This window comes from Pseudomonas sp. NFX1 (assembly GCF_051123555.1).
Lineage (GTDB): Bacteria > Pseudomonadota > Gammaproteobacteria > Pseudomonadales > Pseudomonadaceae > Aquipseudomonas > Aquipseudomonas capeferrum.
Map to the genome: position 1 here is coordinate 4,496,704 of NZ_CP169366.1, position 115,343 is coordinate 4,612,046.

General features: G+C 61.0%; 74 protein-coding genes, 4 tRNA genes, 7 rRNA genes and 2 pseudogenes (2 of these 87 only partly in view). 40 read left to right on the forward strand and 47 right to left on the reverse strand.

What is annotated here, in order from left to right; translation table 11 throughout:
* Positions 1–24,046: the 5' portion of a retention module-containing protein gene (locus tag DJ563_RS20295; RefSeq protein WP_434518249.1), read on the reverse strand. Its footprint begins 2,945 nt before the window's first position; the window shows 24,046 of its 26,991 coding nt (coding positions 1–24,046); its start codon is at positions 24,044–24,046; its stop codon lies off the left edge, out of view.
* Between the two features lie 453 nt (positions 24,047–24,499).
* Between DJ563_RS20295 and DJ563_RS20300 the strand changes: the two are divergent.
* The 3 genes and pseudogenes from DJ563_RS20300 to DJ563_RS20310 all read left to right on the forward strand — a co-directional run.
* A pseudogene (locus DJ563_RS20300) lies at positions 24,500–24,764 on the forward strand (TolC family outer membrane protein); the annotation flags it as partial.
* A 44-nt stretch (positions 24,765–24,808) separates the two neighbouring features.
* Positions 24,809–26,965 carry a type I secretion system permease/ATPase gene (locus DJ563_RS20305; protein ID WP_033703532.1) on the forward strand — a complete coding sequence of 719 codons (2,157 nt, stop codon included), beginning with the start codon at positions 24,809–24,811 and terminating at the stop codon, positions 26,963–26,965.
* A 7-nt stretch (positions 26,966–26,972) separates the two neighbouring features.
* Positions 26,973–28,331, forward strand: a complete 1,359-nt coding sequence (locus tag DJ563_RS20310; RefSeq protein WP_274100260.1) for an HlyD family type I secretion periplasmic adaptor subunit — start codon at positions 26,973–26,975, stop codon at positions 28,329–28,331.
* 76 nt (positions 28,332–28,407) lie between these two features.
* Here the strand turns inward: DJ563_RS20310 and lapD are convergent, their stop codons facing one another.
* Both lapD and lapG read right to left on the reverse strand, forming a co-directional pair.
* Positions 28,408–30,354 carry a cyclic di-GMP receptor LapD gene (gene lapD, locus DJ563_RS20315; protein WP_434518250.1) on the reverse strand — a complete coding sequence of 649 codons (1,947 nt, stop codon included), beginning with the start codon at positions 30,352–30,354 and terminating at the stop codon, positions 28,408–28,410.
* A 10-nt stretch (positions 30,355–30,364) separates the two neighbouring features.
* Positions 30,365–31,126: a cysteine protease LapG gene (gene lapG, locus DJ563_RS20320; RefSeq protein WP_274100362.1), complete on the reverse strand. Its 762-nt coding sequence runs from the start codon at positions 31,124–31,126 to the stop codon at positions 30,365–30,367.
* Between the two features lie 205 nt (positions 31,127–31,331).
* Between lapG and DJ563_RS20325 the strand changes: the two genes are divergently transcribed.
* The 4 genes from DJ563_RS20325 to DJ563_RS20340 all read left to right on the forward strand — a co-directional run bounded on the left by DJ563_RS20325 (position 31,332) and on the right by DJ563_RS20340 (position 36,168).
* Positions 31,332–32,021: a GntR family transcriptional regulator gene (locus DJ563_RS20325; protein WP_434518251.1), complete on the forward strand. Its 690-nt coding sequence runs from the start codon at positions 31,332–31,334 to the stop codon at positions 32,019–32,021.
* Between the two features lie 92 nt (positions 32,022–32,113).
* Positions 32,114–32,617 carry a sigma-70 family RNA polymerase sigma factor gene (locus tag DJ563_RS20330; protein WP_274100360.1) on the forward strand — a complete coding sequence of 168 codons (504 nt, stop codon included), beginning with the start codon at positions 32,114–32,116 and terminating at the stop codon, positions 32,615–32,617.
* Positions 32,614–33,582, forward strand: coding sequence for a FecR domain-containing protein (locus tag DJ563_RS20335; protein WP_434518252.1), 969 nt, complete (start codon positions 32,614–32,616; stop codon positions 33,580–33,582). The genes DJ563_RS20330 and DJ563_RS20335 overlap by 4 nt, the downstream gene beginning before the upstream one ends.
* Positions 33,583–33,753: 171 nt before the next feature.
* A complete protein-coding gene (locus DJ563_RS20340) occupies positions 33,754–36,168 on the forward strand; it encodes a TonB-dependent siderophore receptor (protein WP_434519738.1) in 2,415 nt (804 codons plus the stop codon).
* A gap of 53 nt (positions 36,169–36,221) precedes the next feature.
* Here DJ563_RS20340 and rrf (DJ563_RS20345) read toward each other — a convergent pair.
* The 13 genes from rrf (DJ563_RS20345) to DJ563_RS20405 form a co-directional block, all read right to left on the reverse strand.
* A 5S ribosomal RNA gene (gene rrf, locus DJ563_RS20345) occupies positions 36,222–36,337 on the reverse strand.
* Positions 36,338–36,446: 109 nt separating this feature from the next.
* Positions 36,447–36,562, reverse strand: a 5S ribosomal RNA gene (rrf, locus tag DJ563_RS20350).
* Between the two features lie 132 nt (positions 36,563–36,694).
* Positions 36,695–39,586: ribosomal RNA gene (locus tag DJ563_RS20355) — 23S ribosomal RNA — on the reverse strand.
* 236 nt (positions 39,587–39,822) lie between these two features.
* Positions 39,823–39,898: transfer RNA gene (locus tag DJ563_RS20360), tRNA-Ala, on the reverse strand.
* A gap of 6 nt (positions 39,899–39,904) precedes the next feature.
* A tRNA-Ile gene (locus tag DJ563_RS20365) sits at positions 39,905–39,981 on the reverse strand.
* Between the two features lie 77 nt (positions 39,982–40,058).
* Positions 40,059–41,595, reverse strand: a 16S ribosomal RNA gene (locus tag DJ563_RS20370).
* A 450-nt stretch (positions 41,596–42,045) separates the two neighbouring features.
* Positions 42,046–42,161: ribosomal RNA gene (rrf, locus tag DJ563_RS20375) — 5S ribosomal RNA — on the reverse strand.
* A 132-nt stretch (positions 42,162–42,293) separates the two neighbouring features.
* A 23S ribosomal RNA gene (locus DJ563_RS20380) occupies positions 42,294–45,185 on the reverse strand.
* Between the two features lie 236 nt (positions 45,186–45,421).
* Positions 45,422–45,497: transfer RNA gene (locus DJ563_RS20385), tRNA-Ala, on the reverse strand.
* A gap of 6 nt (positions 45,498–45,503) precedes the next feature.
* Positions 45,504–45,580, reverse strand: a tRNA-Ile gene (locus DJ563_RS20390).
* 77 nt (positions 45,581–45,657) lie between these two features.
* Positions 45,658–47,194 (reverse strand): 16S ribosomal RNA (locus DJ563_RS20395).
* The 16S, 23S and 5S rRNA genes sit together here with 4 tRNA genes alongside, the layout of an rRNA operon.
* A 566-nt stretch (positions 47,195–47,760) precedes the next feature.
* Positions 47,761–48,981 carry a CaiB/BaiF CoA transferase family protein gene (locus tag DJ563_RS20400; RefSeq protein ID WP_274097779.1) on the reverse strand — a complete coding sequence of 407 codons (1,221 nt, stop codon included), beginning with the start codon at positions 48,979–48,981 and terminating at the stop codon, positions 47,761–47,763.
* A 14-nt stretch (positions 48,982–48,995) separates the two neighbouring features.
* Positions 48,996–50,177 (reverse strand): acyl-CoA dehydrogenase, encoded by a 1,182-nt coding sequence (locus tag DJ563_RS20405; protein WP_047583850.1) that lies wholly within the window; start codon positions 50,175–50,177, stop codon positions 48,996–48,998.
* A 163-nt stretch (positions 50,178–50,340) separates the two neighbouring features.
* Here DJ563_RS20405 and DJ563_RS20410 point away from each other — a divergent pair, with 163 nt between their 5' ends.
* The 10 genes from DJ563_RS20410 to DJ563_RS20455 all read left to right on the forward strand — a co-directional run bounded on the left by DJ563_RS20410 (position 50,341) and on the right by DJ563_RS20455 (position 60,096).
* The gene (locus tag DJ563_RS20410) at positions 50,341–51,240 is read left to right on the forward strand and encodes a LysR family transcriptional regulator (protein ID WP_434518253.1); all 900 of its coding nucleotides are present in this window, start codon (positions 50,341–50,343) and stop codon (positions 51,238–51,240) included.
* Between the two features lie 437 nt (positions 51,241–51,677).
* A complete protein-coding gene (locus DJ563_RS20415) occupies positions 51,678–52,799 on the forward strand; it encodes a Re/Si-specific NAD(P)(+) transhydrogenase subunit alpha (protein WP_033702563.1) in 1,122 nt (373 codons plus the stop codon).
* 11 nt (positions 52,800–52,810) lie between these two features.
* A complete protein-coding gene (locus DJ563_RS20420; RefSeq protein ID WP_033702562.1) occupies positions 52,811–53,125 on the forward strand; it encodes an NAD(P) transhydrogenase subunit alpha in 315 nt (104 codons plus the stop codon).
* Between the two features lie 2 nt (positions 53,126–53,127).
* Positions 53,128–54,564: an NAD(P)(+) transhydrogenase (Re/Si-specific) subunit beta gene (locus tag DJ563_RS20425; protein WP_186661708.1), complete on the forward strand. Its 1,437-nt coding sequence runs from the start codon at positions 53,128–53,130 to the stop codon at positions 54,562–54,564.
* Between the two features lie 188 nt (positions 54,565–54,752).
* The gene (locus DJ563_RS20430) at positions 54,753–56,246 is read left to right on the forward strand and encodes an acetyl-CoA hydrolase/transferase family protein (protein ID WP_033702560.1); all 1,494 of its coding nucleotides are present in this window, start codon (positions 54,753–54,755) and stop codon (positions 56,244–56,246) included.
* 319 nt (positions 56,247–56,565) lie between these two features.
* Positions 56,566–56,781: a DUF1127 domain-containing protein gene (locus tag DJ563_RS20435; protein ID WP_186661706.1), complete on the forward strand. Its 216-nt coding sequence runs from the start codon at positions 56,566–56,568 to the stop codon at positions 56,779–56,781.
* Positions 56,782–57,075: 294 nt separating this feature from the next.
* Positions 57,076–57,393 (forward strand): DUF2388 domain-containing protein, encoded by a 318-nt coding sequence (locus DJ563_RS20440; protein WP_033702558.1) that lies wholly within the window; start codon positions 57,076–57,078, stop codon positions 57,391–57,393.
* A gap of 88 nt (positions 57,394–57,481) precedes the next feature.
* The gene (locus tag DJ563_RS20445; RefSeq protein WP_186663668.1) at positions 57,482–57,787 is read left to right on the forward strand and encodes a DUF2388 domain-containing protein; all 306 of its coding nucleotides are present in this window, start codon (positions 57,482–57,484) and stop codon (positions 57,785–57,787) included.
* A gap of 36 nt (positions 57,788–57,823) precedes the next feature.
* Complete coding sequence (locus DJ563_RS20450; RefSeq protein ID WP_027591949.1) at positions 57,824–58,144, forward strand: DUF2388 domain-containing protein; 321 nt, start codon at positions 57,824–57,826, stop codon at positions 58,142–58,144.
* A complete protein-coding gene (locus DJ563_RS20455; protein ID WP_274097783.1) occupies positions 58,141–60,096 on the forward strand; it encodes a DUF4105 domain-containing protein in 1,956 nt (651 codons plus the stop codon). Before DJ563_RS20450 ends, DJ563_RS20455 begins: the two co-directional genes overlap by 4 nt.
* A gap of 7 nt (positions 60,097–60,103) precedes the next feature.
* Here the strand turns inward: DJ563_RS20455 and DJ563_RS20460 are convergent, their stop codons facing one another.
* Positions 60,104–60,505 (reverse strand): GFA family protein, encoded by a 402-nt coding sequence (locus DJ563_RS20460; protein WP_274097784.1) that lies wholly within the window; start codon positions 60,503–60,505, stop codon positions 60,104–60,106.
* A gap of 267 nt (positions 60,506–60,772) precedes the next feature.
* Here DJ563_RS20460 and DJ563_RS20465 point away from each other — a divergent pair, with 267 nt between their 5' ends.
* From DJ563_RS20465 to DJ563_RS20505, 9 genes are all read left to right on the forward strand, one after another.
* The gene (locus tag DJ563_RS20465) at positions 60,773–62,080 is read left to right on the forward strand and encodes a CitMHS family transporter (protein ID WP_033702554.1); all 1,308 of its coding nucleotides are present in this window, start codon (positions 60,773–60,775) and stop codon (positions 62,078–62,080) included.
* Positions 62,081–62,152: 72 nt separating this feature from the next.
* On the forward strand, positions 62,153–62,923 hold the full coding sequence (locus tag DJ563_RS20470; protein ID WP_274097785.1) for a TerC family protein: 771 nt from the start codon (positions 62,153–62,155) through the stop codon (positions 62,921–62,923).
* Between the two features lie 232 nt (positions 62,924–63,155).
* Positions 63,156–64,814 carry a Na/Pi cotransporter family protein gene (locus DJ563_RS20475; RefSeq protein WP_274097786.1) on the forward strand — a complete coding sequence of 553 codons (1,659 nt, stop codon included), beginning with the start codon at positions 63,156–63,158 and terminating at the stop codon, positions 64,812–64,814.
* A gap of 30 nt (positions 64,815–64,844) precedes the next feature.
* On the forward strand, positions 64,845–66,251 hold the full coding sequence (locus tag DJ563_RS20480; protein ID WP_047583845.1) for a M16 family metallopeptidase: 1,407 nt from the start codon (positions 64,845–64,847) through the stop codon (positions 66,249–66,251).
* Positions 66,252–66,344: 93 nt separating this feature from the next.
* Positions 66,345–67,367, forward strand: coding sequence for a DUF5924 family protein (locus DJ563_RS20485; protein ID WP_274097787.1), 1,023 nt, complete (start codon positions 66,345–66,347; stop codon positions 67,365–67,367).
* 87 nt (positions 67,368–67,454) lie between these two features.
* Positions 67,455–68,588: an ABC transporter permease gene (locus DJ563_RS20490; protein ID WP_186655280.1), complete on the forward strand. Its 1,134-nt coding sequence runs from the start codon at positions 67,455–67,457 to the stop codon at positions 68,586–68,588.
* Positions 68,585–69,376, forward strand: coding sequence for an ABC transporter ATP-binding protein (locus tag DJ563_RS20495; protein ID WP_274097788.1), 792 nt, complete (start codon positions 68,585–68,587; stop codon positions 69,374–69,376). Before DJ563_RS20490 ends, DJ563_RS20495 begins: the two co-directional genes overlap by 4 nt.
* Before the next feature lie 3 nt (positions 69,377–69,379).
* On the forward strand, positions 69,380–70,318 hold the full coding sequence (locus tag DJ563_RS20500; protein ID WP_274097789.1) for an MlaD family protein: 939 nt from the start codon (positions 69,380–69,382) through the stop codon (positions 70,316–70,318).
* Entirely contained in the window at positions 70,315–70,956 is a 642-nt protein-coding gene (locus tag DJ563_RS20505; RefSeq protein ID WP_274097790.1) for an ABC-type transport auxiliary lipoprotein family protein, read from the forward strand. Before DJ563_RS20500 ends, DJ563_RS20505 begins: the two co-directional genes overlap by 4 nt.
* Here DJ563_RS20505 and DJ563_RS20510 read toward each other — a convergent pair.
* The 6 genes from DJ563_RS20510 to DJ563_RS20535 form a co-directional block, all read right to left on the reverse strand.
* Positions 70,938–72,167, reverse strand: a complete 1,230-nt coding sequence (locus tag DJ563_RS20510) for a nucleoside recognition domain-containing protein (protein WP_033702545.1) — start codon at positions 72,165–72,167, stop codon at positions 70,938–70,940. The genes DJ563_RS20505 and DJ563_RS20510 overlap by 19 nt on opposite strands.
* Before the next feature lie 159 nt (positions 72,168–72,326).
* Positions 72,327–73,655 carry a glutamate/aspartate:proton symporter GltP gene (gltP, locus tag DJ563_RS20515; protein WP_274097791.1) on the reverse strand — a complete coding sequence of 443 codons (1,329 nt, stop codon included), beginning with the start codon at positions 73,653–73,655 and terminating at the stop codon, positions 72,327–72,329.
* 767 nt (positions 73,656–74,422) lie between these two features.
* Positions 74,423–74,893, reverse strand: coding sequence for an inhibitor of vertebrate lysozyme family protein (locus DJ563_RS20520; protein WP_274097792.1), 471 nt, complete (start codon positions 74,891–74,893; stop codon positions 74,423–74,425).
* 2 nt (positions 74,894–74,895) lie between these two features.
* Positions 74,896–75,057, reverse strand: coding sequence for a DUF1328 domain-containing protein (locus DJ563_RS20525; RefSeq protein ID WP_003252966.1), 162 nt, complete (start codon positions 75,055–75,057; stop codon positions 74,896–74,898).
* Positions 75,058–75,111: 54 nt separating this feature from the next.
* Complete coding sequence (locus tag DJ563_RS20530) at positions 75,112–75,402, reverse strand: hypothetical protein (RefSeq protein WP_033702541.1); 291 nt, start codon at positions 75,400–75,402, stop codon at positions 75,112–75,114.
* A 174-nt stretch (positions 75,403–75,576) separates the two neighbouring features.
* Entirely contained in the window at positions 75,577–76,398 is an 822-nt protein-coding gene (locus DJ563_RS20535) for a BON domain-containing protein (protein WP_274097793.1), read from the reverse strand.
* Between the two features lie 209 nt (positions 76,399–76,607).
* On the opposite strand from DJ563_RS20535, the gene algB reads away from it, so the two are divergent.
* Together algB and DJ563_RS20545 are read left to right on the forward strand one after the other, a co-directional pair.
* Entirely contained in the window at positions 76,608–77,954 is a 1,347-nt protein-coding gene (gene algB / locus DJ563_RS20540; RefSeq protein WP_186655300.1) for a sigma-54-dependent response regulator transcription factor AlgB, read from the forward strand.
* On the forward strand, positions 77,951–79,729 hold the full coding sequence (locus DJ563_RS20545; RefSeq protein ID WP_033702538.1) for a KinB sensor domain-containing domain: 1,779 nt from the start codon (positions 77,951–77,953) through the stop codon (positions 79,727–79,729). The genes algB and DJ563_RS20545 overlap by 4 nt, the downstream gene beginning before the upstream one ends.
* Positions 79,730–79,744: 15 nt before the next feature.
* Here the strand turns inward: DJ563_RS20545 and DJ563_RS20550 are convergent, their stop codons facing one another.
* The 7 genes and pseudogenes from DJ563_RS20550 to DJ563_RS20580 all read right to left on the reverse strand — a co-directional run bounded on the left by DJ563_RS20550 (position 79,745) and on the right by DJ563_RS20580 (position 86,925).
* A complete protein-coding gene (locus DJ563_RS20550) occupies positions 79,745–81,364 on the reverse strand; it encodes an EAL domain-containing protein (protein ID WP_274097795.1) in 1,620 nt (539 codons plus the stop codon).
* Positions 81,365–81,436: 72 nt separating this feature from the next.
* Positions 81,437–82,225, reverse strand: coding sequence for an N-acetylmuramoyl-L-alanine amidase (locus DJ563_RS20555; protein ID WP_434518254.1), 789 nt, complete (start codon positions 82,223–82,225; stop codon positions 81,437–81,439).
* Positions 82,226–82,305: 80 nt separating this feature from the next.
* Positions 82,306–84,243 (reverse strand): diguanylate cyclase, encoded by a 1,938-nt coding sequence (locus tag DJ563_RS20560; RefSeq protein WP_434518255.1) that lies wholly within the window; start codon positions 84,241–84,243, stop codon positions 82,306–82,308.
* A gap of 27 nt (positions 84,244–84,270) precedes the next feature.
* A pseudogene (locus DJ563_RS20565) lies at positions 84,271–85,103 on the reverse strand (endonuclease/exonuclease/phosphatase family protein).
* 33 nt (positions 85,104–85,136) lie between these two features.
* Complete coding sequence (dsbA, locus tag DJ563_RS20570; RefSeq protein WP_274097798.1) at positions 85,137–85,769, reverse strand: thiol:disulfide interchange protein DsbA; 633 nt, start codon at positions 85,767–85,769, stop codon at positions 85,137–85,139.
* 204 nt (positions 85,770–85,973) lie between these two features.
* Positions 85,974–86,591 carry a c-type cytochrome gene (locus DJ563_RS20575; RefSeq protein ID WP_033702531.1) on the reverse strand — a complete coding sequence of 206 codons (618 nt, stop codon included), beginning with the start codon at positions 86,589–86,591 and terminating at the stop codon, positions 85,974–85,976.
* Positions 86,592–86,622: 31 nt separating this feature from the next.
* Entirely contained in the window at positions 86,623–86,925 is a 303-nt protein-coding gene (locus DJ563_RS20580) for a c-type cytochrome (RefSeq protein WP_033702530.1), read from the reverse strand.
* 201 nt (positions 86,926–87,126) lie between these two features.
* On the opposite strand from DJ563_RS20580, the gene yihA reads away from it, so the two are divergent.
* Positions 87,127–87,759, forward strand: coding sequence for a ribosome biogenesis GTP-binding protein YihA/YsxC (gene yihA / locus DJ563_RS20585; protein WP_274097799.1), 633 nt, complete (start codon positions 87,127–87,129; stop codon positions 87,757–87,759).
* A 350-nt stretch (positions 87,760–88,109) separates the two neighbouring features.
* Here the strand turns inward: yihA and polA are convergent, their stop codons facing one another.
* Complete coding sequence (polA, locus tag DJ563_RS20590; RefSeq protein WP_434518256.1) at positions 88,110–90,860, reverse strand: DNA polymerase I; 2,751 nt, start codon at positions 90,858–90,860, stop codon at positions 88,110–88,112.
* Positions 90,861–90,934: 74 nt separating this feature from the next.
* Here polA and DJ563_RS20595 point away from each other — a divergent pair, with 74 nt between their 5' ends.
* Together DJ563_RS20595 and DJ563_RS20600 are read left to right on the forward strand one after the other, a co-directional pair.
* Positions 90,935–91,222, forward strand: coding sequence for a DUF2782 domain-containing protein (locus tag DJ563_RS20595; protein ID WP_010951520.1), 288 nt, complete (start codon positions 90,935–90,937; stop codon positions 91,220–91,222).
* A 69-nt stretch (positions 91,223–91,291) separates the two neighbouring features.
* The gene (locus DJ563_RS20600; protein WP_434518257.1) at positions 91,292–92,242 is read left to right on the forward strand and encodes a homoserine kinase; all 951 of its coding nucleotides are present in this window, start codon (positions 91,292–91,294) and stop codon (positions 92,240–92,242) included.
* Between the two features lie 51 nt (positions 92,243–92,293).
* On the opposite strand, the gene DJ563_RS20605 is transcribed toward DJ563_RS20600, so the two are convergent.
* Entirely contained in the window at positions 92,294–93,250 is a 957-nt protein-coding gene (locus DJ563_RS20605; RefSeq protein WP_434518258.1) for a zinc ABC transporter substrate-binding protein, read from the reverse strand.
* Positions 93,251–93,268: 18 nt separating this feature from the next.
* Between DJ563_RS20605 and zur the strand changes: the two genes are divergently transcribed.
* From zur to DJ563_RS20625, 4 genes are all read left to right on the forward strand, one after another.
* Complete coding sequence (gene zur, locus DJ563_RS20610) at positions 93,269–93,754, forward strand: zinc uptake transcriptional repressor Zur (protein WP_033702526.1); 486 nt, start codon at positions 93,269–93,271, stop codon at positions 93,752–93,754.
* Positions 93,751–94,524, forward strand: a complete 774-nt coding sequence (znuC, locus tag DJ563_RS20615) for a zinc ABC transporter ATP-binding protein ZnuC (RefSeq protein WP_033702525.1) — start codon at positions 93,751–93,753, stop codon at positions 94,522–94,524. Before zur ends, znuC begins: the two co-directional genes overlap by 4 nt.
* A complete protein-coding gene (znuB, locus tag DJ563_RS20620; RefSeq protein WP_274097802.1) occupies positions 94,517–95,299 on the forward strand; it encodes a zinc ABC transporter permease subunit ZnuB in 783 nt (260 codons plus the stop codon). Before znuC ends, znuB begins: the two co-directional genes overlap by 8 nt.
* 127 nt (positions 95,300–95,426) lie before the next feature.
* Positions 95,427–96,134 (forward strand): PA5502 family lipoprotein, encoded by a 708-nt coding sequence (locus DJ563_RS20625; RefSeq protein ID WP_033702523.1) that lies wholly within the window; start codon positions 95,427–95,429, stop codon positions 96,132–96,134.
* A gap of 43 nt (positions 96,135–96,177) precedes the next feature.
* Here the strand turns inward: DJ563_RS20625 and katE are convergent, their stop codons facing one another.
* On the reverse strand, positions 96,178–98,322 hold the full coding sequence (gene katE / locus DJ563_RS20630) for a catalase HPII (protein ID WP_434518259.1): 2,145 nt from the start codon (positions 98,320–98,322) through the stop codon (positions 96,178–96,180).
* A gap of 226 nt (positions 98,323–98,548) precedes the next feature.
* Here katE and DJ563_RS20635 point away from each other — a divergent pair, with 226 nt between their 5' ends.
* From DJ563_RS20635 to DJ563_RS20645, 3 genes are all read left to right on the forward strand, one after another.
* Complete coding sequence (locus DJ563_RS20635; protein WP_033702521.1) at positions 98,549–99,556, forward strand: methionine ABC transporter ATP-binding protein; 1,008 nt, start codon at positions 98,549–98,551, stop codon at positions 99,554–99,556.
* Positions 99,556–100,227, forward strand: a complete 672-nt coding sequence (locus DJ563_RS20640) for a methionine ABC transporter permease (RefSeq protein WP_033702520.1) — start codon at positions 99,556–99,558, stop codon at positions 100,225–100,227. The genes DJ563_RS20635 and DJ563_RS20640 overlap by 1 nt, the downstream gene beginning before the upstream one ends.
* A gap of 64 nt (positions 100,228–100,291) precedes the next feature.
* Complete coding sequence (locus tag DJ563_RS20645) at positions 100,292–101,062, forward strand: MetQ/NlpA family ABC transporter substrate-binding protein (RefSeq protein ID WP_274097804.1); 771 nt, start codon at positions 100,292–100,294, stop codon at positions 101,060–101,062.
* 123 nt (positions 101,063–101,185) lie between these two features.
* On the opposite strand, the gene DJ563_RS20650 is transcribed toward DJ563_RS20645, so the two are convergent.
* The 5 genes from DJ563_RS20650 to DJ563_RS20670 are packed head-to-tail and all read right to left on the reverse strand — an operon-like array spanning position 101,186 to position 105,069.
* Positions 101,186–101,818: an SCO family protein gene (locus DJ563_RS20650; RefSeq protein WP_274097805.1), complete on the reverse strand. Its 633-nt coding sequence runs from the start codon at positions 101,816–101,818 to the stop codon at positions 101,186–101,188.
* Entirely contained in the window at positions 101,815–102,708 is an 894-nt protein-coding gene (gene cyoE / locus DJ563_RS20655) for a heme o synthase (protein ID WP_033702517.1), read from the reverse strand. Before cyoE ends, DJ563_RS20650 begins: the two co-directional genes overlap by 4 nt.
* Positions 102,693–103,766: a COX15/CtaA family protein gene (locus DJ563_RS20660; RefSeq protein ID WP_274097806.1), complete on the reverse strand. Its 1,074-nt coding sequence runs from the start codon at positions 103,764–103,766 to the stop codon at positions 102,693–102,695. Before DJ563_RS20660 ends, cyoE begins: the two co-directional genes overlap by 16 nt.
* A 9-nt stretch (positions 103,767–103,775) precedes the next feature.
* Positions 103,776–104,360, reverse strand: a complete 585-nt coding sequence (locus DJ563_RS20665; RefSeq protein WP_274097807.1) for a hypothetical protein — start codon at positions 104,358–104,360, stop codon at positions 103,776–103,778.
* Positions 104,326–105,069 (reverse strand): SURF1 family protein, encoded by a 744-nt coding sequence (locus DJ563_RS20670; protein WP_274097808.1) that lies wholly within the window; start codon positions 105,067–105,069, stop codon positions 104,326–104,328. Before DJ563_RS20670 ends, DJ563_RS20665 begins: the two co-directional genes overlap by 35 nt.
* Positions 105,070–105,120: 51 nt before the next feature.
* Between DJ563_RS20670 and DJ563_RS20675 the strand changes: the two genes are divergently transcribed.
* Positions 105,121–105,324 (forward strand): twin transmembrane helix small protein, encoded by a 204-nt coding sequence (locus DJ563_RS20675; protein WP_033702513.1) that lies wholly within the window; start codon positions 105,121–105,123, stop codon positions 105,322–105,324.
* A 157-nt stretch (positions 105,325–105,481) separates the two neighbouring features.
* Here DJ563_RS20675 and DJ563_RS20680 read toward each other — a convergent pair whose 3' ends face one another.
* The 4 genes from DJ563_RS20680 to coxB are packed head-to-tail and all read right to left on the reverse strand — an operon-like array spanning position 105,482 to position 109,723.
* Entirely contained in the window at positions 105,482–106,369 is an 888-nt protein-coding gene (locus DJ563_RS20680; protein WP_274097809.1) for a cytochrome c oxidase subunit 3, read from the reverse strand.
* Between the two features lie 16 nt (positions 106,370–106,385).
* Positions 106,386–106,952, reverse strand: coding sequence for a cytochrome c oxidase assembly protein (locus tag DJ563_RS20685; protein ID WP_033702511.1), 567 nt, complete (start codon positions 106,950–106,952; stop codon positions 106,386–106,388).
* A 10-nt stretch (positions 106,953–106,962) separates the two neighbouring features.
* On the reverse strand, positions 106,963–108,552 hold the full coding sequence (gene ctaD / locus DJ563_RS20690) for a cytochrome c oxidase subunit I (RefSeq protein ID WP_033702510.1): 1,590 nt from the start codon (positions 108,550–108,552) through the stop codon (positions 106,963–106,965).
* 43 nt (positions 108,553–108,595) lie between these two features.
* Positions 108,596–109,723 (reverse strand): cytochrome c oxidase subunit II, encoded by a 1,128-nt coding sequence (coxB, locus tag DJ563_RS20695; protein WP_274097810.1) that lies wholly within the window; start codon positions 109,721–109,723, stop codon positions 108,596–108,598.
* 368 nt (positions 109,724–110,091) lie between these two features.
* On the opposite strand from coxB, the gene DJ563_RS20700 reads away from it, so the two are divergent.
* The gene (locus DJ563_RS20700) at positions 110,092–110,733 is read left to right on the forward strand and encodes a hypothetical protein (protein ID WP_274097811.1); all 642 of its coding nucleotides are present in this window, start codon (positions 110,092–110,094) and stop codon (positions 110,731–110,733) included.
* Positions 110,734–110,865: 132 nt separating this feature from the next.
* Here DJ563_RS20700 and DJ563_RS20705 read toward each other — a convergent pair whose 3' ends face one another.
* The 5 genes from DJ563_RS20705 to DJ563_RS20725 form a co-directional block, all read right to left on the reverse strand.
* On the reverse strand, positions 110,866–112,398 hold the full coding sequence (locus tag DJ563_RS20705; protein ID WP_274099692.1) for a SulP family inorganic anion transporter: 1,533 nt from the start codon (positions 112,396–112,398) through the stop codon (positions 110,866–110,868).
* Between the two features lie 190 nt (positions 112,399–112,588).
* On the reverse strand, positions 112,589–113,308 hold the full coding sequence (locus DJ563_RS20710) for a carbonic anhydrase (protein WP_033702506.1): 720 nt from the start codon (positions 113,306–113,308) through the stop codon (positions 112,589–112,591).
* Positions 113,309–113,866: 558 nt separating this feature from the next.
* Positions 113,867–114,493: a hypothetical protein gene (locus DJ563_RS20715; RefSeq protein WP_434518260.1), complete on the reverse strand. Its 627-nt coding sequence runs from the start codon at positions 114,491–114,493 to the stop codon at positions 113,867–113,869.
* 77 nt (positions 114,494–114,570) lie between these two features.
* Complete coding sequence (locus DJ563_RS20720) at positions 114,571–115,173, reverse strand: muramidase (protein WP_434518261.1); 603 nt, start codon at positions 115,171–115,173, stop codon at positions 114,571–114,573.
* Between the two features lie 112 nt (positions 115,174–115,285).
* Positions 115,286–115,343, reverse strand: partial view of a hypothetical protein gene (locus DJ563_RS20725; RefSeq protein WP_434518262.1) — the 3' portion only. It continues 143 nt past the right edge of the window; only the last 58 of its 201 coding nucleotides appear in the window; its start codon lies beyond the right edge, outside the window; the stop codon is at positions 115,286–115,288.

The window sequence follows — 115,343 nt, forward strand, 5'->3', positions numbered from 1 at the left end:
CATTGACCGCACCGCCAGTGGAGACCGGCAGGTGGTCGTTGTCGAGGATGTTGGTGGTAACGCTGGCCTTGCTGCCATCAACCTGCAGGTTCTCGAAGTTGCCACCGGTAGCGGTTTCGATCTTGACGGTGAAGTTTTCGGTACCTTCAACCAGCTTGTCGTCGAGGGTCTTGATATCGAACGTGGCGCTGCTGCTGTTGGCCGGGATCTTCACGGTGGTGACTGCGGTGTAATCCTGGCCGTTGGCAGTGCCGCTGTAGGTCAGGGTAACGGTGACTTCTGCCTTGGACGGGTTGCTCAGGGTCAGCGTGTAGCGGCCGGTTTCGCCTTCGGTCAACGAGGTGGTGCCGGTGATGCCGATGGTGGTCACATCGCCCTGGTTGCCAGTGCCTGGTGTACCAACACCTGGCTCGTCGTTGACCACGGTGGTAGCCGTGGTCTTGTCCAGCGTCAGCGCCTCGAACTTGCTGGCACCGGCGCCGCCTACCGATTGCAGAGACAGGCCGACAGAGGTCTGGCCGATGTAGGCGTCGTCTGGTGCAGCCACAGTAACGAAGCCCGTAGCACTGTTGGCCGGCACGTTGACGATGGTTTTGCCGTCGCTCAGGGTGAAGGTCAGCGCGCCGTGGTTGTTGATCGGCAGGCCATCCTTGCTGGTCAGGGTGACGGTGTAGGTGATCACACCGCCTTCGGTAACCGAAGGGGTAGCAGTCAGCTTGGCGATGACTTCGTTCTGAGTGTCCTTGATGTCCACCGAGGCCGAAGGCTTGCTCACGACCAGGTTCTCGAACTGACGGCCATCCGGCACGCTGGTGCCGGTGATGCTGACGGTCAGCGAACCGGCATCGACGTATACGTCTTCGCCTTGTGCGTCGTGGGTGAAGATGGCCGAGGTTTCGCCCTTCTTGATCACCACCGACTTGCCTTCGGTCAGCTGTACGGTCAGGTCCTGGTCCAGGGCTTGTTTGATGCTGACGGTGAAGGTCGGTTTCTCGTTCTCGAAGACCGAGGCCTGGTTGGCAACGATGCTCAGTTCGACCTTGTCGCCCTGATTACCGGTGCCCGGGGTGCCCACGCCTGGTTCGTCGTTGACCGTGGTGGTGGCCGGGACCTTGTCCAGGGTCAGGTTTTCGAACTTGCTGGCGCCGGCGCCGCCTACCGACTGCAGGGTCTGGCTGACGGAGCTCTGGCCGATGTAGACGTTATCCGGTGCAGCGACGGTAGCCGTACCCACGGTGCCGTTGGCCGGCACAGTGATGACGGTCTTGCCATCGCTCAGGGTGAAGGTCAGCGCGCCGTGGTTGTTGACCGGCAGGCCATCCTTGCTGGTCAGGGTGACGGTGTAGACGATCGAGCCACCTTCGGTAACCGACTCGGTTGCCGTGAGCTTGGCGATGACTTCGTTCGAGGTGTCCTTGATGTCCACCGAGGCCGAAGGCTTGCTCACGACCAGGTTCTCGAACTGACGGCCATCCGGCACGCTGGTGCCGGTGATGCTGACGGTCAGCGAACCGGCATCGACGTACACGTCTTCGCCTTGTGCGTCGTGGGTGAAGATGGCCGAGGTTTCGCCCTTCTTGATCACCACCGACTTGCCTTCGGTCAGCTGTACGGTCAGGTCCTGGTCCAGGGCCTGTTTGATGCTGACAGTGAAGGTCGGTTTCTCGTTCTCGAAGACCGAGGCCTGGTTGGCAACGATGCTCAGTTCGACCTTGTCACCCTGGTTACCGGTGCCTGGGGTGCCCGAGCCTGGTTCGTCGGTGACAGCGGTGCTGACCGGCGTCTTGTCCAGGACCAGGTTTTCGAACTTGCCGACGTCGGCGCCGTCGACGCTGGCGATCGACTTGATCACCGGGTCGTTGGTGCCGGTGTAGACGTTGTCCGGAGCAGTCACGGTGACGAAACCGCTGGTGCTGTTGACCGGGACGGTGATGACCGTGGTGCCGTCGCTCAGGGTGAAGGTCAGGGCCGAGTGTTTATCGATCGGCAGACCATCTTTGTTGGTCAGGGTGATGGTGTAAGTGATCGCACCACCTTCGGTGACCGAAGGGGTAGCGGTCAGCTTGGCCACCACATCGTCAGTGGTGTCAGTCACTTTGACCGACGCCGCATCGCCCAACTGCAGGTTTTCGAAGGCACGGCCATCGATGTCTGCTGCCGACTTGATGCCCAGGCTGATTTCGCCAGCGTCTTTGTAGACGTCGTCGCCTTGCGCAGCATGGCTGTACGGCGCGCTGGTTTCGCCGGCCTTGATGGTAACGGTGGAATTGTTGCTCAGGGTCACGACCAGGTCGTGGGCCAGGGCAGTATTGATGTGAACGGTAAAGGTCGGCTTCACGTTCTCGGCGACCGAAACCTGATCGGCCGTTATGGTGACCTTGACCAGATCGCCACCGTTGCCAGTGCCTGGAGTGCCCGAGCCTGGCTCGTCGGTGACAGCGGTGCTGACCGGGGTCTTGTCGAGAACCAGGTTCTCGAACTTGCCAACATCCGCGCCATCAACCGAAGCGATCGACTTGATCACTGGGTCGTTGGTGCCGGTGTAAACGTTGTCCGGAGCAGTCACGGTGACGAAACCGCTGGTGCTGTTGACCGGGACGGTGATGACCGTGGTGCCGTCGCTCAGGGTGAAGGTCAGGGCCGAGTGTTTATCGATCGGCAGACCATCTTTGTTGGTCAGGGTGATGGTGTAAGTGATCGCACCACCTTCGGTGACCGAAGGGGTAGCGGTCAGCTTGGCCACCACATCGTCAGTGGTGTCAGTCACTTTGACCGACGCCGCATCGCCCAACTGCAGGTTTTCGAAGGCACGGCCATCGATGTCTGCTGCCGACTTGATGCCCAGGCTGATTTCGCCAGCGTCTTTGTAGACGTCGTCGCCTTGCGCAGCATGGCTGTACGGCGCGCTGGTTTCGCCGGCCTTGATGGTAACGGTGGAATTGTTGCTCAGGGTCACGACCAGGTCGTGGGCCAGGGCAGTATTGATGTGAACGGTAAAGGTCGGCTTCACGTTCTCGGCGACCGAAACCTGATCGGCCGTTATGGTGACCTTGACCAGATCGCCACCGTTGCCAGTGCCTGGAGTGCCCGAGCCTGGCTCGTCGGTGACAGCGGTGCTGACCGGGGTCTTGTCGAGAACCAGGTTCTCGAACTTGCCAACATCCGCGCCATCAACCGAAGCGATCGACTTGATCACTGGGTCGTTGGTGCCGGTGTAAACGTTGTCCGGCGCGGTCACGGTAGTGAAACCGCTGGTGCTATTGGCCGGTACGGTAATGACCGTCGTGCCGTCGCTCAGCGTGAAGGTCAGCGCCGAATGTTTATCGATCGGCAGACCGTCTTTGTTGGTCAAGGTGATGGTGTAGGTGATCGCACCACCTTCGGTGACCGAAGGCGTTGCAGTCAGTTTGGCCACCACGTCGTCAGTGGTGTCGGTGACTTTGACCGACGCGGCGTCGCCCAGCTGCAGGTTCTCGAAGGCACGACCGTCTACATCGACGGCGGACTTGATGCCCAGGCTGATTTCACCGGCGTCCTTATAGACGTCGTCGCCTTGTGCAGCATGGCTGTACGGCGCGCTGGTTTCGCCAGCCTTGATGGTCACAACTTCGTTGTTGCTCAGGGTCACGACCAGGTCGTGGTCCAGGGCAGCGTTGATGTGGACGGTGAAGGTCGGCTTCACGTTCTCTGCGACCGAAACCTGATCGGCCGTGATGGTGACCTTGACCAGATCGCCACCGTTGCCAGTGCCTGGAGTGCCCGAGCCTGGCTCGTCGGTGACAGCGGTGCTGACCGGGGTCTTGTCCAGGACCAGGTTTTCGAACTTGCCGACGTCGGCGCCGTCGACGCTGGCGATCGACTTGATCACTGGGTCGTTGGTACCGGTGTAGACGTTGTCCGGGGCAGCCACGGTGGTGAAACCGGTGGTGCTATTGGCCGGCACAGTGATGACGGTGGTGCCGTCGCTCAGGGTGAAAGTCAGGGCCGAGTGTTTATCGATCGGCAGACCGTCTTTGTTGGTCAGCGTGACGGTGTAGGTGATCGCACCACCTTCGGTGACCGAAGGCGTTGCAGTCAGTTTGGCCACCACGTCGTCAGTGGTGTCAGTCACTTTGACCGACGCCGCGTCGCCCAGCTGCAGGTTTTCGAAGGCACGGCCATCGATGTCTGCTGCCGACTTGATGCCCAGGCTGATTTCGCCAGCGTCTTTGTAGACGTCGTCGCCTTGCGCAGCATGGCTGTACGGCGCGCTGGTTTCGCCGGCCTTGATGGTCACAACTTCATTGTTGCTCAGGGTCACGACAAGGTCGTGGTCCAGGGCAGCGTTGATGTGGACGGTGAAGGTCGGTTTGACGTTCTCGGCAACCGAGACCTGATCGGCGGTGATGGTGACCTTGACCAGGTCGCCACCGTTGCCAGTGCCTGGAGTGCCCGAGCCTGGCTCGTCGGTGACAGCGGTGCTGACCGGGGTCTTGTCCAGAACCAGGTTTTCGAACTTGCCGACGTCGGCGCCGTCGACGCTGGCGATCGACTTGATCACTGGGTCGTTGGTACCGGTGTAGACGTTGTCCGGGGCAGCCACGGTGGTGAAACCGGTGGTGCTATTGGCCGGCACAGTGATGACGGTGGTGCCGTCGCTCAGGGTGAAAGTCAGGGCCGAGTGTTTATCGATCGGCAGACCGTCTTTGTTGGTCAGCGTGACAGTGTAGGTGATCGCACCACCTTCGGTGACCGAAGGCGTTGCAGTCAGTTTGGCCACCACGTCGTCAGTGGTGTCAGTCACTTTGACCGACGCCGCGTCGCCCAGCTGCAGGTTTTCGAAGGCACGGCCATCGATGTCTGCTGCCGACTTGATGCCCAGGCTGATTTCGCCAGCGTCTTTGTAGACGTCGTCGCCTTGCGCAGCATGGCTGTACGGCGCGCTGGTTTCGCCGGCCTTGATGGTCACAACTTCATTGTTGCTCAGGGTCACGACAAGGTCGTGGTCCAGGGCAGCGTTGATGTGCACGGTGAAGGTCGGTTTGACGTTCTCGGCAACCGAGACCTGATCGGCGGTGATCGTGACCTTGACCAGATCGCCACCGTTGCCAGTGCCTGGAGTGCCCGAGCCTGGCTCGTCGGTCACAGCGGTGCTGACCGGGGTCTTGTCCAGGACCAGGTTTTCGAACTTGCCAACATCAGCGCCATCAACCGAAGCGATCGACTTGATTACTGGGTCGTTGGTGCCGGTGTAGACGTTGTCCGGAGCAGTCACGGTGACGAAACCGCTGGTGCTGTTGGCCGGGACGGTGATGACCGTCGTGCCGTCGCTCAGCGTGAAGGTCAGCGCCGAGTGCTTGTCGATCGGCAGACCGTCTTTGTTGGTCAGGGTGATGGTGTAAGTGATCGCACCACCTTCGGTAACCGAAGGCGTAGCAGTCAGTTTGGCCACTACATCGTCGGTGGTGTCGGTGACTTTGACCGACGCCGCATCGCCCAGCTGCAGGTTTTCGAAGGCACGGCCATCGATGTCTGCTGCCGACTTGATACCCAGGCTGATTTCACCGGCGTCTTTGTAGACGTCGTCGCCTTGCGCATCGTGGGTGTACGGCGCGCTGGTTTCGCCAGCCTTGATGGTAACGGTGGAATTGTTGCTCAGGGTCACGACCAGGTCGTGGGCCAGGGCATTATTGATGTGAACGGTAAAGGTCGGCTTCACGTTCTCGGCGACCGAAACCTGGTCGGCCGTGATGGTGACCTTGACCAGATCGCCACCGTTGCCAGTGCCTGGGGTGCCCGAGCCTGGTTCGTCGGTGACAGCGGTGCTGACCGGAGTCTTGTCCAGAACCAGGTTCTCGAACTTGCCGACATCGGCGCCGTCGACGCTGGCGATCGATTTGATCACCGGGTCATTGGTACCGGTGTAAACGTTGTCCGGAGCAGTCACGGTGACGAAACCGCTGGTGCTGTTGGCCGGGACGGTGATGACGGTGGTGCCGTCGCTCAAGGTGAAGGTCAGGGCCGAGTGCTTGTCGATCGGCAGACCGTCTTTGTTGGTCAAGGTGATGGTGTAAGTGATCGCACCGCCTTCGGTAACCGACGGAGTAGCGGTCAGTTTGGCCACCACGTCGTCGGTGGTGTCGGTGACTTTGACCGACGCGGCGTCGCCCAGCTGCAGGTTCTCGAAAGCACGACCGTCGACATCGACGGCGGACTTGATGCCCAGGCTGATTTCGCCGGCGTCTTTGTAGACGTCGTCGCCCTGTGCAGCGTGGCTGTACGGCGCGCTGGTTTCGCCAGCCTTGATGGTCACAACTTCGTTGTTGCTCAGGGTCACGACAAGGTCGTGGTCCAGGGCAGCGTTGATGTGAACGGTGAAGGTCGGCTTCACGTTCTCGGCAACCGAGACCTGATCGGCGGTGATGGTGACCTTGACCAGGTCGCCTTCGTTGCCCGGAGTACCTGGCTCGTCGGTGACAGCGGTGCTGACCGGGGTCTTGTCCAGGACCAGGTTTTCGAACTTGCCGACATCGGCGCCATCAACCGAAGCGATCGACTTGATTACTGGGTCGTTGGTGCCGGTGTAGACGTTGTCCGGCGCGGTAACGGTGACGAAACCGCTGGTGCTGTTGGCCGGGACGGTGATGACGGTGGTGCCGTCGCTCAAGGTGAAGGTCAGGGCCGAGTGCTTGTCGATCGGCAGACCGTCTTTGTTGGTCAAGGTGATGGTGTAAGTGATCGCACCGCCTTCGGTAACCGACGGAGTAGCGGTCAGTTTGGCCACCACGTCGTCAGTGGTGTCAGTCACTTTGACCGACGCGGCGTCGCCCAGCTGCAGATTCTCGAAAGCACGACCGTCGACATCGACGGCGGACTTGATGCCCAGGCTGATTTCGCCGGCGTCTTTGTAGACGTCGTCGCCCTGTGCAGCGTGGCTGTACGGCGCGCTGGTTTCGCCAGCCTTGATGGTCACAACTTCGTTGTTGCTCAGGGTCACGACAAGGTCGTGGTCCAGGGCAGCGTTGATGTGAACGGTGAAGGTCGGCTTCACGTTCTCGGCAACCGAGACCTGATCGGCGGTGATGGTGACCTTGACCAGGTCGCCTTCGTTGCCAGTGCCTGGGGTGCCCGAGCCTGGTTCGTCGGTGACAGCGGTGCTGACCGGCGTCTTGTCCAGGACCAGGTTTTCGAACTTGCCGACATCGGCGCCATCAACCGAAGCGATCGACTTGATTACTGGGTCGTTGGTGCCGGTGTAGACGTTGTCCGGAGCAGTCACGGTGACGAAACCGCTGGTGCTGTTGGCCGGGACGGTGATGACCGTGGTGCCGTCGCTCAGGGTGAAGGTCAGGGCCGAGTGTTTATCGATCGGCAGACCATCTTTGTTGGTCAGGGTGATGGTGTAAGTGATCGCACCACCTTCGGTAACCGAAGGAGTAGCAGTCAGCTTGGCCACCACATCGTCAGTGGTGTCAGTCACTTTGACCGACGCCGCATCGCCCAGCTGCAGGTTCTCGAAGGCACGACCGTCGATGTCTGCTGCCGACTTGATGCCCAGGCTGATTTCGCCGGCGTCTTTGTAGACGTCGTCGCCCTGTGCAGCGTGGCTGTACGGCGCGCTGGTTTCGCCAGCCTTGATGGTCACAACTTCGTTATTGCTCAGGGTCACGACAAGGTCGTGGTCCAGGGCAGCGTTGATGTGAACGGTGAAGGACGGTTTGACGTTCTCAGCGACCGAGACCTGATCGGCAGTGATCGTGACCTTGACCAGATCGCCACCGTTGCCAGTGCCTGGAGTGCCCGAGCCTGGCTCGTCGGTGACAGCGGTGCTGACCGGGGTCTTGTCCAGGACCAGGTTTTCGAACTTGCCAACATCAGCGCCATCAACCGAAGCGATCGACTTGATTACTGGGTCGTTGGTGCCGGTGTAGACGTTGTCCGGCGCGGTAACGGTGACGAAACCGCTGGTGCTGTTGGCCGGCACAGTGATGACGGTGGTGCCGTCGCTCAGGGTGAAGGTCAGGGCCGAGTGTTTATCGATCGGCAAACCGTCTTTGTTGGTCAGGCTGATGGTGTAGGTGATCGCACCGCCTTCGGTGACCGAAGGCGTTGCAGTCAGCTTCGCCACCACGTCGTCAGTGGTATCGGTGACTTTGACCGATGCTGCCTCACCCAACTGCAGGTTTTCGAAGGCACGGCCATCGACATCGACGGCGGACTTGATGCCCAGGCTGATTTCGCCAGCATCTTTGTAGACGTCGTCGCCCTGTGCAGCGTGGCTGTAAGGCGCGCTGGTTTCGCCAGCCTTGATGGTCACAACTTCGTTGTTGCTCAGGGTCACGACCAGGTCGTGGTCCAGGGCAGCGTTGATGTGGACGGTGAAGGTCGGCTTCACGTTCTCTGCGACCGAAACCTGATCGGCCGTGATGGTGACCTTGACCAGATCGCCACCGTTGCCAGTGCCTGGGGTGCCCGAGCCTGGTTCGTCGGTGACAGCGGTGCTGACCGGAGTCTTGTCCAGAACCAGGTTCTCGAACTTGCTGACATCGGCGCCGTCGACGCTGGCGATCGATTTGATCACCGGGTCATTGGTACCGGTGTAAACGTTGTCCGGAGCAGTGACAGTCACGAAGCCCGAGGTGCCATTGGCTGGCACGGTGATGACGGTGGTGCCGTCGCTCAAGGTGAAGGTCAGGGCCGAGTGCTTGTCGATCGGCAGACCATCTTTGTTGGTCAGGGTGATGGTGTAGGTGATCGCACCACCTTCGGTTACCGACGGAGTAGCGGTCAGTTTGGCCACCACGTCGTCGGTGGTGTCGGTGACTTTGACCGACGCCGTATCGCCCAGCTGCAGGTTCTCGAAGGCGCGGCCATCGACATCGACGGCGGACTTGATGCCGAGGCTGATTTCGCCAGCGTCCTTGTAGACGTCGTCGCCTTGCGCATCGTGGCTGTACGGCGCGCTTGTTTCGCCAGCCTTGATGGTCACAACTTCGTTGTTGCTCAGGGTCACGACCAGGTCGTGCGCCAACGCGGTGTTGATGTGAACGGTGAAGGTCGGCTTCACGTTCTCTGCGACCGAGACCTGGTCAGCAGTGATGGTGACTTTGACCACGTCGCCTTCGTTGCCTGGGGTACCCGGCTCGTCGGTCACAGTAGTGCTGACCGGCGTCTTGTCCAGAACCAGGTTTTCGAACTTCCAAGCATCAGCGCCGCTGACTGCTTGCAGGCTCTGCTCTACCGGCGCGTTGGTCCCAACGTAAACGTTGTCAGGCGCAGTCACGGTCGTGAAACCGCTGGTGCTGTCGGCCGGCACAGTGATGACCGTTTTGCCGTCACTCAGGGTGAAGTACAACGGCGCGTGGTTATCGATCGGCAGACCGTCTTTGTTGGTCAGGGTGACGGTGTAGGTGATCTCGCCACCTTCGGTGACCGAAGGGGTAGCGGTCAGCTTGGCGATGACATCGTCGGTGGTGTCGGTGACTTTGACCGATGCCGCCTCGCCCAACTGCAGGTTCTCGAAGGCACGGCCATCGATGTCTGCTGCCGATTTGATACCCAGGCTGATTTCGCCGGCGTCCTTATAGACGTCGTCGCCCTGCGCATCGTGGGTGTAAGGCTCGCTCGAAGTCTCACCAGCCTTGATGGTGACCTGAGCGTTGTTGCTCAGGGTCACGACCAGGTCGTGCGCCAACGCGGTGTTGATGTGAACGGTGAAGGTCGGCTTCACGTTCTCTGCGACCGAGACCTGGTCAGCAGTGATGGTGACTTTGACCACGTCGCCTTCGTTGCCTGGGGTACCCGGCTCGTCGGTCACAGTAGTGCTGACCGGCGTCTTGTCCAGAACCAGGTTTTCGAACTTCCAAGCATCAGCGCCGCTGACTGCTTGCAGGCTCTGCTCTACCGGCGCGTTGGTCCCAACGTAAACGTTGTCAGGCGCAGTCACGGTGGTGAAACCGCTGGTGCTGTTGGCCGGCACAGTGATGACCGTTTTGCCGTCACTCAGGGTGAAATACAACGGCGCGTGGTTGTCGATCGGCAGACCGTCTTTGTTGGTCAGGGTGACGGTGTAGGTGATCTCGCCACCTTCGGTGACCGAAGGCGTAGCAGTCAGTTTGGCAATGACATCGTCGGTGGTGTCGGTGACTTTGACCGATGCCGCGTCGCCCAACTGCAGGTTCTCGAAGGCACGGCCATCGATGTCTGCTGCCGACTTGATACCCAGGCTGATTTCACCGGCGTCTTTGTAGACGTCGTCGCCCTGCGCGTCGTGGGTGTAAGGTTCGCTGCTGGTTTCACCAGCCTTGATGGTGACCTGAGCATTGTTGCTCAGGGTCACGACCAGGTCGTGCGCCAGGGCAGTGTTGATGTGCACGGTGAAGGTCGGTTTGACGTTTTCCGCAACCGAGACCTGGTCAGCAGTGATGGTGACTTTGACCACGTCGCCTTCGTTGCCTGGGGTACCCGGCTCGTCGGTGACCGTAGTGCTGACCGGGGTCTTGTCCAGAACCAGGTTCTCGAACTTCCAAGCATCAGCGCCGCTGACTGCTTGCAGGCTCTGCTCTACCGGTGCGTTGGTGCCGACGTAGACGTTGTCCGGTGCAGTCACGGTAGTGAAACCGCTGGTGCTGTTGGCCGGTACGGTGATGACCGTTTTGCCGTCACTCAGGGTGAAGTACAACGGCGCATGGTTGTCGATCGGCAGACCGTCTTTGTTGGTCAGCGTAACGGTGTAAGTGATCTCGCCACCTTCGGTCACCGAAGGGGTAGCGGTCAGCTTGGCGATGACATCGTCGGTGGTGTCGGTGACTTTAACCGACGCGGCATCACCCAGTTGCAGGTTCTCGAAGGCGCGGCCATCGACATCGACGGCGGACTTGATGCCCAGGCTGATTTCGCCGGCGTCTTTGTAAACGTCGTCGCCTTGCGCGTCGTGCGCGTACGGTGCGCTGGTTTCGCCCGCCTTGATGGTGACGGTGGCGTTGTTGCTCAGGGTCACGACCAGGTCGTGCGCCAGGGCGGTATTGATGTGAACGGTGAAGGTCGGCTTGACGTTCTCGGCCACCGAGACCTGATCAGCGGTGATGGTGACCTTGACCAAGTCACCTTCGTTGCCGGGAGTACCCGGCTCGTCGGTGACCGCGGTGCTGACCGGGGTCTTGTCCAGAACCAGGTTTTCGAACTTGCCAACATCGGCGCCATCAACGGTGGCGATCGATTTGATCACCGGGTCATTGGTACCGGTGTAAACGTTGTCAGGCGCGGTAACGGTGACGAAACCCGAGGTGCTGTTGGCCGGGACGGTGATGACGGTGGTGCCGTCGCTCAGGGTGAAGGTCAGGGCCGAATGCTTATCGATCGGCAGACCGTCTTTGTTGGTCAGCGTGATGGTGTAGGTAATCGCACCACCTTCGGTAACCGACGGGGTAGCGGTCAGCTTGGCCACCACGTCATCGGTGGTGTCGGTGACCTTGACCGACGCGGCATCGCCCAGTTGCAGGTTTTCGAAGGCGCGGCCGTCGATGTCTGCTGCCGACTTGATGCCCAGGCTGATTTCGCCGGCGTCTTTATAGACGTCGTCGCCCTGTGCGTCGTGGGTGTACGGCGCGCTGGTTTCGCCCGCCTTGATGGTGACGGTGGCGTTGTTGCTCAGGGTCACGACCAGGTCGTGCGCCAGCGCGGTGTTGATGTGAACGGTGAAGGTTGGTTTCACGTTTTCCGCGACCGAGACCTGATCAGCCGTGATGGTGACCTTGACCACGTCTCCTTCGTTGCCTGGGGTACCCGGCTCGTCGGTCACAGTAGTGCTGACCGGCGTCTTGTCGAGAACCAGGTTTTCGAACTTCCACGCGTCAGCCCCGCTGACCGCTTGCAGGCTCTGCTCTACCGGCGCATTGGTGCCGACGTAGACGTTGTCCGGTGCAGTCACGGTAATGAAACCGCTGGTGCTGTTGGCCGGGACAGTGATGACCGTCTTGCCGTCACTCAGGGTGAAGTACAACGGCGCGTGGTTGTCGATCGGCAGGCCGTCTTTGTTGGTCAGGGTGACGGTGTACGTGATCTCGCCACCTTCGGTGACCGAAGGCGTAGCAGTCAGTTTGACAATGACATCGTCGGTGGTGTCGGTGACTTTGACCGACGCCGCCTCGCCCAACTGCAGGTTTTCGAAGGTTCGACCGTCAACATCGACCGCAGACTTGATGCCCAGGTTGATCTCACCGGCATCTTTGTAGACGTCGTCGCCTTGCGCATCGTGGGTGTAAGGCTCGCTCGAAGTCTCACCAGCCTTGATGGTGACGGTGGCGTTGTTGCTCAGGGTCACGACCAAGTCGTGCGCCAGCGCGGTGTTGATATGCACGGTGAAGGTCGGTTTCACGTTTTCCGCGACCGAGACCTGATCAGCCGTGATGGTGACTTTGACCACGTCGCCTTCGTTGCCTGGGGTGCCCGGCTCGTCGGTCACAGTAGTGCTGACCGGCGTCTTGTCCAGAACCAGGTTTTCGAACTTCCAAGCATCAGCGCCGCTGACTGCTTGCAGGCTCTGCTCTACCGGTGCGTTGGTGCCAACGTAAACGTTGTCCGGCGCAGTCACGGTAGTGAAACCGCTGGTGCTGTTGGCCGGTACGGTGATGACCGTTTTGCCGTCACTCAGGGTGAAGTACAACGGCGCGTGGTTGTCGATCGGCAGACCATCTTTGTTGGTCAGCGTAACGGTGTAAGTGATCTCGCCACCTTCGGTCACCGAAGGGGTAGCGGTCAGCTTGGCGATGACATCGTCGGTGGTATCGGTGACTTTAACCGACGCGGCATCACCCAGTTGCAGGTTCTCGAAGACACGGCCATCGACATCGACGGCGGACTTGATACCCAGGCTGATTTCGCCGGCGTCTTTGTAAACGTCGTCGCCTTGCGCGTCGTGCGCGTACGGTGCGCTGGTTTCGCCAGCCTTGATGGTCACAACTTCGTTGTTGCTCAGGGTCACGACAAGGTCGTGGTCCAGGGCAGCGTTGATGTGAACGGTGAAGGTCGGTTTAACGTTCTCGGCGACCGAAACCTGATCGGCCGTGATGGTGACCTTGACCAGATCGCCTTCGTTGCCTGGGGTACCTGGCTCGTCGGTGACAGCGGTGCTGACCGGGGTTTTGTCCAGTACCAGGTTCTCGAACTTGCCAACATCGGCGCCATCAACCGAAGCGATCGACTTGATCACTGGGTCGTTGGTGCCGGTGTAAACGTTGTCCGGAGCAGTGACAGTCACGAAGCCCGAGGTGCCATTGGCTGGCACGGTGATCACGGTGGTGCCGTCGCTCAGAGTGAAGGTCAGGGCCGAATGTTTATCGATCGGCAGACCATCTTTGTTGGTCAGGGTGATGGTGTAAGTAATTGCACCACCTTCGGTGACCGAAGGTGTGGCGGTCAGTTTGGCCACCACGTCGTCAGTAGTGTCAGTCACTTTGACCGACGCCGCGTCGCCCAACTGCAGGTTCTCGAAGGCGCGGCCATCGATGTCTGCTGCCGACTTGATACCCAGGCTGATTTCACCAGCGTCCTTGTAGACGTCGTCGCCTTGCGCGTCGTGGCTATACGGCGCACTGGTTTCGCCCGCCTTGATGGTGACGGTGGCGTTGTTGCTCAGGGTCACGACCAAGTCGTGAGCTAGGGCGGTATTGATGTGGACGGTGAAGGTCGGTTTAACGTTTTCCGCGACCGAAACCTGGTCCGCAGTAATCGTGACTTTAACCAGATCGCCTTCGTTGCCTGGAGTACCCGGCTCGTCGGTGACAGCGGTGCTGACCGGAGTCTTGTCCAGAACCAGGTTCTCGAACTTGCCGACATCGGCGCCATCAACCGACGCGATCGACTTGATCACTGGGTCGTTGGTGCCGGTGTAGACGTTGTCCGGCGCGGTAACGGTGACGAAACCGCTGGTGCTGTTGGCCGGAACGGTGATGACCGTCGTGCCATCGCTCAGGGTGAAGGTCAGCGCCGAATGTTTATCGATCGGCAGACCATCTTTATTGGTCAGGGTGATGGTGTAAGTGATCGCACCGCCTTCGGTGACCGACGGAGTAGCAGTCAGCTTGGCCACCACGTCATCAGTGGTATCGGTGACTTTGACCGACGCCGCGTCGCCCAGCTGCAGGTTCTCGAAGGCGCGGCCATCGATGTCTGCTGCCGACTTGATACCCAGGCTGATTTCGCCGGCGTCTTTGTAGACGTCGTCGCCCTGTGCAGCGTGGCTGTACGGCGCGCTGGTTTCGCCAGCCTTGATGGTAACGGTGGAATTGTTGCTCAGGGTCACGACCAGGTCGTGCGCCAGGGCAGTGTTGATGTGCACGGTGAAGGTCGGTTTGACGTTTTCCGCAACCGAGACCTGGTCGGCGGTGATGGTGACCTTGACTACGTCACCTTCGTTGCCTGGGGTACCCGGCTCGTCGGTCACAGTAGTGCTGACCGGCGTCTTATCCAGAACCAGGTTTTCGAACTTCCAAGCATCAGCGCCGCTGACTGCTTGCAGGCTCTGCTCTACCGGCGCGTTGGTCCCAACGTAAACGTTGTCAGGCGCGGTAACGGTGACGAAGCCCGAGGTGCTGTTGGCCGGCACAGTGATGACCGTTTTGCCGTCACTCAGGGTGAAGTACAACGGCGCGTGGTTATCGATCGGCAGACCGTCTTTGTTGGTCAGGGTGACGGTGTAGGTGATCTCGCCACCTTCGGTCACCGAAGGGGTAGCGGTCAGCTTGGCGATGACATCGTCGGTGGTGTCGGTGACTTTGACCGATGCCGCCTCGCCCAGCTGCAGGTTCTCGAAAGCACGACCGTCGACATCGACGGCGGACTTGATGCCGAGGTTGATCTCACCGGCGTCTTTGTAGACGTCATCGCCCTGTGCGTCGTGAGCGTACGGCGCGCTGGTTTCGCCCGCCTTGATGGTAACCGTGGCGTTGTTGCTCAGGGTCACGACCAGGTCGTGCGCCAGGGCGGTATTGATGTGAACGGTGAAGGTCGGCTTGACGTTCTCGGCCACCGAGACCTGATCAGCGGTGATGGTGACCTTGACCAAGTCACCTTCGTTGCCGGGAGTACCCGGCTCGTCGGTGACCGCGGTGCTGACCGGGGTCTTGTCCAGAACCAGGTTTTCGAACTTGCCAACATCGGCGCCATCAACGGTGGCGATCGATTTGATCACCGGGTCATTGGTACCGGTGTAAACGTTGTCAGGCGCGGTAACGGTGACGAAACCCGAGGTGCTGTTGGCCGGGACGGTGATGACGGTGGTGCCGTCGCTCAGGGTGAAGGTCAGGGCCGAATGCTTATCGATCGGCAGACCGTCTTTGTTGGCCAGCGTGATGGTGTAGGTAATCGCACCACCTTCGGTTACCGACGGAGTAGCAGTCAGCTTGGCAACCACGTCGTCAGTGGTGTCAGTCACTTTGACCGACGCCGCGTCACCCAGCTGCAAGTTCTCGAAGGCACGACCGTCTACATCGACGGCGGACTTGATACCCAGGCTGATCTCACCGGCGTCTTTGTAGACGTCGTCGCCTTGCGCATCGTGAGCGTACGGCGCGCTGGTTTCACCGGCCTTGATAGTGACGGTGGAATTGTTGCTCAGGGTCACGACCAGGTCGTGCGCCAGGGCGGTATTGATGTGAACGGTGAAGGTCGGCTTGACGTTCTCGGCCACCGAGACCTGATCAGCGGTGATGGTGACTTTGACCAAGTCACCTTCGTTGCCGGGAGTACCCGGCTCGTCGGTGACCGCGGTGCTGACCGGGGTCTTGTCCAGAACCAGGTTCTCGAACTTGCCAACATCAGCGCCATCAACCGAAGCGATCGACTTGATCACTGGGTCGTTCGCACCGACGTAGTCGTTGTCCGGAGCAGTGACAGTGACGGTGCCAACAGCGCCGTTCGCCGGCACGGTGATGACGGTTGTCCCGTCGCTCAGCGTGAAGGTCAGCGCCGAGTGTTTATCGATCGGCAGACCGTCTTTGTTGGTCAGCGTGATGGTGTAGGTGATCGCACCGCCTTCGGTGACCGACGGAGTAGCAGTCAGCTTGGCAACCACGTCGTCAGTGGTGTCAGTCACTTTGACCGACGCCGCGTCACCCAGCTGCAAGTTCTCGAAGGCACGACCGTCTACATCGACGGCGGACTTGATACCCAGGCTGATCTCACCGGCGTCTTTGTAGACGTCGTCGCCTTGCGCATCGTGAGCGTACGGCGCGCTGGTTTCACCGGCCTTGATAGTGACGGTGGAATTGTTGCTCAGGGTCACGACCAGGTCGTGCGCCAGGGCGGTATTGATGTGAACGGTGAAGGTCGGCTTGACGTTCTCGGCCACCGAGACCTGATCAGCGGTGATGGTGACTTTGACCAAGTCACCTTCGTTGCCGGGAGTACCCGGCTCGTCGGTGACCGCGGTGCTGACCGGGGTCTTGTCCAGAACCAGGTTCTCGAACTTGCCAACATCAGCGCCATCAACCGAAGCGATCGACTTGATCACTGGGTCGTTCGCACCGACGTAGTCGTTGTCCGGAGCAGTGACAGTGACGGTGCCAACAGCGCCGTTCGCCGGCACGGTGATGACGGTTGTCCCGTCGCTCAGCGTGAAGGTCAGCGCCGAGTGTTTATCGATCGGCAGACCGTCTTTGTTGGTCAGCGTGATGGTGTAGGTGATCGCACCGCCTTCGGTGACCGACGGAGTAGCAGTCAGCTTGGCAACCACGTCGTCAGTGGTGTCAGTCACTTTGACCGACGCCGCGTCACCCAGCTGCAAGTTCTCGAAGGCACGACCGTCTACATCGACGGCGGACTTGATACCCAGGCTGATCTCACCGGCGTCTTTGTAGACGTCGTCGCCTTGCGCATCGTGAGCGTACGGCGCGCTGGTTTCACCGGCCTTGATAGTGACGGTGGCGTTGTTGCTCAGGGTCACAACCAGGTCGTGGGCCAGTGCAGTGTTGATGTGCACAGTGAAGGTCGGCTTCACGTTCTCGGCGACCGAGACCTGGTCAGCGGTGATAGTGACCTTGACCAGATCACCTTCGTTGCCCGGAGTACCTGGCTCGTCGGTGACAGCGGTGCTGACCGGGGTCTTGTCCAAGGTGAGTTGTTCGAACTTCCAAGCGTCTGCGCCGCTGACCGCTTGCAAGCTCTGCTCAACCGGGGCGTTAGTGCCGACATAATCGTTGTCTGGCGCAGTAACGGTGGTGAAACCGGTGGTGCTGTTGGCTGGGACGGTAATGACCGTTTTGCCGTCGCTCAAGGTGAAGTACAGCGGCGAGTGATTGTTGATCGGCAAACCGTCTTTGTTGGTCAGGGTGACGGTGTACGTGATCTCGCCCCCTTCGGTGACCGAAGGCGTAGCGGTCAGCTTGGCGATGACTTCGTCGGTGGTATCGGTGACTTTGACCGATGCCGCGTCGCCCAGCTGCAGGTTCTCGAAAGCACGACCGTCGACATCGACGGCGGACTTGATACCCAGACTGATCTCACCAGCATCTTTGTAAACGTCGTCGCCCTGCGCGTCGTGGGTGTATGGCGCGCTGGTTTCGCCAGCCTTGATGGTGACGGTGGCATTGTTGCTCAGGGTCACGACCAGGTCGTGGCCCAGGGCGGTGTTGATGTGAACGGTGAAGCTCGGTTGGACGTTCTCGGCGACCGATACCTGGTCAGCGGTGATGGTGACTTTGACCACGTCGCCTTCGTTGCCCGGAGTACCTGGCTCGTCGGTAACCGTAGTGCTGACCGGGGTCTTGTCCAAGGTCAGTTGCTCGAACTTCCACGCGTCTGCGCCGCTGACTGACTGCAGGCTCTGCTCTACCGGGGTGTTGCTGCCCACGTAGACATTATCCGGAGCAGTAACAGTGGCCGTACCGACGGTGCCGTTGGCTGGCACTGTGATGACCGTTTTGCCGTCGCTCAGGGTGAAGTACAACGGCGAGTGGTTGTTGATCGGCAAACCGTCTTTGTTGGTCAGGGTGACGGTGTACGTGATCTCGCCCCCTTCGGTAACCGAAGGCGTAGCGGTCAGCTTGGCGATGACTTCGTCGGTGGTGTCGGTGACTTTGACCGACGCGGCATCACCCAGCTGCAGGTTCTCGAAGGCACGACCGTCGACATCGACGGCCGACTTGATACCCAGGCTGATCTCACCGGCGTCCTGGTAAACGTCGTCGCCTTGCGCATCGTGGCTGTACGGCGCGCTGGTTTCGCCCGCTTTGATGGTGACCGTAGCGTTGTTGCTCAGGGTCACGACCAGGTCGTGGGTCAGGGCAGTATTGATGTGAACGGTGAAGGTCGGCTTCACGTTCTCGGCGACCGAAATCTGGTCGGCGGTGATGGTGACCTTGACCAGGTCGCCTTCGTTGCCGGTGCCTGGGGTGCCCGAACCTGGCTCGTCCGTCACAGAAGTGGTGACGGTATCACCACCCAAAGTCAGCTTCTCGAAGTTGTCTGCGCCCGATACCGACTCAAGCTTGTTGGCGACAGCGCCCTGACCGCCGACGTACACGTCATCTTGAACCGTGATGGTCGCGGTGCCGGAAGCACTGTTGGCCGGAATCGTGACTTTTGTACCGTCGGTCAGGGTGAAGGTCAGCGCGCCGTGCTCAGTGACAGTCAGGCCCTGTGCGTTGGTCAGCGTGACGGTGTAGGTCACCTGGCCACCTTCGGCCACGGTTGCCTTGTCCACAGTCAAAGTTGCAACGACTTCGCTGACAGTGTCCGAAACTTCAACGGTCGCCGGGCCGCCGATGGCCAGATTCTCGAAGGTAGCACCCGCGACAGTGGCGCCGGTGACGCTCAACGTCACAGAGCCGGCGTCCTTGATGACGTCATCGCCTTGGGCCGGAGTCTTGTACTCGACTTCGGTCTTGCCGGCCTCGATGGTGACGGTTTCGCCGTTCGAAAGCGTTACGGTCAGCGGACGGTCCAGCGCCTGGCTCACTTTTACCGTAAAGGATGGCTGCTGATCTTCAGTCACGTTGCCGTTGCTGACGATGCTTACGGTGACGGTATCGATACTGTCATTGATTACAGTCGACGCTGGGGTCGGGTTCGGCGTCAGCTGCTCGAAGTTGCCGCCAGTGGCACCGGTGATGGTGGTGCTAACGGTCGAACCGTTGTTGTAGACGTCGTTGTCCGGGGTCTGGAAGTCAACGCTGCCTTGGGTTTTGCCGGCTTCAACGGTGATGGTCTGGCCGTTCGACAGGGTCACGGTAACCGGAGTCTGGGCAGGGTTGCTCAGAGTCACGGTGTAGGTGATCACGCCGCCTTCGGTGACCGAAGGGTTAGCGGTCAGGGTCGCAGTGGTGTTGTCGACCGAGTCATTGATCGTGGTCTGCGCTGGCGTCGGGTTAGGCGTCAGCTGCTCGAAGTTACCGCCAGTGGCACCAGTGATGGTGGTGCTAACGGTCGAACCGTTGTTGTAGACGTCGTTATCCGGGGTCTGGAAATCAACGCTGCCTTGGGTCTTGCCGGCTTCAACCGTGATGGTCTGGCCATTCGACAAGGTCACGGTGACAGGCGTCTGGGCAGGGTTGCTCAAGGTCACGGTGTAGGTGATCACGCCGCCTTCGGTTACCGAAGGGTTGGCGGTCAGGGTCGCAGTGGTGTTGTCGACCGAGTCGTTGATCGTGGTCTGCGCTGGCGTCGGGTTAGGCGTCAGCTGCTCGAAGTTACCGCCAGTGGCACCGGTGATGGTGGTGCTGACGGTCGAACCGTTGTTGTAGACGTCGTTATCCGGGGTCTGGAAATCAACGCTGCCTTGGGTCTTGCCTGCTTCGACCGTGATGGTCTGGCCATTCGACAAGGTCACGGTGACAGGCGTCTGGGCAGGGTTGCTCAGGGTCACGGTGTAGGTGATCACGCCGCCTTCGGTCACCGAAGGGTTGGCGGTCAGGGTCGCAGTGGTGTTGTCGACCGAGTCGTTGATCGTGGTCTGCGCTGGCGTCGGGTTAGGCGTCAGCTGCTCGAAGTTACCGCCAGTGGCACCGGTGATGGTGGTGCTGACGGTCGAACCGTTGTTGTAGACGTCGTTATCCGGGGTCTGGAAATCAACGCTGCCTTGGGTCTTGCCTGCTTCGACCGTGATGGTCTGGCCATTCGACAAGGTCACGGTGACAGGCGTCTGGGCAGGGTTGCTCAGGGTCACGGTGTAGGTGATCACGCCGCCTTCGGTCACCGAAGGGTTGGCGGTCAGGGTCGCAGTGGTCACATCGACCGAGTCATTGATCGTGGTCTGCGCCGGGGTCGGGTTCGGCGTCAGTTGCTCGAAGTTGCCGCCGGTTGCACCGGTGATGGTGGTGCTGACAGTCGAACCGTTGTTGTAGACGTCGTTGTCCGGGGTCTGGAAGTCAACGCTGCCTTGGGTTTTGCCGGCTTCAACGGTGATGGTCTGGCCGTTCGACAGGGTCACGGTAACCGGAGTCTGGGCAGGGTTGCTCAGGGTCACGGTGTAGGTGATCACGCCGCCTTCGGTCACCGAAGGGTTGGCGGTCAGGGTCGCAGTGGTGTTGTCGACCGAGTCATTGATCGTGGTCTGCGCTGGCGTCGGGTTCGGCGTCAGTTGCTCGAAGTTACCGCCAGTGGCACCGGTGATGGTGGTGCTGACGGTCGAACCGTTGTTGTAGACGTCGTTGTCCGGAGTCTGGAAGTCGACACTGCCCTGGGTCTTGCCGGCTTCGACAGTGATGGTCTGGCCATTCGACAGGGTCACGGTAACCGGCGTCTGGGCAGGGTTGCTCAAGGTCACGGTGTAGGTGATCACGCCGCCTTCGGTGACCGAAGGGTTGGCGGTCAGGGTCGCAGTGGTGTTGTCGACCGAATCGTTGATCGTGGTCTGCGCCGGGGTCGGGTTCGGCGTCAATTGCTCGAAGTTACCGCCAGTGGCACCAGTGATGGTGGTGCTGACAGTCGAGCCGTTGTTGTAGACGTCGTTGTCCGGAGTCTGGAAGTCGACACTGCCCTGGGTCTTGCCGGCTTCAACAGTGATGGTTTGGCCGTTCGACAGGGTCACGGTAACCGGCGTCTGGGCAGGGTTGCTCAGAGTCACGGTGTAGGTGATCACGCCGCCTTCGGTTACCGAAGGGTTAGCGGTCAGGGTCGCAGTGGTGTTGTCGACCGAATCGTTGATCGTGGTCTGCGCCGGGGTCGGGTTCGGCGTCAATTGCTCGAAGTTACCGCCAGTGGCACCAGTGATGGTGGTGCTGACAGTCGAGCCGTTGTTGTAGACGTCGTTGTCCGGAGTCTGGAAGTCGACACTGCCCTGGGTCTTGCCGGCTTCAACAGTGATGGTTTGGCCGTTCGACAGGGTCACGGTAACCGGCGTCTGGGCAGGGTTGCTCAGAGTCACGGTGTAGGTGATCACGCCGCCTTCGGTTACCGAAGGGTTAGCGGTCAGGGTCGCAGTGGTGTTGTCGACCGAATCGTTGATCGTGGTCTGCGCCGGGGTCGGGTTCGGCGTCAATTGCTCGAAGTTACCGCCAGTGGCACCAGTGATGGTGGTGCTGACAGTCGAGCCGTTGTTGTAGACGTCGTTGTCCGGAGTCTGGAAGTCGACACTGCCCTGGGTCTTGCCGGCTTCAACAGTGATGGTTTGGCCGTTCGACAGGGTCACAGTAACCGGCGTCTGGGCAGGGTTGCTCAGAGTCACGGTGTAGGTGATCACGCCGCCTTCGGTTACCGAAGGGTTAGCGGTCAGGGTCGCAGTGGTGTTGTCGACCGAATCATTGATCGTGGTCTGCGCCGGGGTCGGGTTCGGCGTCAGTTGCTCGAAGTTGCCGCCAGTGGCGTCAGTGATAGTGGTGCTGACGGTCGAGCCGTTGTTGTAGACGTCGTTGTCCAGGGTCTGGAAATCAACGCTGCCTTGAGTCTTGCCGGCTTCGACAGTGATGGTCTGGCCATTCGACAGGGTCACGGTGACAGGCGTCTGGGCAGGGTTGCTCAGGGTCACGGTGTAAGTGATCACGCCGCCTTCGGTGACCGAAGGGTTCGCGGTCAGGGTCGCAGTGGTCACATCGACCGAGTCATTGATCGTGGTTTGTGCTGGGGTCGGGTTCGGCGTCAGCTGCTCGAAGTTGCCGCCGGTTGCACCGGTGATGGTGGTGCTGACAGTCGAACCGTTGTTGTAGACGTCGTTGTCCGGCGTCTGGAAATCAACGCGGCCTTGGGTCTTGCCTGCTTCGACCGTGATGGTCTGGCCATTCGACAAGGTCACGGTGACAGGCGTCTGGGCAGGGTTGCTCAGAGTCACGGTGTAGGTGATCACGCCGCCTTCGGTGACCGAAGGGTTAGCGGTCAGGGTCGCAGTGGTGTTGTCGACCGAGTCATTGATCGTGGTCTGCGCTGGGGTCGGGTTCGGCGTCAGTTGCTCGAAGTTACCGCCAGTGGCACCGGTGATGGTGGTGCTAACGGTCGAACCGTTGTTGTAGACGTCGTTGTCCGGTGTCTGGAAGTCGACACTGCCCTGGGTCTTGCCGGCTTCAACGGTGATGGTCTGGCCGTTCGACAGGGTCACGGTAACCGGCGTCTGGGCAGGGTTGCTCAGAGTCACGGTGTAAGTGATCACGCCGCCTTCGGTGACCGAAGGATTCGCGGTCAGGGTCGCAGTGGTCACATCGACCGAGTCGTTGATCGTGGTCTGCGCCGGGGTCGGGTTCGGCGTCAATTGCTCGAAGTTACCGCCAGTGGCACCAGTGATGGTGGTGCTGACAGTCGAGCCGTTGTTGTAGACGTCGTTGTCCGGAGTCTGGAAGTCGACACTGCCCTGGGTCTTGCCGGCTTCGACGGTGATGGTCTGACCATTCGACAGGGTCACGGTTACCGGAGTCTGGGCAGGGTTGCTCAGAGTCACGGTGTAGGTGATCACGCCGCCTTCGGTGACCGAAGGATTCGCGGTCAGGGTCGCAGTGGTCACATCGACCGAGTCGTTGATCGTGGTCTGCGCCGGGGTCGGGTTCGGCGTCAGCTGCTCGAAGTTGCCGCCGGTTGCACCGGTGATGGTGGTGCTGACGGTCGAACCGTTGTTGTAGACGTCGTTGTCCGGAGTCTGGAAGTCGACACTGCCCTGGGTCTTGCCGGCTTCGACAGTGATGGTCTGGCCATTCGACAGGGTCACGGTAACCGGAGTCTGGGCAGGGTTGCTCAGGGTCACGGTGTAAGTGATCACGCCACCTTCGGTTACCGAAGGGTTGGCGGTCAGGGTCGCAGTGGTGGTGTCGATGGTGTCGGTAATCTGCGTAACCGCCGGCGTTTGCGGCAGGGTCACGATCAGACCGTTACCCCCGGTGGCACCCGTCACGGTCGTCGAGATCTGCCCGCCGTCGATATACGGCGTGTCATTCGCCGGGATGGTGACATTGACGCTACCGCTGGTCTGCCCTGCCGGAATGACGATCACCGCTCCGTTGGACAGGGTCACGACCAGGTTGGACGTCGGCGCCTGGCCAACTGTCGCGGTATAAACGATTACGCCACCCGCTTCGGAGATGGAAGGGGTGGCGTTGAGGACAAGCGCGGTGGAGACATCGGTCGGCGTGGTGGGCGGTATGACCTGCTGATTGTTGTTGCTGGTGTCCAGCGCGCCAACGTCTTCAGACTCCAGCGCCGCGGCAAAGCCTAATGGGCCGGTAGGGAAGCCGATGCTCGTGTCGACCCTGCCCGCTGTCTCCTCAAGCATGACAAAGCTGTGGCCACCCCCCAGCGCGCCACCACCGCCCGCCGCTGCCGGGCCTGCTGCCGTGGCTTCGAGCTCGGTAGTCGGGTCGACACCCGCAGCAATTGCCTGCTGCAGCTCTTCGACTGACGGTGCAGCCTGCGCAGTGGCCTGGCCCAGGTCGGTGCTGCTGTAGGGCGCATCCGCGCTCCACTGGCTGTCACGGCCCAGGTCGAGCAGGCGACCATCGGCCAGCTCAAGCGTTACCGCGCCACCCGGGCCGGTGAGTACTTCCTCACCCGACAACAGGCGATCACCTTCGATGAGTACACGCCGGATGCCCTCTGGGGATACCGCAATAACCTGGCCGACAATGCTTTTGACGATGGCTACAACGCTGCTCATTGGACTCTCCGTGTGACCCGGTTAGGGTACTTCCCTGCCAGAGCGGCGCTGTTGTAAGCCACTTCAGGCGGATCTGTGTCGATTAATATGATGAGGATTTGACGTCAAAATTACGTCTATAACTGTTTGGAATTAACTATCTGCCAAACTATTGACCTTATACTCGCCATCCTAAACAATCGGCAATGTAATGTCACATTGATATTTGCACCTTTGCCACCCCTTCATTTAGTACTCATCCAGTGCCTGTCGGAAGCCCACCCATCGGCCAGTTCTGGCGCCATTTTCCTGGCCCTGAAAAACTTGAACCGTGACTCGGGACAACAGCGCTTTCGGGAACCCGCCAAAAATGCGTGCTTCACTGTTTAACGTTCTTCCCATCACCCTAGCCGCCACGTTTGCACAAGCACAATCCTTGCCCAAAGCCGTGCAGACCGCCCTTGAGAGCCTGCAGGCCATAACAACGAATGGCAGGCTATGCTGCGAATGAACTTCAACCTTTACACTGGCGTCAGCAACAAGGCAGACCTGGAGCCCAAGTCGTAACCTTCACTACCCGGCGTCGTCTGGTAGAGATGAAGAACATACAATTGTTTACTCAGTATCGAATCAAGGCGACCATTGGCCACTGCTCAAGAATCAGGGTGTTGTAGCCCCGATGGCCACCGTTGTGCAGAACGATCTGAAACCGAGGGTGAGCCTGTCAGGCCTGAACTGAGGCACACCCTGCCCCACCCACCGCAAGGATGAAGAGAGCGCCGCGTGGAATCCGAAGTCAGTCGAGTCCAACTCAGCCACGATCCACGCAGTCAGCATGACGATCCCTTGCTGGATAGCCTGCTGAGCCTGTGTGTCCTGCATCAGAAACCCGCCAGCCGGGTCATGCTGACCACCGGCCTGCCGCTGCCTGCCCAGCGCCTGAGCCCCGAGCTGCTGCCCCGTGCCGCGGCCCGGGCCGGGCTTCAGGGGCGGCTGCTGCAGCGCAAGCTGGAGCAGATCCCCAGTATCGCCATGCCGGCCATGCTGTTGCTCAAGGAAGGCCGCAGCGCCGTCCTGCTGGGCTGGGAAAACGAAGACACCGCGCGCCTGCTGCTTAGCGAGAGCGATGGTGGCGAGGTGCATGTCAGCCGCGAAGCGCTGCTCAGTGACTACAGCGGGCGCGTGTTCTTCGCCCAGCCGCAGCACAAGTTCGACGTCAACCACGGCAACCTCATCCCGCGCGCGAAATCCTGGTTCCGCGACACCCTGCTGCGCAGCAAATGGCTGTACATCGATGCCATCGCCGCCAGCCTGGTGATCAACCTGATCGCCCTGGCCGCGCCGCTGTTCGTGATGAACGTGTATGACCGGGTGGTGCCCAACCAGGCAACCTCGACCCTCTGGGTGCTGGCTGTCGGCATCGCCGGCGCCTACGTCTTCGACCTTATCCTCAAGGGCTTGCGCGGCCTCTGCCTGGACCTTGCCGGCAAAAAGACCGACTTGATCATTTCGGCGACCTTGTTCGAGCGTATCGTCGGCATGTCGATGAAGTACCGCCCGGCGCGGGTCGGCAGCTTTGCCCAGAACATCCATGAGTTCCAGGGCTTGCGCGACTTCCTCGCCTCCTTGACCCTGACCAGCCTGATCGACCTGCCGTTCACCCTCCTGATCCTGATCGTCATCGCCATCATTGGCGGGCACCTGGTGTGGATCCCGATCATCGCCTTCCCGCTGGCCCTGGGCATCGGTTATGCCTTGCAGCGGCCGCTGATGGCGACCATGGAGCGGACCATGGCCCTGGCCTCGGAGCGCCAGTCCAGCCTGATCGAGACCCTGGCTGGCCTGGACGCCGTCAAGGTCAACAACGCCGAAAGCGAGCGCCAGTACATGTGGGAGCAGACCCTCGGCACCCTCAGCCGGTTGGAGCTGCGCGTGAAGGTGCTGTCGAGCCTGGCGATGAACATCACCATGCTGATCCAGCAGCTGGCAGGCGTGGCGATGATCTGCGTGGGTGTCTACCTGATCATCGACGGCAACCTGAGCATGGGCGGCCTGGTCGCCTGTTACATGCTCAGCGGCCGCGCCCTCGGCCCGCTGGGCCAGCTCAACGGCTTGCTGGCCCGCTACCAACAGGCGAAGGTAACCATGGTCGCCACCGACCACATGATGGACTTACCGCAGGAGCGCAACTTCGAGGAGCGGCCGCTGAGCCGCCGGGTACTGCAGGGCAGCATCGAGTTCCGCGGGGTCGAGTTCACCTACCCGAACCAGCAGAACCTGGCCCTGAAGAACATCAACCTGACCATCCGCCCCGGCGAAAAGGTCGGCATCATTGGCCGCAGCGGCTCGGGCAAGAGCTCCCTGGCCAAGCTGGTCGTGGGCCTCTATGAAGCCGACGGCGGGTCACTGCTGGTCGATGGCGTGGATATCCGCCAGATCGACGTCAGCGAGCTGCGCCACAACATCGGCTATGTGCCGCAGGACATCCAGCTGATGGCCGGCACCCTGCGCGACAACCTGGTCAGCGGCGCACGTTACATCGAAGACGAAATGATCCTGCAGGCCGCAGAACTTGCAGGTGTTCATGAGTTTGCCCGGCTGCACCCCGACGGTTATGAGCTGCAAGTGGGCGAGCGTGGCCAGAACCTCTCCGGCGGCCAGCGGCAGAACGTTGCCCTGGGCCGTGCATTGCTGCTCAACCCGCAGATCCTGCTGCTCGACGAGCCGACCAGCGCCATGGACAACACCGGTGAAGAGCGCCTCAAGCAACGCCTGCAGGCGGTGATCGAGAACAAGACGGTGCTGCTGGTGACCCACCGCGCCTCGTTGCTGTCGCTGGTGGACCGGCTGATCGTCATCGATCGCGGGCAGATTGTCGCCGACGGCCCGAAAGCCGCGGTCATGGATGCGCTGAAGAAGGGGCAGATCAGTGTTGCATAAGCTCGATATGGGGCAGTTCAAGGATGGCCTGCGACGCTACTTCAAGGGCTCCGATTCGCTCGGCGGGCAGCCGCTGCCCGAGGTCAACAAGGCGCTGATCGAGGATGCACCGCGTGTGGTGCGCCTGACCATCTGGGGTGTGATCGCGTTTTTTGTGTTCCTGATCGTCTGGGCCAGTGTGGCGCCGATCGATGAGGTCACGCGCGGCGAAGGCAAGGCCATTCCGTCCTCCAAGGTGCAGAAGATCCAGAACCTCGAGGGCGGCATCGTCGCCGAAATCTACGCCAAGGAAGGGCAGATCGTCGAAATCGGCCAGCCCCTGCTGCGCCTGGACGAAACCCGCTTCGCCTCCAACGTCGGCGAAACCGAGGCCGACCGCTTGGCCATGGCGCTGCGCGTCGAACGCCTGAGTGCCGAGGTCGAAGACCGCCCGCTGCAAATCGATGAGGCCCTGAGCAAGGCCGCGCCCAGCCAGGCGGCCAACGAGCAATCGCTTTACCAGAGCCGGCGCCAGCAACTGCAGGACGAGATCGGTGGCCTGCAGCAACAGCTGGTACAGCGCCAGCAGGAGCTGCGCGAATACACCTCCAAGCGCGCGCAGTACGCCAACAGCCTGCAACTGCTGCGTCAGGAGATCGCGATGTCCGAGCCCCTGGTAGCCCAGGGCGCAATCTCCCAGGTCGAAGTGCTGCGCCTGCGCCGTGCCGAAGTAGAAAACCGTGGCCAGATGGATTCCACCGCGCTGGCCATCCCGCGTGCCGAGGCGGCCATTCGGGAAGTACAGAGCAAGATCGAAGAAACCCGTGGCAAATTCCGCAGCGAAGCGCTGACCCAGCTCAATGAGGCACGCACCGAGCTCAGCAAGGCCACTGCCACCAGCAAGGCGCTGGACGACCGGGTTCACCGCACCATGGTCACCTCGCCTGTGCGCGGTATCGTCAAACAGCTGCTGGTCAACACCATCGGTGGGGTGATCCAGCCGGGTAGCGACATCGTCGAGGTCGTGCCGCTGGACGACACCCTGGTCATCGAAGCGAAGATCCTGCCCAAGGACATCGCCTTCCTGCATCCAGGGCAGGAAGCGACGGTCAAGTTCACCGCCTATGACTACACCATTTACGGTGGCCTGAAGGCCAAGCTGGAGCAGATCGGTGCCGACACCATCACCGATGAAGACAAGAAGACCACGTACTACCTGATCAAGCTGCGCACCGATCGCAGCCACCTGGGCACTGACGAGAAGCCATTGCTGATCATTCCCGGGATGGTGGCGACGGTGGATATCATGACCGGCAAGAAGACCATCATGAGCTACCTGCTCAAGCCGATCATGAAGGCCCGCTCGGAAGCCCTGCGCGAACGTTAACGCCACGCACGGCTGTGTGTAGGAGCGGCCTTGCCGGGGCGCCGGACCGGCAAGGCCGCTCCTACACGGGGACGTATCAGCGCCAGGGTGCAGGTTCACCCACCAGCTGCCCCTGAATACCACCCACACCCATCTCCCGCAGTACCAACCGCTCGCCTTCCGTCTCGACCCGCTCGGCAATCAACGGCAGGTCGATACTGTGTGCCGCGCGTTGGATCGCTTCGATGAACAGGCGCTTGTGCTGCTCATGGTCGATGTTGCGGATATAGCTGCCATCGATTTTCAGGTACGCCAGGCCCAGGTGTGCCAGGTTGCCGATCATGCTGAAACGGCCGCCGAAGCGCTGCAGCGCCAGCCCGAAGCCAAGCCCGTGCAGGCGTCGGGTCAGTTGCTCGAGGGCAGACTGGTCGGGCAGCTGCTCTTCGCCGATCTCGAACGTCAACCGCGGGCCCAGCGCCGCATGCTGGCTTAGCAGCTCGTAGACGCGTTGCAGCGCCTTGGGGTCGGCCAAGGTTGCTGCGGACAGGTTCAGCGCCAGCATCTGATCATGGCTGCGCAGGTGGGCGAGTACCTTTTCCAGCACCAGCACATCCAGGCGCGGCATCCAGCCGAAGCGCTCCAGCCAAGGCAGGAAGCGCCCGGCGGGCAGTGCCTCGCCTTGCTCATCGTGCAAGCGCGAGATGACTTTGTGGTGCAACACCCGCTGGGCTGTTTCGCAGTCCACCACCGGCTGGAAAAACAGCTCAAAATGCCCATTGGCGAATGCCTGGTCGAGCCGCTCATGCCAAGCATGATGGCTATCGCCCGCTACCGCAGCTGCACCCTGTTCGAGGCAGACCCAGCCGGGTGCCGGCTGGTTTTCGGCAAGGGCCAGGGCTTCGTCGGCAAGTTTCAGCAGTGCCTGTGGCGCATCGCCGGGGCTGAAGGGCGCAATGCCGATGCATGCGACCGGGCTGACATCACTGGCGCCAGTCTCGTGCAGGCTCTGCAGGGTAGCCTCCAGCGCCTGGGCAAGCTGTACGGCCTCTTCATGCACCATACCCGGCGCCAGCACGGCGAACTCGCCCCCACGGCTGCGCGAAATCAGGTCTTTGGTTTCTGGGTAGCTGGCACAGGTACGGCGCAGTTGCTCGCCCACCGCCTGCAACAGCTGGTCGGTACGCTGCCCGCCCAGGCGCGCGTTGAGGCCTGCCAGCCCCTGCACCCGCAGCAACAGCAAGTAACCGGCCCGGGCTTCCTCCATGTTGCTGACGCGGGTATTGAGTTGCATCTCGAAATAGCGGCGGTTGGACAGCCCGGTGAGGCTGTCCTGGTAGGACTCGGTGCGCAACCGCTCACTGCGCTCGGCCTGCTCGGTGAACAGCGCCTTGAGCTTCTCGACCATCTGGTTCATCGCCTGCACCACACGGCGCAGCTCGGGTGTGCGCGGCAGGTCTGGCAGGCTGAGGAATTCGCGCCGGGCGATGGCATGGGATTGCTCGACCATGTAGTCCAGTGGCCGCAACTGGCGGCGCAGCAACAACGCGCCGAGCACCGCACTGGCAGCACCGCACAGCAGCAACCAGCCCAGGCTGCCCAAGGCGCTCTGCCAGAGCTTGGCGATGGCGAACATTGGGTGGCTGATCACCTCCACCCGGGCGGCCTGCTGCCATCCGCGGCTGACAATGGCATCACCACCGGCCGCTTCAAGGCCTATGAGGTGGACAAACCAGGCCGGCACACCACCCCGGTCAGGCTCGGCATGGCGCTCCACCAACACGGCATTGGAACCCAGGTCGACGACCTTGATGCTCGCATAGTAGCCACTGTCAAAGATCGAGCTGACCATCAGTTCGACCATCGCCGGGTCGTCGATGTTGGGTGTCAGCGACAGGGCAAGGGCAGTGGCTGCGTCCTGGGCGTGCGACCGCAGCTGGTTGACGTACTGGCTGCGCGAGCTCTCCAGGCTGACCATGAAGCTGCCGCTGAAGGCGACCACCAGGAACAGGCAAATGGCCAACAGCAATTGTTTGAACAGTGACATCTGTGCTCCTTCAGTAAACCGGCTCGGCCGGGAACCCTTCGGCCTGCATTTTTTTCAGCAAATCCTGCCAGCGTGACAGCCGCTTGGTATCGCCTACCTTCTTGTTGCCGGCGGCACCTGGCAGCCACAGCCCCTCACCATTGAAGGCATATACCGGCAGCAGGTCAGGGCGCTGGCTCGCCGGCTTGATGGCATCCATCAGGCTGTCGAGCACCAACGGTTGGGCCTGTGGGTTTGAATAATAGGTCAGCACCATGTGCGCTCGGTTTTGCCGCAATGCCTTTACGTAGGTGATACGCAGCTTTTCGCTGGGGATGCCCATGCGCCGTAGGCTGAAATACTTGGCAATAGCGTAGTCCTCGCAATCACCCGCCCCCTTGATCAGTGCCTGGACCGGCGTGGCCCAATAATCGACCTCATGCCACAGATCGATATCTTCGACGTAGCGCAGTTGCTGGTTGAAGAAGCGGTTGACCACCTGCAGCCGTTCCAGCTCGGTGGCCTGCTTCTGCGTGGCCATCAGGTTCTGCCAGGCGTCGATACGCCCCTGCCCTGCGCCAAGCGGGCCATACAGGGCCTGCGACTTGCGACTGATCTGGGAAAAATCCCAATCCGCGTGCAAACCGCCCAGTAGCAAGCTACCCAGCAGCGCGGCAAGGCCGACACGTCGCACAGCGGTTTTGAACATCCAGGATATCGCCACTGCGAAGACCTGTTCAGACCAGTCGAAAGCAGCGATAGTGCGGCCTGGCTGTGCAAAAGACAATGGCACCCTGCAATCACGCAACCTGGGGGTGGGCCATACTAACTTTATGGCTATCTCGTTCTATGTGCCGCTTCCTTTGCCAAGCGACTTCATACACCATAGCCGCGGCCTTGGGTCACCCGCTCCAATGCGGCTGACGGTTTGACAAGCCCCCTTGCCTGTTACTAGTGTCATTGGATCCAACTTTCGTTATGGTCGAGGCAGACTCCGCGTGGCCGAGAAAATCAAACTGAGCAACGTGCTGGCTAGCGAACAGCTACCCCCACACCTGGCACGTGCTGTTATCGAAGAGCGCCTGCGCAGCGCCATTCTTGATGGGCGACTGCCGCCAGGTACCGCTGTGCGTCAGCAAGAGCTGGCGACCTTGTTCGGGGTCAGCCGCATGCCTGTGCGCGAGGCCTTGCGCCAACTTGAAGCGCAATCGCTGCTGAAAGTGGAGATGCACAAGGGCGCTGTGGTTGCGCCGTTGATCGGCGAGGACGCGGTGGACACCTATGCCCTGCGTGTTCTGCTCGAAAGCGAGGCGCTGCGCCAATCCATTCCCATGCTTGATGCCGACGACATCGCCCGTGCCCGCGGCTACATCCTGCAACTGGAGCATGAGACCCGCCACGCCGAACTCGGCCGCCTCAACCGCCTGTTCCACATGACGCTGTACAGCAAGGCGTCAAACAAGAAGCTGTTGCGCCTGATCGAGAACGAACTGAACGAAGAAGAGCGTTTTCTGCGCTTTCATCTTTCCTCCATGGGGTTGGGGAAACTCACCCAGGACGATCACAACGCGCTGGTGGATGCGGCCAGCGACAAACTGGTGGATGAAGCCATCGCCGTGCTGGAGAAGCACTTGAACTCCGGCGCGCACGTGATCAGGGCTTACCTGGATTCGCAGTTGGCACAATAACAGGCCGGCATGAGACGGTTGCAAATTAGCCCGGCACCGCAAACAATGAGACTAATTATCATTCATGTCCATTGAAGCCAGCGCCCTCCTCCATGCCTTCCAATGACTCCGTGCAAACGCTCTACAGTGACCACCACGGCTGGTTGCATGCCTGGCTGCGCAGCAAGCTGGGCAATGCCGCCGATGCCGCGGACCTGGCCCAGGACACCTTCGTGCGGCTGTTGCAGCGTCGCGAGCAGGTACAGCTGAACACGCCAAGGGCGTTTCTGCGGACCGTGGCACGTGGGCTGGTGATCGATCACTGGCGCCGTGAAGAACTGCACCGGGCCTACCTCGAAGCCCTGGCTCACTTGCCGGAAACACAGGCCCCCTCGGCCGAGACCCGCGAAGTGCTGCTGGAGCTGCTGGAGCGTATCGCGCGCATGCTCGACGGGCTCAAGCCAAAGGTGCGCCGCGCCTTTCTGCTGGCCCAGTGCGATGGGCTGAAACACCAGGCCATCGCCGAGCAGATGGGCATATCCGTACGCACCGTCGAGCGCTATATCGCCGATGCGCTTTACCATTGCTACCTGCTGCGCTTTGAAGACGCGCGATGACAGCTGTCGTGCCGTCGGCCAAAGCAGTCAAGCAAGCCATTCAGTGGCTGCTCAGGCTGCGAGAGAGCGGTAGCAGCCCTGCCCTGCTGCAGCAATGCGAGCAGTGGCGTAGCGCGCGGCATGAGCACGAACTGGCCTGGCAACGGGTGATACACCTGCACCAGGAACTTGACCTGCGCACTATCCCCGGTGCTGGGGTTGCCTTGCACACCCTGGAAACCAGCCAGCGGCGCCTGCACCGGCGCCAGGCGCTCAAGTTGCTTGGCGGCGTCGCCTTGGTCGGCTCGGCCACATGGCTGGTTAAAGACCTCGATAGCGTCAGCGCCTGGGCTTCGGACTACGCCACTGCCACTGGCGAACGGCGGCGATTGCACTTGCCCGATGGCTCATTGATGCAACTGAACACGCGCAGTGCGGTGGACCTGGCCTTCGACCAGCAGCAGCGTTTGGTCCACCTCAAGCAAGGGGAGCTGATGCTCACCTGCAGCGAAGCGCAGGATCAGACGCGCCCCCTGTTGGTACAGACGCAAGAGGCCTTGCTCGAAGGTTTCAATGGGGGCTTTGTGGTACGCCAGGATATCGACTGCACCCGCGTCAGCGTCAGCCAGGGAAAGGTGGCGATACACCGGCCGGGGAATGGCCAGGTGCAATGGATCGACAGCGGCCAGCACTGGCGCCTGGATGCCAGCGGTGCACAACGCCTGGATCGCGTGGATATGGATCCCACGGCCTGGAGCGAAGGGCTGATCGTGACCCGCGACATGCGCTTGCACGATTTTCTCGCGCAAGTGAGCCGCTATCGCCATGGCTACCTGGCTTGCAGCGATGACATTGCCGATCTGCGCCTGTCCGGTGTGTTCCGCCTGGACGACCCGGAGCAACTGCTGCAACTGCTGCCAAAAACGCTCCCGGTCAGGCTTCGCCAACGCACACGTTGGTGGATCCGCGTCGAGCACATGGCCTGACTTCACCCCCGCGGGGATATTTTTGGCGGGTTTTGGGCATCGATACGGCTAGGACAGTAAGCAACGCCTTCTGCCCTCAACCTTTCAACGGACGCTTTCATGCCCATTGTCTCTACCTCTACACACCGCACCAACGAGAATGATTTTCGACCTGTCTTGAATTCAGCCAGTCTGCGCAAGGCCGTTCGGGCAGCCCTGTTCGGTACCGCACTGGGCATCAGCGCCCTGCCCCTTCAAGCCATGGCCGCTGAAGCCGCGCAGGTCAGCCAGCAGTATGCGATCGCGCCCGGCGAATTGAATGATGTGCTCAACCAGTTTGCCCGTCAGGCGGGGATCACCCTCTCCAGCACACCGCAATTGACCAACGGGCTGCAATCCCGTGGCTTGCAAGGGCAGTACTCGGCCGATCAGGCGCTGCGCCAATTGCTCAATGGCAGCGGCCTGGAGGCCGTAAGCCAGGGTGGGCACAGCTATGTGCTGCGGGCCCAGCCAGACAACGCCGCACTGTCGCTGCCAGACACCGATATCCGTAGCTTCTCCCTGGGCAATGCCTTGGGCAGCATGGATGGCTACAACGCCACCCACAGCCAGGTGGCGACCAAGACCAGCATGCCCCTGGTGGAAACCTCACAGTCGGTCTCGGTGGTGACTCGCCAGCAGATAGATGACCAGGGCTCGCAGACCGTCGCCCAGGCCATGCGCTATACGCCTGGGGTGCTGACCAACCCCTATGGCGCCACCCACCGTTACGACTATGTGGCCATGCGCGGCTTCAACGACGGTTCGGTCGACAACATCTACGTTGACGGCCTGAAGTCCATGGGTGACAACGGCACCTACAGCACCATGCAAGTGGACCCTTACTTCCTGGAGCGCATCGACATCCTCAAAGGGCCCTCTTCGGTACTCTATGGCCGCAGCTCGCCAGGGGGCCTGGTGGCACTGACCACCAAGAAGCCCCTGTTCACGCCCTTCCATCAGGTGCAGGCCACCGTCGGTACCCAAGGCCAGCGTGGCATGGGCTTCGACTTCAGCGGCCCGGTCGATGACGACAAGCGTATTGCCTATCGCCTGACAGGCTTGGCGGACAGCTCTGACACTCAGTTCGACCATAACAAGGAAGAACGCTACGCCATCGCACCGGCTATCAGCATCGACTTCACCGAAGACACCTCGCTGACACTGCAGGCATACCTGCAGCACGACCCCAATGGTGGCTACCACGGGGGTAACCCGGCTGACGGCATGCTGCACAAGCGCAACGGGCTGCGCCTGTCAGACCACTTCTTTGAAGGTGAGCCTGGGGTCGACAACTACGAGCGTACCCAGCAGTCGTTCAGCTACCAGTTCGAGCACCGTTTCAACGACGTCTTCACCGCCCGGCAGAACTTCCGCTACCAGGATTCTGACGTAACGATGGACCAGGTGTATTCGGCCGGTTGGGCCGACGCCGACAGCAACATCCTCAACCGCGCCTACACCGGGGGCGACGAGCGCCTGCATTCGTACATCATCGATAACATGCTGCAGGCGGAGTTCTTCACCGGCGCGGCCAAGCACACCCTGCTGCTTGGCACCGACTACCAGCGCCGCAAGGCCGACGTGGAATGGCGTTACGGCACGGTCGACCCGCTGGATGCGGGCAACCCTCAATATGGCAATGGCAACCTCCAGGTACTCGGTGAAAACCGCTATCAGCGCCGCCTGCAGCAAACGGGTGTGTACCTGCAGGACCTGGTCGAGCTGGACCAATGGCGCTTCTCGCTGGGCTTGCGCCAGGACTGGGTGAAGGTCTCCGAGGAGAATCGCGACAGCAACACCAAGGTCAACGATCAGCGCTCCAAGTTCACCACCCGAGCGGGCGTGCTGTACTTGTTCGAGAACGGCTTGGCACCCTATGTCAGCTACTCGGAGTCGTTCAACCCCAATACCGTGTCCGACCAGGAAGGCCGGCCGTTGGCACCGACCGAGGGCACTCAGTGGGAAGCGGGTATCAAGTACCAGCCGCCCGGCAGTGACAACCTGTTTACCGCGTCGGTGTTCCGTATCGAGCAGGAGAACCTGGCCTCCAAGCAGCCGAACGAAGACTTCTACCGCCCGGTGGGTGAAGTACGCTCACAAGGCCTGGAGCTGGAGGCGCATGTTCAGCTGACCGACAACCTCAAGCTGTTGGGCGGCTACACCTTTACCGACATCGAGTATGCCAAGACGATGCCGAGCTTGGTGGCAGCAAACCTGGACAACAAGGGTAATTCGCCCACCCAGGCACCCAAGCAGATGTTTTCGCTGTGGGCCGACTACAACTTCCGCCAGGGGCCGCTGGACGGCCTGCGACTGGGCGGTGGGATACGTTATGTGGGGTACAGCTGGGTGGATGCGGAAAACAGCATGAAGGTGCCCTCCTACACGCTGTTTGATGCCTCGATCGGATACGACCTCAGCAAGGTTGGCCTGACGGGGGTGGATGTGCGCCTGAACGCCAACAACCTCACCAATGAGAGCTACGTCACCTCATGTGCCAGCCTGAACTATTGCTACATGGGTGAAGAGCGCAACGTCAGCGCAACGGTCAGCTATCAATTCTGACCCGAAAAGACAAAGCCCCTGTCTGCGATGCAGACAGGGGCTTTGGGTTTGAATCTTGACGATGACCTACTCTCACATGGGGAGACCCCACACTACCATCGGCGATGCATCGTTTCACTGCTGAGTTCGGGATGGGATCAGGTGGTTCCAATGCTCTATGGTCGTCAAGAAATTCTGTGTGCCGGCCCGTCCTGAAGACGTGCCCGCGAATTTCTATGGCTTCTACTTAAAGACAAAACCCCTACCTGCTTGCGCAGATAGGGGTTTTGCGAAATGAATCTTGACGATGACCTACTCTCACATGGGGAGACCCCACACTACCATCGGCGATGCATCGTTTCACTACTGAGTTCGGGATGGGATCAGGTGGTTCCAATGCTCTATGGTCGTCAAGAAATTCTGTTGCCAGAATGTCCAGATGGACAGCCCAGCGAATTCGGATATGTGATTTGTGATGTGCATTCGAACTTTCGGTTCGTGTGTCTTCACCACCGCAATCTGCATGAGCAAATTGCTTGGGTGTTATATGGTCAAGCCTCACGGGCAATTAGTATTGGTTAGCTCAACGCCTCACAGCGCTTACACACCCAACCTATCAACGTCGTAGTCTTCGACGGCCCTTTAGGGGATTCTAGATCCCAGTGAGATCTCATCTTGAGGCAAGTTTCCCGCTTAGATGCTTTCAGCGGTTATCTCTTCCGAACATAGCTACCCGGCAATGCCACTGGCGTGACAACCGGAACACCAGAGGTTCGTCCACTCCGGTCCTCTCGTACTAGGAGCAGCCCCTCTCAAATCTCAAACGTCCACGGCAGATAGGGACCGAACTGTCTCACGACGTTCTAAACCCAGCTCGCGTACCACTTTAAATGGCGAACAGCCATACCCTTGGGACCGGCTTCAGCCCCAGGATGTGATGAGCCGACATCGAGGTGCCAAACACCGCCGTCGATATGAACTCTTGGGCGGTATCAGCCTGTTATCCCCGGAGTACCTTTTATCCGTTGAGCGATGGCCCTTCCATACAGAACCACCGGATCACTAAGACCTACTTTCGTACCTGCTCGACGTGTTTGTCTCGCAGTCAAGCGCGCTTTTGCCTTTATACTCTACGACCGATTTCCGACCGGTCTGAGCGCACCTTCGTACTCCTCCGTTACTCTTTGGGAGGAGACCGCCCCAGTCAAACTACCCACCATACACTGTCCTCGATCCGGATAACGGACCTGAGTTAGAACCTCAAAGTTGCCAGGGTGGTATTTCAAGGATGGCTCCATGAGAACTGGCGTCCCCACTTCAAAGCCTCCCACCTATCCTACACAAGCAAATTCAAAGTCCAGTGCAAAGCTATAGTAAAGGTTCACGGGGTCTTTCCGTCTAGCCGCGGATACACTGCATCTTCACAGCGATTTCAATTTCACTGAGTCTCGGGTGGAGACAGCGCCGCCATCGTTACGCCATTCGTGCAGGTCGGAACTTACCCGACAAGGAATTTCGCTACCTTAGGACCGTTATAGTTACGGCCGCCGTTTACCGGGGCTTCGATCAAGAGCTTCGCTTGCGCTAACCCCATCAATTAACCTTCCGGCACCGGGCAGGCGTCACACCCTATACGTCCACTTTCGTGTTTGCAGAGTGCTGTGTTTTTAATAAACAGTCGCAGCGGCCTGGTATCTTCGACCGGCATGGGCTTACGGAGCAAGTCCTTGACCCTCGCCGGCGCACCTTCTCCCGAAGTTACGGTGCCATTTTGCCTAGTTCCTTCACCCGAGTTCTCTCAAGCGCCTTGGTATTCTCTACCTAACCACCTGTGTCGGTTTGGGGTACGGTTCCCAGTTATCTGAAGCTTAGGAGCTTTTCTTGGAAGCATGGCATCAACCACTTCGTCGCCTAAAGGCAACTCGTCATCAGCTCTCGGCCTTGAAATCCCGGATTTGCCTAAGATTTCAGCCTACCACCTTAAACTTGGACAACCAACGCCAAGCTGGCCTAGCCTTCTCCGTCCCTCCATCGCAATAACTGCAAGTACAGGAATATTAACCTGTTTTCCATCGACTACGCTTTTCAGCCTCGCCTTAGGGACCGACTAACCCTGCGTCGATTAACGTTGCGCAGGAAACCTTGGTCTTTCGGCGTGGGAGTTTTTCACTCCCATTGTCGTTACTCATGTCAGCATTCGCACTTCTGATACCTCCAGCAAGCTTCTCAACTCACCTTCACAGGCTTACAGAACGCTCCTCTACCGCATCATCCTAAGATGATACCCGTAGCTTCGGTGCATGGTTTGAGCCCCGTTACATCTTCCGCGCAGGCCGACTCGACTAGTGAGCTATTACGCTTTCTTTAAAGGGTGGCTGCTTCTAAGCCAACCTCCTAGCTGTCTAAGCCTTCCCACATCGTTTCCCACTTAACCATGACTTTGGGACCTTAGCTGACGGTCTGGGTTGTTTCCCTTTTCACGACGGACGTTAGCACCCGCCGTGTGTCTCCCATGCTCGGCACTTGTAGGTATTCGGAGTTTGCATCGGTTTGGTAAGTCGGGATGACCCCCTAGCCGAAACAGTGCTCTACCCCCTACAGTGATACATGAGGCGCTACCTAAATAGCTTTCGAGGAGAACCAGCTATCTCCGAGCTTGATTAGCCTTTCACTCCGATCCACAGGTCATCCGCTAACTTTTCAACGGTAGTCGGTTCGGTCCTCCAGTCAGTGTTACCTAACCTTCAACCTGCCCATGGATAGATCGCCCGGTTTCGGGTCTATACCCAGCGACTAAACGCCCTATTAAGACTCGCTTTCGCTACGCCTCCCCTATTCGGTTAAGCTCGCCACTGAATATAAGTCGCTGACCCATTATACAAAAGGTACGCAGTCACCTAACAAGTAGGCTCCCACTGCTTGTACGCATACGGTTTCAGGATCTATTTCACTCCCCTCTCCGGGGTTCTTTTCGCCTTTCCCTCACGGTACTAGTTCACTATCGGTCAGTCAGTAGTATTTAGCCTTGGAGGATGGTCCCCCCATATTCAGACAAAGTTTCTCGTGCTCCGTCCTACTCGATTTCATTGATAAGAGATTTTCGTGTACGGGGCTATCACCCACTATGGCCGCACTTTCCAGAGCGTTCCACTAATCTCAAACCAACTTAAGGGCTGGTCCCCGTTCGCTCGCCACTACTAAGGGAATCTCGGTTGATTTCTTTTCCTCAGGGTACTTAGATGTTTCAGTTCCCCTGGTTCGCCTCTTGCACCTATGTATTCAGTACAAGATACTCAGCTTATGCTGAGTGGGTTCCCCCATTCAGAGATCTCTGGATCACAGTCTGTTTGCCGACTCCCCAAAGCTTATCGCAGGCTACCACGTCTTTCATCGCCTCTGACTGCCAAGGCATCCACCGTATGCGCTTCTTCACTTGACCATATAACCCCAAGCAATCTGGTTATACTGTGAAGACGACATTCGCCGAAAATTCGCATGCTGCTCAGTTAAGAGCAAATCACAAATTTTACCTTAGCCTGATCCACTACCAGTGAAAGTAGTGTTCAGTCTATTTCTATCACATATCCGAATTTTTAAAGAACGATCTGACAAAAGCCAGAAATCAACATTCGACGCGAATGCTCATTTCTGAGTTTGATCAAGGTACTGCAAGAGTGGTGGAGCCAAGCGGGATCGAACCGCTGACCTCCTGCGTGCAAGGCAGGCGCTCTCCCAGCTGAGCTATGGCCCCGCATATTGGTAGGTCTGGGCAGATTTGAACTGCCGACCTCACCCTTATCAGGGGTGCGCTCTAACCAACTGAGCTACAGACCTATATAGGGTCTTGATCGTCTTCACATATGAATCAAGCAATTCGTGTGGGAGCTCATCAGCAGGCTGATGTCGTCGATTAAGGAGGTGATCCAGCCGCAGGTTCCCCTACGGCTACCTTGTTACGACTTCACCCCAGTCATGAATCACACCGTGGTAACCGTCCTCCCGAAGGTTAGACTAGCTACTTCTGGTGCAACCCACTCCCATGGTGTGACGGGCGGTGTGTACAAGGCCCGGGAACGTATTCACCGCGACATTCTGATTCGCGATTACTAGCGATTCCGACTTCACGCAGTCGAGTTGCAGACTGCGATCCGGACTACGATCGGTTTTGTGAGATTAGCTCCACCTCGCGGCTTGGCAACCCTCTGTACCGACCATTGTAGCACGTGTGTAGCCCAGGCCGTAAGGGCCATGATGACTTGACGTCATCCCCACCTTCCTCCGGTTTGTCACCGGCAGTCTCCTTAGAGTGCCCACCATAACGTGCTGGTAACTAAGGACAAGGGTTGCGCTCGTTACGGGACTTAACCCAACATCTCACGACACGAGCTGACGACAGCCATGCAGCACCTGTGTCAGAGTTCCCGAAGGCACCAATCCATCTCTGGAAAGTTCTCTGCATGTCAAGGCCTGGTAAGGTTCTTCGCGTTGCTTCGAATTAAACCACATGCTCCACCGCTTGTGCGGGCCCCCGTCAATTCATTTGAGTTTTAACCTTGCGGCCGTACTCCCCAGGCGGTCAACTTAATGCGTTAGCTGCGCCACTAAAATCTCAAGGATTCCAACGGCTAGTTGACATCGTTTACGGCGTGGACTACCAGGGTATCTAATCCTGTTTGCTCCCCACGCTTTCGCACCTCAGTGTCAGTATCAGTCCAGGTGGTCGCCTTCGCCACTGGTGTTCCTTCCTATATCTACGCATTTCACCGCTACACAGGAAATTCCACCACCCTCTACCGTACTCTAGCTTGCCAGTTTTGGATGCAGTTCCCAGGTTGAGCCCGGGGCTTTCACATTCAACTTAACAAACCACCTACGCGCGCTTTACGCCCAGTAATTCCGATTAACGCTTGCACCCTCTGTATTACCGCGGCTGCTGGCACAGAGTTAGCCGGTGCTTATTCTGTCGGTAACGTCAAAACAGCAAGGTATTCGCTTACTGCCCTTCCTCCCAACTTAAAGTGCTTTACAATCCGAAGACCTTCTTCACACACGCGGCATGGCTGGATCAGGCTTTCGCCCATTGTCCAATATTCCCCACTGCTGCCTCCCGTAGGAGTCTGGACCGTGTCTCAGTTCCAGTGTGACTGATCATCCTCTCAGACCAGTTACGGATCGTCGCCTTGGTGAGCCATTACCCCACCAACTAGCTAATCCGACCTAGGCTCATCTGATAGCGCAAGGCCCGAAGGTCCCCTGCTTTCTCCCGTAGGACGTATGCGGTATTAGCGTCCCTTTCGAAACGTTGTCCCCCACTATCAGGCAGATTCCTAGGCATTACTCACCCGTCCGCCGCTGAATCGAAGAGCAAGCTCTTCTCATCCGCTCGACTTGCATGTGTTAGGCCTGCCGCCAGCGTTCAATCTGAGCCATGATCAAACTCTTCAGTTCAATACTGCTTGGGTTTTTAAGAAACCCTAAACTTGGCTCAGCAATCTCAAATGACTATGTGATTTCTCGCATGGTCACTTGTGATGCTGATAATCTTTGTGACTATCAGTCCATACTCACAAGCACCCACACGAATTGCTTGATTCAATTTGTTAAAGAGCGGTTGGTTAAGAGCTTTTCGTCTCAACCGAGGGGCGCATTCTACGCTTTCCTCAGTGTCTGTCAAGCGTTTGTTTTGAAGTTTTTTGCGAGAAACTCGTTTAGCTTCAAACACTTAACTCGCTGCGATCTCTCGTAGCGGGAGGCGAATAATACAGCATTCAAAAACGCTGTCAATCACCTTTTTAGCACTGCTGATCTGTCTCTCGACCTGGTCAGCAAGAAGCATGAGCTTCTACTTAAAGACAAAACCCCTACCTGCTTACGCAGATAGGGGTTTTGCGAAATGAATCTTGACGATGACCTACTCTCACATGGGGAGACCCCACACTACCATCGGCGATGCATCGTTTCACTACTGAGTTCGGGATGGGATCAGGTGGTTCCAATGCTCTATGGTCGTCAAGAAATTCTGTTGCCAGAATGTCCAGATGGACAGCCCAGCGAATTCGGATATGTGATTTGTGATGTGCATTCGAACTTTCGGTTCGTGTGTCTTCACCACCGCAATCTGCATGAGCAAATTGCTTGGGTGTTATATGGTCAAGCCTCACGGGCAATTAGTATTGGTTAGCTCAACGCCTCACAGCGCTTACACACCCAACCTATCAACGTCGTAGTCTTCGACGGCCCTTTAGGGGATTCTAGATCCCAGTGAGATCTCATCTTGAGGCAAGTTTCCCGCTTAGATGCTTTCAGCGGTTATCTCTTCCGAACATAGCTACCCGGCAATGCCACTGGCGTGACAACCGGAACACCAGAGGTTCGTCCACTCCGGTCCTCTCGTACTAGGAGCAGCCCCTCTCAAATCTCAAACGTCCACGGCAGATAGGGACCGAACTGTCTCACGACGTTCTAAACCCAGCTCGCGTACCACTTTAAATGGCGAACAGCCATACCCTTGGGACCGGCTTCAGCCCCAGGATGTGATGAGCCGACATCGAGGTGCCAAACACCGCCGTCGATATGAACTCTTGGGCGGTATCAGCCTGTTATCCCCGGAGTACCTTTTATCCGTTGAGCGATGGCCCTTCCATACAGAACCACCGGATCACTAAGACCTACTTTCGTACCTGCTCGACGTGTTTGTCTCGCAGTCAAGCGCGCTTTTGCCTTTATACTCTACGACCGATTTCCGACCGGTCTGAGCGCACCTTCGTACTCCTCCGTTACTCTTTGGGAGGAGACCGCCCCAGTCAAACTACCCACCATACACTGTCCTCGATCCGGATAACGGACCTGAGTTAGAACCTCAAAGTTGCCAGGGTGGTATTTCAAGGATGGCTCCATGAGAACTGGCGTCCCCACTTCAAAGCCTCCCACCTATCCTACACAAGCAAATTCAAAGTCCAGTGCAAAGCTATAGTAAAGGTTCACGGGGTCTTTCCGTCTAGCCGCGGATACACTGCATCTTCACAGCGATTTCAATTTCACTGAGTCTCGGGTGGAGACAGCGCCGCCATCGTTACGCCATTCGTGCAGGTCGGAACTTACCCGACAAGGAATTTCGCTACCTTAGGACCGTTATAGTTACGGCCGCCGTTTACCGGGGCTTCGATCAAGAGCTTCGCTTGCGCTAACCCCATCAATTAACCTTCCGGCACCGGGCAGGCGTCACACCCTATACGTCCACTTTCGTGTTTGCAGAGTGCTGTGTTTTTAATAAACAGTCGCAGCGGCCTGGTATCTTCGACCGGCATGGGCTTACGGAGCAAGTCCTTAACCCTCGCCGGCGCACCTTCTCCCGAAGTTACGGTGCCATTTTGCCTAGTTCCTTCACCCGAGTTCTCTCAAGCGCCTTGGTATTCTCTACCTAACCACCTGTGTCGGTTTGGGGTACGGTTCCCAGTTATCTGAAGCTTAGGAGCTTTTCTTGGAAGCATGGCATCAACCACTTCGTCGCCTAATGGCAACTCGTCATCAGCTCTCGGCCTTGAAATCCCGGATTTGCCTAAGATTTCAGCCTACCACCTTAAACTTGGACAACCAACGCCAAGCTGGCCTAGCCTTCTCCGTCCCTCCATCGCAATAACTGCAAGTACAGGAATATTAACCTGTTTTCCATCGACTACGCTTTTCAGCCTCGCCTTAGGGACCGACTAACCCTGCGTCGATTAACGTTGCGCAGGAAACCTTGGTCTTTCGGCGTGGGAGTTTTTCACTCCCATTGTCGTTACTCATGTCAGCATTCGCACTTCTGATACCTCCAGCAAGCTTCTCAACTCACCTTCACAGGCTTACAGAACGCTCCTCTACCGCATCATCCTAAGATGATACCCGTAGCTTCGGTGCATGGTTTGAGCCCCGTTACATCTTCCGCGCAGGCCGACTCGACTAGTGAGCTATTACGCTTTCTTTAAAGGGTGGCTGCTTCTAAGCCAACCTCCTAGCTGTCTAAGCCTTCCCACATCGTTTCCCACTTAACCATGACTTTGGGACCTTAGCTGACGGTCTGGGTTGTTTCCCTTTTCACGACGGACGTTAGCACCCGCCGTGTGTCTCCCATGCTCGGCACTTGTAGGTATTCGGAGTTTGCATCGGTTTGGTAAGTCGGGATGACCCCCTAGCCGAAACAGTGCTCTACCCCCTACAGTGATACATGAGGCGCTACCTAAATAGCTTTCGAGGAGAACCAGCTATCTCCGAGCTTGATTAGCCTTTCACTCCGATCCACAGGTCATCCGCTAACTTTTCAACGGTAGTCGGTTCGGTCCTCCAGTCAGTGTTACCTAACCTTCAACCTGCCCATGGATAGATCGCCCGGTTTCGGGTCTATACCCAGCGACTAAACGCCCTATTAAGACTCGCTTTCGCTACGCCTCCCCTATTCGGTTAAGCTCGCCACTGAATATAAGTCGCTGACCCATTATACAAAAGGTACGCAGTCACCTAACAAGTAGGCTCCCACTGCTTGTACGCATACGGTTTCAGGATCTATTTCACTCCCCTCTCCGGGGTTCTTTTCGCCTTTCCCTCACGGTACTAGTTCACTATCGGTCAGTCAGTAGTATTTAGCCTTGGAGGATGGTCCCCCCATATTCAGACAAAGTTTCTCGTGCTCCGTCCTACTCGATTTCATTGATAAGAGATTTTCGTGTACGGGGCTATCACCCACTATGGCCGCACTTTCCAGAGCGTTCCACTAATCTCAAACCAACTTAAGGGCTGGTCCCCGTTCGCTCGCCACTACTAAGGGAATCTCGGTTGATTTCTTTTCCTCAGGGTACTTAGATGTTTCAGTTCCCCTGGTTCGCCTCTTGCACCTATGTATTCAGTACAAGATACTCAGCTTATGCTGAGTGGGTTCCCCCATTCAGAGATCTCTGGATCACAGTCTGTTTGCCGACTCCCCAAAGCTTATCGCAGGCTACCACGTCTTTCATCGCCTCTGACTGCCAAGGCATCCACCGTATGCGCTTCTTCACTTGACCATATAACCCCAAGCAATCTGGTTATACTGTGAAGACGACATTCGCCGAAAATTCGCATGCTGCTCAGTTAAGAGCAAATCACAAATTTTACCTTAGCCTGATCCACTACCAGTGAAAGTAGTGTTCAGTCTATTTCTATCACATATCCGAATTTTTAAAGAACGATCTGACAAAAGCCAGAAATCAACATTCGACGCGAATGCTCATTTCTGAGTTTGATCAAGGTACTGCAAGAGTGGTGGAGCCAAGCGGGATCGAACCGCTGACCTCCTGCGTGCAAGGCAGGCGCTCTCCCAGCTGAGCTATGGCCCCGCATATTGGTAGGTCTGGGCAGATTTGAACTGCCGACCTCACCCTTATCAGGGGTGCGCTCTAACCAACTGAGCTACAGACCTATATAGGGTCTTGATCGTCTTCACATATGAATCAAGCAATTCGTGTGGGAGCTCATCAGCAGGCTGATGTCGTCGATTAAGGAGGTGATCCAGCCGCAGGTTCCCCTACGGCTACCTTGTTACGACTTCACCCCAGTCATGAATCACACCGTGGTAACCGTCCTCCCGAAGGTTAGACTAGCTACTTCTGGTGCAACCCACTCCCATGGTGTGACGGGCGGTGTGTACAAGGCCCGGGAACGTATTCACCGCGACATTCTGATTCGCGATTACTAGCGATTCCGACTTCACGCAGTCGAGTTGCAGACTGCGATCCGGACTACGATCGGTTTTGTGAGATTAGCTCCACCTCGCGGCTTGGCAACCCTCTGTACCGACCATTGTAGCACGTGTGTAGCCCAGGCCGTAAGGGCCATGATGACTTGACGTCATCCCCACCTTCCTCCGGTTTGTCACCGGCAGTCTCCTTAGAGTGCCCACCATAACGTGCTGGTAACTAAGGACAAGGGTTGCGCTCGTTACGGGACTTAACCCAACATCTCACGACACGAGCTGACGACAGCCATGCAGCACCTGTGTCAGAGTTCCCGAAGGCACCAATCCATCTCTGGAAAGTTCTCTGCATGTCAAGGCCTGGTAAGGTTCTTCGCGTTGCTTCGAATTAAACCACATGCTCCACCGCTTGTGCGGGCCCCCGTCAATTCATTTGAGTTTTAACCTTGCGGCCGTACTCCCCAGGCGGTCAACTTAATGCGTTAGCTGCGCCACTAAAATCTCAAGGATTCCAACGGCTAGTTGACATCGTTTACGGCGTGGACTACCAGGGTATCTAATCCTGTTTGCTCCCCACGCTTTCGCACCTCAGTGTCAGTATCAGTCCAGGTGGTCGCCTTCGCCACTGGTGTTCCTTCCTATATCTACGCATTTCACCGCTACACAGGAAATTCCACCACCCTCTACCGTACTCTAGCTTGCCAGTTTTGGATGCAGTTCCCAGGTTGAGCCCGGGGCTTTCACATTCAACTTAACAAACCACCTACGCGCGCTTTACGCCCAGTAATTCCGATTAACGCTTGCACCCTCTGTATTACCGCGGCTGCTGGCACAGAGTTAGCCGGTGCTTATTCTGTCGGTAACGTCAAAACAGCAAGGTATTCGCTTACTGCCCTTCCTCCCAACTTAAAGTGCTTTACAATCCGAAGACCTTCTTCACACACGCGGCATGGCTGGATCAGGCTTTCGCCCATTGTCCAATATTCCCCACTGCTGCCTCCCGTAGGAGTCTGGACCGTGTCTCAGTTCCAGTGTGACTGATCATCCTCTCAGACCAGTTACGGATCGTCGCCTTGGTGAGCCATTACCCCACCAACTAGCTAATCCGACCTAGGCTCATCTGATAGCGCAAGGCCCGAAGGTCCCCTGCTTTCTCCCGTAGGACGTATGCGGTATTAGCGTTCCTTTCGAAACGTTGTCCCCCACTATCAGGCAGATTCCTAGGCATTACTCACCCGTCCGCCGCTGAATCGAAGAGCAAGCTCTTCTCATCCGCTCGACTTGCATGTGTTAGGCCTGCCGCCAGCGTTCAATCTGAGCCATGATCAAACTCTTCAGTTCAATACTGCTTGGGTTTTTAAGAAACCCTAAACTTGGCTCAGCAATCTCAAATGACTATGTGATTTCTCGCATGGTCACTTGTGATGCTGATAATCTTTGTGACTATCAGTCCATACTCACAAGCACCCACACGAATTGCTTGATTCAATTTGTTAAAGAGCGGTTGGTTAAGAGCTTTTCGTCTCAACCGAGGGGCGCATTCTACGCTTTCCTCATTTGCTGTCAAGCGTTTATTTTGAAGTTTTTGCGAGAAACTCGTTTAGCTTCAAACACTTGACTCGCTGCGATCTCTCGTGGCGGGAGGCGAATCATACAGCGTTTAGAAGCGCTGTCAACCACCATCTTAACCGCTGACGATCTTTCGATCGAAGCCCTTCAAACTTCGTCTTGACTATTTAACTCGTTGAAACTCAAGGAGTTTTTCGTTCCGACTACGCTGGAAGTGGGGCGCATTATAAGGGGATTCGAAACCCCGTCAACCCTTAATTCCAATAAACTTCGATATCGCTGAAAAGCAAAGCGGGGAGGCCTTCGTCCTCCCCGCTATTTCATTGCTCTATATAGCCTCAAAGCACCCCGGCACTGCGTAAGCGGTGTACCGCCTCGGCGTCCAGCCCCAATACATCACTCAATACCGCCTCGGTATGCTCACCCAACAACGGTGGCGCCCGTCGGTACTCGACCGGTGTCTCCGACAGCCGAATCGGGCTGGCCACCTGCGGCACGCTCCCCGCCAGCGGGTGCGCGATACTCACCGCCAAGCCACGCGCTACTACCTGCGGGTCCTGGAACATCTGCGCCAGGTCATTGATAGGCCCGCAGGGCACGCCAGCCGTCTCAAGCTGGCTCACCCATTCTGCAGTGGTCTTGAATACCGTTGCCTGACGAATCAACGGAATCAGCTCACCACGATTGGCAACCCGCAGCTTATTGGTAGCGAAGCGCGGGTCATCCGCCCATTGCGGCCGCCCCGCCACCTCGGCGAACTTGCGAAACTGACTGTCGTTACCCACGGTAAGAATGAAATCGCCATCGGCCGTGGGGAAGTCCTGGTAGGGCACGATGTTGGGATGCGCATTGCCCAGGCGCCGGGGCGGGTTGCCCGTAGTCAGGTAGTTCATGGCCTGGTTGGCCAGGCATGCCACCTGCACATCGAGCAATGCCATGTCGACATGCTGACCGATGCCAGTTTGATCCCGATGGGCGAGGGCGGCCAAGATAGCCACCGTCGAATACAGCCCAGTGAGGATGTCAGTCAGCGCCACGCCAACTTTCACCGGCCCCGCGCCTTCCTCGCCCTCAGGCCGCCCGGTCAGGCTCATCAGCCCGCCCAGCCCCTGGATCATGAAGTCATAGCCCGCGCGCTTGGCATAAGGCCCCGTCTGACCGAAGCCGGTAATGGAGCAATAGATAAGCTTCGGGTTTAGCGCCTTCAGGCTTTGGTAATCCAGCCCGTAGGCCGCCAGGCCACCTACCTTGAAGTTCTCGATGACGATATCCGACTTGGCCGCCAGCTCACGCACCAGGCGCTGGCCTTCAGGCTGAGTGAAGTCGATCGTCACCGAACGCTTGTTGCGGTTGGCCGAAAGGTAATAAGCCGCCTCGCTGGTGTTCTCTCCCTGGGCGTCCCGGAGAAAGGGCGGGCCCCAAGAACGGGTATCGTCGCCACTGCCCGGGCGCTCGACCTTGATCACGTCAGCACCAAGGTCAGCCAGAATCTGGCCAGACCAGGGGCCGGCCAACACGCGCGAAAGGTCCAGCACCCGCAGATGTGATAGCGCGCCCATGGGCTGGCTCCTTATTAATAGAAGGCCTGGATGCCGGTCTGTGCACGCCCCAGGATCAGCGCATGCACGTCATGGGTACCCTCATAGGTGTTGACCACCTCGAGGTTGACCAGGTGGCGGGCCACACCGAACTCGTCGGAAATGCCATTACCCCCGAGCATGTCACGCGCCATGCGAGCGATATCCAAGGCCTTGCCGCACGAGTTGCGCTTCATGATCGAAGTGATCTCGACAGCCGCTGTGCCTTCATCCTTCATACGCCCCAGTCGCAGGCAGCCCTGCAGTGCCAAGGTGATTTCGGTCTGCATGTCGGCGAGCTTTTTCTGGATCAACTGGTTGGCTGCAAGCGGGCGGCCGAACTGCTGACGGTCCAGGGTGTATTGACGCGCGGTATGCCAGCAAGCCTCAGCGGCGCCCAATGCCCCCCAGGAAATGCCATAGCGCGCCGAGTTCAGGCAGGTGAACGGGCCCTTGAGGCCACGCACGTCCGGGAAAATGTTCTCTTCAGGTACGAATACGTTGTCCATCACGATTTCGCCGGTGATAGAGGCTCGCAGGCCGACCTTGCCATGGATCGCCGGGGCACTGAGGCCTTCCCAACCCTTTTCCAGCACGAAGCCGCGGATATCGCCCGCGTCATCCTTGCCCCAGACCACGAACACATCGGCGATCGGACTGTTGGTGATCCACATCTTGCTGCCGGTCAGGCGGTAGCCACCGTCGACCTTCCTGGCCCGGGTGATCATCGAACCGGGGTCGGAGCCATGGTTAGGCTCGGTGAGGCCAAAGCAGCCGATCCATTCACCACTGGCCAGCTTGGGCAGGTACTTCTGCTTCTGCGCCTCGGTGCCAAATTCGTTGATCGGTACCATGACCAGGGAAGATTGCACACTCATCATCGAGCGATAACCCGAGTCGATGCGCTCTACCTCGCGTGCAATCAACCCGTAGCACACATAATTCAGGCCGCTGCCCCCGTACTGCTCGGGAATGGTCGCACCCAGCAAACCGATTTCGCCCATCTCGCGGAAGATTGCCGGGTCGGTCCGCTCATGGCGGAATGCCTCGAGCACTCGCGGCGCCAGCTTGTCCTGGGCAAACTGATAAGCGCTGTCACGCACCATGCGCTCTTCTTCAGTGAGCTGCTGATCCAGCAACAGCGGATCGATCCAGTGGAAGCTTGCTTTACCGGCCATGAGTGAAATCCTCGATATAGAGAGAGCAAATTCTTGTGCCCTTGAGCCTAGGCCTGATCGGCTGCCGGGACAAACGAGGATTGCGCACGGATTAGTGATAATTTGTCACTCCGTAAATCGGCAGAACGCCACATTGACAGCCTTACAAGTGAGGTTGACGTACATGCGCCGCAAGATCCCCAGTACCGCCGCCCTGGTCTGCTTCGAGGCGGCGGCGCGTAACGAGAGCTTTACCAAGGCTGCGCAAGAGCTTGCGCTGACCCAGAGCGCCGTTTGTCGGCAGATCGGTGGCCTGGAGGCCTTCCTTAATGTCGAACTGTTTCGTCGCTCACGGCGTGGGGTAAAACTGACCGAGGCGGGCCTGTCCTATAGTCGCCAGGTCGCCGCGCAGCTGGATGCCGTTGAGCGCGACACCCTCTCGGTGATGCGCCAGCAAGGCGCCAACGTGATCGAACTGGCGGTGGTCCCGACCTTTGGCACCCAATGGCTGCTGCCCAGGCTCAAGGACTTCCAGCAGGGCCACCCGGACGTCACCGTCAACCTGACCAACCGCACCCGCCCGTTCCTGTTCGCCGACACCGCCTTTGATGCCGCCATCTATTTCGGTGATGCCGACTGGTCAGGCACCCAGTCGCACCGGCTGATGGGCGAGAACCCTGTACCCGTGTGCAGCCCGACCATGCTGGACGGGCAGGGCATGCTCGACGCCCGGCGCATTGCGCAACTGCCCTTGCTGCAGCAGACCACACGCCCGTATGCCTGGCGACAGTGGTTCGCCAGCCTGGGCATGAACGTGGAGCGCGACATGACAGGCCCACGCTATGAACTATTCTCCATGCTTGCGCAGGCAGCGATGCACGACATGGGCGTCGCACTGATACCACCCTTCCTGATTCAGCAAGAGTTGCAGGAGGGTAGGTTGGTGGTCGCTAACAGGCATGCCCTGAGCAGCGACAAGGCCTACTATCTGATGATTCCCGAGCGCAAGGTTGAGTCCGCTTCGCTGCGCGCCTTCCGCGACTGGCTGGTGGCACAAGCCAAGCAATACACGGCGTCAGCGTAGGAACACGGCGCAACCTGACCCCGTAGTCAATTATTTTAAACACCTACAGATATATGTATTTGTCGCATATACGTAAACTGTTATGTAAGCCTGAAAATCCCCTTTAACCCTGCTGACTACGCGGCTTTCAGGGCGGAATTGCGACATTCAGCAAGTCGTAAGCGAATTACGGCCATTTTTTTTGATTTTTTCTCCTAATCTCCCAATAGCCCATGTTTGACGGGCTGCGACGGTAGGCTTGCGACATACGGTCACAGGGTGACTTGTAGTTTTAACTTCGTTTCGCTCCATAACCGGTTGTAGGCCCCCGGGTTCATCTGCAAAATGCCTGGCCCGCCTAGGACTCGGCGGGTTGACGCTCAACGACCGCACCAGCGCACCACCCGAAGTACGCTGGCTTCCACAAAAGACAAAAGGTCACCGCAGGAGATAAAGTCGTGCACATTGGTGTTCCTCTCGAGACGCAGACGGGTGAGACAAGGGTCGCCGCGACCCCTGAAACCATCAAAAAACTGGTTGCTCAAGGCCATCAGGTCACCGTCCAACGGGGGGCAGGGCTAAACGCCAGCATTCCGGACAGTGCCTATGAGGCCGTGGGTGCCTCCCTGGGAAGCGCCGCCGACGCCTATGGCGCGCAACTCGTACTCAAAGTGGTCGCGCCCAATGATCAGGAGCTCGCGCTGATCAGCAGTGGCAGCCTGCTGGTGGGTATGCTCAACCCGTTCAATGGCGAACTGATCGGCAAGATGGCCGACCGCGGCATCACTGCCTTCGCCCTGGAAGCAGCGCCACGTACCTCACGTGCGCAAAGCCTCGACGTGCTGTCGTCGCAGGCCAACATCGCCGGTTACAAGGCAGTGCTGCTGGCCGCTCACTACTACCCGCGCTTCATGCCCATGCTGATGACCGCCGCCGGCACCGTTAAGGCTGCCCGCGTGCTGATTCTGGGCGCCGGCGTTGCAGGGCTGCAGGCCATTGCCACGGCCAAGCGCATGGGCGCCGTGATCGAGGCCTCGGATGTGCGCCCCGCCGTCAAGGAGCAGATCGAGTCGCTGGGCGCCAAGTTCATCGATGTGCCTTACGAAACCGACGAAGAGCGTGAGTGCGCCGAAGGCGTGGGTGGCTATGCGCGGCCGATGCCGGCCAGCTGGATGCAGCGCCAGGCCCAGGCCGTACACGAGCGCGCCAAGCAGGCCGATATCGTCATCACCACGGCATTGATCCCGGGCCGCAAGGCGCCGACCCTGCTCAGCGCTGAAACCGTCGCGCAGATGAAGCCGGGCTCGGTGGTCATCGACCTGGCGGCAGCCCAAGGCGGCAACTGCCCGCTGACCGTTGCCGACCAGGTGGTGCTGGAAAACGGCGTGACCATCGTCGGCCCCACCAACCTGCCAGCCCAGGTGGGGGCCGATGCGTCGGCGCTGTACGCACGCAACCTGCTGGACTTCATGAAGCTGTTGTTCGACAAGGACAACGCGCTGGTCATCAACCTCGAAGACGATATCGTCGCGGCCTGCCTCATGTGCCGCGACGGGCAAGTCGTCCGCAAGAACGGCTAAGGAGCACGACAATGGAAGACATGCTGATTTCCCATGGCATCTACAACCTGATCATCTTCGTGCTGGCCATCTATGTGGGCTACCACGTCGTGTGGAACGTTACCCCGGCATTGCACACGCCGCTGATGGCGGTCACCAACGCCATCTCCGCCATCGTCATCGTCGGCGCCATGCTGGCCGCCGCGCTGACCGTGACACCGGCCGGCAAGGTGATGGGTACGCTCGCCGTGGCCTTGGCCGCAGTTAACGTGTTCGGTGGCTTCCTGGTCACCCGTCGCATGCTTGAGATGTTCAAGAAGAAAGCCAAGAACGAGGCGAAGAAGTAAGCATGAGCATGAATCTGGTAACGCTTCTCTACCTGGTCGCCTCGATCTGCTTCATCCAGGCACTCAAGGGCCTTTCGCACCCGACCACGTCACGCCGCGGCAACCTGTTCGGCATGATCGGCATGGGCTTGGCCATCGTCACCACCGTTGGCCTTATCTATAAGCTGGGCGCAGAGCTGGCGACTGCCGGCATCGGCTATGTGATCGTCGGCCTGCTGGTCGGCGGCACCGCTGGCTCGGTCATGGCCAAGCGAGTCGAGATGACCAAGATGCCGGAGCTGGTCGCCTTCATGCACAGCATGATCGGCCTGGCTGCGGTATTCATCGCCATTGCCGCCGTGCTTGAGCCCCAGTCGATGGGCATCGTCGCCGCCATCAGCGACCCGATCCCCACCGGCAACCGCCTGGAGCTGTTCCTCGGTGCAGCCATTGGTGCCATCACCTTCTCAGGTTCGGTAATCGCCTTCGGCAAGCTGTCGGGCAAGTACAAGTTCCGCCTGTTCCAGGGCGCACCGGTACAGTTCGCCGGCCAGCACAAGCTGAACCTGATCCTTGGCCTGACCACCATCGCCCTTGGCCTGCTGTTCACCTTCACCGGCCATTACAGTGCCTTCACCCTGATGCTGGCCCTGGCCTTCATCATGGGCGTACTGATCATTATCCCGATCGGTGGCGCGGACATGCCGGTGGTGGTGTCGATGCTCAACAGCTATTCGGGCTGGGCCGCTGCGGGTATCGGCTTCTCGCTGAACAACTCGATGCTGATCATTGCAGGCTCACTGGTCGGCTCCAGCGGTGCGATCCTCTCGTACATCATGTGCAAGGCGATGAACCGTTCGTTCTTCAACGTCATCCTCGGCGGCTTCGGTGGCGCGACGGATGTTGCAGGCCCAGCGGGCGCCCAGGAAGCTCGCCCGGTAAAATCCGGCTCGGCCGACGACGCCACCTTCCTGCTCAGCAATGCCGACACGGTGATCATCGTGCCTGGCTACGGCCTGGCGGTTGCCCGTGCCCAGCACGCGTTGAAGGAGCTGACCGAGAAGCTGACCCACAACGGCGTGACTGTGAAGTACGCGATCCACCCGGTGGCAGGCCGTATGCCAGGGCACATGAACGTGCTGCTGGCCGAAGCCGAAGTGCCTTACGACCAGGTGTTCGAGATGGATGACATCAACGCCGAGTTTGGCCAGGCCGATGTGGTACTGGTGCTGGGCGCCAACGACGTGGTCAACCCGGCAGCGAAGAACGACCCCAAATCGCCGATTGCCGGCATGCCGATCCTTGAGGCGTTCAAGGCCAAGACCATCATCGTCAACAAGCGCTCCATGGCCAGTGGCTATGCAGGCCTGGACAACGAACTGTTCTACCTGGACAAGACCATGATGGTATTCGGTGATGCCAAGAAGGTAATCGAGGATATGGTCAAAGCGGTGGAGTAACTCCATCGCGGCAAACCGTGCGCTATATAAGAAGCCCCGCCGAGAAATCTGCGGGGCTTTTTGCATTTGCCTGATCCAGATCAACGGCTCTACTTCCGGGCTTCTCATACGACCATGGTCGTGGGACGGCAACCGGCGAAATCTCTAGACTGCGCTCCAGTAGCTTCAGTAGCCTGAGATAACAATCCATGTACCGTGATCGTATCCGCTTGTCCTCCCTGCACAGCAAGGTAATGAGTGCGGCTGATGCCGCTGGTCTGATCGAGGACGGCATGACTGTCGGCATGAGCGGTTTCACCCGCGCCGGCGAAGCCAAAGCCGTACCCCATGCCCTGGCCGAACGTGCCAAGCAGTCGCCACTGAAAATCAGCCTGATGACCGGCGCCAGCCTGGGCAATGACCTGGACAAGCAGCTGACCGAGGCCGGCGTGCTGGCCCGCCGCATGCCCTTCCAGGTCGACAGCACCTTGCGCAAGGCCATCAACGATGGCCAGGTGATGTTCATCGACCAGCACCTTTCGGAAACCGTCGAACAACTGCGCAACCAGCAGCTCAAGCTGCCGGATATCGCGGTTATCGAAGCGGTGGCCATTACCGAGCAAGGCCACATCGTGCCGACCACCTCGGTGGGCAACTCGGCCAGCTTCGCGATCTTCGCCAAGCAAGTGATCGTCGAGATCAACCTGTCGCACAACGCCAACCTCGAAGGCCTGCACGACATCTATATCCCAACCTACCGCCCGACCCGCACACCGATCCCGTTGGTCAAGGTCGATGATCGCATCGGCAGCATGGCCATCCCGATCGACCCGGCCAAGATTGTCGGTATCGTCATCAGCGACCAGCCGGACTCGCCGTCCACCGTGTTGCCGCCTGACCACGAGACCCAAGGCATCGCCGACCACCTGATCAACTTCCTCAAGAAGGAAGTCGACGCCGGCCGCATGACCAACAAGCTCGGCCCGCTGCAGGCCGGTATCGGCAGCATCGCCAACGCGGTGATGTGCGGTTTGATCGATTCGCCGTTCGAAGACCTGACCATGTACTCCGAAGTACTGCAGGACTCGACCTTCGACCTGATCGACGCTGGCAAGCTGAGCTTTGCCTCGGGCAGCTCGATTACCTTGTCCAGCCGCCGCAACGCGGATGTGTTCGGCAACCTGGAGCGTTACAAGGACAAACTGGTGCTGCGCCCGCAAGAAATCTCCAACCACCCCGAGGTGGTACGTCGCCTGGGCATCATCGGTATCAACACCGCACTGGAGTTCGATATCTACGGCAACGTCAACTCCACCCACGTCTGCGGCACGCGGATGATGAACGGCATCGGCGGTTCTGGCGATTTCGCCCGTAACGCCCACCTGGCTGTGTTCGTCACCAAGTCGATTGCCAAGGGTGGGGCGATTTCCAGCGTGGTGCCGATGGTCAGCCACGTTGACCACACCGAGCACGATGTCGACATCCTGGTCACCGAGCAGGGTCTGGCAGACTTGCGCGGCCTGGCGCCACGCGAGCGCGCCCGGGCGATCATCGACAACTGTGTGCACCCGGATTACCGCGCAGCGCTTAACGATTACTTCGAGCGTGCGTGCCAACGTGGTGGCCATACCCCGCACATTCTGCGCGAGGCGTTGAGCTGGCACGAAAACCTGGAAGAGACTGGGCGTATGCTCGCCAGTTGATCAGTTGGAAGGGGGCTGCTGCACAGCAGCCCTTTCGCGACGCAAGGTCGCCCTCATGATCATCTTAACAAACTGTACTACTGTACTGGTCATCACGCTTCAAGCCTGCCTTCACAAACCTGTCTTTACTCATTAACGCACCATAAAAGTGCAGACCAGTACAGTTGCGCCTATTTCGAGTGCAACAGTAGGGTTACACAGTTAACTGAACCATCGTAATGCAACAGAACTGTATCTACTGTTATGGACAAGAGAGGAGGATCATTGGCATCAGTTAAATCACTACCTAATCCCGCCATAAGCGGAAGGATGAAACATCATGGAACGTACACTCAGTTCCGGTCTGGTTTTTGAAAGCAACGCCCAGCAATCCAGCGCTTCGATGCCTCTGCGCGCTCTGTCCACCCTGCTGCTGTGGCAGCGTCGCATGGCCAGCCGCCGTCAACTGGCTCGCCTGGACTCCCGCCTGCTGGCCGACGCCGGTATCAGCGAGTCGCAGCGTTACGAAGAGCTGAGCAAGCCTTTCTGGCGCTAAGCTCCGGCTTGCCGGCTGCGGCCGGCACCGCAAATTCCAAAACCCGTTGCAGGTGACTGCAACGGGTTTTTTGTGTCTGGCCCTCGCGCTAGAGCACTTGGCAGCACAACAGGTACAGTTTATTTAAAATCATAAACACACCAGCACAGTTTTTGAGCGCGCCGTTCATTAACATCCAGAAACACCGGCGCGTGATACGCTTGGCTTAACAGTCTGGTAGAACCGGATGTTGAAAAAGTACCGAGGCGCGCAGTGCGAGCGTCCGATTAGCAGAATCCCCAGGAGTCCACGATCATGTCCCGTAAACATCTGATTGGCGCCGCCCTGATGCTGAGCCTGGCAGGCACCGCCAGCGCCACCAGCTTCGTCGTCACCACTGACGCAGTCGTGGGCGCTGTAGCCGCCTCGACCGACGCCACTTCCGACGTGTCTTCGTCGTTCCGCGACGACAAGATCGTCCAGGCCGCCCGTGACGACGCCGCCAGCTTCGTCGGCAGCCAAGGCGCTATTCGCGGCGCCAAGCTGGAAAGCGCCTTCCTGCACATTCGTGGGCAAATGCCGACCCTGCAGGCCAGCGACGCACAGTTGGCACAGGCCATCCTGGCGCTCTGACCTGCCACCGAGCCATGCGGCTGCGCGGGTGTTCGCCCGCACAGCCGCATGCGCCTTCACTGCCCACGTTTTCAGCCTTTAGAAGCCCATGCGTTATCTTTTGCCGTTGTTGTTCGCCGCCGTTGGCGTGCCCCTGAGCATGGCAAGTGCCCATGCCATGGACACCACCACACAAAGCCTGGTCATCACCGGCTATGTCACCAGCCAAGTCACCACCGCGCCGTTCGACCGTAAGCTGGTCAGCCAAGCCCGTGACGATGCAGCAGCATTCGTCGCCAGCGATGGCATGATTCGCGGTGCGCGCCTGGAAGCGGCTCTCGATTCACTGCGCCACCACTGTGCACGGCAGGCTGTCGGCGACCTGGAACTGGCGCAGGCAATTCTCGTCCAATGACTACACCTGACTCCCTGTATTTTTCGGAGATGCTCCATGCGTAAACCGCTGATCGCCGCTACCCTCGGCATGCTGCTGCTGGCCGACCTGGCCCAGGCACAGACTCTGGTGGCCACCAGCAATATCATCGTGCGCGCCTTCGGCCGCTCGATCGATTTCACCTCAGACACCACGACATCGATCCGTGACTCCAAAGTCGTGCGTGAAGCGCACGACGATGCTGCCAGCTTCGTCGCCAGCAACGGTGACATCCGTGGCGCCCAACTCGAGGCTGCCTTCAACACCCTGCGCGAGCGCCTGCCTGAAGCGCGTGGCGCCAGCGACCAGGTACTGGCCGAAGCCATCTTGGCACTGTGAACCAGGTGCGTGCCTGGCTGCTCGGCTGCGCCCTGACGCTGCTCGGTACGCCCGCCCTGGCCGACCTGCAGCTGGTGCTGCAGGCTTCCGGCCTCGACCCTCAACAAACTCAAGCCAGCCAGGCACTGCTCGACGAAGCGCTGGGCAAGCTGCCGCCGCGCTTCAAACAGCAACTGGACCGGCGTGTGCTGGTCAGCTGGAGCGCGCGCATGCCTGCCGACGCATATGGCCAGGCATCGCTGGTTTCCACCCTGGAGCTCAACAGCCGCCTGTTGCCAGGGCTGGCCGATGGCAGCGCCGCCCACGAACGTACCGACCGCCCGCATGGCACCGTGCGGGAGGAGCTGTTGGCCACTGTGCTGCATGAGCTGACCCACATTTACGACCGCGCACGGCTATGGCCCGCTACCGAGCGCTCGCTGATCGCCCGCTGCAAGCGCCAGCAGGGCACCGTGGGCAAAGTCGGCCTGCCAGAGGCGTGCCGCGGCCAGGCCGAGCGGCGCTTCACCTTGAGCGATGACCCACGCCTGCTCGACCTTGCCGGCTGGCAGCAGTATGTCGGCCGCCGTGGCGAACGCGAGCAGCACAACGGCCAGTTCGTACGCAGCCCCGACAGCTATGAGCTGAGCAGCCCCAAGGAATTCATCGCGGTCAATATGGAGTACTTCCTCCTCGACCCGAGCTATGCCTGCCGGCGCCCAGCCTTGAACCAGTACCTGCGCGACCACTTCGGCTGGGCCCCCGAGCAGCAAGCCTGTGCCAAAGGCCTGCCGTTCCTCAATGCCGGCAGCGACTTCGCCCGCCAACCATTGGGCGAGATCGACCCCGAGCGCGTCTATGAGGTCGACTACCTGCTGGCCGAGGCCAATCAGAACTGGGTCAGCCGCTGGGGCCACAGCATGCTGCGCCTGGTCATCTGCAAGCCTGGGCGGCCGCGCGGCCCGGATTGCCGCCTGGACCTCGACCAGCACCTGGTGCTGTCGTACCGCGCCTTCGTCAATGATGTGCAGCTGTCCAGTTGGGACGGCCTGGTCGGCGCTTACCCGTCGCGGTTGTTCGTGCTGCCGTTGGGCCAGGTGATCGACGAATACACCAAGACCGAGCTGCGCAGCCTGGCCTCGATCCCGCTCAGGCTCGACCGCCAGGAAGTCGAGAGCCTGGTGCGCCAGGCTGCAGAAATGCACTGGAGCTACGACGGCAATTACTACTTCCTGTCCAACAACTGCGCGGTCGAGTCGCTGAAACTGCTGCGCAGCGGCACGGCTAACCCACGCCTGAACGACCTGGACAGCATCATGCCCAACGGCTTGCTGGAAGTGCTCAAAGGGCGGGGCATTGCCGATACCCGTGTGCTCGATGACCCACGCGAAGCGCTGCGCCTGGGTTACCGCTTCGACTCCTACCGCGACCGCTACCAGGCCATGTTCGACGTGCTGAAAAAACAGCTGCCGATCAAGCAGGACAAGGTCGAGGACTGGCTGGCCCTGGATGCCGAGCAGCGCCGCAGCTGGTTCGCCCAAGCCGACCTGCGCACCAGCGCCGCCTTGCTGCTGCTGGAACAGGCCAGCTTGCGGCGCCAGCTGTTGCTGGCCCAGGACGAAGTCAAGCAGCGCTACCTGAACGCTGCTGCACTGAAGGATGGCAGCATCGACAAGGCCAACCAGACGCTGCAGCAGATGCTCGCCAATAGCGGTTTTCTCAGCCGCCCGGCAGAACTGCTGGATGCCAAAGGCTACGGCCTGCCGCAGCCCGATGAGCGCAAGCACCTGGAGAAGGTCAGCAGCGAGCGGCAGGCCCAGTTGCTGCGGCTGAGCACCGACCTGGACAAAGAGGTGAGGGCGCTGCTGGACCCGTCGCGGGCCAAGGAAATTGCCGCGATAGAAGCCAACGTGAAGCAAGTGGGCGAGCATTTGCGGGCATTGCACAAGGCCGCAGGTGGGCTGCAGTTGTAGGAGAGGCCTACAAGCTTTCCTCAGCCTCGCCCGGCAAGTCCTCATCCAGGTGCAACCAGGGCAGCCGGCTACCAATCCAGATATGCCGGTTGGCCCGTACCCGTTCCGGGTGGTCCAGCGTCGCCACCGTCACATCGATGCTGTGCGGGCTGTGCGCAGTGACCAGTGCCACATGCGCCCCGCAATGCCCACAGAAGTACCGGCTGCAACTGGCCGGCGCCACATAGCAGTTCGGCTCGCCCGACAGCCATTGAAAACCCGTGCGGGGCAGGGTCAGCCAGGTCACCACCAAGCCACCACTGACCCGCCGGCAAATCGTGCAATGGCAGTGGGCAACATCCGTCAGCGTGCCCTCCAACCGATAACGCAAGGCGCCACAATGGCAGCCACCCTCGGTCACATCCTGCATCACCTACCTCCTGTCGCCTTTGTCTCAGCGAAAGCTGGCTGAAAGCTTGCCCTCATAGGATAGCGCCCACTACCGGCACAAGACCGGTCAGCCAGGGCATCCGGAATTTTCCGCGCCCGGCCCAATCAACAACAACAATGGTGATTCTGATGTATTCCTGTGCCCGCCCTCTCGTAGTGCCCCTTCGCAAGCTCCCTGCGCAGCGCCCGACGCGCTGATCCGCCCGAATCGACAGTCCTTTCGCCGCGCCACGCCTGGAGTATTGCCATGCTGACCTTCCTCGGCTTTGCCATGGTCATCACCTTCATGTACCTGATCATGACCAAGCGCCTGTCGGCCTTGATCGCGCTGATCCTGGTACCGATCCTGTTCGCCCTGTTCGGTGGTTTTTCCGCCAAGATCGGCCCGATGATGCTCGAAGGCATCAGCAAACTCGCGCCCACCGGTGTGATGTTGATGTTCGCCATTCTCTATTTCGCCCTGATGATCGACTCTGGCCTATTCGACCCGGCCGTGCGCAAGATCCTCAAGCTGGTCAAAGGCGACCCGCTGAAAGTCTCGGTGGGCACCGCCGTGCTGGCCCTGGTGGTCTCGCTCGACGGTGACGGCGCCACCACCTACATGATCTGCTGCGCCGCCATGCTGCCGATGTACAGCCGCTTGGGCATGAGCCCGCGGATCATGGCCGGCCTGATCATTCTCGCCGGCGGCGTGATGAACATGACCCCGTGGGGTGGCCCGACCGCCCGCGCCGCCAGCGCCCTGCACGTGGACCCATCGGACATTTTCGTGCCGATGATCCCGGCGATGCTGTTCGGCGTGCTGGCGATCCTGGCCATTGCCTATATGTACGGCAAACGCGAGCGTGCCCGCCTGGGCGAGCTGCACCTGCCGACCGACGACATCGACCACAGCGAAATCACCGTTTCGCAGTACCCGGATGCACGCCGCCCCAAGCTCCTGTACTTCAACGGCGCCTTGACCGCAGCCCTGATGGTTGCCCTGATCGCAGGCGTACTGCCACTGCCGGTGCTGTTCATGATCGCCTTCAGCATCGCCATGATCGTCAACTACCCCTGCCTGCAACAGCAGAAGGACCGCATTGCCGCCCATGCCGGTAGCGTGCTGGCCGTCACCGGGTTGATCTTTGCCGCCGGTATCTTCACCGGCATCCTGTCGGGCACCGGCATGGTCGATGCCATGTCCAAGAGCCTGCTGGCGGTCATCCCCGATGCAATGGGCCCGTACCTGGCGGTGATCACTGCGATCGTGAGCATGCCGTTCACCTTCTTCATGTCCAACGACGCCTTCTACTACGGCGTGTTGCCGGTGCTTGCCGAAGCGGCCAGCCACTATGGCATCAGCCCGGTCGAGATGGCCCGTGCGTCGATCGTCGGCCAGCCGGTACACCTGCTCAGCCCCCTGGTACCCTCCACCTACCTGCTGGTGGCCCTGGCCGGCATCGAATTCGGCGACCACCAGCGCTTCACCTTGAAGTGGGCAGTTCTGGTGTGCCTGTGCATAATGCTCGCCGCATTGCTGATGGGCATTTTCCCGCTGTTCAGTAGTCTTTAATAAACACGTATTACCCTACCGCGACGCGCCCCTTGTCCGGGCGCGTCGCCTTTATCGCTCGAAGGAATACACATGGAATGGCTGACCAGCCCGGAAATCTGGGTTGCCTTTTTCACCCTCACCGCGCTTGAGATCGTGCTCGGGATCGATAACATCATCATGATCTCGATCCTGGTCAGCCGCATGCCCAAGCACATGCAGCCACGTACCCGGATCTTCGGCCTGGCCCTGGCCATGGTCACGCGCATCCTCTTGCTGCTGTCGATCACCTGGGTCATGCGCCTGACTGCCGACCTGTTCGAGGTCTTCGGCCACGGCATCTCCGGGCGCGACCTGATCCTCTTCTTCGGTGGCCTGTTCCTGCTGTGGAAGAGCTCGCAGGAGATCTACCACGGCCTGGAAGGCGAAGACGAAAGCAGCGACGAGCCAAAAGGCGCGGGCGGCAAGTTCTTCTACACCATCATCCAGATCGCCATCATCGACATCGTGTTCTCGCTGGACTCGGTGATCACCGCAGTAGGCATGGTGTCTCATGTGCCGGTGATGATCGCCGCCATCGTCGTCGCCGTGCTGGTGATGATGCTGTGCGCCGGTGCCATCAGCAACTTCATCGACAAGCACCCTTCGCTGAAGATGCTCGCGCTGTCGTTCCTGATCGTGGTCGGTACCGTACTGATCGCCGAATCGTTCGACGTGCATGTGCCAAAAGGCTACGTCTACTTCGCCATGGCGTTCTCGCTGGCGGTGGAAGCGATCAACATCCGTATGCGCACTGCCTTGTCGCGCAAGGATGGCAAAGAGAGTGATCCGGTGAAACTGCGCAAGGACATTCCGGGTCAATAAACCCAGGAAGCGTTTTGCAGAAAAGGGCCCTACGGGGCCTTTTTTCGTTTCTGAGGCCACAGAAATACAGGGCAATCATTCATGCGCGGTGTGTTTCAAATGAATGACAGCCATGCGAAGCTGGCAACAGCTGCGCAAAACAACTAAAGCTTTGAGTGGGCACTGAAATTTCTCAAGCGCCCACGCTCCACTTCTTGGCCCGCATGGGCCATCGGCAACAGGGGGCTTCGCCATGCTGACCCTGCTCAACCTGCTCTCGGCCGTGACGCTATTGGTCTGGGGCACACATATCGTGCGTACTGGCATCCTGCGGGTATTCGGGTCCGACCTGCGCCGCATCATCAGCCAGAACATGAACAAGCGCCCCCTGGCGTTCATCGCCGGGATCCTCGTCACCGCCATGGTGCAGAGCAGCAACGCCACTGCCATGCTGGTCACATCCTTCGTTGGCCAGGGCCTGATGGCCATGACGCCGGCCCTGGCGATCATGCTCGGCGCCGATGTCGGCACCGCGCTCATGGCCAGGGTGCTGACCTTCGACCTGTCGTGGCTGTCACCGCTGCTGATTTTTCTGGGGGTGATCTTCTTCCTTTCCCGCAAGCAGACCCGGGTCGGCCAGTTGGGCCGGGTAGGGATCGGGCTTGGCTTGATCATCCTGGCCCTGGAGCTGATCGTGCAGGCCGCTGCGCCGATCACCCATGCCCAGGGGGTGAAAGTGCTGTTCGCCTCGCTGACCGGCGACATCTTGCTCGATGCCCTGGTCGGCGCGCTGTTTGCCATGATTTCCTATTCCAGCCTGGCGGCCGTGTTGCTCACCGCGACGCTGGCCGGCGCCGAACTGATCAGCTTGCCGGTGGCCATCGGCCTGGTGGTCGGTGCCAACATCGGTAGCGGCTTGCTGGCGTTCATCAGCACCAGCATGCAGAACGCCGCCGGGCGGCGTGTGGCCCTGGGCAGCTTGCTGTACAAGCTGATCGGCCTGGTGCTGATCATTCCGGTGCTGCACCCGCTGGTGACGTGGATGGACACACTGAGCTTCAGCCCTCAGGAACTGGTGATCGGCTTCCACCTGCTCTACAACACCTTGCGCTGCCTGATCATGCTGCCCACCGTCAAACCCATGGGCCGACTGTGCAACACCTTGCTGCCCGAACGCGAAAACGGCAACGGCCAAGTGCGCCCGCGCCACCTCGATGCCTCGGCGCTCGACACCCCCAGCCTGGCACTGGCCAATGCCGCCCGCGAGACCCTGCGCCTGGGCGATATCGTCGACAGCCTGCTCGAAGCCATGCTCGGCGCCCTGCGCGGCACCCAGACAGCCCTGCCACAGCAGGTGCGCGCCTTGGGCGAGGACGCCGAGGCCTTGTACAGCGCCATCAAACTGTACCTGGCGCAAATGACGCGGGAGGACCTCAGCGAGCGCGACAACCGGCGCTGGGCCGAAATCATCGAACTGGCGATCAACCTCAAGCTGGCCTGCGACCTGGTCGAGCGCATGCTGCGCAAGGTCCAGCAGCAGAAAACCAGCCAACGCCGGGCGTTTTCCCAGGTCGGCCTGGAGGAGCTGACCGGCCTGCAAGAACAGCTGTTGTCGAACCTGCGCCTCGGCCTGTCGGTGTTTCTCAGCGCAGACCCCGAGAGCGCGCAGCTGCTGCTGCGCGAAAAACGCCGTTTCCGGGCGCAGGAAAGGCGCCTTGCCCACGCGCATGTCAGCCGCCTGCAACGCAAGGTGGTGCAAAGTATCGAGACCAGTTCGCTACACTTGGAGCTGATTGCCGACATGAAGCGGTTGAACTCTTTGTTCTGCAGCAGTGCCTATGTGGTACTAGGCGGCTCTGACACCGGCGGGCTGATGCTCGACACTGTGCCGGACGAAGCCCGCTTGCCGTGATTTCGCCTACCAGGAGAGCCAAGCTCGCCCATGCGTTGCCTGATGTTCGTTTGCCTGCTGATCTGCAGCCTGCCCACCCTGGCCCTCGACCGCTCGCGGGTAGAGGGGTACCTGTTGCCCAACGGTCTGCAGGTCATCCTCAAGGACGGCTATGAACGTGACCACGTGGCCATCCGCCTGGTGGTCGGGGTTGGCCTGGATGACTTCGACTGTGAGCAGAAGGAGCTGCCACACCTGCTCGAGCACCTGCTGTTCAGCGGTATCGACGAAACCGGCGAGGGCGGCCTGGAAGAGCGCCTGCAAGCCTTGGGTGGCGAGTGGAACGCCTATACCAGCAGCGCCGACACCACGTTCGTGATCGAGGCACCTGCGCGTAACCAGCGTAAAGTGCTCGACCTGCTGCTGGCGGTGATCCGCGACACCCCTATCGACGCCAAGGCCCTGGCCACGGCGAAAAGGATCATCGAGCGCGAGGACGGCGGCCACTATGGCCACCTGCAACGCTGGCTGGACCGCCAGGACATCGGCCACCCCGCCAGTGACCAACTGGCGACCGAACTGGGCCTCAAGTGCGCCGAGCGCTCGAACATCGACGACATGACCCTGGAGCAGGTGCAGGCCTTGCGCGACCGCTGGTACGCGGCCAACAACATGACCCTGATCATGGTCGGCGGCCTCGACCGCCTGCTGCCGGCGTACCTGGAGCGCACCTTTGGCGAGCTGCCGGCAACCGAGCCGGAAGAGCGCCGCAACCTCGAAAGCATCAGCCAGCAGGCCGAGCAACGCCGCGACCTGACCCGCGGCTGGCTGGGCGACAGCGTCAAGCTGCACTGGCTGTTCATCGAGCCGGTGCTGGACAACGACCATCAGCCGACCCTCGACCTGCTGTCGCGCTACCTGGATTGGGCGCTGTATGACCAGCTGCGCCTGCGCAATGGCTTGTCCTACGGGCCGTCGGTACAGCGCGAGAGCTTCGGTGACAGCGGCATGCTCAGCCTCAACGCCGACCTGGAACGCGACGACGTCGACCAGGCGGTCAAGGTGATGCAGGGGTTGTTCGACCACCTGCGCAAGGAAGGCCTCGACCCGGACACCTTCGCCCGCATCAAGGGCGCCAGCATGGCCCGGGAAAGCTGGAGCACCCAGGGCAACAGCGCCTTGGCCGACTACTACTGGGGGGCGTTGAACGACTACAACGACGGGCGCTTTGCCAACCCGGTGCGCAAGTTGCGGCAGGTCAGCCTGGCGCAGGCCAACGAAGCGTTGCAGGCTCTGCTCAAGGATCAGGGCTACCTGCGCATCGAGAAGCCCCTGCTGGGTTATGACGAGCTGTACGGGTTGCTCGCCTTGCTGCTGGGGCTGATCCTGGCGGCCGGGTTGCTGCGTTGGCGCCGGCATACCCCGCAACCACCGAGCGGTGCTACACGCAAAGCGTGATTCGGCGGTATCCTTTAGCCAGTACCGGCCTCTTCGCGGGGTTGCCCGAAAAGAGACCGGCACAGCCACCCTATCTCTCCCTGTTGTAGACCCATGCCCCCAATTCCCCGCATCGTCCAGCGCATCATCGAACTGCTTAAACGCTACCCCGGCATCATCGCGCTCGGAGGTTTCCTCTCCGGCATCGGCAGCTTCATCCTGGTCGACCGCCAGGCCGGCCTGGCCAGCTGGGTGGCGATCCTGATGCTGGTCAGCTGGGTCTGGCTGATGCTGGAAAACACCCTCACCGGCCTGTTCGCCCGCACCTTCAAGCGCGAGATCCCGCAACCGTTGCTGCGCTATGCGACGCAGATGATCCACCAGGAAACACTGTTCTTCGTCCTGCCGTTCTTCTTCATCACCACCACCTGGAACAGCGGCCAACTGGTGTTCACCGGCCTGCTCGCCGCCGCCGGGCTGATCTCGATCGTCGACCCGCTGTACTACAAGTGGTTGGCGCCACGGCGCTGGCTGTTCCTCGCGCTGCACACACTGACCTTGTTCGCGGCGCTGCTCACCGCACTGCCGATCATTCTTCACCTGACCACCGCGCAAAGCTTCAAGTTGGCATTGATCATTGCCATGGCCCTGTCGTTCCCGAGCCTGGCCAGCAGCTTCCCGGTCAATACCTGGCGGCGCGGCGTGGCGCTGGTTCTGGTAACCCTGTCGGTGGGCGGCGGGGGGTGGTTGCTGCGCTCGTGGGTACCACCGGCGACGTTGTGGATGACCGAAGTGGCCGTGAGCACCGAAGTACTCAATCGCCAACCTGGCGAGTCGCTGGACGAGATTGCCGCCAGCCGCATCAAGACCAGCGGGCTGTATGCGTACACCTCGGTCAACGCACCCCGGGGTCTGAACGAGCGCATCTACCACGTGTGGCAAAAAGACGGCAAGGAAGTGGACCGGATTGCGCTGGATATTCATGGCGGGCGCAAGGAAGGCTACCGGGCCTGGACCCACAAGCAGAACTTCCCGCCTAACCCGGTCGGTAAATGGCAGGTGAGGGTGCTGACCGAGGACGGCCAGGTGATCGGGGTGCTGCGGTTCAAGGTGGTCGACGATGCGCCGAGCCCATAGCTTCCTGGTTTAAGCACACAATCAATAAACCGCCCCATGCCCTCTGCGCTATGATCAGCCCCTAAGCCTTAGCGCCGAGTCAGTTGCATGGAGCCTATGACACCCCCCAGCGCCACCTTGGACACCAGCCACCAACCGCCCTGCCTGCGTATTACCGGTGACTGGACCCTGGCCCACTACGCCAGCCTCAAGCGCGACAGCGAACGCCTGCGCACGCAATGCAGCAACGACGCCGTTGCCGACCTCAGCCAACTGGGCCGTCTCGACACCGCCGGCGCCTCGCTGCTGGCCGAACTGCTCGGCGCCGAACGCCTGTCGCACTGCACCGATGGCCTGCCCGACGCCAGCCGTGCCCTGCTCAAGACCGTGTACTGCTCGGTGCAGGACTACTGCATTCCGGTCAAGGAGGCCGAACGCCCGGTGCTGCTGTTGCTGCTCGAGCGTATCGGCCGTGCCGTCAGCACCCTCTGGCAAGACACCCGGCAGTTGCTCGGCTTCGTCGGCCTGATTCTCGAAACCTTGCTGCGCCGGGCCTTCCAGCCCCACCGCTGGCGGCTTACGCCGGTCGTGGCGCACATCGAACAGACCGGCCTGGATGCTGCGCCCATCGTCGCCTTGCTGACCTTTCTGGTGGGCGCAGTGGTGGCGTTTCTGGGCGCAACGGTGCTGGCCGCGTTCGGCGCGACCCTTTTCACCGTCGACCTGGTGGCGTTCTCGTTCTTGCGTGAGTTTGCCGTGCTGTTGACCGCCATCCTCATGGCCGGCCGCACGGCCAGTGCCTTCACCGCGCAGATCGGCTCGATGAAGGCCAACGAAGAAATCGACGCCATCCGTACCCTGGGCCTCAACCCCATGGAGCTGCTGGTGGTGCCACGGGTATTGGCACTGCTGATTTCGTTACCACTGCTGACCTTCCTCGCGATGATCTGCGGCATCGTCGGCGGCGCGGTGGTGTGCGCCCTGTCGCTGGACATCTCGCCCGCCATGTTCCTGTCGCTGCTGCAAACCGACATCGGTGTGCAGCACTTCCTCGTCGGCCTGGCCAAAGCACCGTTTTTTGCCTTCCTGATCGCCGCCATCGGCTGCCTTGAAGGCTTCAAGGTCAGCGGCAGCGCGGAGTCCGTGGGCGCCCACACCACCTCGGCAGTGGTGCAGTCGATTTTCGTGGTCATCGTGCTGGATGCGGTGGCGGCACTGTTCTTCATGGAGATGGGCTGGTGAGTGGCCGGGAAACCGTGATCGAGGCACGGGGCATCTGTAACCGCTTCGGCAGCCAGAGCGTGCATGAAAACCTCGACCTGGACCTGTACCGGGGCGAGATCCTTGCCGTGGTCGGTGGTTCGGGTAGCGGCAAATCGGTGCTGTTGCGCAGCATCATCGGCCTGCGACGGCCAAACGAGGGGCAGATCAAGGTATTTGGCCAGGACCTGGCCGAGTTGCGTGAAGAACAGCGTTCGTTGGTCGAGCGACGCTTCGGCGTGCTGTTCCAGAAGGGCGCGCTGTTCTCGTCGCTGACCATCACCGAAAACGTCGCCTTGCCGCTGATCGAACACGCCGGCTTGTCCCGCACCGACGCCGAGCACCTGGCCGGGGTCAAGCTGGCCCTGGCCGGGCTGCCCATCTCGGCCGCCGACAAATACCCCGCCTCGCTGTCCGGCGGCATGATCAAGCGCGCAGCGCTGGCACGTGCCCTGGCGCTGGACCCGGACATCCTGTTCCTCGACGAGCCCACCGCAGGCCTCGACCCGATCGGCGCCGCCGCGTTCGACCAGTTGATCCTGACCCTGCGCGACGCACTCGGCCTGTCGGTGTTTCTCATCACCCACGACCTGGACACCCTTTACACCATCACTGACCGGGTGGCGGTGCTGTCGCAGAAAAAGGTCCTGGTGGCCGGCCCCCTGGCCGAGGTCGAGCAAGCCGACGACGCCTGGATTCAAGAATACTTTCACGGCCCACGCGGGCGCGCAGCCGAACAGGCCGCCGCCCGCCCGGGCCAGGAGCGCTGAACGATGGAAACCCGAGCACATCACGTCCTCATCGGCCTGGTCACCGTCCTGGTGGTGGCCGGTGCCATGCTGTTTGGCCTGTGGCTGACCAAGTCCAGTGTCGACGATGCCTTCAAGGATTACGAAGTGGTGTTCAACGAAGCCGTCTCGGGCCTGTCCCGCGGCAGCCCGGTGCAGTACAACGGCATCAAGGTGGGCGACGTGTCGACCCTGCGCCTGGACCCGAAGGACCCTCGCCGCGTGCTGGCCCGGGTACGGCTGAGCGGCGACACGCCGGTCAAGGAGGATACCCAGGCCAAGCTGACCCTGGCCGGGGTCACCGGCAACGCGTTCATCCAGCTCAGCGGCGGCACGCCGCATAGCCCCGAGCTCAAGGGCAAGGATGGCAAGCTGCCGGTGATCATCGCCTCGCCTTCGCCAATCTCGCGCCTGCTCAACGACAGCAGCGACCTGGTTACCAACATCAATCTGCTGCTGCACAACGCCAACCTGATGTTCTCGGAAGACAACATCGGCCACCTCAGCAGCACCCTGGCCAATCTCGACAAGACCACCGGGGCCTTCGCCGGCCAGCACGGCAGTATTGCCGAGGCCATCACGCAGCTGGTGCAGGTCGGCAAACAGGCCAGCGCCACCCTGGCCGAAACCCAGGCACTGATGCGCAACGCCAACGGCCTGCTCGGCAGCGAGGGCAAACAGGCCATCGGCAGCGCCGAGCAGGCCATGCAGTCGCTGGCCGAAAGCACGGCGACCATCAATGCGCTGCTCAAGAACAACAGTGAGGCCATCGGTGACGGTGCCCAGGGCCTGAACCAGCTAACCCCCGCCATCCGCGAGCTGCGCGAAACCCTCAACGCACTCAAGGGCATTTCCCGGCAGCTGGAGGCCGACCCGAGCGGCTACCTGCTCGGACGCGACAACAACAAGGAGTTCCAGCCATGAACGCATCGCTGCGCCTGTTGGCCCTGGCGGCCGCGGTGAGCCTGGCCAGTGCCTGCTCGATCCTGCCGCAAAGCGAACCCGTGGACCTGTATCGCCTGCCGGTGAACCAACCCAGCCGCGTTGCCGCGCCGCTGGACTGGTCGCTACGGCTCAACAAACCGCTGGCCAGCGAAGTACTGGCCGGCCCACGGATCGCGGTGATCCCACAGGGAGACGTGGTCAGCAGCTACAAGGGCGCCCGCTGGAGCGATGCCGCGCCAGTGCTGCTACGCAACCGCCTGCTCGATGGCTTCCAGCGTGACGGCCAGGTTCAACGCCTGAGCGCCGATGACAGCAACCTGCAGGCCGACTACGAGCTGGCCGGCGAGCTGCAGGCGTTTCAGAGTGAGTACCGCCCGGACGGGGCCGTGGAGGTGGTGATTCGCTACGATGCGCGTCTGGTCCAGGGGCGCAGCCAGCGTATCCTCGCCAGCAAACGCTTCGAGATCCGCCAACCGCTGGCCGCCAGGCAGGTTTCGGCGGTGGTGGCAGGCTTCGGCGGCGCCAGCGACCAACTGGTCGGGCAGGTGGTCAGCTGGACCGTCACCCAGGCCACGCAGGCCCAAGCTCAGGTCCAGGCTCAGCCGAAGAACCAGTAGCAGACCAAGATCGCCGCGACCACGCCGGAAAATTCGGCCAGCAGGGCGCAACCGACCGCGTGGCGTACCCGCTGGATGCCCACGGCACCGAAGTACACCGCCAGCACATAGAAGGTGGTCTCGGTGCTGCCCTGAACGGTCGCCGCGACCAGTGCCGGGAAGCTGTCCACACCGTGGGTCTGCATGGTCTCGATCAACATGGCCCGCGCCGCACTGCCCGAGAACGGCTTGACCAGCGCGGTGGGCAGGCCTTCGACGAAGCGGGTATCCATGCCCATCCAGTTCACCGCATGGCGAATGCCGTCCAGCGCCAGCTCCAGCGCGCCCGAGGCGCGCAGTACGCCGACTGCCACGAGCATGGCCACCAGGTAGGGCAGCAGGCTCTTGGCCACATCGAAGCCTTCTTTGGCGCCTTCGACAAAGGCTTCGTACACCTTGACCCGCTTCAGCGCACCAATCACCAGGAACAGGATGATCACGCCGAACAGCGTGAGGTTGCCAAGGATCGACGACAGGCCCGCCAGCGCAGCCGCCGACAAGGTGCCGAGGAAGGCCATGAAGCAGCCCAGCAGCAATGCACCGGGGATCAGGTAGGCCAGCACCACCGGGTCCCACAGGCGCAGGCGCTGCATCACCGCCACCGACAGCAGGCCCACCAAGGTCGACACGCTGGTAGCCAGCAGAATCGGCAGAAACACCAGCGTCGGGTCGGTCGCGCCTTGCTGCGCGCGGTACATGAAGATGGTCACCGGCAACAGGGTCAGCGACGACGCATTGAGTACCAGGAACAGGATCTGCGCGTTGCTTGCGGTGCTGCTGCTGGGGTTCAGCTCCTGCAGCGCACGCATGGCCTTCAGGCCGATCGGCGTGGCTGCGTTGTCCAGCCCCAGGCCGTTGGCCGCGAAGTTCATGGTGATCAGGCCCAGGGCCGGGTGCCCCGGCGGCACCTCGGGCATCAGCCTGGCGAACAGCGGGCCGAGAACCTTGGCCAGCCACTCGACGATACCGGCCTTCTCGGCGATTTTCAGAAAGCCCAGCCACAGGGTCAGGGTACCGAACAACAGGACCATCACCTCCACCGACAGCTTGGCCATGGCGAAGATGCTCTCGACCATGGCGGCGAAGATGCCGGCGTTGCCGCCGATCAGCCACTGGGCCAGGGCGGAGACGGCCGCCACCAGGAAAAAGCCGAGCCAAAGGCCGTTGAGCATCCGATTGTTCCCCCTGAAAAGTGCCCGAATGATAACGGAGATTGCAGGCGCCCACACAAGACGCAGTCCCTAGAAAGGGGCGCAACGCGCCCCCCCCCACAATCCCCCACACAACAAAAAGCCCCGACAAGTCGGGGCTTTTTGTTCAACGCATCAGCTTCAGCGCTTGGCGGCTTCGCCAACCACCACGGCTTCCTGCTTGTCGGCCATCAGCGAGGCATAGTACTGCTCGCCCTTGGCAGCGTCGTACATGCCTTCCCAGCGTGCGATGACCAGCGCGGCCAGGGCGTTGCCGACCACGTTCAGCGCGGTACGGGCCATGTCCATGATGCGGTCGACACCGGCGATGAAGGCCAGGCCTTCCAGCGGGATGCCCACGCTGCCCAGGGTCGCCAGCAACACCACGAACGATACGCCCGGTACACCGGCAATACCCTTGGAGGTGACCATCAGGGTCAGCACCAGCAGCAGCTGCTGGCTCCACGACAGGTCGATGCCGTACAGCTGGGCGATGAAGATTGCCGCGATGCTCTGGTACAGGGTCGAACCGTCGAGGTTGAACGAGTAGCCGGTCGGCACCACGAACGAGCAGATCGACTTCGGCGCGCCGTACTTCTCCATCTTCTCGATCACCCGCGGCAGCACGGTTTCGGAGCTGGAGGTGGAGTAGGCCAGGATCAGCTCATCTTTCATGATGCGCATGATCTTGATCACCGAGAAGCCGAACACGCGAGCCACCAGGCCCAGCACCATGAAGGCGAAGAAGGCGATGGCGAAGTACACCAGCAGCACCAGCTTGGCCAGCGGCAGCAGCGAGCTGAAGCCGAAGTTGGCGACGGTGACGGCGATCAGGGCGAACACGCCGATCGGGGCGTAGTTCATGATCATGTGGGTGACCTTGAACATGGTCTCCGACACGGCCTGGAAGGTACGCACCAGCGGGTCGCGCAGCTCTGCCTGAAGGCTCGAAAGGCCCAGGCCGAACATCACCGAGAAGAAGATGATCGGCAGCATTTCGCCACGCATCAGCGCCGCGAAGATGTTCGACGGGATCAGGTTGAGCAGGGTTTCGATGAATGCATGCTCATGCTGCACTTCGGCCGCAGTGGCCTGGTACTTGGAGATGTCCACGGTACCCAGGGTGCTCATGTCGATGCCGGCGCCCGGGTGGAACAGGTTGGCCAACACCAGGCCGACGACGATGGCGATGGTGGTCACCACCTCGAAGTAGAGGATGGTCTTGAGGCCGATGCTGCCCAGTTTCTTCGCGTCGCCAACCCCGGCGATGCCCACGATCAGCGACGAGATCACGATCGGAACGACGATCATCTTGATCAGGCGAATGAAGATGTCACCAGCGGGCTGGAGGACGTTGCTGATCCACCATGCCTTTTCCGCACTGAAATGATTCAGTAGCGCGCCGATTGCAACGCCCAGGACCAGACCGATAACGATCTGCCAGGCGAGGCTCAGTTTTGCCTTCTTCATGTCTTTACCCTTTGTTCTAGTGGTCATGGGCGCCGGACGAAAACGCGCGTAACAGAGCCGTTGGCAACGTCACGGTGAGCGAAAAGCTTCCGTCCGGTGGCCTCATGCAAGGACACCGCGAGCGAGCGACAGGGCGCTCGGGCCAGCGAAAAGGCGGCAACTATTGCGATGGGGAAGGGGGAAATCTAATGCCGGAAACGCATACCCTATGCCGATACTGCATAGTGTTTTGCGCTAAAAATGGCATGTCGCAAGTGCTTGATTTATAACGTTCGGAATCCCGAACAAGACCAAAGCGCCATTTTTAGGCAGATTTGGCAGCGTGTGCGAAGGGGGATAGATGGCTTGTTCGACAATCCGAATGGCCGAAATGCCACTTGCGAGGGCGCCCTGGCGGGCGAAAAAAAGTTGATGTACGGTCGAGACAAAATGTGTCTTTGAGGGGAAAACACGCAAGAAGGGTAATTTGCCTGATTGCCTTGACGGCTCCTCATTGGCTCCTCGGAAGTCAGGTCGGCACATGGTATCCCTGATGACACCACCGACCTGAGGCTTCCGATTCCGCCTTTCCTGACCCGGCCCATTGCTGGAGGCACTCCCTGTACCCCTAGGCCACTCCGACCCTGCAACAGTCAGAACAGCCCGGCCCCTTGGTCATGTGCTGCCCCTCCTCGGGGCGGCGCATCATAGAAGGCTGAAATATAAAAAGGTTCAGCTTCTATTACGTGACAGTGCATAACCGTTCATCGGTAACGGCTTATAAAAGCTCAGTACCACTTCGGGTCACGCTTGAGTTGCTCGCGCAACATCGCCTGCATGCCATCATCCGGTTCGCCAATAAAGCGGTACTGCGCATGACGGGTAGGCGACTTGTCGCTCGGCAAGCCCTCGGGCACCTCTACGAGCATCCCGTAGGCTTGGTCCTTGTCCCAGCTAAACGCCACGACCAGACGCTTGTAGGTGCAGTTTTGCGCCGTTTCACACAAGGGCCCGACCAGATACTGGTCGCCGTCCTCGGTGACTGCCGACATCTGCTCCTGGGCACTGCCGGTGAGGTTGACTACCCAATCGGGCAGGCGCTCCTCGCCCTTGATCGTGTCCTGCCAGGTTTCCCGGTATTCAGGGTCCGAGCCGAGCAACTGATCGACCCGGACCTGGCCGTCATTGGCCGCCATCGCCGCTGCACTGCCGCCCAGCAAGCAGGCGGCAGCCAGGGCTGTGCAAAGCTTCCTGTGCATCTTCAACCTCGACCACGTCCAAAGAAGAAGGAGGCTACGAACAGGACCAGGAAGACGATGAACAGGATCTTCGCGATACCCGTGGCCGCGCCAGCGATACCACCGAAGCCCAGTACGGCGGCGACAATGGCGATGATGAGGAAAGTAATAGCCCAACTCAGCATGGTGGTTCTCCTTTCTTTTTTGAAATCAATCCGGCCTTGGGGTACAGCACAGGCTCAGAACACCCAGCGATCCTGTGGCACGACGTTTTCCAGGGTGGCCGGTGAAGCGGTGGCATTGCTCGATGGCAGCGGGTCGGCTGCCTTCACGAGGCTGGTGGCACGGGTTGCCTGAATCTGCGTCAGAAGCGCGGTCTGTGCCGCCACTTGCTCCGCCAGACGCGCGGTCTGCCAGCTGTAGTAGAAGAGGCCAGCGGCCAAGGTCAGCAGCAGCGCCATCCCCAGTAACAGGAACTGGCGCAAAGGCAGTGCGACGTTCTGCGAGCGGTTGACGGATTGGCGGTTCATGCCGGCTCCTCCTGCTGTAATTGTTGTTCAAACCTGAACAGGTAATTGCAGCCTGCATGCCAGCCTTTGCATCATTAAAAAATCCTTTTAAATCAAACACTTAAACCAATCACACATTGCACCGAAGGACGTATCCTGCACGATGGCCCCTGAGGCGTCGTGCGAATTGCACGATCAGCCCTCGACCTTGGTCGCCACCTTGAGCAGATCGGCGTCCACACCGCGCACGCCAATGATCTGCCGGGCAATCTCGACAGCAATGGTCTTCTGCTCGCTGCTGACCACTTCGCCCGACAGCCGCACCAGGCCCTCCTCACTGGCGACCTTGAGGTTCAGGCCATCGAGGTTGCGGCTGAAACGGAAGCTGTTCTGGATCTTGTCGACGATCCAGCTGTCGCTAGGCTGCGGCCCGGTCGGCGCGCCTACCGGGTTGTCGCGTGCCTTGGCCATGGCGGCGGTGTCCAGGCTGACCAGGTTGTTGACCAGGTGCACCCCGTCGGTGGTGCGCGCCACTACGCCGGCCAACTCCTTGGCCTCTGCGCTGTCGACCCTGCCGCGCAGCGTCACTACGCCTTCGCTGCTTTGCACTTCTATAGGCGCCTTCTCGGTGGTGCGGCTCCACAGCAGCCGTGCGCGTATCACCGCCGCCAACGTTGCATCCTCCAGCCGCTGGGCATAGGCACGCAGCTCGAGCGGGCGCTCCACCAGTTGGGCATTGACCTGCAACTGGTTGTCGACCTGTTCGATGCCGCGGGTGGCCAAGGCGACATGCTCGGCCAACTGGCGCTCGACAGTGTTTTCGACCTCACCCGATAGCCGCGCCTGCTTGCCGTCTACCACCACATCGATACGAAAGGGGTTGAGCATGCGGTTGAGCGACAGGGCTGTTTGCAGCGAGCCCTCCAGGCGGGCGTCCTGCACAGGGTCAGCGAATGCCGGGTTAAAAACCGGCAGCAAAGTGGCCGCCAACACGGCCAGTCGTGGGAAAAAGGGCATGGCAGTGCCTCCTTTGTTGGCAAAAACAGAAAATAGTCGCAACCAATGTGCCATCGCGCACCTCTAAGCAAATCATCGAGATATCGCGGCTCAAGGGCATTGTTTGGCCATTGGCTAGCATGCAAAGGACAGAATCCTTCAGAATTGACCATGCAACTTGCCCGATTTTTCCCACACTAATTGAAGATCTATCCTAAGGAGCGCAGGAAATGGAATCAGCCCAGGACAAGCAAGGCCGCATTCTGCTGGTGGATGACGAGTCCGCGATCCTGCGCACCTTCCGCTACTGCCTCGAAGACGAAGGCTATAGCGTGGCCACCGCCAACAGCGCCGCACAGGCCGAAACCCTGCTGCAACGCCAGGTGTTCGACCTGTGCTTCCTCGACCTGCGCCTGGGCGAGGACAACGGCCTCGACGTGCTGGCGCAGATGCGTATCCAGGCCCCGTGGATGCGCGTGGTGATCGTAACCGCGCATTCGGCGATCGACACGGCGGTGGATGCTATCCAGGCCGGTGCCGCCGACTATCTGGTCAAACCCTGCAGCCCCGATCAACTGCGCCTGGCGACCGCCAAGCAGCTGGAAGTGCGCCAGCTGTCGGCGCGACTCGAAGCCCTTGAAGGCGAGGTGCGCAAGCCCAAGGACGGCCTCGACTCGCACAGCCCGGCCATGATGGCGGTGCTGGAAACCGCGCGTCAGGTCGCCACCACCGACGCCAACATCCTCATCCTCGGCGAGTCCGGCACCGGTAAGGGTGAACTGGCCCGTGCCATTCATGGCTGGAGCAAGCGGGCGCGCAAAGCCTGCGTCACCATCAACTGCCCTTCGCTGAATGCCGAGCTCATGGAAAGCGAGCTGTTCGGCCATACCCGCGGCGCCTTCACCGGCGCCAGCGAGAGCACCCTTGGCCGCGTCAGCCAGGCCGACGGGGGCACGCTCTTCCTCGATGAAATCGGCGACTTCCCGCTGACCTTGCAGCCAAAGTTGCTGCGCTTCATCCAGGACAAGGAGTACGAGCGTGTCGGCGACCCGGTCACCCGCCGGGCCGATGTGCGCATTCTCGCCGCCACCAACCTCAACCTTGAAGAGATGGTGCGCGAAAGCCGCTTCCGCGAAGACCTGCTGTACCGCCTCAATGTCATCACCTTGCACCTGCCGCCGCTGCGCGAACGCAGCGAAGACATCCTGACCCTGGCCGATCGTTTCCTGGCCCGCTTCGTCAAGGAATACTCCAGGCCCGCCCGTGGTTTCAGCGACGAGGCCAGGGCTGCCCTGCTCAACTACCGCTGGCCCGGCAACATTCGTGAACTGCGCAACGTCGTGGAGCGCGCCAGCATCATCTGCCCGCAGGAGCGCGTGGAGATCAGCCACCTGGGCATGGGCGAACAGCCGGCAGGCAACGCGCCCCGCGTGGGCGCGGCATTGAGCCTGGATGAGCTGGAGCGCGCGCATATCGGCGCCGTGCTGGCCGCCAGCGATACCCTCGACCAGGCCGCCAAGACCCTGGGCATCGATGCCTCGACCCTGTATCGCAAACGCAAGCAGTACAACCTATGAAGTGGCAGATGAAGCTGCGTACGCGGCTTTTCCTCAGCATTTCGGCGCTGGTCACAGTGGCCCTGCTGGGCCTGATGCTGGGCCTGGTCAGCGTGCTACAGATGGCTACGGTGCAACAGCAACTGGTACGGGACACCACCCACGCGCTGGAAGTGGGACTGAAACTGCGGCAAAACCTTGGCGAACAGCTGACCCTGATCCTCGACGAGAACACCGCGCCGCAAAACCTGCGGCTGTTGCAGGACAACTTCCAGGCGCTGCTCGACCAAGGGCTCGAACAAGGCGGTGAACGCACCGGTTTCAGCAAGGCCAGCAGCAATTACCAGACCTTCCTCCGGGCCTACCGCGACAGCCCCGCACCTGCACGCAGCATGGGCAGCGACGAGCCACTGGGGGCAGCCTTCAACCAGCTACGCACCGACCTCATCGATTCGCACAAACAGGCGCTGGAACACATCACCCGCAGTGAAGAACGTACCCGTGATCGCGCCTTGCTGGTCAGCGGCGTGCTCGGCCTGATGGGCTTGGCGATACTGGTATTGGGCTTTGTCACCGCGCACAACATCGCGCGACGCTTCGGCCAACCGATCGAAGCCTTGGCCAAGGCGGCCGATCAACTCGGCAAGGGCAACTTCGACGTCACCCTGCCAGTCACCCAGGCCAGCGAGCTCAACCAGCTGACCCGCCGCTTCGGGCTGATGGCCGACGCCTTGCGCAAGCACCAGGCCACCAACGTCGATGAGCTGCTGGCCGGCCAGCAACGCCTGCAGGCCGTGCTCGACAGCATCGACGATGGCCTGCTGATCATCGACCGGCAGGGCCGCCTGGAACACCTCAACCCCGTGGCCCAACGCCAGCTGGGCTGGAACGACAGCCGCCTTGGCAGCACCCTGGCCGAAGCCTTGCAGCGCCCGGAGCTGGAGCAGCAGCTGCGCCAGGTGCTGCGCGGTGGCAGCCTCGATCGCCCGCCAGACGACCTGAACATCGACGTCGATGAAGAAACCCGCCTGCTGACCTATAGCCTGACACCGGTCAGCCACCCTCAGGGGCCGATTCTGGGCGCGGTGATGGTGCTGCACGATGTGACCGAGCAGCGGGCCTTCGAGCGCGTGCGCAGCGAGTTCGTCCTGCGAGCCTCGCACGAACTGCGCACACCGGTCACAGGCATGCACATGGCGTTCGGCCTGCTGCGTGAGCGGGTCAAGTTCCCACCCGAGGCGCGCGAGTACGACCTGCTCGAAACCATCGGCGAAGAAATGCAGCGCCTGACTCAGCTGATCAACGACCTGCTGAACTTCTCTCGTTACCAGAGCGGCTTGCAGAAGCTCGAACTCGCCCCTTGCGCCATCGATGAGCTGCTGGAGCGCGCGCAGCTGCGTTTTGCCGAACAGGCCGCACACAAGCAGATCGAGCTGATCAAGGAGCTGGAGCTGCCGCTGCCTCGCATCCAGGCCGATGTCGCCCAGCTCGACCGGGTACTGGACAACCTGCTGCACAACGCCGTGCGCCATACCCCCAGTGGTGGCCGCATACGCCTGCACGCAAGGCGCCATGCCGAGCGCGTGATCATCAGCGTCGAGGACAACGGCGAGGGCATCGCCTATGGGCAGCAGGGGCGTATCTTCGAGCCCTTTGTACAGGTGGGGCGCAAGAAGGGCGGTGCAGGGCTGGGCCTGGCGTTGTGCAAGGAGATCGTGCAACTGCACGGCGGCCGAATGGGCGTGTTTTCCCGCCCGGGGCAGGGCACCCAGTTCTACATGGCGTTGCCGGTGTAGCCAGCGGGGCGGGCCTCAGGACTCATCGTCGGCCCGCCGCCCAGCCCCCTCGCGCCGGCCGCGGGTGACCAGTTCGGCAAACTGGCGGGCATTCAACGGGCGGGCGAACAGCCAGCCCTGGCCATAGTTGACCCCTTCGCTGTTGAGCAGTACCGCCTGGTCTTCGCATTCGATGCCTTCGGCAATCACCCTCAGGTGCAAGTCATGGGCCATGCGGATGATGTGCGGGGCCACGCCGCTGCTGGCGGCGTCATGGCCCAGGGCATCGATGAAGGCCTTGTCGATTTTCAGGCAGTCGACGGGCAAGGTCTGCAGATAGGCCAGGCTGCAATAACCCGTGCCGAAATCGTCGATCAATACCTGATGGCCCACCGCACGCAGGGCCTGCAGGTTGTCACGGGCTACCACCACGTCGATCAGGCCACGCTCGGTGACCTCGAAAGCGATCTGGCTGGCCGATACGCGGTGCTGGGCCAGCAGCCGCGCTGCGACCCGGCCGATGCGAGGGACCATCACGTCGCACGCGGCAAGGTTCACCGAGATGTACAGGTTGCGGTGCGAACGCAGCAGCTGGCCAAGCTGTTCGAGCACCCGCTGCAAGACAAAATCGGTGATCTGGCGGATCTGCCCGGTATTTTCGGCCAAGGGTATGAACAGGTCCGGGCTGGTCAGGGTGCCGTCAGGGCGGCGCCAGCGCACCAGGGCCTCGGCACCCACACAGCGCCGGCTGTCGAGCTCGATGATCGGTTGGTACAGCACCTGCAGCTCGCCTCGGCGCAACGCGTTCTGCAACTCCGAGCTCATCGACCGGCGCTGCAGAATCAACTGCAGCACCAACCAGCCGATGCAACAGGCGGCCAGCACGCTGCCGGGGAACAGCAGCCAGAGCATGCCGTTCATGCGCAGGGGCAGGCTGGCGCGCGGCGCGATCAACACCAGTTGATAGTCCGGTGATTTGGTCGGCATGCGGTAGATGAGGCGGTCGCTCAGCTCCAACAGCGACTTGTGGCTGGCTGTCCATGCCGACGGCGGTGGCCATACTTGCGGTGGCCCCAGCACCGGAATGGCCCGCGTACCGTTGTCCAGCACCACCACCAGGCTGCCACCAGGCGGCAGGTCGACCACGTCAGTCAGGTGACCGCGCGAGGTGGACACCACGAAATTGCCCCGCCCCAGCATCAAGGCCGCCAGGTTTTCGTTGGGTTCGGTGGTGGTATTGAGCCAATAGCTGTAGGTCGGCCCCTTGATGTCGGGCGCCCGCAGGGGTTCGAACGCCCGCTCATCACCCCGGTTGGAGCAGGCGACATTGGCGTCCACGTAGGCTGCTTCATAAATGAAGCGCGAACTCAGGCCAACTTGCTGCAACGCCGCCAGCATCTGCGGGTTGCAACCTCGCAAAGGCTGCGCCTGCAAGATATCCACCCCTTCACGCAGCTGGCCGAACACCTGTTCGAGGCGTTCGAGAAAGCGCTCGCCCTGGGCATTCATCTGTTCGCTCTCGCTTTGCTTCATCTGCTGCAGGGCAATGCCGATGCTGGCGGTGAGCAACAGCGCGGCGCTGGCCATTGCTGCCAGTGAGGCCAGCATCCAGGGACGGTAGAAAATTTGGCGCAGCGTGGAGATGAGGGCTGACATCAAGGGCATCCAGTTGATTACTAAGGTATAGCAACTGGATCAGGAATCGCCCTCGCCGTTGGGCGCCTCAGCTCAACGCATGCGGTTGAGCACCTGCAACATGGCGGCCGTTTGCGCGTCGGGCATGCCATCGAAACGTTGTGGCCGGAAACGCATCTGGAACGCGGCGATCACATGCCGCGTGGCAACGTCCAGCTCACCGGTTTGCGCGATGGCGTAGCCGAACCGCGCCAGTTCCTGCTGATACCAACCCACGCTTGGCGGGTTGACGCTGAAGAAGGCTTGTTGACGGGCGACGGCGTTAGCCTCGGGCCAGATACCGATGCCGGCATCGGCCAAACGCTTCCACGGGAACAACGGGCCCGGGTCGAGCTTGCGCAAAGGTGCGATATCGCTATGGCCAACGATGTGCCGGGGGTCGATCTTGTTACGCGTGACGATGTCCTTGAGCAGTGCGATCAAGGACTGCACCTGGGCTTCGCTGTAGGGGTGCCAGACCCGACCATTAGGGGTATCGGTGAACCCTGGGTTGACGATTTCGATGCCAATGGAGGTGGAGTTCAACCAGGTGCGCCCCTGCCATTGGCTGTCACCGGCATGCCAGGCACGGCGGCTTTCATCCACCAGCTGATAGACCGTGGCCGGGCCGTCGCCAATCAGGTAATGGCTGCTGACCTCGCCATGGGTCAACAGCGCCAATGAGCGCTCAAGCGAGGCATTGGTGTAGTGCAGGACGATGAACTGGATACGGTTGTCCTGGTTGACCGAAGGGTGGCTACGGTCGATGCGCAGGCCCGTAGAGCAGCCCGCGACAGCAACCAGCATGCAAGTAAGCAGTGTTTTTTTAACAGTGGAAAGCACGTCAGCGGCCTCAGCGTGTAAGCGCTACAGTATAACGTGCCTGTGATAGTGCGTGCGTGCCGCGAGTCAGCGGCCACGCTTTATCCCTGTTCGACACGGTTGCGCCCCAGATCCTTGGCCCGGTATAGCGCGGTGTCGGCGCGTTTGAGCACCTGGTCGCCGCGCTCGCCCGAGCGAAATGCGCCCAGCCCGATGGAGGCAGTGATCACCACGCGCTCACCCTTGAAGTGAAACGGGCAGGCTTCGATGGTCGCACGCAGCACCTCGGCCATTTGCGTGGCGGCCGCTGGCGAGGTCTGCGGGAACAGCAGCACGAACTCCTCACCGCCGTAGCGCGCGATGAAATCGCGCCCTCGCAGGCGTTTGCGCAGCTGGTCGGCGACGATCTTCAACACCTTGTCCCCCGCCAGGTGCCCATAGTTGTCGTTGATGCGCTTGAAGTGGTCCAGGTCGAGGATCGCCATGGCCAGATGGCCGCCACTTTCATGCCAGTCGAGCATCTCGCGTTCCAGGTGCTCGCTCCAGGCCGCGCGATTGGGCAGGCCGGTCAGCGGGTCCAGCAACGCCTTTTGCCGTTGCTCTTCGAGGTGCTCGCGATAGCCGAGCGCCTCGTGTTCCATGTTCGCTACCCGCTCGGACAGGCCTTGCAGGCGCCCGGCGAGCTCCTGCTCGCGACGATCACGCTCGTGCTTGTGTTCGTCCATGGTTACCAGCAGGCCTTCGAGGCGGTTTTCCAGGATGTGCTTGAGGCTGTCCACATCGGCGGCACCTTGCACACTGCTCTGCAGCCCATCGACCTGCTTGCGCAGCTGGGTATCGAGTTCCTGGGCGGCGCTGCTGTTGTCGGCATGCCCGGCACTGGCTTCGTGCAGGTGGCTCTGGAAGCTTTCCAGGCGCTCGTTGATCTGTTGCAGGTAAGTCTCGAATTCGTGCTGGCCGCTGTCGGTTATCGCCAACATCAGCACCGCCAGGTCATCCAGCACCGGGATCAGCTCATACCAATTCAGCCCGCGTGCCACCCGCTCGCGCATTTCCAGGGCCTGGGCCTTGTGCCGTTCGGGCAGGCTGAGGTCGTCGAGCAGGCCGATCAGGGTCTGTTCGATGTGTGCGGCCACTTGGCTGTAGGGCGGCTCTACCGCATAGGGCAGGGCATAGGGGCCATCTTCGCCGAAGGTTTCTTCGAGTGTCTGGGCAGGTTCTGCATCAGCCGTAGGTGGGATGAGGGCAGGTTCCAGCTCGGGCGCCTCGTCCGGCACGGGCTCAGGGTGGGGAGTGGCCGGCGTGTCTGCGGTTTCGATCAGCGCCGGGCCTTCAGGGGCCTGCGCCTCAGTCAGCGGGGCTGGCAACGGCAGCAGGGCGTCCACATCGTCGGGCTGCGGGTCTTCGGCTGTGCGCTGTACGGGGGCTGCTGCCGGCTGCGGCACTGCGTCTGCCATCACGCCCGCAGGCGCTGCTGCCAGCGTAGCCTCGGCGTCAGCTTCGCCGGGTTGCTCGTTCTCGCGCCCACCAAACAAACGCTGCAAAAAGCCCGGTCGCTCTTCCTCGGGCTTGCCCAAGGCAGAGAGTGCGCGGCCTTGCAGGCCACTCAGCTCGCCCAGCAGCGGGGGCAATTCACGTGACTGGGCGACCCCACCATCGAGCTTCTTGGCCAGCTTTTTCAGCGGCCGCGAGATGTCGCTGGGCAACGGCAGGCCTTGCAGCTGGCTCACCAGCGATGTCAGCGCATCGCTGACCTGGTTCATACGGGTTTCCCGGCGCTGCTCGGAGTCCAGCACCGCCTTTTCCAGGCGCGGGATCAGCCCGGCAAGGCCCGCGTCCATATTGTCGCTGCGGATGACCTCGCGCATTTCCTTCATGCACGCGTCCACCACCTTGTCGCTGCCTTCGGCGGCCAGGGTGCTGCGCACAAGCCCGCGACGCAGCAAGTCGAGACGTGCGTCCCAACGGCGCTCAAGCTTCTCTTGCTGCTCGATGCTCTTAAGGTATTTCTCTTTCCAGCGCTCAGCGTCGTCAGTCATGCCCAGGTCCGCAAACGGTGATGGCAATTAGCTCAAAACCGGCAGCGTATCCACAGTCAATGCATCAGGCAATCGAATCTCGACGGCAACGGGAAGGTGATCGGAAATTGGCTGCGCCAACACCTCGACACGCTCAAGCGTAAGGGTTGGGCTGAGCAGGATATGGTCCAGGCACCGTTGCGGGCGCCAACTGGGGAAGGTGGCCTCGACCTGAGGGGCAACCAGGCCCAGATCGCGCAGGGGCGAGCGCTCCAGCAGGTCGGTGGCATGGGTATTCATGTCACCCATCAGCACCTGATGGCGGTAGCCGCCGATCAGCTCGCGAATATAGCTGAGCTGCAGGGCGCGGGTCTTGGCGCCGAGTGCCAGATGCATCATCACCACGATCAGCGCATCTTCACCTTCGCCGAAACGCACCAGGATTGCACCGCGACCGGACGGGCCGGGCAAAGGGTGGTCTTCAAGGTGTTGCGGCTTGAGGCGGCTGAGCACGCCGTTGCTGTGCTGGGCAAAACGCCCAAGGTTGCGATTGAGCTGCTGGTACCAATAGGGGAAGGCACCCAGGTGAGCCAGGTGTTCGACCTGGTTGATGTAGCCTGAGCGCAGGCTGCCACCATCGGCTTCTTGCAGGGCCACCAGGTCGAAGTCACCGAGCAGTTGGCCGATCTTCTGCAGGTTGCCGGCACGCCCGGTATGCGGCAGCAGGTGCTGCCAGCTGCGGGTCAGGTAGTGCCGGTAGCGTTCGGTGCTGATGCCGACCTGAATGTTGAAACTGAGCAGCCGCAGGCGACCATCCTCTGGCAGGCCGGGAGCCTGCAGATGATGTTCGTTGACCTGCGGCTGGTGCAGGCCAATGCCACGCGTGGTTCTGAAGCGGGGCATGGGTACGCCGCTTACTTAGCGGCGCGCTCCTTGTCGATCAGTTGGTCGGCCACTTTCAGCACGCCTTCCGGCCCGCCTGCAGTGCCCAGGTCGAAGCGGTACTTGCCGTTGACGACCAAGCTCGGTACGCCGGTGATTTCGTACTTCTTCGCCAGCTCTTTGGCCTGGTTGACCTGGCCTTTGATGGCGAAGGAGTTGAAGGTGGCGAGGAACTTGTCCTTGTCCACGCCTTGAGTGGCGAGGAAGTCGGCCATTTCGTCTGGCTTGGTCAGGTGCATGCGCTTGTTCTGGATGGCATCGAACACTGCTGCGTGAACCTTGTGCTCGACGCCCATGGCTTCGAGGGTCAGGAACATCTGGCCGTGTGCGTCCCACGGGCCACCGAACATGGCGGGTACGCGCTTGAAGTTGACGTCTGCTGGCAGCTTTTCGGCCCACGGGTTGATGGTCGGCTCGAAGTGGTAGCAGTGAGGGCAGCCGTACCAGAACAGCTCGACCACTTCGATCTTGCCGGGCACGGAAACCGGAACAGGGTTGCTCAGCTCGATATATTCCTTGCCGGCAACAGGCTCGGCGGCCTGAACGGCGGTCATACCGAATACGCTGGCGGCGACCAACGCAGCGCTGAGAATCAGTTTACGCATGCTTTACTCCTGAGCATTCATGGGTCGCCTCGACGCGACCTGTACCTGAGACAGGTCGGGCCAGGCCCGAGTTCTGTAGTGTAACGGCTGCGGACGCAAAAAAGGGCGGTCCGGCCGCCCTTTCATCTTTGGCTTACAACATTAACCGAATGTTAATGCGCCAATTTCTTCGCGGGTTCAGCCGCGAAGAAATCGACAACCACCTCAGTGCAGGCCCTGGATGTAGCTGGCCAACGCTTCGATATCGTGGTTGCTCAGCTTGCCCGCGATGGTGCGCATGGTCGTGGCGTCGCCATCGTTGGTACGCACGCCTTCACGGAACTCGGTCAACTGCTTGGTCACGTACTGCGCGTGCTGCCCGCTCAGGTGCGGGAAGCCGGCCAAGGCGATACCTGCGCCGTTTGGCGAGTGGCAGCCGGTACAGGCAGGCAGGCCTTTTTCCAGGTCGCCGCCGTTGAACAGGGCACGGCCACGTTCGACCAGCTTGGGGTCGGCCGCCCCGACGCTGCCCTTCTGGCTGGCAAAGTACGCGGCGATATCGGCCAGGTCCTGGTCACTGAAGGCGGCCAGCATGCCGGTCATTTCCAGCACGGTGCGCTTGCCGGACTTGATATCGTGCAGTTGTTTTTCGAGGTAGCGCTGGCCCTGGCCTGCCAGTTTCGGGAAGTTCGGTGCCAGGCTATTGCCGTCGGGGTTGTGGCAGGCACCACAGACGGCCGTCTTGGCCTGGCCGGCGGCGGCATCGCCTTTGATAGGTTGCGCAGCAGTGGCCGCACCTGCGACACCCATGGTCAACAGCAGACTCACGACTAGTTTGTTCATCAGCTAATCCAACACGGCTAAGGGTGAAATGTTATGTATCGGGACTGCCGCTCATCCAAAGGATGACCAAACGGTAGTCCTCGGCACTGCAGTCCATGCACAATCCACGCGGCGGCATAGCCTTGAAACCCTGGGTCACATGCCTCACGAGTACATCCACACCTTGCGCCAGCCTTGGCTCCCACGCTGCCCGGTTACCCCGCTGGGGGGCCTGTGGCAACTGCCCGGCGTGACAGGCCGCACACGTGCGGTTGTACAACACCTCGGGATCCTGTGTAGCCTGTGCGCTGAAAAACGGCAGGAACATACCGACAGCAAGCAGCCATTTCGCCATGCGGAACGACCTTCAGGGTTGGGGGCCGCGCTGCGTTCTGATGCGCGAGCTATTGTTCGACACCCCATGCTCGCTCTCCTTCGCTGGGAGAATGAGCACACAAAAACTGGGGCATTATATACTTCCGCCATCCAAACGGAAACGACACCGCTTGCCAGGCTCAAGCCTTCAGAGTCAGGCAACACCCACATCGGATATCCCATGCAAGTCAAGAACCCCATCCTCGGCCTCTGCCAGAAAGCCACATTCGCCCTCAGCGCTGCCAAGGTCGAACAATGTCCGGAAGACCAGGGTTACGAGGTGGCTTTCGCCGGCCGTTCCAACGCCGGCAAATCCAGCGCCCTCAATACCCTGACTCATGCCAGCCTGGCGCGTACCTCGAAAACCCCGGGGCGCACCCAGCTGTTGAATTTCTTCAGTCTGGACGATGAACGGCGTTTGGTCGACCTGCCGGGCTACGGTTATGCAAAAGTACCGATCCCGCTCAAGCAGCATTGGCAGCGCCACCTGGAAGCCTACCTGGGCAGCCGCGAGTGCCTGCGCGGGGTGATCCTGATGATGGACGTGCGCCATCCGATGACCGACTTCGACAAGATGATGCTCGACTGGGCCAAGGCCAGCGGCATGCCGATGCACATTTTGCTGACCAAGGCCGACAAGCTGACCCACGGCGCGGGCAAGAACACCTTGCTCAAGGTGCAGTCCGAGATCCGCAAGGGGTGGGGCGACGCGGTGACCATCCAGTTGTTCTCGGCGCCCAAGCGCCTGGGGCTCGAAGAGGCCTACCGGGTGCTGGCGGGTTGGATGGAACTGGAAGACAAGCCTGCGGAATAAAGGCTGATCACTGATCCTGGAGCCTTGCCGCAAGGCCGCTCCAGGGATCGCATGGTGGTCAAATTCCAGGCAAAAAAAACCCCGGACTTCGTATGGGGAGGGGGAAGTTCGGGGTCCAAGTCCGGACCGCTAGGGCGGGGTCCAGATATCTGCCAACACTTAACACAACATAGGAGCATCGAAGGGCTTCACCAGCCATTCAGTTACTCTGAGTTCCGCTTCACCGGTTTAGTTCCGAGGCCTTGAAAACTATTTGCGATAGTTTCATGAAACCCCAGCACTAATGGCATCTAGCTATGCCAGGATCCGCGTCACTACGTCGCAGATCCTACACAGCTTTGCAGGCTCAATCAGTGAGCTTCGTCCCAATTCGCGCCAATTCCTGCTTCGACCAGCAACGGCACATCCAGCTGCGCGGCACGGCTCATGTGCAGGCGGATTTCATCTTTCACCTGCTCGACCAACTCCTCACGCACCTCCAGCACCAGTTCATCGTGCACCTGCAGGATCACCCGGGCATCCAGGCCGCTCTCGGTCAGCCAGTTGTCCACGTTGACCATCGCCCGCTTGATGATATCGGCCGCAGTACCCTGCATCGGGGCGTTGATCGCCGTCCGCTCGGCGCCTTTGCGCAGAGCCGGGTTCTTGGCGTTGATATCCGGCAAGTACAGCCGGCGGCCGAGCAGGGTTTCGACGAAGCCTTGCTCGGCCGCCTGGGCGCGGGTGCGCTCCATGTAAGCCAGCACGCCTGGGTAACGGGCGAAGTAACGGTCGATGTAGTCCTGGGATTGCTTGCGGTCGACGCCAATCTGCTTGGCCAGGCCAAAGGCACTCATGCCGTAGATCAGGCCGAAGTTGATGGCCTTGGCGCTGCGGCGCTGGTCGGTGGTGACATTTTCCAGGGCCACACCGAACACTTCGGCAGCAGTGGCGCGGTGCACGTCGAGGTTGTTGCGGAAGGCATGCAGCAAACCTTCGTCCTTGGCCAGGTGGGCCATGATGCGCAGTTCGATCTGCGAATAGTCCGCCGCCAGCAGCTTGTAGCCGGGGCTGGCCACGAAGGCCTGGCGGATACGCCGGCCTTCGGCGGTGCGGATCGGGATGTTCTGCAGGTTCGGGTCGCTGGACGACAGGCGCCCGGTGGCGGCCACTGCCTGCTGGTAAGAGGTGTGAATGCGCCCGGTGCGCGGGTTGATCTGCCCCGGCAGCTTGTCGGTGTAGGTGCTCTTGAGCTTGCTCAGGCTGCGGTACTGCATCAGTACCTCGGGCAGCGGGTAGCCTTGCTCGGCCAGCTCGTCGAGTACCGCCTCGGCGGTGGACGGCTGGCCCTTGGCAGTCTTGCTCAGTACCGGCATGCCCAGCTTGTCGTAGAGGATCGCCCCCAGCTGCTTGGGCGAGCCGAGGTTGAACGTCTCGCCAGCCAGTTCATAGGCCTGGCGCTCCAGTTCGGCCATTTTCACGCCCAGTTCGCCGCTTTGCACGTGGAGCAGTTCGGCATCCACCAACGCGCCCTGGCGCTCGATCTTCGCCAGCACCGGCACCAGCGGCATCTCGATGTCCATCAGCACCGGTTGCACGCTTGGGGTCTTGGCCAGGCGCAGCTGCAGTGCCTGGTGCAGGCGCAGGGTGATGTCGGCATCTTCGGCAGCGTATGGGCCGGCCTTGTCCAGCGGGATCTGGTTGAAGGTCAGCTGTTTCGCGCCCTTGCCGGCAATCTGCTCGAAGGTGATGGTGGTGTGGTCGAGGTACTTCTGCGCCAGGCTGTCCATGTCGTGACGGGTGGCCGTGGAGTCCAGCACATAGGACTCGAGCATGGTGTCGTACGCCACGCCGCGCATCTGGATGGCCGGGGCGCCGTTGGCCAGGATGTTGATATCGTACTTGGCGTTCTGCCCGACCTTGGCTTTGGCCGGGTCTTCCAGCAGGGGTTTGAGCGCCAGTAGCACCGCCTCGCGGTCCAGCTGGACCGGGGCGCCTTCGTAGTCGTGGGTCAGCGGTACATACGCCGCCTCATGCGGCTCGACCGCGAACGACAGGCCGACCAGCTGCGCCTGCTGGGCATCGAGGCCGGTGGTTTCGGTGTCGAACGCGAACAGCGGGGCCTGGCGCAGCTTGTCCAGCCAGGCATCGAAACGGGCCTGGTCGAGCACCGTCTCGTACTTGGGTTCGACCTTGGCCGCCGGCGCGTCCTCCGGCACGGTCACGGTCGCCCCGGCCCTGGCGGCTTCGCGCTGAACGTCGGCGACCCAGCTCTTGAATTCCATCTCGGTGTACAAGGCCAGCAGTGCATCACGGTCTGGCTCGCCGCAGACCAGCGCCTCGACTTCGATATCCAGCGGCACGTCGAGCTTGATGGTGGCCAGCTCATAGGACAGGAAAGCCGCCTCACGGTGCTCTTCAAGCTTGGCCGGCAGGGTCTTGGCGCCGCGGATGCTCAGGGTCGGCACCTTGTCGAGGTTGTCGTAGACGTCGCGCAGGCCGCCGCCAATACCTGTCAGCAGGCCGGCAGCGGTCTTCTCGCCCACGCCCGGCACGCCGGGGATGTTGTCGACCTTGTCACCCATCAGGGCGAGGAAATCGATGATGTGTTCAGGGCCGACACCAAACTTTTCGTGCACCCCGGCAACATCCATCACGCTACCGGTCATGGTGTTGACCAGGGTGACATGGCCGTCCACCAACTGCGCCATGTCCTTGTCGCCGGTCGAAATGATGACCGACCGGCCCTGCGCCGCACTGCTGCGCGCCAAGGTGCCGATGACATCGTCGGCCTCCACGCCCTCGACGCACAGCAGCGGGTAGCCCAAGGCCTTGACGCTGGCATGCAACGGTTCGATCTGCACCCGCAGGTCGTCAGGCATGCTCGGGCGGTTGGCCTTGTACTCGGCGAACATGGCATCGCGGAAGGTACCGCCCTTGGCGTCGAATACCACCGCAAACAGGCTGTCGGGATATTGCTTGCGCAGGCTCTTGAGCATGTTCAGCACACCCTTCACCGCGCCGGTAGGCATGCCCTTGGAGGTGGTCAGCGGCGGCAATGCGTGGAAAGCGCGGTAGAGGTAGGAGGAACCGTCCACCAGGACGAGGGGCGCTTGGCTCATGAGCAGAATCAACCTTTTCGGCGGGTCCGGAGCTAGAATAGCCGGATCAATGACGACAAAGGGACAAGGTTATCATGCGTACACTCAATCGCCTGTTACTGCTCGGTCTGTTGGCAACCATGCCAGTCGTCACCCTGGCGGCGGACGACGCCCCCTCGGCCGATCCCGAGGTGACCATTCGCACGGAAGGCGATAAAACCATCCAGGAATACCGCCAGAACGGCTTCCTGTATGCGATCAAGATCACGCCGAAAAACGGCAAGCCTTATTTTCTGGTACGCGCCGATGGCACTGATGCCAATTTCATTCGTTCCGACCAGCCGGACATGCTGATTCCGTCCTGGAAGATCTTCGAGTGGTAAGCTGACGCGTATCGTTCACATCAACCCGGCACTTCCCGGCGGAAGTGCCCGTATGGGCATTTTTTCATCATGTCAGTCTTCACCCCTGTGACCCGGCCTGAGCTGGAAACCTTTCTGGCGCCGTACCAGCTGGGCCGTCTGCTCGATTTCCAGGGCATCGCCGCCGGCACCGAAAACAGCAACTTCTTCGTCAGCCTGGAACAGGGTGAGTTCGTCCTGACGCTGATCGAACGTGGCCCGAGCGAAGACATGCCGTTCTTCATCGAGCTGCTCGACGTGCTGCATGCCGCCGACATGCCGGTGCCCTACGCCCTGCGTGACCGCGAAGGCAATGGCCTGCGCGAACTGTGCGGCAAGCCTGCACTGCTGCAGCCGCGCTTGTCGGGCAAGCACATCAAGGTGCCGAACAACCAGCACTGCGCGCAGGTAGGCGAATTGCTTGCGCACATTCACCTGGCTACCCGTCACCACGTCATCGAGCGCAAGACCGACCGCGGCCTGGACTGGATGCTGGCCTCGGGAGCCGAGCTGATGCCGCGCCTCACGGCCGAACAGGTTGCGCTGCTGCAGCCTGCGCTGGACGAAATCAACGCGCACAAGGCGCAGATCCTGGCCTTGCCGCGGGCCAACCTGCACGCCGACCTGTTCCGCGACAACGTAATGTTCGAAGGCACCCACCTGAGCGGGGTGATCGACTTCTACAACGCCTGCTCGGGCCCGATGCTGTATGACATCGCCATCACCGTGAACGACTGGTGCATCGATGAGCAGGGCGCGCTCGACGTGCCACGGGCCCAGGCGCTGCTGGCGGCCTATGCGGCGCTGCGGCCGTTCACCGCAGCCGAGGCCGAATTGTGGCCGGAAATGTTGCGGGTCGGCTGCGTGCGCTTCTGGCTGTCGCGCCTGATCGCAGCGGAGTCGTTTGCCGGGATGGATGTGATGATCCATGACCCGAGCGAGTTCGAGGTGCGCCTGGCGCACCGCCAGCAGGTCGCTTTGCACCTGCCGTTCGCGCTCTAGAACCTCGCCGGCTTCTTCGCGGGGCAAGCTCGCGAAGAAGCCGCTACAGGTTTACAACTGCTCCATGCACCCAGCCAGGTCACCGCCCAGCTTCTCCAGCAAGCGCTCATAGCCCTTGCCGTCCACCGGGTCGGTGCCGCCCAGGGCATCCAGCTCGGCCAGGCGCACCGGCAGCCCGGCGGTCAACGTCTCGGCCAAGCGCGGGCGCAGCGGCGGTTCGCTGAACACACAGGTCTTGCCCACTTCCTGCAGGCGTTTGCGCATGGCCGCCACATGCTGGGCGCCCGGCTGCACCTCCGAAGCCACGCTGAACACCCCGGCATGCTTCAAGCCATAGGCGGCCTCGAAGTAGTCGAAGGCTTCGTGGAACACGAAGTACGGTTTGTCGGCGATGCCGGCCACACGTGCCTTGATGCGCCCATCCAGAGCATCCAGGCGCTCGACGAATGCCTTCAGGTTGCTTTGATAGCGCGTGGCATTGGCCGGGTCGACCTCGGCCAGGTCCGCCGCCATCTTCGCCGCGATCACCCGGGCATTGACCGACGACAACCACAAATGCGCATCCAGGCTGCCGGGGCGGTGGTCGTGATCATGGTCGTCCTGGTCGGTTTCTTCATGCGAGTGGCTGTCTTCGCCAAAATGGCGCAGCTGCATGCCGGTCAGCGACTGAACCGCGATGGTGGCCTTGTCCCGGCCTTTGAGCACCCTGGGCAGGAAGTTCTCCATGTCCGGGCCGATCCAGTACAGCAGGTCGGCGTCCGCGACGCGCCGTACGTCGGAGGGGCGCAGGGCGTAATGGTGCGGCGAGGCGCCAGGCGGCAGCAGCACATCCGGGCTGCCGACCCCGTCCTGAACGGCGGCGGCGATCTGCTGCAGCGGTTTGATGCTGGTCAGCACACGCACGTCGGCCTGGGCTGAAAATGCGATGAAAGCGACAAAAAGGGCTAGGAATCGGGACACGGTGAATACTCGGCTCGACAGAAACAGGTAACATAATAACGTCTCCATCCAGAACCGTCGCTGCCCATGTCCATCACGCCGCTGGCCAACCGCCCCCACGATCACTCCCATTGCGTACACAGCGCACTGGCCGAAGCCGATGCCTTGTGCACCCGCCAAGGGTTGCGCCTGACCGCGCTGCGCCGCCGTGTGCTGGAGCTGGTATGGCAAAGCCACAAACCGCTGGGCGCCTACGACATTCTTGCCGTGCTCAGTGAGCAGGACGGCCGCCGCGCCGCGCCGCCAACCGTGTACCGCGCCCTGGACTTCCTGCTCGACAACGGCCTGGTGCACCGCATCGCCTCGCTCAATGCCTTCATCGGCTGCAGCCACCCCGAGCACGTGCACCAGGGCCAGTTCCTGATCTGCCGCGCCTGCCATGTGGCCATCGAGCTGGAGCAGGCCAGCATCAGCGACGCCATCATCAACAGCGCCAAGGGCGTCGGCTTCAGCGTCGAAACCCAGACCGTGGAAGTGGTAGGCCTGTGCGGCAGCTGCCGGAGCGCGGCATGAGCGACGCACTGATCCGCCTGGAGCAGGTCGGTGTGACCTTCGCCGGCGAAGCGGTGCTCGACAGCATCGACCTGTCGGTGGCGCCGGGCCAGATCGTGACCCTGATCGGCCCCAACGGGGCAGGCAAGACCACCCTGGTACGCGCCGTGCTGGGGCTACTCAAGCCGCACCGGGGCAAAGTGTGGCGTAAACCGCGCCTGCGCATCGGCTACATGCCGCAAAAAATCCAGGTTGACGCCACGCTGCCGCTGTCGGTGCTGCGCTTCTTGCGCCTGGTGCCGGGCGTCGACCGGGCAGCGGCGCTGTCGGCGTTACAGGAAGTGGGCGCCGAGCACGTCATCGACAACCCGATCCAGACCGTTTCCGGCGGTGAGATGCAGCGCGTGCTGCTGGCCCGGGCCCTGCTGCGCGAGCCGCAACTGCTGGTGCTGGACGAGCCGGTGCAAGGCGTCGATGTGGTCGGCCAGACCGAGCTGTACAACCTCATCACCCGCCTGCGCGACCGCCACGGCTGCGGCGTGCTGATGGTCTCCCACGACCTGCACCTGGTCATGAGCACCACCGACCAGGTGGTCTGCCTCAACCGCCACGTGTGCTGCTCCGGCCACCCGGAGCAAGTCAGCGGCGACCCGGCTTTCGTCGAACTGTTCGGCCAGAACGCGAAAAGCCTGGCCATCTATCACCACCATCACGATCACAGCCACGACCTGCATGGCTCGGTGGTCGCCCCTGGCACCCATGTTCACGGAGAGCACTGCAAGCATGGCTGATTTTCTTCTTTACGCCCTGCTTGCCGGTCTGTCCCTGGCCCTGGTGGCCGGCCCACTGGGGTCTTTCGTGGTGTGGCGGCGCATGGCCTATTTTGGCGACACCCTGTCCCACGCCGCTTTGCTCGGCGTCGCCCTGGGTTTCGCCCTGGACGTCAGCCCAGCCCTGGCGGTGACCGTGGGCTGCCTGCTGCTGGCGATCCTGCTGGTGACCTTGCAGCAACGCCAACCACTGGCTTCCGACACCCTGCTCGGCATCCTTGCCCCCAGCACGCTTTCCCTGGGCCTGGTGGTGCTGAGCTTCATGCACGACGTGCGCATCGACCTGATGGCCTATCTGTTCGGCGACCTGCTGGCCATCAGCACCACCGACCTTGCCTGGATCCTCGGTGGCAGCGCACTGGTACTGCTGTTGCTCGCCGCACTGTGGCGGCCTTTGCTGGCGGTGACCGTGCACGAGGAACTGGCCATGGTCGAGGGCCTGCCCGTGGCGAGCCTGCGCCTGGCATTGATGCTGTTGATTGCGGTGGTGATTGCCGTGGCGATGAAGATCGTCGGCGTGCTGCTGATCACCTCGTTGCTGATCATTCCGGCCGCTGCGGCGCAGCGCCACGCCCGCTCGCCCGAACAGATGGCCCTGGGTGCCAGCCTGCTGGGGGTGACCGCGGTTTGTGGCGGCCTGGCCATGTCCTGGTTCAAGGACACCCCAGCCGGCCCTTCGATCGTGGTCTGCGCGGCAGTGCTATTCTTGCTGAGCCTGGCCCTGCCGAAACGCTGAAAGCCAGGGCGCCCGAAGGCGCGCCCTGCAACCTTTTCACGGGTAAAGGGTCTGTAAGACTTGTTTTCGAGCGTGCGCACCTGGGTGTAGACTTGCTCGCTTTTTGCGCAAATAGAGAGTCGCAGGAATGAAGCCGTTCGCCTCCCGTTATCTGCTTGTTGCCGCGTTTTCCCTGTTCCTGGCTGCCTGTTCCAGCGCACCGGTCGAACAGGCCGATGCACCTGCTCAAGCCGATGCCTGGCAGCAGTTGCAACAAAACATTGCCAGCAATGAGCTGGCCACCGCCGAAGACCAGCTGGCTGCCTTGCAGGCACAGTCGCCGGTAGACCCGCGCCTGGAGCAATACCAGCGGCAGTTGGCCGAGGCGTATCTGCAGCGTAGCCAGATCGTCCTGCAGAAGGGCGATGTCAACGCTGCGGCCACCGCTCTGGCCCGCGCCCGCGCCCTGATGCCGCAAGCCCCGGCAGTAACCGGTGGTGATGCCGTCAGCCAGGCGCGCAAGGCCGAGCTGGAGAAAGCCGAGGCGGCGTTGAAAGCTGCCGAGGCCAAGCCCCAGGCGCGGGTCATCGACCCGACTGCGCCAAGCACGGTGATTGCGCTGAAGACTACGGACATGGCTGCCATGCGCCGTCAGCTCGATGAGATTGCCAAGGACGTGGTCAATTACCAGTGCGAGGTGGTGTTTCAGGTACCGCGCACCGAGGACGCCCCTTGGCTGAAGACCCTGCTGGAAAAGCGGGTTCACAAGCTCGACAGCAGCTTTGCGCTGAAGCAGAAGCATGAAATCCAGCGCAAACTGCCGGCACAGGTGGTTCTGGTCCCGCACCAGCGCTGAATGCTTCGCGGGGCAAGTCGGATTGCCCCGCGAAGCGGCCCTGTCAGGCTGGCACTGCTTCAGCAGCTGCCTCCCGCTCCCACACCCGGTGCCCTTCAACGGCTTTCACAAAGGCATCTACGGTCTTCTGGTCATCCCCCAGCAGCAGCCCCTTGTCCTCCTTGAGCCCCAAGCTGTCCAGCAACGCCTTGCCTTCCTTGGCCAGCGCGATCGCCTTCAGATGCTTGTAACCCTCTAGCAGGAAGTGCTTGGCCAGCCCACTGGCACCCAACGCATCCAACGACGCCTTGCCAGCCGGCACCACAATGCCGTCGAACATGATCGATGGCATGCCCTCCATCGACGCATCTACCGGCAGTGGCTTGCCTTGCGCGGTTTTAACCGGCGCCGACGTAGGCCCGAGCACCATGATGCGAGCACTGTGCGCTTCCAGCGCTTTGACCTGTTGATCGACGCTGGCACCGTCCACGCCGTCAGCCACCAGCACGGCAATCTTGCGGCCCTTGATGCCAACATCGCCGGGGTGGTTCATCTGGCTCAAGGCAGGTGATTGCGCCAGCTTGCTGCCTTTGACCTGAACCGTGCCGGCCTTGGGCGCAGGCAGGCCGAGGTTGGCCGCCACGGCCGCAGCCAGTTTCAGGTCGATGTTGGCCAGAATCTCATTCACCTCACGCACCCGGATATGCTCACGCTCCACCTTGCCCAGCTCGAAGCTGTAGGCCTTGATGATGTGCTGCTGCTCATTCGGGCTCATGCTCTGGAAGAACAATCGCGCCTGCGAGAAGTGATCACCGAACGACTCGCTGCGCTGGCGTATCTTCACCGCATCGATACGCTCCTGGTAGCTCTCGAAACCGCCATCCTGGGCAGCGGCCGGGGTTTCCTTCGGCCAGCCGCCATCGATCGAGTTCGGCTCGTACGAGGCGCGGCCCTTGTGGATGGTCTGCCGGTGCAGCGCGTCACGCTGGTTATTATGGTTCGGCGCGACCGGTCGGTTGATCGGGATTTCATGGAAGTTGGGCCCGCCCAGGCGGCTCAGCTGGGTGTCGGTATAAGAGAACAACCGGCCCTGCAGCAGGGGGTCGTTGGAGAAGTCGATGCCAGGCACGATATGCCCAGGGCAGAAGGCAACCTGCTCCACTTCGGCAAAGAAGTTGTCTGGGTTGCGGTTGAGTACCATCTTGCCCAGCGGCGTGACCGGCACCAGTTCTTCGGGGATGATCTTGGTGGGGTCGAGCAGGTCGAATTCGAACTTATGCTCGTCGGCTTCGGGCACGATCTGCACGCCCAACTCCCACTCTGGGTAGTCACCCATCTCAATCGCTTCGCTCAGGTCGCGGCGGTGGAAGTCGGTGTCCTTACCCGCCAGTTTCTGCGCCTCATCCCACAATACAGAGTGAACCCCTTGGCGCGGCTTCCAATGGAATTTGACGAAGCTGGCCACCCCTTCGGCATTGATCAGGCGGAAGGTGTGGATGCCAAAGCCTTCCATCATCCGCAGGCTGCGGGGGATGGCACGGTCGGACATGGCCCACATGACCATGTGCGCAGACTCCGGCACCAGCGAAACGAAGTCCCAGAACGTGTCGTGAGCCGAGCCGCCCGTAGGCATCTCGTTGTGTGGCTCGGGTTTGACCGCATGCACGAAGTCGGGGAACTTGATCGCGTCCTGGATGAAGAACACCGGCATGTTGTTGCCGACCAGGTCGAAATTCCCCTCATCGGTATAGAACTTCACTGCAAAACCACGCACATCACGCACGGTGTCGCCCGAGCCGCGTGGGCCCTGCACGGTTGAAAAACGCACGAACACCGGGGTGGTCTTTTCTGGGTCCTGCAGAAAACCGGCCTTGGTCAGGGCGGCATGGTTGCCGTAGCTCTGGAAGTAGCCATGGGCACCGGTGCCGCGTGCATGGACGATCCGCTCCGGGATGCGCTCATGGTCGAAGTGGGTGATCTTCTCGCGCATGATGAAGTCTTCGAGCAGCGAAGGCCCGCGGTCACCGGCCTTGAGCGTGTTCTGGTTGTCGGCGATGCGCACGCCTTGGTTGGTCCGCAAAGCCTGGCCCGTCGCATCGCTGCGCACAGCCTCGAGGCTCTGCAGTTTGGCATTGGTATTGGCCTTGTCGGGCGTCTGGGTACCGGCGGCCTGGCTCTCTTTGGGCGCGTCCGTTTTCTTGCTGGGCATGGTCGGCTTTCCTCATCAGTCTTCAGGCTTGCCCGTGTGGGCTTGTTCTAGTAGTGACTGGATCCCGATTGGCTACGTTCAATAAGCTTTACCGGTTGTCGCGTTATGCCCGCTGGGTTGGTGCATGACGAAATAAATGCTAAGAACAGCTATGGGAAAAGGCTAAAATGCGCGACCCCAGCTAACCGCTGACCCAAAATTCCATGCGCCCCACAAGGTTCGCTACGTGATCGAGTTCCAACATGTCCATAAGACCTACCGCGTCGCCGGTAGGGAAATCCCCGCCCTCAACCCGACCAGCCTGACCATCGAAGACGGCCAGGTGTTCGGCCTGATCGGCCATTCCGGCGCCGGCAAAAGCACCATGCTGCGCCTGATCAACCGCCTCGAAGAGCCCTCGGGCGGCACGATCATCGTCGATGGCGAGGACGTCACCGCGTTCAACGCCAACCAGCTGCGCGGCTTCCGCCAGCAGGTCGGGATGATTTTCCAGCACTTCAACCTGCTGGCATCCAAGACCGTGGCCGACAACGTCGCCCTGCCGCTGACCCTGGCCGGCGGGCTGTCGCGCAGCGAGATCGACAAGCGCGTCACCGAGCTGCTGGCCCGCGTCGGGCTTTCCGACCATGCCAAGAAGTACCCGGCGCAGCTGTCCGGCGGCCAGAAGCAGCGCGTGGGCATCGCCCGGGCCCTGTCCACCAACCCGAAGATCCTGCTGTGCGACGAGGCCACCAGCGCCCTCGACCCGCAGACCACTGCGTCGGTGCTGCAACTGCTGGCCGAGATCAACCGTGAGCTGAAGCTGACCATCGTCCTGATCACCCACGAAATGGACGTGATCCGCCGGGTCTGCGATCGCGTGGCGGTCATGGACGCCGGGCAGATCGTCGAGCAGGGCTCGGTGGCCGATGTGTTCCTGCACCCGCAGCACCCGACCACCAAGCGTTTCGTCCAGGAGGACGAACAGGTCGATGAAGGCGAACAGCGCGACGACTTCGCGCACGTACCGGGGCGCATCGTGCGCCTGACCTTCCAGGGCGAGGCCACCTACGCACCGCTGCTGGGCACCGTGGCCCGCGAGACCGGCGTCGACTACAGCATTCTGGCCGGGCGTATCGACCGTATCAAGGATGTCCCCTATGGGCAGCTGACCCTGGCCGTCACCGGCGGCGACATGGAAGCGGCGTTCGACCGCTTCAAGGCAGCTGACGTACATATGGAGGTACTGCGTTGATGGACGCCCTGAATTTCTTCGCCAACGTCGACTGGGCCGAAATCTGGCTGGCCACCGTCGACACCATGGTCATGCTGTTCGGCTCGCTGTTCTTCACCGTGCTGCTGGGCCTGCCGCTGGGCGTGCTGCTGTTCCTTTGCGGCCCGCGCCAGATGTTCGAACAGAAGGGCGTGTACGCGCTGCTGTCGCTGGTGGTCAACATCCTGCGCTCGCTGCCGTTCATCATCCTGCTGATCGTGATGATCCCGTTCACCGTGCTGATCACCGGCACCTCGCTGGGCGTCGCCGGCGCCATTCCACCGCTGGTGGTAGGGGCCACACCGTTCTTCGCGCGCCTGGTCGAAACCGCCCTGCGCGAGGTCGACCGCGGCATCATCGAGGCCACCCAGTCGATGGGCGCGACGACGCGCCAGATCATCACCAGTGCCCTGTTGCCGGAAGCCCGTCCGGGCATCTTCGCGGCCATCACTGTCACCGCCATCACCCTGGTTTCGTACACCGCGATGGCCGGTGTGGTGGGCGCGGGCGGCCTGGGCGACCTGGCCATCCGCTTCGGCTACCAGCGCTTCCAGACCGATGTCATGGTCGTGACCGTGGTGCTGCTGCTGGTGCTGGTTCAAGTCCTGCAAAGTGTGGGCGACAAACTGGTCGTGCATTTTTCCCGTAAGTAACCCCAATGGGGTCGGCCTGGCCGACCCGTTCGGGGGCCGTCGCGGCCCTCACAAGGAGTGATTCATGAAGAAGCTGCTTGCTGTCGCTGCCGCTGTTGCGGCCTTTTCGGCCCACGCCGATACCCTGACCGTTGCCGCCACCCCGGTGCCGCACGCCGAGATCCTCGAGTTCGTCAAACCACAACTGGCTAAAGAAGGCGTGGACCTTAAGGTCAAGGTATTCACCGACTACATCCAGCCGAACGTGCAGGTCGCCGAAAAGCGCCTGGACGCCAACTTCTTCCAGCACCAACCGTACCTGGATGAGTTCAACAAGGCCAAGGGCACCGCCCTGGTCAGCGTTGCCGGCGTGCACATCGAGCCGCTGGGCGTGTACTCGTCCAAGTACAAGAAGCTCGCCGAGCTGCCTTCGGGCGCCACCGTGGTCATTCCCAACGACGCCACCAACGGCGGCCGTGCCTTGCTGCTGCTGGCCAAGGCCGGCGTCATCACCCTCAAGGACAACAGCAATATCCTGTCGACCGTGAAGGACGTTGCCGAGAACCCGAAGAACATCAAGTTCCGTGAGCTGGAAGCGGCCACCATCCCGCGCGTGCTGACCCAAGTCGATGCTGCCCTGATCAACACCAACTACGCGCTGGAAGCCAAGCTGAACCCTGAGAAGGACGCGCTGGCCATTGAAGGCAGCGACTCGCCTTACGTGAACATCCTGGTTGCCCGCCCGGATAACAAGGACTCGGATGACATGAAGAAACTGGCGGCTGCACTGCACTCGCCAGAGGTGAAGCAGTTCATCAACGAGAAGTACAAGGGCGCTGTAGTACCCGCTTTCTGATCCGAAATCCATGGGGCCGCTTTGCGGCCCTTTCGCGACTACAAGGGATCGCATTCCCCTGTAGGAGCGGCCTTGCCGGGGCGCCGGACCGGTCGGAAAGGCCTGCGCAGCAGGCCCAAAATCTCAATCCCGCTTCACCAGCCCCGGCAACTGCGCCAGCAGCTTCTGGTTGTTGAACGGCGCACGAATGAACCCACGCTGGCGCCCATCCGGCCCGACAATCGCCAGGTTACCGCTGTGATCCACGGTATACCCAGGCTTGCTGGTATCCGCCGGAATGAACGGAATGCTCAAGGCATTGGCCAGCTTCTGAGTGTCTTCGATCGACCCCGCCACCCCGACGAAATCCTTGTCGAAGTAACCCAGGTACTGCTTGAGCTGGTTCGGCGTGTCGCGGTTCGGGTCCACACTCACCAACACCACTTGCAACCGGTCCACCGCCTCCTTGGGCAGTTCGCTCTTCACCTGGCGCAACTGGGCCAGAGTGGTCGGGCAGATGTCCGGGCAATAGGTGTAGCCGAAGAACAGCAGCGACCACTTGCCCTTCAGGTCATCCAGCGCCACCGGCTGGCCGTCCTGGTTGGTCATGGTCACGTCCGCCACCGTGCGGCTCTGCGGCAGCAGGATGATGCCGGCGTCGATCAGCTCGGTGGGGTTGGGCTGGTCGCGGCCATTGAGCACCTTGTTGACGGTCAGGCCCAGGATCAACGCGACCAGGGCGACGAGGATGAAGACGGTTTTCTGGGTTCGGGTCATAGATTCAGCAACAGGTAGTGGTCAAGGAGCAACGCGACGAACAGCGCGAACAGGTAGCCGATAGAGTACTTGAAGGTGCCGATTGCCGCGTGCGGGCGGCTGCCACGGTACAACACCCAGGCCCAATGCAGGAAGCGCAGGCCCAGGGCCAGGGCACAGGCCAGGTACAACGGGCCGCTCATGTGGATGGCATAGGGCAGCAGGGTGACGGCCAACAGTATCAGGGTGTAGAGCAGGATGTGCAGCTTGGTGTAGCGCTCGCCGTGGGTCACCGGCAGCATCGGGATATCGGCCTTGGCGTATTCCTCCTTGCGGTGGATGGCCAGGGCCCAGAAGTGCGGTGGGGTCCAGGCGAAGATGATCAGCACCAGCAACAAAGGCTCGGCGCTGACATGGCCGCTGACCGCCACCCAGCCAAGCAGCGGCGGCGCCGCGCCGGCCAGGCCGCCAATCACGATGTTCTGCGGTGTGGCACGTTTCAGAAAGCCGGTGTAGAGCACCGCATAGCCCAGCAGCGAAGCCAGGGTCAGCCAGGCGGTGAGGGCGTTGGTGAACACCAGCAACAGCGCCATGCCCAGCAACGCCAGGGCCAAGGCAAAGGCCAGCGCCGGCAGCGGCGCGACCCGGCCTGCAGCCAATGGCCGTTTGTGGGTGCGCGCCATCAAGGCGTCGATACGCCGGTCCACCACATGGTTGACCACCGCAGCGCCGCCCGCGCACAAGCCAATGCCCAGGTTGCCGAACAGCAGCACGCTCCAGGCAACGCCTGCGCGGCTGGCGAGGAACATCCCTGCCAGGGAAGTGATCAGCATCAGCACCACCACCTTGGGCTTGGTCAGCTCCAAATAGTCGCGCCAGCCTGCCCGTTGTGCGCCTAGAAGCGTCGCCACGAATCGTTCCTCATTGGGTGCGAGATATCCACGCCCACCACCGGCGTCAGGCGCCAGCCGTGGCCGACGCGCACTTTGTCGGCCACGCGGATGCGGTAGTTCACCAGCACCATGCTCAGTAACAACATGGCCCCGCCGGCGTTATGGGCCACTGCCACGCCAAGCGGCAGGTGGAACAGTACGTTGCTGATGCCTAGCCCGACCTGCACCGCCAGGGCCAACAGCACCAGCCGCGCCAGGCCAGCGAGGCCACAGCGGTAAAGCTTGAAGCTCAGCATCAGCAGCACGGCACTGACCAGCAACGCACCCAACCGGTGGCTGATGTGGATGGCCGTGCGCGCATCGCTGTCCAGTTGCCCGCCCAGGTAGTTGGGGCCGACGTGCTGGGTCAGGTGGAAGCCGTTGCTGAAGTCCGCCGCCGGCCACCACTGGCCATGGCAGGTGGGCAAATCGATGCAGGCGACCGCCGCATAATTAGCGCTGACCCAACCGCCCAGGGCGATCTGGCCGACCACCACCAGCAGCGCCAGGGCCGCGATGCGGCGCAGGCTCAGCGGTAGTTTAGGCAACGGCGCAAAGGCCCGGGATAGCCGCAGGCACAGCAGAAACAGCAGGCTCAAGGTAGTGAACCCACCCAGCAGATGCGCGGTGACGACTTGCGGCCAGAGTTTCAGCGTCACGGTCCACATGCCAAACGCCGCCTGGGCAAGCACCACCACCAGCAACAGCACGGGCAAGCGGTAGGGCTGGCCATCACGCGCATGGCGGCGTACGGCCTGCAAGGCCAGCCAGGCGATCACCAGCGCCAGGGTGCCGGCGAAGTAGCGATGGACCATTTCGGCCCAGCCCTTGGCGGCCTCCACCGGGTGCTCGGGGAAGTGCACTTCGGCGTGGGCCAGTTGGGCGTCGGTCTTGGGCACACTGATGAACCCATAACAGCCTGGCCAATCAGGGCAGCCCAGGCCGGCATGGGTCAGGCGGGTATAGGCACCGAGCAACACGACCAGCAGTGCCAGCAGGGTGGCGAACACAGCGAGGCGCAATCCGGGTCTGGCCATGGCAGGCTCCTAGCCGATGTTGGAGAGCTTGAGCAGGTGGCGCAGGTCGTCCAGCACGTGCTTGCCGTTGGCCTTGCTGTCGTAACGCAGCACCAGGTTGCCGTGGGGGTCGACGATCCACAGTTGCGGGCCGGGCTCGCCTACCTTCTGCAGGTAGCGCGGAGCATCCAGCGGGTAGCGTTGCAGCTGCGGGTACTCGCGACCAAGCAGTGCCTGGTAGTCGGCGGTCAGCGGTTGGGCGGTTGCCAGCGCATGGCTCGCGCGGCTGGCATCGCGGCCCAGGCCGACCTGGATTTGCCGGGCCAGGTACACCAGGCGCTGACAGTCCTCGGTACAGGCTTCGGGCGCACTGACCAGCAACTGCCATCGCTCGTCCTGGCCTGCCACGCCGATATCCGTGCGGCTTTCACCATTGCCGATCATGGCGCCGTGATAGCTGCGGCCTTCCGGCACCCAGAACTTGAGCTTGTACATGCTGGTGGCCAGGATCATCGGGCCGAGCACAACCAGCAGTATCAGGACCAGTTGCAAACGCCCGCGGGCTCTGGGCTTGCGGCGCTCAGGCACTTCCAGTGGGCTGGTGGTGGCGGCCATGGTGGTTCTCCTTCTTGTTGTTGTGCCAGCCAAAGTAGAGGTAAAGCAGCACCAGCGCGGCGGCCAGGGCAAACCACTGCACGGCGTAGCCCAGGTGCTTTTCCGGGCCCATCGCGACCACCGGCCAGTCCAGGCGATAGGCGGCCGGGCCGGGTTGCAGGCGCAGCTCATGGGCGAACCCTTCACGGGCCAGCTGCTGCCACAACTGCGCGGCATCGATGGCGGTCAGCAGGTGCGGCCATTGGCCCCCGACCGGGTCGGGGTGCAGCTGGAAGGTGCTGCCGGGCGCCACATAGACCGAAGCATCCAGCGCCAACGCCTGCGTCGGGGTCTCGAAGTGCACCGGCACGCGGCGGTCCGGCCAGGCTAACCAGCCACGATTGACCAGCAGCCACAGCCCGCTGGGCTGGTCATGGAAGGGCTGCAGCAGCTCGACACCGGCCTGGCCGTCGCGCATGCGGTTGTCCAGCAGCAGGCTGTGTTCGGCATCGAAACGGCCGTACAGGTGCACGCGGCGAAATGCGCTATCGTCGCGTTGCTGCAACTGGGCAGTAGAGAGGGGCGCATCGATGCTGCGCTCGGCATAGGTCGCCAGCAGCGCGCGCTTTTGCTCGGCGCGGCCGAGTTGCCAGCAGCCAAGCGCGATCAAGCCCGGCAGCAGCGCGAGCACCACCAGGGTCGGTAGCCAACCTGGGCGAAACGGCCTCACGGGCGCCTCGCTATACTTATCCACATCACTGCATCCCCCCGGAGAAGCGCCATGCTCAAGGCCGCGATTGTCCTGATGCTGTTGGCCACGGTTGCCAGCCTGTTCAGTGGCCTGGTGTTTCTGGTCAAGGACGATGAAAACTCGACGCGCTTGCTGAAAGCGCTGACCGTACGCGTGACCCTGGCCGCCTTGACCATCGGGCTGGTGGCTTACGGCTTGATCAGTGGCCAGCTGGTCTCTCACGCGCCCTTCTGAATCACCCCACACTCGCTTTTTGTAGGAGCGGCCTTGCGTCGCGAAAGGGCAGCGAAGCGGCCCCGGCGATTTATGTCACCACACAAAACCTGGGGCCGCTTCGCGCCCCTTTCGCGACGCAAGGCCGCTCCTACACAAAGCAGTTGCAGGCCAGGCTTCAAAGCACGTACACAAAGATGAACAGCCCGACCCACACCACATCGACGAAGTGCCAGTACCAACTGGCCGCTTCGAAGCCGAAGTGCTTGTCGGCATTGAAATGCCCGCGCAGGATGCGCACGAACATGACGATCAGAATGATCGTGCCCAAGGTCACGTGGGCACCATGGAAGCCGGTGAGCATGAAGAAGGTCGCGCCATAGATCCCCGACCCCAGCGTCAGCCCCAGCTTGGTATAAGCCTCGTGGTACTCGAAGGCTTGCAGTGCGATGAAGCTCAGGCCCAGCACGATGGTCAGCGCCATCCACAGCTTCAGCGGCCCACGGTGGTCACGCCGCAGGGCGTGGTGGGCAATCGTGATGGTCACGCTCGAACTGACCAGCAAAATGGTGTTGATCAGCGGCAGGTGCCAAGGGTCGATGACTTCCTTGGGCGGCGGGAACAGTTTCGGGTCCGGGGTATGCAACAGCGGCCAGGTGAATTCGAACGTCGGCCACAGCATGTGCGCGACGCCCTTGGCACCTTCGCCACCGAGCCAGGGCCCGGCCAATACCCGCACGTAGAACAGCGCACCGAAGAAGGCCAGGAAGAACATCACTTCCGAGAAGATGAACCAGCTCATGCCCCAGCGGAACGAGCGGTCCAGCTGCGCGCTGTACAGCCCGGCGCGGCTCTCTTTCACCACCGCGCCGAACCAGCCGAACAGCATGTAGGCCAGGAACAACGCACCGACGAAGAAGATCAGCGGCCCATGCGAGTCGGGGTGCCCGGCCTTCATGTCGTTGAACCAGGTACCCAGGCCGAACACCGTGATGAACATGCCGATGGTGGCGATGATCGGCCACTTGCTCTGCGCCGGAACGTAGTAGTGCTCATGACTTGCCATTGCTGTTCTCCTTCCCTTAACGGGCGCCCTGGACGTCCTGGGCCGCAACATGCGCGACCGGCGGGTGGCGAGCGGTGATGTCGAACAAGGTGTAGGCCAGTGTCAGGTGCTTCACGTTGGCCGGCAGGTCGCGGTCAACGATGAAGCGCACCGGCATCTCGATACGTTCGCCGGGCTGCAGCACCTGCTGGGTAAAGCAGAAGCACTCGGTCTTGTGGAAATACGCCGCGGCCTCGGCCGGGGTAATGCTAGGTATCGCCTGGGCGCTCATGGGCCGGTCGGTCGGGTTGCGCGCCACGAAGATCATCTGGTTGACCGCACCGGGATTCACGTCGATCTGGTCGGCCGTGGAGTAGAAGTCCCAGACCATGTCACTGGCGTTGGTCGACATGAACTGCACCCGCACCGAGCGCGATGGGTCGCTGACCTGGCTGCCCTCGTACTGGCCGCCGGTCTTGCCATTGATGCCAAAGGCCTTGCACATCACGTCATAGATCGGCACCAGGGCGAAACCGAAGGCGAACATCACCACCGTCAGCATCAGCAGGCGCAAGACCAGGCGTTTGAGCGAAAGGCCGTTCATGGGCGCACCTCTACTTCACGTCCGGTGGGGTCTGGAAGGTGTGGTAAGGCGCAGGCGAGGGGACCGACCACTCCAGGCCTTCGGCGCCATCCCAGGGTTTGGCTGGTGCCGGAGCACCGCCACGGATGCACTTGATGACGATGAACAGGAAGAAGATCTGCGTGGCGCCGAACATGAAGGCGCCGATCGAGGAGACCATGTTGAAGTCGGCGAACTGCAGGTTGTAGTCCGGAATGCGCCGCGGCATGCCTGCCAGGCCGACGAAGTGCATGGGGAAGAAGGCCATGTTCATGCCGATGAACGACAGCCAGAAGTGCAGCTTGCCGAGGGTTTCGTCATACATGTGCCCGGTCCATTTCGGCAGCCAGTAGTAGGCCGAGGCGAAGATGCCGAAGATCGCCCCGGGCACCAGCACGTAGTGGAAGTGCGCGACCACGAAGTAGGTGTCGTGGTACTGGAAGTCCGCGGGCGCGATGGCCAGCATCAACCCGGAGAAACCGCCGATGGTGAACAGGATGACGAAGGCGATGGCGAACAGCATCGGCGTTTCGAAGGTCAGCGACCCTTCCCACATGGTGCTGACCCAGTTGAACACCTTCACCCCCGTGGGCACGGCGATGAGCATGGTGGCGTACATGAAGAACAGCTCGCCCACCACCGGGATACCGACCACGAACATGTGGTGCGCCCAGACGATGAACGACAGGAAGGCGATCGCCCCGGTGGCATACACCATCGAGGTGTAGCCAAACAGCGGCTTGCGCGAGAACGCCGGGATGATCGAGCTGACCGCGCCGAACGCCGGCAGGATCATGATGTACACCTCGGGGTGGCCGAAGAACCAGAACACGTGCTGGAACAGCACCGGGTCGCCACCGCCGGCGGCGCTGAAGAAGCTGGTGCCGAAGTGGATGTCCATCAGCATCATGGTCACCACGCCGGCCAGTACCGGCATCACCGCAATCAGCAGGAACGCGGTGATCAGCCAGGTCCAGACGAACAGCGGCATTTTCATCAAGGTCATGCCCGGCGCACGCAGGTTGAGGATGGTGGCGATCACGTTGATCGCGCCCATGATCGAACTGATGCCCATCAGGTGGATGGCAAAGATGAAGAAGGTCACGCTGGCCGGGGCATAGGTGGTCGACAGCGGGGCGTAGAACGTCCAGCCGAAGTTGGGCCCGCCGCCGGGGCTGAACAGGGTCGAGACCAGCAGCAGGAAGGCCGCCGGCAGCAACCAGAAGCTGAAGTTGTTCATCCGTGGCAGGGCCATGTCTGGCGCGCCGATCATCAGCGGGATCATCCAGTTGGCCAGGCCGACGAACGCCGGCATCACGGCGCCGAACACCATGATCAGCCCGTGCATGGTGGTCATCTGGTTGAAGAACGCAGGCTCGACGATCTGCAGCCCTGGCTGGAACAGCTCGGCGCGGATCACCATGGCGAACGAGCCACCGAGCAGGAACATGATGAAGGCGAACCACAGGTACATCGTGCCGATGTCTTTGTGGTTGGTGGTCAGCACCCAGCGCATCAGGCCCTTGGCCGGGCCGTGGGCGTGCTCATGGCCGTGGCCGTGGTCGTCGATCACTGCACTCATGTCCTGTCTCCTGCAATCCATTGATTGCCGCGAGTAACCCGGTTCATTGCGCTTCTGCCTGCTTGAGCGCCAGCACATCCTTCGGCGTGACCATGTCGCCCTTGTTGTTGCCCCAGGCGTTGCGCTCGTAGGTGACCACGGCGGCGATATCCACTTCCGAGAGCTGCTTGCCGAACGCGGCCATGGCCGTGCCGGGCTTGCCGTGGAAGACGATGCCGAGGTGGCCTTCCTTCGGCCCGGTAGCGATTTTCGAGCCCTTGAGTGCCGGGAACATCGGCGGCAGGCCCTGGCCTTCGGCCTGGTGACAGGCCACGCAGGTGGTGTGGTAGACCTTGTCGCCGCGCTCGACCAGCTCTTCGAGGGTCCACTCCTTGCTGGTCAGCTCCTTGAGCTTGGCCGCCTCGGCCTTGCGCTCGCCGAGCCAGGTGTCGTAGTCGGCCTTGGACTTGACCTCGACCACCACCGGCATGAAGCCGTGGTCCTTGCCGCACAGCTCGGTGCACTGGCCGCGGTAGATGCCGGGTTTCTCGATACGCGTCCAGGCCTCGTTGACGAAGCCGGGGATGGCATCACGCTTGACCGCGAAGGCCGGCACCCACCAGGAATGGATCACGTCGGCAGCGGTTACCAGAAAGCGCACTTTCGCACCCACCGGCAGCACCAGCGGCTGGTCGACTTCGAGCAGGTAGTGCTCGTCCTTGGGGGCCTTGTTATGGATCTGGTCGGCGGGGGTGGCCAGGTTGCTGAAGAACTCCACGTCCTGGCCCAGGTATTTGTAGTGCCACTTCCACTGGTAGCCGGTGACCTGGATGTCGATGTCCGATTCACTGGCGTCGTAGATGTCGATCAGGGTCTTGGTGGCGGGGATGGCCATGGCCACCAGAATCAGGAACGGCACCACGGTCCACATGATTTCGACCCAGGTGTGCTCGTGAAAATGCGCCGCTTGCTGGCCGGTCGAACGGCGGTGCACGACCATGGACCAGAACATCGCGCCAAACACCACGATGCCGATGATCACGCAGATCCAGAAAATGGTCATGTGCAGGTCGAAGACGGCGTTGGAGACTTCCGTCGCCCCTGGCGCCATGTTCACGGTCCAGGCGGCGTTGGCCTGACCGAAAACTGTCCACAACAGGAGGCCCATCCAGACATGTGGATGTCGCATCATTGCGGGTTCCCCTTCTAATTCTTGTTGTCCCGGAGGCGTGGCCTGCGGCAAGAGGGAACGGCGGTCAAGACTGCCTGGCTTCGACGACCGAGCCCCTGCAAAAGCAGTCGGGCCTCATCAACGAATCACGTTCAACGGGAGTATAGACAGCGACCAATGGCACGCAATGACACCAGTGAAATGAACTTCATGAATTTCCCGAATGCCTTGAAAGCCGCGTGCTTGATAGGATGTGGCCCAATAATGGCATTCCGATATGCCACAGCGTGCACACGTTTGCGCGGGTTATAACAAATGCGTCTTAGGTATTCTGTATACCGAGCTAATTTAGTGTCTTCCGTTTGAAACGTAATGTCCCTGGAGTTGTCATGAACATCGCTGCTGTACGCGAGCAGATTAGCCAAGCCCATCAACACGAGCGCCAGACCAACCAACTGAAAGCGCGACTCGAGCAACAAATGCCGCATTTGCACCCTTCGATCCACCTGCCTGAGCAGGACGCCCAGGGTACTTTGGCGCGTTTCGTCAGCGCCTACATTGACCAGGTTCCAGAGCTGCTGGAGGCTGCCCACGAGGTGGCCCGCGAAGCAGGCATCGAATCGCAGATCAAGCCGGTGCTGAAAATTGCCGAAGCTTATTTCATGCAGCCGCCCAGCGTGATGCAAGGGCACGTGGGCCTGGACTGCCTGCTGGATGAAGCGTACCTGGCGCATCGCCTGGTGGAAGAGGTCAACGACCTGTATATCCATCACTTCAAACAGCCGCTGATTCCGTTCGATACCACCATGGCCAACCTGATTGCCCATCAGCTGATCGGCGAGACGTTCGCCAACCAGCTCGATGAAGTGGTGCACCATTCGGTTGACGAAATGCTCAATGAAGAGAGCTTTGCCAAGGAATCGGTAGAGGCCTACCGCGATACCTTGTGCAGCGCCGAGACGGGCGCTGCCTGGAAGCGTTGGCCATGCCTTTCGCGCCAACTGGGTGTAGAGCTGGGCCAGCCGGCCTGAATCCAGCATTGATGCTGTCTGATCTGGCCTCTTCGCGGGGCAAGCCCGCTCCCACAAGGTGGACTGCATACCCACTGTGGGAGCGGGCTTGCCCCGCGAAGAGGCCCGCTCAGGCAACACAACAGCTGAATACTAAGCACCAACCCCCGCCGTCGTCCGCAAGCGCCCCTCGATGCGCCGCTTCAACCGCCGCTGCTCGATCAGCAACCGCGAGCCATTGGCTGCATTGCTGCGGCTCCAGTCCTCAAGCAGTTCCAGGCACGAGTGGTCGATGTAGCTGAGGTTGCCCAAGGGCACATGCAAGGTGGTCCCCGCCGGCACCGTATCCAGCACCTGGGTCAGCGCCGGCACCTTGAGGAAGGTTGCTGCGCCACTCAGGCGCAACTCCATGTGCCCGGGCTTGGCCAGGCTCACCAGGTTGATCTTCAGCCGCGCCGCCTTGAACGCCAGTTTGAGCAGGGTCAAGGCAAAGCCCAGCAGCACCCCGGTCAGCAGGTCGGTGAAAATGATCGCCAAGGCGGTCGCTGCATAGGTGAACATCGGCATCCGGCCGTACCGGCCCAACCCACGAAACGCCTTGAAGTCCACCAGCTTGACGCCGGTAAACACCAGCACGCCCGCCAGGCTGGCCACCGGGATCTGCTGCAGCACGCTGCTCAACACCACGACGAACGCCAACAGCCACAGGCCGTGGAAGATCGCCGAGGCACGGGTTTGTGCGCCGGCCTGGACATTCGCCGAACTGCGCACAATCACCCCGGTCATCGGCAAGGCGCCCAGCACACCGCAGAGCATGTTGCCGATGCCCTGGGCCGACAGCTCACGGTCGAAGTCCGAGCGCTGGCCGCTGTGCATGCGGTCAACCGCGGCAGCCGACAGCAAGGTCTCGGCACTGGCGATGAAGGCCAGGGCGAATGCAGCCACCAGCAGGGTAGGGTCGGCCAGTTTCATCAGGTCATCCAGGCGGATCCAGTCGATGGCCTCGGAAAGGTCTGCCGGTACCTGCACCCGATTCACCGGCAGGGCCAGCCACATGCTGATGGCCGTCATTGCCGCCACGCCCAGCAAGGCACCGGGGACAAAGCGCAGCTTCTGTGGCCGCAAGCGCTCCCAGCCCCACATCACCGCAATGGTGCCCAGGCCAAGCGCACCGGCTTGCCAGCCCGCGCCTGCGCTTTCCATCGGCAGGGCAGCCGCCAGCGTCGAAGGAAACGCCAACAGGTTCTGCAGGCCCGAAGGCTGCGGCGATGTGTCGAACATCACATGCACCTGCGACAACACGATCAGCACGCCGATACCCGCCAGCATGCCGTACACCACTGCCGGTGCAGTGACGCGGAACCAGCAGCCCAGGCGAAAGCGCCCGGCCAACAACTGCAGCAGCCCGGCCAGCAGCAGGATCGGCCCGAGCATGGCCACGCCGTGCTGGCGCACCAGCTCGAACACCAGCACCGCCAGGCCTGCGGCCGGGCCACTGACCTGCAGCGGCGAACCCGCCAGAAAGCCCACCACCAGCCCGCCGATGATGCCGGTGATCAGGCCTTTGGCGGGCGGCATGCCCGATGCGATGGCGATGCCCATGCACAAGGGCAGGGCAACCAGAAATACCACCACCGACGCTAACAACTCTCGCGGCAAGGCCGCTTTCAACTGTGTAATGTTCACCCTGTTTCTCCATTTTCTGTTGCACGGCCATTCCTCTGGCCGTGGGCACGTTGGCCCCTGAAAGGCGCGCAGGCGCGGGCTGCCGGCGAGCATGCCGGCAGGGCAGTCAGGGATTTCAAGGCAGCCGAAGGCCGCGCCACACCCCAGAGGGTGCAGCCGGCTATCAAGGTTTTGACGGTGTCAGGGTCGCTTAGTAGCGGCCTCTCGGAGTAGCGCAGGGGACCGGCTCGCCGGCAGCCAGGGGCAGGAAGCTGTCGCTGGCAGCATCATAGGCTTCGATCTTGCTGGTCTCGATGTCGTAGACCCAACCGTGGATGTACAGCTCACCGGCCGCCAGGCGCGAGGCAACCGACGGGTGCGTGCGAAGGTGATGCAGCTGGGCGATGACGTTTTCCTTGGTCAGCACCTGCATGGTCTCGTGCTCGCTGCCGCAAGAGCAGTTGTTCTCGACCACGGTGCGTGCCACTTCAGCGTGGCGCAGCCAGGCAGAAACGGTCGGCATCTTGGTCAGCGATTGCGGGTTGAGTACCGCACGCATCGCGCCGCAGTCGGAGTGGCCGCAGACAATGATGTGGTGCACGCCCAGGGCCAGTACAGCGTATTCGATGGCGCTGGAAACGCCGCCGTTCATCTGGCCATACGGGGGCACTACGTTACCGACGTTACGGGTCACGAACAGGTCGCCGGGCGAGCTTTGGGTAATCAGCTCGGGGACGATGCGCGAGTCGGCGCAGGTGATGAACATCGCGCGTGGCGTTTGCGCGGTGGCGAGCTTCTTGAACAGCTCTTGCTGCTCGGGGAAGACGTCATGATGAAAGCGCAGGAAGCCGTCGACGATGTGCTTCAGAGCGGCATCGGCGCCCTCGGCGGGTACATCCGGAGCGACCTTGGATGGGTCCTTGACGGGCATGATTCATCCTCTTGGCGGTGTGTAGGCAAGTCCATTTTACCGGTGAAAGATTCTGGCTATGCAGGGATTTAGATGACACGCACAGGCCACAAATCACAGTCTTCGTTGACTGATTGCCTACGCTAACGGGGAAAACTTAACTGAAACTTAATTCAGAGGCTCTAGAACAGGCGTTCCAGATAGATAAGGCGGGGTCTGAATAATAGCAAAAAAACATCAGTTGCCTAGTACCATTACTGTAATTATTCACTTGGATTAGTGGTACTAGGGTTAGCTGAAGGGGCAGCCTTGTGCTGCCCCTACAACGGCCCGACCGAGCTACTGGATTACAACGGCGTTTTTCGCCACACCAGCCAAGGTTCGACCACTTCGCCCAATTGCCCTTGCGGCACGGCCCAGAAATAACGGCCATCAAACGACAAGCGGCTGTAATCGGAGAGCATCAGCACCTCGTCGCTGCCTACACCGTAAAACGCATTGCATCGCTCATTTCATATCCCTATGGATCATCCCGCCGCCAGGACAGGACGAACGCTCCAAGACATTCTCTAACCCGTATCAGGCACCCGGTTTGTTTAGGGTCACGATCAGATCGTGGACACCATCACCGGCGCTTCGGGTGTAGCGTTCGAAGAATGCTTCGCCCATGTTCAAGAGTGGGGACCCTCGCAGCGACTGCCCTGCAGCACGGATCGCCAAAGCACCAAAGCTCTCGCCCATGGCGGCAACACTCTTGGTGCGGTCAGCGGGATTGTCGTAAGGCTTCTGGTACCAGGTCGAAATCTGATACTCGACGTTCTGCGCCTCCAGTGCCTCATTGAGGTGTTTGGCCAGGGCGAAGAGCGATTCCTTGATCAGGGTGGGGTCTATTCCCTCAGCCTTCATCACCGCTTCTACGGGTAGGGCAGCAGCGCCAATCAAGTCCTCATGGGTATAACCCTTCATCGGCGGGAACACGCCTTCGGGAAGTTTCATGCCCGGGGTGTAGGGCTGGTACTGGCCTTGATTGTCTTGCATGGAAAGCTCCTTGGCTTGAAGTTCAGAAGAGGCGGCAGGCAGGAGCATGCAGGCTCCCAGCACGAGGGGTACGAGCGCGCCAAGGCGCAGCCGCGGCCAGAGGCGGCAGGGGCGGCGCGATGCCTTGTCGGTAACGGCAGTGCCCATACCGAGAGTGGGTAGGTTCAATCTTTCTCTCCTTGCATCCGCCTCGCGGCGGGTCCCTGTATCGTTTCGAGATGCGGCTACTGTGACCAGCGAATCCATCATTTGCTCCCCATCACCAGCCCCCGGGGCACATAGCCTGACGTAGGCGCAGGTTGCTGTGTGACCGGCTGAAGCACGATTTCCGCCTTCACCGCCGGCGCAGTTTCGACCGCAACCACGGAGGCATTTACCGGCGCGTCGGAGAATACCGCACTCTGCGCTACCTGCTGCGTGGCAAAACGTGCGTCCAGCCAATCGGCCCAGTAGGCGGCGCGGCGCATGATCTGTTGGCGGCGTGCATTGATGGCGGGAGTGCGCGAGTGGTAATTCGCTACTCGCGTCCACAAGTCGCCGCGGTCATTGCGCACGTGTCCACGGATGCGCCAGGCGGCCAGCTCGTAGGAGTAGCAGCCGCCTTGCTCGACATCCTCAGGGGTGATGCCGTAGCGCGAGAGCTCGCGCAGGTAGGCGGTGTTGAACTGCATGGGGCCCACGTCGTAGGTGCCATTGTGGTTGCGCACCCACTGGCCAGGCTTGCCACCTTCCTGGCCGGACACGGCCAGGACGATGTTCACCGGCAGCTCGTATTTGACCGCCGCCATGATCGAGCAGGCGATGGGTTCGCTCAGGGCCGGGGGCGGAACGTCAGCGACAAATGGCATCGTGGCGCGCCTCAGATGACCTTGCCGAACTTGTTGTTGATCGACTTGGTTGCCTTCGGGTCAGCGGCCTCGCATTGGTCGAGGAAGGACTGGCGGGCGTCCGAGGTCTGGCTCAGTTGATCTTGCCCTTCCTCTTCTTGACGATGCTGAAGTAGTCATTGACCGGGTCG

Bases quoted from the DNA above. Each gene is read 5' to 3' on its own strand.
- DJ563_RS20310 (WP_274100260.1), top strand. From the start codon at position 26,973: ATGGGGCAGTTCAAGGATGGCCTGCGACGCTACTTCAAGGGCTCCGAT.
- lapD (WP_434518250.1), bottom strand. From the start codon at position 30,354: ATGTCACTGTTCAAACAATTGCTGTTGGCCATTTGCCTGTTCCTGGTG.
- DJ563_RS20330 (WP_274100360.1), top strand. From the start codon at position 32,114: ATGCCTTCCAATGACTCCGTGCAAACGCTCTACAGTGACCACCACGGC.
- DJ563_RS20335 (WP_434518252.1), top strand. From the start codon at position 32,614: ATGACAGCTGTCGTGCCGTCGGCCAAAGCAGTCAAGCAAGCCATTCAG.
- DJ563_RS20400 (WP_274097779.1), bottom strand. From the start codon at position 48,981: ATGGGCGCGCTATCACATCTGCGGGTGCTGGACCTTTCGCGCGTGTTG.
- DJ563_RS20405 (WP_047583850.1), bottom strand. From the start codon at position 50,177: ATGGCCGGTAAAGCAAGCTTCCACTGGATCGATCCGCTGTTGCTGGAT.
- DJ563_RS20410 (WP_434518253.1), top strand. From the start codon at position 50,341: ATGCGCCGCAAGATCCCCAGTACCGCCGCCCTGGTCTGCTTCGAGGCG.
- DJ563_RS20420 (WP_033702562.1), top strand. From the start codon at position 52,811: ATGGAAGACATGCTGATTTCCCATGGCATCTACAACCTGATCATCTTC.
- DJ563_RS20425 (WP_186661708.1), top strand. From the start codon at position 53,128: ATGAGCATGAATCTGGTAACGCTTCTCTACCTGGTCGCCTCGATCTGC.
- DJ563_RS20430 (WP_033702560.1), top strand. From the start codon at position 54,753: ATGTACCGTGATCGTATCCGCTTGTCCTCCCTGCACAGCAAGGTAATG.
- DJ563_RS20435 (WP_186661706.1), top strand. From the start codon at position 56,566: ATGGAACGTACACTCAGTTCCGGTCTGGTTTTTGAAAGCAACGCCCAG.
- DJ563_RS20440 (WP_033702558.1), top strand. From the start codon at position 57,076: ATGTCCCGTAAACATCTGATTGGCGCCGCCCTGATGCTGAGCCTGGCA.
- DJ563_RS20445 (WP_186663668.1), top strand. From the start codon at position 57,482: ATGCGTTATCTTTTGCCGTTGTTGTTCGCCGCCGTTGGCGTGCCCCTG.
- DJ563_RS20450 (WP_027591949.1), top strand. From the start codon at position 57,824: ATGCGTAAACCGCTGATCGCCGCTACCCTCGGCATGCTGCTGCTGGCC.
- DJ563_RS20460 (WP_274097784.1), bottom strand. From the start codon at position 60,505: ATGCAGGATGTGACCGAGGGTGGCTGCCATTGTGGCGCCTTGCGTTAT.
- DJ563_RS20465 (WP_033702554.1), top strand. From the start codon at position 60,773: ATGCTGACCTTCCTCGGCTTTGCCATGGTCATCACCTTCATGTACCTG.
- DJ563_RS20470 (WP_274097785.1), top strand. From the start codon at position 62,153: ATGGAATGGCTGACCAGCCCGGAAATCTGGGTTGCCTTTTTCACCCTC.
- DJ563_RS20475 (WP_274097786.1), top strand. From the start codon at position 63,156: ATGCTGACCCTGCTCAACCTGCTCTCGGCCGTGACGCTATTGGTCTGG.
- DJ563_RS20480 (WP_047583845.1), top strand. From the start codon at position 64,845: ATGCGTTGCCTGATGTTCGTTTGCCTGCTGATCTGCAGCCTGCCCACC.
- DJ563_RS20485 (WP_274097787.1), top strand. From the start codon at position 66,345: ATGCCCCCAATTCCCCGCATCGTCCAGCGCATCATCGAACTGCTTAAA.
- DJ563_RS20490 (WP_186655280.1), top strand. From the start codon at position 67,455: ATGGAGCCTATGACACCCCCCAGCGCCACCTTGGACACCAGCCACCAA.
- DJ563_RS20500 (WP_274097789.1), top strand. From the start codon at position 69,380: ATGGAAACCCGAGCACATCACGTCCTCATCGGCCTGGTCACCGTCCTG.
- DJ563_RS20505 (WP_274097790.1), top strand. From the start codon at position 70,315: ATGAACGCATCGCTGCGCCTGTTGGCCCTGGCGGCCGCGGTGAGCCTG.
- DJ563_RS20510 (WP_033702545.1), bottom strand. From the start codon at position 72,167: ATGCTCAACGGCCTTTGGCTCGGCTTTTTCCTGGTGGCGGCCGTCTCC.
- gltP (WP_274097791.1), bottom strand. From the start codon at position 73,655: ATGAAGAAGGCAAAACTGAGCCTCGCCTGGCAGATCGTTATCGGTCTG.
- DJ563_RS20520 (WP_274097792.1), bottom strand. From the start codon at position 74,893: ATGCACAGGAAGCTTTGCACAGCCCTGGCTGCCGCCTGCTTGCTGGGC.
- DJ563_RS20525 (WP_003252966.1), bottom strand. From the start codon at position 75,057: ATGCTGAGTTGGGCTATTACTTTCCTCATCATCGCCATTGTCGCCGCC.
- DJ563_RS20530 (WP_033702541.1), bottom strand. From the start codon at position 75,402: ATGAACCGCCAATCCGTCAACCGCTCGCAGAACGTCGCACTGCCTTTG.
- DJ563_RS20535 (WP_274097793.1), bottom strand. From the start codon at position 76,398: ATGCCCTTTTTCCCACGACTGGCCGTGTTGGCGGCCACTTTGCTGCCG.
- algB (WP_186655300.1), top strand. From the start codon at position 76,608: ATGGAATCAGCCCAGGACAAGCAAGGCCGCATTCTGCTGGTGGATGAC.
- DJ563_RS20545 (WP_033702538.1), top strand. From the start codon at position 77,951: ATGAAGTGGCAGATGAAGCTGCGTACGCGGCTTTTCCTCAGCATTTCG.
- DJ563_RS20550 (WP_274097795.1), bottom strand. From the start codon at position 81,364: ATGTCAGCCCTCATCTCCACGCTGCGCCAAATTTTCTACCGTCCCTGG.
- DJ563_RS20560 (WP_434518255.1), bottom strand. From the start codon at position 84,243: ATGACTGACGACGCTGAGCGCTGGAAAGAGAAATACCTTAAGAGCATC.
- dsbA (WP_274097798.1), bottom strand. From the start codon at position 85,769: ATGCGTAAACTGATTCTCAGCGCTGCGTTGGTCGCCGCCAGCGTATTC.
- DJ563_RS20575 (WP_033702531.1), bottom strand. From the start codon at position 86,591: ATGAACAAACTAGTCGTGAGTCTGCTGTTGACCATGGGTGTCGCAGGT.
- DJ563_RS20580 (WP_033702530.1), bottom strand. From the start codon at position 86,925: ATGGCGAAATGGCTGCTTGCTGTCGGTATGTTCCTGCCGTTTTTCAGC.
- yihA (WP_274097799.1), top strand. From the start codon at position 87,127: ATGCAAGTCAAGAACCCCATCCTCGGCCTCTGCCAGAAAGCCACATTC.
- polA (WP_434518256.1), bottom strand. From the start codon at position 90,860: ATGAGCCAAGCGCCCCTCGTCCTGGTGGACGGTTCCTCCTACCTCTAC.
- DJ563_RS20595 (WP_010951520.1), top strand. From the start codon at position 90,935: ATGCGTACACTCAATCGCCTGTTACTGCTCGGTCTGTTGGCAACCATG.
- DJ563_RS20600 (WP_434518257.1), top strand. From the start codon at position 91,292: ATGTCAGTCTTCACCCCTGTGACCCGGCCTGAGCTGGAAACCTTTCTG.
- DJ563_RS20605 (WP_434518258.1), bottom strand. From the start codon at position 93,250: ATGGAGACGTTATTATGTTACCTGTTTCTGTCGAGCCGAGTATTCACC.
- zur (WP_033702526.1), top strand. From the start codon at position 93,269: ATGTCCATCACGCCGCTGGCCAACCGCCCCCACGATCACTCCCATTGC.
- znuC (WP_033702525.1), top strand. From the start codon at position 93,751: ATGAGCGACGCACTGATCCGCCTGGAGCAGGTCGGTGTGACCTTCGCC.
- znuB (WP_274097802.1), top strand. From the start codon at position 94,517: ATGGCTGATTTTCTTCTTTACGCCCTGCTTGCCGGTCTGTCCCTGGCC.
- DJ563_RS20625 (WP_033702523.1), top strand. From the start codon at position 95,427: ATGAAGCCGTTCGCCTCCCGTTATCTGCTTGTTGCCGCGTTTTCCCTG.
- katE (WP_434518259.1), bottom strand. From the start codon at position 98,322: ATGCCCAGCAAGAAAACGGACGCGCCCAAAGAGAGCCAGGCCGCCGGT.
- DJ563_RS20640 (WP_033702520.1), top strand. From the start codon at position 99,556: ATGGACGCCCTGAATTTCTTCGCCAACGTCGACTGGGCCGAAATCTGG.
- DJ563_RS20645 (WP_274097804.1), top strand. From the start codon at position 100,292: ATGAAGAAGCTGCTTGCTGTCGCTGCCGCTGTTGCGGCCTTTTCGGCC.
- DJ563_RS20650 (WP_274097805.1), bottom strand. From the start codon at position 101,818: ATGACCCGAACCCAGAAAACCGTCTTCATCCTCGTCGCCCTGGTCGCG.
- DJ563_RS20660 (WP_274097806.1), bottom strand. From the start codon at position 103,766: ATGGCCAGACCCGGATTGCGCCTCGCTGTGTTCGCCACCCTGCTGGCA.
- DJ563_RS20665 (WP_274097807.1), bottom strand. From the start codon at position 104,360: ATGGCCGCCACCACCAGCCCACTGGAAGTGCCTGAGCGCCGCAAGCCC.
- DJ563_RS20675 (WP_033702513.1), top strand. From the start codon at position 105,121: ATGCTCAAGGCCGCGATTGTCCTGATGCTGTTGGCCACGGTTGCCAGC.
- DJ563_RS20680 (WP_274097809.1), bottom strand. From the start codon at position 106,369: ATGGCAAGTCATGAGCACTACTACGTTCCGGCGCAGAGCAAGTGGCCG.
- DJ563_RS20685 (WP_033702511.1), bottom strand. From the start codon at position 106,952: ATGAACGGCCTTTCGCTCAAACGCCTGGTCTTGCGCCTGCTGATGCTG.
- ctaD (WP_033702510.1), bottom strand. From the start codon at position 108,552: ATGAGTGCAGTGATCGACGACCACGGCCACGGCCATGAGCACGCCCAC.
- coxB (WP_274097810.1), bottom strand. From the start codon at position 109,723: ATGATGCGACATCCACATGTCTGGATGGGCCTCCTGTTGTGGACAGTT.
- DJ563_RS20700 (WP_274097811.1), top strand. From the start codon at position 110,092: ATGAACATCGCTGCTGTACGCGAGCAGATTAGCCAAGCCCATCAACAC.
- DJ563_RS20710 (WP_033702506.1), bottom strand. From the start codon at position 113,308: ATGCCCGTCAAGGACCCATCCAAGGTCGCTCCGGATGTACCCGCCGAG.
- DJ563_RS20720 (WP_434518261.1), bottom strand. From the start codon at position 115,173: ATGCCATTTGTCGCTGACGTTCCGCCCCCGGCCCTGAGCGAACCCATC.